The organism is Streptomyces thermodiastaticus (assembly GCF_014656135.1).
Lineage (GTDB): Bacteria > Actinomycetota > Actinomycetes > Streptomycetales > Streptomycetaceae > Streptomyces > Streptomyces thermodiastaticus.
In genome coordinates this window covers 138,130-252,423 of the sequence record NZ_BNBV01000004.1, presented here as the reverse complement: position 1 = coordinate 252,423, position 114,294 = coordinate 138,130, and the positions used below count along the sequence as shown (strand labels likewise).

102 protein-coding genes, 1 tRNA gene and 1 riboswitch (2 of these 104 cut by a window edge) are annotated in these 114,294 nt (G+C 72.7%); of the genes, 50 read left to right on the top strand and 53 right to left on the bottom strand.

The annotated features are described in order from the left end of the window. From thrB to IE286_RS06380, 6 genes are all read right to left on the bottom strand, one after another. A protein-coding gene (thrB, locus tag IE286_RS06405) for a homoserine kinase (RefSeq protein ID WP_189795625.1) crosses the window boundary here: on the bottom strand, positions 1–28 show its beginning. Its footprint begins 890 nt before the window's first position; only the first 28 of its 918 coding nucleotides appear in the window; the start codon lies at positions 26–28; its stop codon lies off the left edge, out of view. 672 nt (positions 29–700) lie between these two features. Continuing rightward, a complete protein-coding gene (thrC, locus tag IE286_RS06400; protein ID WP_189795624.1) occupies positions 701–1,762 on the bottom strand; it encodes a threonine synthase in 1,062 nt (353 codons plus the stop codon). Between the two features lie 6 nt (positions 1,763–1,768). Then, positions 1,769–3,097 carry a homoserine dehydrogenase gene (locus IE286_RS06395; RefSeq protein ID WP_189795623.1) on the bottom strand — a complete coding sequence of 443 codons (1,329 nt, stop codon included), beginning with the start codon at positions 3,095–3,097 and terminating at the stop codon, positions 1,769–1,771. Between the two features lie 157 nt (positions 3,098–3,254). Further along, positions 3,255–4,646, bottom strand: coding sequence for a diaminopimelate decarboxylase (gene lysA, locus IE286_RS06390; RefSeq protein ID WP_189795622.1), 1,392 nt, complete (start codon positions 4,644–4,646; stop codon positions 3,255–3,257). 23 nt (positions 4,647–4,669) lie between these two features. After that, positions 4,670–5,812, bottom strand: coding sequence for an ArgS-related anticodon-binding protein NrtL (nrtL, locus tag IE286_RS06385; RefSeq protein ID WP_189795621.1), 1,143 nt, complete (start codon positions 5,810–5,812; stop codon positions 4,670–4,672). Positions 5,813–5,923: 111 nt separating this feature from the next. Further along, positions 5,924–6,520, bottom strand: a complete 597-nt coding sequence (locus tag IE286_RS06380; protein WP_189795620.1) for a response regulator — start codon at positions 6,518–6,520, stop codon at positions 5,924–5,926. A gap of 63 nt (positions 6,521–6,583) precedes the next feature. Between IE286_RS06380 and IE286_RS06375 the strand changes: the two genes are divergently transcribed. Beyond that, a tRNA-Arg gene (locus IE286_RS06375) sits at positions 6,584–6,655 on the top strand. 685 nt (positions 6,656–7,340) lie between these two features. On the opposite strand, the gene IE286_RS06370 is transcribed toward IE286_RS06375, so the two are convergent. Together IE286_RS06370 and ku are read right to left on the bottom strand one after the other, a co-directional pair. Next, complete coding sequence (locus tag IE286_RS06370; protein WP_189795619.1) at positions 7,341–8,072, bottom strand: DUF7873 family protein; 732 nt, start codon at positions 8,070–8,072, stop codon at positions 7,341–7,343. Between the two features lie 122 nt (positions 8,073–8,194). Then, complete coding sequence (gene ku, locus IE286_RS06365) at positions 8,195–9,343, bottom strand: non-homologous end joining protein Ku (RefSeq protein ID WP_189795618.1); 1,149 nt, start codon at positions 9,341–9,343, stop codon at positions 8,195–8,197. An 85-nt stretch (positions 9,344–9,428) separates the two neighbouring features. Between ku and ligD the strand changes: the two genes are divergently transcribed. Next, positions 9,429–10,310, top strand: coding sequence for a non-homologous end-joining DNA ligase (gene ligD, locus IE286_RS06360; protein WP_189795617.1), 882 nt, complete (start codon positions 9,429–9,431; stop codon positions 10,308–10,310). Positions 10,311–10,338: 28 nt separating this feature from the next. Here the strand turns inward: ligD and IE286_RS06355 are convergent, their stop codons facing one another. Beyond that, positions 10,339–11,178 (bottom strand): NERD domain-containing protein, encoded by an 840-nt coding sequence (locus tag IE286_RS06355; protein ID WP_189795616.1) that lies wholly within the window; start codon positions 11,176–11,178, stop codon positions 10,339–10,341. Positions 11,179–11,729: 551 nt separating this feature from the next. Here IE286_RS06355 and IE286_RS06350 point away from each other — a divergent pair. From IE286_RS06350 to IE286_RS06340, 3 genes are all read left to right on the top strand, one after another. Further along, positions 11,730–12,374, top strand: a complete 645-nt coding sequence (locus tag IE286_RS06350) for an SH3 domain-containing protein (RefSeq protein WP_189795615.1) — start codon at positions 11,730–11,732, stop codon at positions 12,372–12,374. Continuing rightward, positions 12,368–13,732, top strand: coding sequence for an FtsW/RodA/SpoVE family cell cycle protein (locus IE286_RS06345; RefSeq protein ID WP_229862002.1), 1,365 nt, complete (start codon positions 12,368–12,370; stop codon positions 13,730–13,732). Before IE286_RS06350 ends, IE286_RS06345 begins: the two co-directional genes overlap by 7 nt. Positions 13,733–13,826: 94 nt before the next feature. Beyond that, positions 13,827–15,296, top strand: a complete 1,470-nt coding sequence (locus IE286_RS06340) for a penicillin-binding transpeptidase domain-containing protein (RefSeq protein WP_189795614.1) — start codon at positions 13,827–13,829, stop codon at positions 15,294–15,296. A 104-nt stretch (positions 15,297–15,400) separates the two neighbouring features. On the opposite strand, the gene IE286_RS06335 is transcribed toward IE286_RS06340, so the two are convergent. Then, positions 15,401–16,405: a hypothetical protein gene (locus IE286_RS06335; RefSeq protein ID WP_229862016.1), complete on the bottom strand. Its 1,005-nt coding sequence runs from the start codon at positions 16,403–16,405 to the stop codon at positions 15,401–15,403. A gap of 255 nt (positions 16,406–16,660) precedes the next feature. Beyond that, the gene (locus tag IE286_RS06330; RefSeq protein ID WP_189795613.1) at positions 16,661–17,773 is read right to left on the bottom strand and encodes a ferritin-like domain-containing protein; all 1,113 of its coding nucleotides are present in this window, start codon (positions 17,771–17,773) and stop codon (positions 16,661–16,663) included. 159 nt (positions 17,774–17,932) lie between these two features. On the opposite strand from IE286_RS06330, the gene IE286_RS06325 reads away from it, so the two are divergent. From IE286_RS06325 to IE286_RS06310, 4 genes are all read left to right on the top strand, one after another. Then, entirely contained in the window at positions 17,933–18,871 is a 939-nt protein-coding gene (locus tag IE286_RS06325; protein ID WP_189795612.1) for an AurF N-oxygenase family protein, read from the top strand. Positions 18,872–18,984: 113 nt separating this feature from the next. Next, positions 18,985–19,629, top strand: coding sequence for a TetR/AcrR family transcriptional regulator (locus IE286_RS06320; protein ID WP_189795611.1), 645 nt, complete (start codon positions 18,985–18,987; stop codon positions 19,627–19,629). Positions 19,630–19,804: 175 nt separating this feature from the next. Beyond that, the gene (locus IE286_RS06315) at positions 19,805–20,131 is read left to right on the top strand and encodes a DUF8847 domain-containing protein (RefSeq protein WP_189795610.1); all 327 of its coding nucleotides are present in this window, start codon (positions 19,805–19,807) and stop codon (positions 20,129–20,131) included. Positions 20,132–20,246: 115 nt separating this feature from the next. Further along, positions 20,247–21,530 carry a C40 family peptidase gene (locus tag IE286_RS06310; RefSeq protein WP_189795609.1) on the top strand — a complete coding sequence of 428 codons (1,284 nt, stop codon included), beginning with the start codon at positions 20,247–20,249 and terminating at the stop codon, positions 21,528–21,530. Between the two features lie 58 nt (positions 21,531–21,588). Here the strand turns inward: IE286_RS06310 and IE286_RS06305 are convergent, their stop codons facing one another. From IE286_RS06305 to IE286_RS06285, 5 genes are read right to left on the bottom strand one after another with little or no spacing between them, the layout of a single operon-like run. Beyond that, positions 21,589–22,854 carry a styrene monooxygenase/indole monooxygenase family protein gene (locus tag IE286_RS06305; RefSeq protein WP_189795608.1) on the bottom strand — a complete coding sequence of 422 codons (1,266 nt, stop codon included), beginning with the start codon at positions 22,852–22,854 and terminating at the stop codon, positions 21,589–21,591. A 40-nt stretch (positions 22,855–22,894) separates the two neighbouring features. After that, complete coding sequence (locus tag IE286_RS06300) at positions 22,895–23,533, bottom strand: GTP-binding protein (protein ID WP_189795607.1); 639 nt, start codon at positions 23,531–23,533, stop codon at positions 22,895–22,897. Beyond that, positions 23,514–23,963: a DUF742 domain-containing protein gene (locus tag IE286_RS06295; RefSeq protein WP_189795606.1), complete on the bottom strand. Its 450-nt coding sequence runs from the start codon at positions 23,961–23,963 to the stop codon at positions 23,514–23,516. Before IE286_RS06295 ends, IE286_RS06300 begins: the two co-directional genes overlap by 20 nt. Beyond that, positions 23,960–24,463 (bottom strand): roadblock/LC7 domain-containing protein, encoded by a 504-nt coding sequence (locus IE286_RS06290; RefSeq protein WP_189795605.1) that lies wholly within the window; start codon positions 24,461–24,463, stop codon positions 23,960–23,962. The genes IE286_RS06295 and IE286_RS06290 overlap by 4 nt, the downstream gene beginning before the upstream one ends. Next, positions 24,460–27,384 carry a sensor histidine kinase gene (locus IE286_RS06285; RefSeq protein ID WP_229862013.1) on the bottom strand — a complete coding sequence of 975 codons (2,925 nt, stop codon included), beginning with the start codon at positions 27,382–27,384 and terminating at the stop codon, positions 24,460–24,462. Before IE286_RS06285 ends, IE286_RS06290 begins: the two co-directional genes overlap by 4 nt. Positions 27,385–27,805: 421 nt before the next feature. Between IE286_RS06285 and IE286_RS06280 the strand changes: the two genes are divergently transcribed. Beyond that, positions 27,806–28,594, top strand: coding sequence for a protein phosphatase 2C domain-containing protein (locus tag IE286_RS06280; RefSeq protein WP_189795603.1), 789 nt, complete (start codon positions 27,806–27,808; stop codon positions 28,592–28,594). 153 nt (positions 28,595–28,747) lie between these two features. Here IE286_RS06280 and IE286_RS06275 read toward each other — a convergent pair whose 3' ends face one another. Beyond that, the gene (locus IE286_RS06275) at positions 28,748–29,209 is read right to left on the bottom strand and encodes a MarR family winged helix-turn-helix transcriptional regulator (RefSeq protein ID WP_229862000.1); all 462 of its coding nucleotides are present in this window, start codon (positions 29,207–29,209) and stop codon (positions 28,748–28,750) included. A gap of 302 nt (positions 29,210–29,511) precedes the next feature. On the opposite strand from IE286_RS06275, the gene IE286_RS06270 reads away from it, so the two are divergent. Then, positions 29,512–30,342, top strand: a complete 831-nt coding sequence (locus IE286_RS06270; protein WP_189795602.1) for a lysozyme — start codon at positions 29,512–29,514, stop codon at positions 30,340–30,342. Positions 30,343–30,702: 360 nt separating this feature from the next. Here the strand turns inward: IE286_RS06270 and lon are convergent, their stop codons facing one another. Continuing rightward, positions 30,703–33,147, bottom strand: a complete 2,445-nt coding sequence (gene lon, locus IE286_RS06265) for an endopeptidase La (RefSeq protein WP_189795601.1) — start codon at positions 33,145–33,147, stop codon at positions 30,703–30,705. A gap of 179 nt (positions 33,148–33,326) precedes the next feature. Here lon and IE286_RS06260 point away from each other — a divergent pair, with 179 nt between their 5' ends. The 4 genes from IE286_RS06260 (at position 33,327) to IE286_RS06245 (ending at position 40,051) form a co-directional block, all read left to right on the top strand. After that, the gene (locus IE286_RS06260; protein WP_189795600.1) at positions 33,327–34,013 is read left to right on the top strand and encodes a spermine/spermidine synthase domain-containing protein; all 687 of its coding nucleotides are present in this window, start codon (positions 33,327–33,329) and stop codon (positions 34,011–34,013) included. A 118-nt stretch (positions 34,014–34,131) separates the two neighbouring features. After that, positions 34,132–34,869, top strand: a complete 738-nt coding sequence (locus IE286_RS06255; RefSeq protein WP_189795599.1) for a response regulator transcription factor — start codon at positions 34,132–34,134, stop codon at positions 34,867–34,869. Continuing rightward, entirely contained in the window at positions 34,866–35,972 is a 1,107-nt protein-coding gene (locus IE286_RS06250; protein WP_189795598.1) for a sensor histidine kinase, read from the top strand. Before IE286_RS06255 ends, IE286_RS06250 begins: the two co-directional genes overlap by 4 nt. Positions 35,973–36,253: 281 nt before the next feature. Continuing rightward, on the top strand, positions 36,254–40,051 hold the full coding sequence (locus IE286_RS06245; protein WP_189795597.1) for a multifunctional oxoglutarate decarboxylase/oxoglutarate dehydrogenase thiamine pyrophosphate-binding subunit/dihydrolipoyllysine-residue succinyltransferase subunit: 3,798 nt from the start codon (positions 36,254–36,256) through the stop codon (positions 40,049–40,051). Between the two features lie 135 nt (positions 40,052–40,186). Here the strand turns inward: IE286_RS06245 and IE286_RS06240 are convergent, their stop codons facing one another. After that, on the bottom strand, positions 40,187–40,948 hold the full coding sequence (locus tag IE286_RS06240) for an SDR family NAD(P)-dependent oxidoreductase (RefSeq protein WP_189795596.1): 762 nt from the start codon (positions 40,946–40,948) through the stop codon (positions 40,187–40,189). Positions 40,949–40,988: 40 nt separating this feature from the next. Next, positions 40,989–42,635 carry an FAD-dependent monooxygenase gene (locus IE286_RS06235; protein ID WP_268255385.1) on the bottom strand — a complete coding sequence of 549 codons (1,647 nt, stop codon included), beginning with the start codon at positions 42,633–42,635 and terminating at the stop codon, positions 40,989–40,991. A gap of 257 nt (positions 42,636–42,892) precedes the next feature. On the opposite strand from IE286_RS06235, the gene IE286_RS06230 reads away from it, so the two are divergent. Further along, positions 42,893–44,380, top strand: a complete 1,488-nt coding sequence (locus IE286_RS06230; RefSeq protein WP_189795595.1) for a DHA2 family efflux MFS transporter permease subunit — start codon at positions 42,893–42,895, stop codon at positions 44,378–44,380. Positions 44,381–44,511: 131 nt separating this feature from the next. Here the strand turns inward: IE286_RS06230 and IE286_RS06225 are convergent, their stop codons facing one another. Next, a complete protein-coding gene (locus tag IE286_RS06225; protein ID WP_229861998.1) occupies positions 44,512–44,964 on the bottom strand; it encodes a nuclear transport factor 2 family protein in 453 nt (150 codons plus the stop codon). A 255-nt stretch (positions 44,965–45,219) separates the two neighbouring features. On the opposite strand from IE286_RS06225, the gene IE286_RS06220 reads away from it, so the two are divergent. The 6 genes from IE286_RS06220 to IE286_RS06195 are packed head-to-tail and all read left to right on the top strand — an operon-like array spanning position 45,220 to position 51,746. Beyond that, a complete protein-coding gene (locus tag IE286_RS06220; RefSeq protein WP_189795594.1) occupies positions 45,220–46,008 on the top strand; it encodes an SDR family NAD(P)-dependent oxidoreductase in 789 nt (262 codons plus the stop codon). Positions 46,009–46,021: 13 nt separating this feature from the next. Next, entirely contained in the window at positions 46,022–47,002 is a 981-nt protein-coding gene (locus IE286_RS06215) for an aromatase/cyclase (RefSeq protein ID WP_189795593.1), read from the top strand. Continuing rightward, positions 46,995–48,935, top strand: coding sequence for an AMP-binding protein (locus tag IE286_RS06210; protein ID WP_189795592.1), 1,941 nt, complete (start codon positions 46,995–46,997; stop codon positions 48,933–48,935). The genes IE286_RS06215 and IE286_RS06210 overlap by 8 nt, the downstream gene beginning before the upstream one ends. 3 nt (positions 48,936–48,938) lie before the next feature. Beyond that, on the top strand, positions 48,939–49,718 hold the full coding sequence (locus IE286_RS06205; protein ID WP_189795591.1) for an SDR family NAD(P)-dependent oxidoreductase: 780 nt from the start codon (positions 48,939–48,941) through the stop codon (positions 49,716–49,718). Positions 49,719–49,748: 30 nt separating this feature from the next. Beyond that, the gene (locus tag IE286_RS06200; RefSeq protein WP_229861997.1) at positions 49,749–50,954 is read left to right on the top strand and encodes an FAD-dependent monooxygenase; all 1,206 of its coding nucleotides are present in this window, start codon (positions 49,749–49,751) and stop codon (positions 50,952–50,954) included. Positions 50,955–50,978: 24 nt separating this feature from the next. Beyond that, entirely contained in the window at positions 50,979–51,746 is a 768-nt protein-coding gene (locus IE286_RS06195; RefSeq protein ID WP_189795589.1) for a cyclase family protein, read from the top strand. A 291-nt stretch (positions 51,747–52,037) separates the two neighbouring features. Here the strand turns inward: IE286_RS06195 and IE286_RS06190 are convergent, their stop codons facing one another. The 5 genes from IE286_RS06190 to IE286_RS06170 form a co-directional block, all read right to left on the bottom strand. Then, the gene (locus tag IE286_RS06190) at positions 52,038–52,475 is read right to left on the bottom strand and encodes a nuclear transport factor 2 family protein (RefSeq protein ID WP_189795588.1); all 438 of its coding nucleotides are present in this window, start codon (positions 52,473–52,475) and stop codon (positions 52,038–52,040) included. An 8-nt stretch (positions 52,476–52,483) separates the two neighbouring features. After that, entirely contained in the window at positions 52,484–54,022 is a 1,539-nt protein-coding gene (locus IE286_RS06185; protein ID WP_268255384.1) for an FAD-dependent monooxygenase, read from the bottom strand. After that, positions 54,019–55,044: a methyltransferase gene (locus IE286_RS06180; RefSeq protein ID WP_189795587.1), complete on the bottom strand. Its 1,026-nt coding sequence runs from the start codon at positions 55,042–55,044 to the stop codon at positions 54,019–54,021. Before IE286_RS06180 ends, IE286_RS06185 begins: the two co-directional genes overlap by 4 nt. Positions 55,045–55,134: 90 nt before the next feature. Then, positions 55,135–55,887: an SDR family NAD(P)-dependent oxidoreductase gene (locus IE286_RS06175; RefSeq protein WP_189795586.1), complete on the bottom strand. Its 753-nt coding sequence runs from the start codon at positions 55,885–55,887 to the stop codon at positions 55,135–55,137. A 303-nt stretch (positions 55,888–56,190) separates the two neighbouring features. Continuing rightward, positions 56,191–57,237 (bottom strand): acyltransferase domain-containing protein, encoded by a 1,047-nt coding sequence (locus IE286_RS06170; protein WP_229861996.1) that lies wholly within the window; start codon positions 57,235–57,237, stop codon positions 56,191–56,193. Positions 57,238–57,396: 159 nt separating this feature from the next. On the opposite strand from IE286_RS06170, the gene IE286_RS06165 reads away from it, so the two are divergent. Beyond that, the gene (locus IE286_RS06165) at positions 57,397–58,449 is read left to right on the top strand and encodes a ketoacyl-ACP synthase III family protein (protein WP_189795585.1); all 1,053 of its coding nucleotides are present in this window, start codon (positions 57,397–57,399) and stop codon (positions 58,447–58,449) included. 90 nt (positions 58,450–58,539) lie between these two features. Here IE286_RS06165 and IE286_RS06160 read toward each other — a convergent pair whose 3' ends face one another. The 4 genes from IE286_RS06160 to IE286_RS06145 form a co-directional block, all read right to left on the bottom strand. Further along, a complete protein-coding gene (locus IE286_RS06160) occupies positions 58,540–59,358 on the bottom strand; it encodes an AfsR/SARP family transcriptional regulator (protein ID WP_229861995.1) in 819 nt (272 codons plus the stop codon). Positions 59,359–59,581: 223 nt separating this feature from the next. Beyond that, positions 59,582–59,839 carry an acyl carrier protein gene (locus tag IE286_RS06155; RefSeq protein WP_189795583.1) on the bottom strand — a complete coding sequence of 86 codons (258 nt, stop codon included), beginning with the start codon at positions 59,837–59,839 and terminating at the stop codon, positions 59,582–59,584. Between the two features lie 28 nt (positions 59,840–59,867). Further along, the gene (locus IE286_RS06150) at positions 59,868–61,127 is read right to left on the bottom strand and encodes a ketosynthase chain-length factor (protein ID WP_189795582.1); all 1,260 of its coding nucleotides are present in this window, start codon (positions 61,125–61,127) and stop codon (positions 59,868–59,870) included. Beyond that, positions 61,124–62,392 (bottom strand): beta-ketoacyl-[acyl-carrier-protein] synthase family protein, encoded by a 1,269-nt coding sequence (locus IE286_RS06145; RefSeq protein ID WP_189795581.1) that lies wholly within the window; start codon positions 62,390–62,392, stop codon positions 61,124–61,126. Before IE286_RS06145 ends, IE286_RS06150 begins: the two co-directional genes overlap by 4 nt. 214 nt (positions 62,393–62,606) lie before the next feature. Between IE286_RS06145 and IE286_RS06140 the strand changes: the two genes are divergently transcribed. From IE286_RS06140 to IE286_RS06130, 3 genes are all read left to right on the top strand, one after another. Continuing rightward, on the top strand, positions 62,607–62,783 hold the full coding sequence (locus IE286_RS06140; RefSeq protein ID WP_168131569.1) for a DUF6104 family protein: 177 nt from the start codon (positions 62,607–62,609) through the stop codon (positions 62,781–62,783). Between the two features lie 317 nt (positions 62,784–63,100). After that, positions 63,101–64,027: a DUF4097 family beta strand repeat-containing protein gene (locus tag IE286_RS06135; RefSeq protein WP_189795580.1), complete on the top strand. Its 927-nt coding sequence runs from the start codon at positions 63,101–63,103 to the stop codon at positions 64,025–64,027. 1 nt (position 64,028) lies between these two features. Continuing rightward, positions 64,029–65,054, top strand: coding sequence for a PadR family transcriptional regulator (locus tag IE286_RS06130; RefSeq protein WP_189795579.1), 1,026 nt, complete (start codon positions 64,029–64,031; stop codon positions 65,052–65,054). A gap of 85 nt (positions 65,055–65,139) precedes the next feature. On the opposite strand, the gene IE286_RS06125 is transcribed toward IE286_RS06130, so the two are convergent. Continuing rightward, complete coding sequence (locus tag IE286_RS06125; RefSeq protein WP_189795578.1) at positions 65,140–66,105, bottom strand: zinc-binding dehydrogenase; 966 nt, start codon at positions 66,103–66,105, stop codon at positions 65,140–65,142. A 353-nt stretch (positions 66,106–66,458) separates the two neighbouring features. Continuing rightward, positions 66,459–67,679, bottom strand: coding sequence for an NAD(P)-dependent malic enzyme (locus IE286_RS06120; RefSeq protein WP_189795577.1), 1,221 nt, complete (start codon positions 67,677–67,679; stop codon positions 66,459–66,461). 547 nt (positions 67,680–68,226) lie between these two features. On the opposite strand from IE286_RS06120, the gene IE286_RS06115 reads away from it, so the two are divergent. The 3 genes from IE286_RS06115 to IE286_RS06105 are packed head-to-tail and all read left to right on the top strand — an operon-like array spanning position 68,227 to position 70,956. Then, positions 68,227–69,183 carry an ABC transporter substrate-binding protein gene (locus IE286_RS06115; RefSeq protein WP_189795576.1) on the top strand — a complete coding sequence of 319 codons (957 nt, stop codon included), beginning with the start codon at positions 68,227–68,229 and terminating at the stop codon, positions 69,181–69,183. A gap of 31 nt (positions 69,184–69,214) precedes the next feature. Beyond that, positions 69,215–70,153, top strand: a complete 939-nt coding sequence (locus tag IE286_RS06110; protein WP_189795575.1) for an amino acid ABC transporter permease — start codon at positions 69,215–69,217, stop codon at positions 70,151–70,153. 50 nt (positions 70,154–70,203) lie between these two features. Next, positions 70,204–70,956 (top strand): amino acid ABC transporter ATP-binding protein, encoded by a 753-nt coding sequence (locus IE286_RS06105; RefSeq protein WP_189795703.1) that lies wholly within the window; start codon positions 70,204–70,206, stop codon positions 70,954–70,956. A 77-nt stretch (positions 70,957–71,033) separates the two neighbouring features. Here IE286_RS06105 and IE286_RS06100 read toward each other — a convergent pair whose 3' ends face one another. Continuing rightward, positions 71,034–71,804, bottom strand: a complete 771-nt coding sequence (locus IE286_RS06100) for a class I SAM-dependent methyltransferase (RefSeq protein ID WP_189795574.1) — start codon at positions 71,802–71,804, stop codon at positions 71,034–71,036. A 100-nt stretch (positions 71,805–71,904) separates the two neighbouring features. On the opposite strand from IE286_RS06100, the gene IE286_RS06095 reads away from it, so the two are divergent. Further along, a complete protein-coding gene (locus tag IE286_RS06095; RefSeq protein WP_189795573.1) occupies positions 71,905–72,555 on the top strand; it encodes a CGNR zinc finger domain-containing protein in 651 nt (216 codons plus the stop codon). Here the strand turns inward: IE286_RS06095 and sodX are convergent. Continuing rightward, complete coding sequence (sodX, locus tag IE286_RS06090; protein WP_189795702.1) at positions 72,438–72,872, bottom strand: nickel-type superoxide dismutase maturation protease; 435 nt, start codon at positions 72,870–72,872, stop codon at positions 72,438–72,440. The genes IE286_RS06095 and sodX overlap by 118 nt on opposite strands. A 145-nt stretch (positions 72,873–73,017) precedes the next feature. Between sodX and sodN the strand changes: the two genes are divergently transcribed. Beyond that, entirely contained in the window at positions 73,018–73,413 is a 396-nt protein-coding gene (sodN, locus tag IE286_RS06085; protein ID WP_189795572.1) for a superoxide dismutase, Ni, read from the top strand. A 294-nt stretch (positions 73,414–73,707) separates the two neighbouring features. Here the strand turns inward: sodN and IE286_RS06080 are convergent, their stop codons facing one another. Together IE286_RS06080 and IE286_RS06075 are read right to left on the bottom strand one after the other, a co-directional pair. Further along, complete coding sequence (locus IE286_RS06080) at positions 73,708–74,883, bottom strand: family 2 encapsulin nanocompartment cargo protein polyprenyl transferase (RefSeq protein WP_189795571.1); 1,176 nt, start codon at positions 74,881–74,883, stop codon at positions 73,708–73,710. Positions 74,884–75,001: 118 nt separating this feature from the next. Further along, positions 75,002–76,408: a family 2B encapsulin nanocompartment shell protein gene (locus IE286_RS06075; RefSeq protein WP_189795570.1), complete on the bottom strand. Its 1,407-nt coding sequence runs from the start codon at positions 76,406–76,408 to the stop codon at positions 75,002–75,004. Between the two features lie 198 nt (positions 76,409–76,606). On the opposite strand from IE286_RS06075, the gene IE286_RS06070 reads away from it, so the two are divergent. Continuing rightward, positions 76,607–77,524, top strand: coding sequence for a 1-aminocyclopropane-1-carboxylate deaminase/D-cysteine desulfhydrase (locus IE286_RS06070; RefSeq protein ID WP_189795569.1), 918 nt, complete (start codon positions 76,607–76,609; stop codon positions 77,522–77,524). Between the two features lie 119 nt (positions 77,525–77,643). Here the strand turns inward: IE286_RS06070 and IE286_RS06065 are convergent, their stop codons facing one another. After that, complete coding sequence (locus tag IE286_RS06065; RefSeq protein WP_189795568.1) at positions 77,644–79,236, bottom strand: Na+/H+ antiporter; 1,593 nt, start codon at positions 79,234–79,236, stop codon at positions 77,644–77,646. 92 nt (positions 79,237–79,328) lie between these two features. On the opposite strand from IE286_RS06065, the gene IE286_RS06060 reads away from it, so the two are divergent. From IE286_RS06060 to IE286_RS06050, 3 genes are all read left to right on the top strand, one after another. After that, on the top strand, positions 79,329–79,589 hold the full coding sequence (locus IE286_RS06060; protein ID WP_189795567.1) for a UBP-type zinc finger domain-containing protein: 261 nt from the start codon (positions 79,329–79,331) through the stop codon (positions 79,587–79,589). Between the two features lie 245 nt (positions 79,590–79,834). Next, positions 79,835–80,251, top strand: coding sequence for an ATP-binding protein (locus IE286_RS06055; protein WP_125497868.1), 417 nt, complete (start codon positions 79,835–79,837; stop codon positions 80,249–80,251). Positions 80,252–80,268: 17 nt separating this feature from the next. Continuing rightward, complete coding sequence (locus IE286_RS06050) at positions 80,269–81,540, top strand: RNA polymerase sigma factor SigF (RefSeq protein ID WP_229861990.1); 1,272 nt, start codon at positions 80,269–80,271, stop codon at positions 81,538–81,540. Positions 81,541–81,653: 113 nt separating this feature from the next. On the opposite strand, the gene IE286_RS06045 is transcribed toward IE286_RS06050, so the two are convergent. Further along, complete coding sequence (locus IE286_RS06045; protein WP_189795566.1) at positions 81,654–82,109, bottom strand: hypothetical protein; 456 nt, start codon at positions 82,107–82,109, stop codon at positions 81,654–81,656. A 116-nt stretch (positions 82,110–82,225) separates the two neighbouring features. On the opposite strand from IE286_RS06045, the gene IE286_RS06040 reads away from it, so the two are divergent. Both IE286_RS06040 and IE286_RS06035 read left to right on the top strand, forming a co-directional pair. Then, positions 82,226–83,194: a diacylglycerol/lipid kinase family protein gene (locus IE286_RS06040; protein ID WP_189795565.1), complete on the top strand. Its 969-nt coding sequence runs from the start codon at positions 82,226–82,228 to the stop codon at positions 83,192–83,194. Between the two features lie 319 nt (positions 83,195–83,513). Beyond that, on the top strand, positions 83,514–83,771 hold the full coding sequence (locus IE286_RS06035; protein WP_029383210.1) for a WhiB family transcriptional regulator: 258 nt from the start codon (positions 83,514–83,516) through the stop codon (positions 83,769–83,771). Positions 83,772–84,063: 292 nt separating this feature from the next. Here IE286_RS06035 and IE286_RS06030 read toward each other — a convergent pair whose 3' ends face one another. Beyond that, a complete protein-coding gene (locus IE286_RS06030) occupies positions 84,064–85,530 on the bottom strand; it encodes a sensor histidine kinase (RefSeq protein WP_189795700.1) in 1,467 nt (488 codons plus the stop codon). An 808-nt stretch (positions 85,531–86,338) separates the two neighbouring features. On the opposite strand from IE286_RS06030, the gene nagB reads away from it, so the two are divergent. Then, positions 86,339–87,124, top strand: a complete 786-nt coding sequence (nagB, locus tag IE286_RS06025) for a glucosamine-6-phosphate deaminase (protein ID WP_189795699.1) — start codon at positions 86,339–86,341, stop codon at positions 87,122–87,124. 172 nt (positions 87,125–87,296) lie between these two features. On the opposite strand, the gene IE286_RS06020 is transcribed toward nagB, so the two are convergent. From IE286_RS06020 to IE286_RS06005, 4 genes are all read right to left on the bottom strand, one after another. Further along, positions 87,297–88,784, bottom strand: coding sequence for a glycoside hydrolase family 3 protein (locus tag IE286_RS06020; RefSeq protein WP_189795564.1), 1,488 nt, complete (start codon positions 88,782–88,784; stop codon positions 87,297–87,299). Positions 88,785–88,793: 9 nt separating this feature from the next. After that, a complete protein-coding gene (locus IE286_RS06015) occupies positions 88,794–89,660 on the bottom strand; it encodes a carbohydrate ABC transporter permease (RefSeq protein ID WP_189795563.1) in 867 nt (288 codons plus the stop codon). Between the two features lie 5 nt (positions 89,661–89,665). Beyond that, positions 89,666–90,652: a carbohydrate ABC transporter permease gene (locus tag IE286_RS06010; protein WP_189795562.1), complete on the bottom strand. Its 987-nt coding sequence runs from the start codon at positions 90,650–90,652 to the stop codon at positions 89,666–89,668. A 119-nt stretch (positions 90,653–90,771) separates the two neighbouring features. Beyond that, positions 90,772–92,049, bottom strand: coding sequence for an extracellular solute-binding protein (locus IE286_RS06005; RefSeq protein ID WP_189795561.1), 1,278 nt, complete (start codon positions 92,047–92,049; stop codon positions 90,772–90,774). A 461-nt stretch (positions 92,050–92,510) separates the two neighbouring features. On the opposite strand from IE286_RS06005, the gene IE286_RS06000 reads away from it, so the two are divergent. From IE286_RS06000 to IE286_RS05975, 6 genes are all read left to right on the top strand, one after another. After that, the gene (locus IE286_RS06000) at positions 92,511–93,275 is read left to right on the top strand and encodes a GntR family transcriptional regulator (protein ID WP_189795560.1); all 765 of its coding nucleotides are present in this window, start codon (positions 92,511–92,513) and stop codon (positions 93,273–93,275) included. A 195-nt stretch (positions 93,276–93,470) separates the two neighbouring features. Further along, complete coding sequence (locus tag IE286_RS05995) at positions 93,471–93,752, top strand: DUF3311 domain-containing protein (protein ID WP_189795559.1); 282 nt, start codon at positions 93,471–93,473, stop codon at positions 93,750–93,752. Next, entirely contained in the window at positions 93,749–95,359 is a 1,611-nt protein-coding gene (gene mctP, locus IE286_RS05990; protein ID WP_189795558.1) for a monocarboxylate uptake permease MctP, read from the top strand. Before IE286_RS05995 ends, mctP begins: the two co-directional genes overlap by 4 nt. Before the next feature lie 83 nt (positions 95,360–95,442). Further along, the gene (locus IE286_RS05985; RefSeq protein WP_189795557.1) at positions 95,443–95,949 is read left to right on the top strand and encodes a GNAT family N-acetyltransferase; all 507 of its coding nucleotides are present in this window, start codon (positions 95,443–95,445) and stop codon (positions 95,947–95,949) included. A 27-nt stretch (positions 95,950–95,976) separates the two neighbouring features. After that, a riboswitch (cobalamin riboswitch) is annotated at positions 95,977–96,137 on the top strand. A 164-nt stretch (positions 96,138–96,301) separates the two neighbouring features. Then, positions 96,302–98,665, top strand: a complete 2,364-nt coding sequence (locus IE286_RS05980) for a ribonucleoside-diphosphate reductase subunit alpha (protein ID WP_189795556.1) — start codon at positions 96,302–96,304, stop codon at positions 98,663–98,665. Next, positions 98,656–99,690: a ribonucleotide-diphosphate reductase subunit beta gene (locus IE286_RS05975; protein ID WP_189795555.1), complete on the top strand. Its 1,035-nt coding sequence runs from the start codon at positions 98,656–98,658 to the stop codon at positions 99,688–99,690. The genes IE286_RS05980 and IE286_RS05975 overlap by 10 nt, the downstream gene beginning before the upstream one ends. Here IE286_RS05975 and IE286_RS05970 read toward each other — a convergent pair. Then, a complete protein-coding gene (locus IE286_RS05970; protein ID WP_189795554.1) occupies positions 99,603–99,875 on the bottom strand; it encodes a hypothetical protein in 273 nt (90 codons plus the stop codon). The genes IE286_RS05975 and IE286_RS05970 overlap by 88 nt on opposite strands. 92 nt (positions 99,876–99,967) lie before the next feature. On the opposite strand from IE286_RS05970, the gene IE286_RS05965 reads away from it, so the two are divergent. Continuing rightward, complete coding sequence (locus tag IE286_RS05965) at positions 99,968–100,933, top strand: helix-turn-helix domain-containing protein (RefSeq protein WP_189795553.1); 966 nt, start codon at positions 99,968–99,970, stop codon at positions 100,931–100,933. A gap of 352 nt (positions 100,934–101,285) precedes the next feature. Here the strand turns inward: IE286_RS05965 and def are convergent, their stop codons facing one another. The 8 genes from def to IE286_RS05925 form a co-directional block, all read right to left on the bottom strand. Continuing rightward, positions 101,286–101,936 carry a peptide deformylase gene (def, locus tag IE286_RS05960; RefSeq protein ID WP_189795552.1) on the bottom strand — a complete coding sequence of 217 codons (651 nt, stop codon included), beginning with the start codon at positions 101,934–101,936 and terminating at the stop codon, positions 101,286–101,288. A gap of 106 nt (positions 101,937–102,042) precedes the next feature. Next, positions 102,043–103,023, bottom strand: a complete 981-nt coding sequence (locus tag IE286_RS05955) for a tetratricopeptide repeat protein (protein WP_189795551.1) — start codon at positions 103,021–103,023, stop codon at positions 102,043–102,045. A gap of 103 nt (positions 103,024–103,126) precedes the next feature. Beyond that, positions 103,127–104,383 carry an HD-GYP domain-containing protein gene (locus IE286_RS05950; protein WP_189795550.1) on the bottom strand — a complete coding sequence of 419 codons (1,257 nt, stop codon included), beginning with the start codon at positions 104,381–104,383 and terminating at the stop codon, positions 103,127–103,129. Beyond that, on the bottom strand, positions 104,380–105,765 hold the full coding sequence (locus tag IE286_RS05945) for an HD-GYP domain-containing protein (RefSeq protein WP_189795549.1): 1,386 nt from the start codon (positions 105,763–105,765) through the stop codon (positions 104,380–104,382). The genes IE286_RS05950 and IE286_RS05945 overlap by 4 nt, the downstream gene beginning before the upstream one ends. A gap of 183 nt (positions 105,766–105,948) precedes the next feature. Beyond that, positions 105,949–106,284, bottom strand: a complete 336-nt coding sequence (gene rsrA / locus IE286_RS05940; RefSeq protein WP_189795548.1) for a mycothiol system anti-sigma-R factor — start codon at positions 106,282–106,284, stop codon at positions 105,949–105,951. Then, the gene (locus IE286_RS05935; protein ID WP_189795698.1) at positions 106,281–106,964 is read right to left on the bottom strand and encodes a sigma-70 family RNA polymerase sigma factor; all 684 of its coding nucleotides are present in this window, start codon (positions 106,962–106,964) and stop codon (positions 106,281–106,283) included. The genes rsrA and IE286_RS05935 overlap by 4 nt, the downstream gene beginning before the upstream one ends. 307 nt (positions 106,965–107,271) lie before the next feature. Further along, entirely contained in the window at positions 107,272–107,910 is a 639-nt protein-coding gene (locus IE286_RS05930) for an alpha/beta hydrolase family protein (RefSeq protein ID WP_189795547.1), read from the bottom strand. A gap of 1 nt (position 107,911) precedes the next feature. Continuing rightward, positions 107,912–108,727: an SOS response-associated peptidase gene (locus IE286_RS05925; protein ID WP_189795546.1), complete on the bottom strand. Its 816-nt coding sequence runs from the start codon at positions 108,725–108,727 to the stop codon at positions 107,912–107,914. Between the two features lie 163 nt (positions 108,728–108,890). On the opposite strand from IE286_RS05925, the gene IE286_RS05920 reads away from it, so the two are divergent. The 4 genes from IE286_RS05920 to IE286_RS05905 all read left to right on the top strand — a co-directional run bounded on the left by IE286_RS05920 (position 108,891) and on the right by IE286_RS05905 (position 112,543). Further along, positions 108,891–109,613, top strand: coding sequence for a M50 family metallopeptidase (locus IE286_RS05920; protein WP_189795545.1), 723 nt, complete (start codon positions 108,891–108,893; stop codon positions 109,611–109,613). A 117-nt stretch (positions 109,614–109,730) separates the two neighbouring features. After that, positions 109,731–111,059: a 3-phosphoshikimate 1-carboxyvinyltransferase gene (gene aroA, locus IE286_RS05915; protein ID WP_189795544.1), complete on the top strand. Its 1,329-nt coding sequence runs from the start codon at positions 109,731–109,733 to the stop codon at positions 111,057–111,059. A 17-nt stretch (positions 111,060–111,076) separates the two neighbouring features. Continuing rightward, entirely contained in the window at positions 111,077–112,087 is a 1,011-nt protein-coding gene (gene rsgA, locus IE286_RS05910) for a ribosome small subunit-dependent GTPase A (RefSeq protein WP_189795543.1), read from the top strand. 132 nt (positions 112,088–112,219) lie between these two features. Continuing rightward, entirely contained in the window at positions 112,220–112,543 is a 324-nt protein-coding gene (locus IE286_RS05905; protein ID WP_125497842.1) for a DMT family transporter, read from the top strand. A 174-nt stretch (positions 112,544–112,717) separates the two neighbouring features. Here IE286_RS05905 and IE286_RS05900 read toward each other — a convergent pair whose 3' ends face one another. Then, positions 112,718–113,326 carry a TetR/AcrR family transcriptional regulator gene (locus IE286_RS05900; protein WP_189795542.1) on the bottom strand — a complete coding sequence of 203 codons (609 nt, stop codon included), beginning with the start codon at positions 113,324–113,326 and terminating at the stop codon, positions 112,718–112,720. Between the two features lie 265 nt (positions 113,327–113,591). Here IE286_RS05900 and hisN point away from each other — a divergent pair, with 265 nt between their 5' ends. Then, positions 113,592–114,294, top strand: partial view of a histidinol-phosphatase gene (gene hisN / locus IE286_RS05895; RefSeq protein WP_189795541.1) — the 5' portion only. It continues 98 nt past the right edge of the window; the window shows 703 of its 801 coding nt (coding positions 1–703); the start codon lies at positions 113,592–113,594; its stop codon lies beyond the right edge, outside the window.

Sequence of the window (114,294 nt, the reverse complement as noted above, 5' to 3'; positions counted from 1 at the left end):
CGGCGGCGCGGAACGCGGGACCGGCCATCGCTCGTTGACTCTCCTTGAGCTGCGTGACGGTCGAGTGCCGTGCGAGCTGGTCGCGGCGGCCGTTCGACCGGTGTTCGACTGACGTTCGACAGGACGTGACCACCCTCGGGCCGCGGACGCGGGAACGACGCGGCGCCGCACGCTATGCGAATGCATATGCGCCGTATGGGTTCGATACAGCCTATCGAAGGAAGGTTCTGCGGCGACATAGGGCGCACAGGAGGCGCACGATGCGTGTCGTAAGCCCCTTGTGCCCCCGTCGTGAGCATCCCCCGCGGATGTTGTTCTTGAACATCGCGATGATGCACGGGCTGCGGCACGGCGACGCACCCCTCGGAACGGCGACGCGACGGGCCCTCCGGGTGCGCTCGCGCGAGGACGACCGCGAACCGGGGCGCGGGGGCGCGGGCGGGCGCGAGCGTGCCTCAGGGGCACGGCGGCCGGGTGCGGGCGCCGCCGCGGCTTTCGCGATGCGCACCACGCGACGTCGGGTCCCGCGATGCACACCCCGCGACGTGGCGAACGCCGGCACCGGGGCGCTCGGGCGACCGGACCGTACGGCCGGCGGCACCGGCCCGGACCACGGGCACGGTCCCGGCCGGCCACCGCCCGGGGTGCGCCCCGGGCGGTGGCGACGCACCCCGGGCCGGGCGGCGCGCGCCGTGCGCTCTCAGTCCAGCAGGCCCAGCCGTTCGGCGGCCGCGTCCGCGTCGACCGGGACGGTGACCGGCTGTGGAGCACCCGCCACGGCCCACTCGGGGTCCTTGAGCCCGTTGCCGGTGACGGTGCACACGATCCGCTGCCCGCGGTCCACCGCGCCCTGCTCGGCGGCCTTCAGCAGACCGGCCACGGACGCCGCGGACGCCGGCTCGACGAACACGCCCTCCTGGGACGCCAGCAGCCGGTAGGCGCGCAGGATGTCACGGTCCGTCACCTCGTCGATCATGCCGCCGGACTCGTCCCGCGCGGCCAGCGCGTACGTCCACGAGGCGGGGTTGCCGATGCGGATCGCGGTGGCGATGGTCGAGGGGTCCTTGACGACCTCGCCGCGCACGATCGGCGCGGCGCCGGAGGCCTGGAAGCCCCACATGCGCGGGGTGCGGGAGGCGACGCCGTCGGCGGCGTACTCCGTGTAGCCCTTCCAGTAGGCCGTGATGTTGCCCGCGTTGCCGACCGGCAGCACATGGATGTCCGGGGCGTCGCCCAGCATGTCCACGATCTCGAACGAGGCCGTCTTCTGGCCCTCGATGCGCACCGGATTGACCGAATTGACCAGCGCCACCGGGTAGTTGTCGCTGAGGGCGCGGGCGAGGGTGAGGCAGTCGTCGAAGTTGCCGTCGACCTGCAGGATCCGGGCGCCGTGGACGAGCGCCTGGCCCATCTTGCCGAGCGCGATCTTGCCCTGCGGCACCAGCACCGCGCAGACCATCCCGGCCCGCACCGCGTAGGCGGCCGCGGAGGCGGAGGTGTTGCCGGTGGAGGCGCAGATGACGGCCCTGGCGCCCTCCTCCTTCGCCTTGGAGATGGCCATGGTCATGCCGCGGTCCTTGAAGGACCCGGTGGGGTTGGCACCCTCGACCTTGAGGTGGACCTCGCAGCCGGTGCGCTCGGAGAGCACCTGCGCGGGCACGAGCGGCGTGCCGCCCTCGCGGAGCGTCACGACGGGCGTGCTGCCGGACACCGGCAACCGGTCCCGGTACTCCTCGATGATTCCGCGCCACTGGTGGGTCATTGCTGGTTACTCTCCTTCAACCCGCATGATGCTGGCGACACCGCGGACGGTGTCGAGCTTGCGCAGCGCCTCCACGGTGCCGCCGAGGGCCGCGTCGGTGGCCCGGTGGGTGACGACGACGAGCGAGGCCTCTCCCTCGTTCCCGGCTTCGCCGGAGCGGGAGGAGCTCTGGTCCTTGCCCTGCTGGCGGACGGTGTCGATGGACACGCCGTGCTCGGCGAACACCGTGGCCACCTGGGCGAGTACACCCGGTTTGTCCGCCACGTCCAGGCTGATGTGGTAGCGCGTGACGACGTCGCCCATCGGCGAGACGGGCAGCGCCGCGTACGCCGACTCGCCGGGCCCGGTGGCGCCGTTGAGCCGGTTGCGGCAGACGGCGACGAGGTCGCCGAGGACGGCGGAGGCGGTGGGCGAGCCGCCCGCGCCGGGGCCGTAGAACATCAGCCGGCCCGCGGCCTCCGACTCCACGAAGACGGCGTTGTACGCGCCGCGCACGGAGGCCAGCGGATGACTGAGCGGGATCATGGCGGGGTGCACGCGCGCGGTGACGGAGGCGCCGTCGGCGGCCCGTTCGCAGATCGCGAGCAGTTTGATGGTGCAGCCCATCTGTTTGGCCGAGGCGAAGTCGGAGGCGGTGACCTCGGTCATGCCCTCGCGGTGGACGTCGTCCAGCCGGACCCGGGTGTGGAAGGCGATCCCGGCGAGGATGGCGGCCTTGGCGGCGGCGTCGAAGCCCTCCACGTCGGCGGTCGGGTCGGCCTCGGCGTACCCGAGGGCGGTGGCCTCGTCGAGCGCCTCCTGGTAGCCGGCGCCCGTGGAGTCCATCTTGTCCAGGATGAAGTTGGTGGTCCCGTTGACGATGCCGAGCACCCGGTTGACCTTGTCTCCGGCCAGGGACTCGCGCAGCGGCCGGATCAGCGGGATCGCGCCGCCGACGGCGGCCTCGTAGTACAGGTCCCGGCCGCTGCGCTCCGCCGCGGCGTGCAGGGCGGCGCCGTCCTGGGCGAGGAGGGCCTTGTTGGCGGAGACCACGGAGGCACCGTGCTCGAAGGCGGTGGTGATCAGGGTGCGGGCGGGCTCGATCCCCCCGATCACCTCGACCACCACGTCGATGTCGCCGCGTTTGACCAGCGCGGTGGCGTCGGTGGTGATGAGCGCCGGGTCGATGCCCTCGCGCACCTTGTCGGGCCGCCGCACGGCGACCCCCGCCAGCTCCACGGGGGCGCCGATCCGCGCCGCGAGGTCGTCGGCGTGCGTCGTCATGATGCGCGCCACCTCTGAGCCGACAACCCCACAGCCCAGCAGCGCCACCTTCAGCGGACGCGTACGCATCATCCGACCTCGTCTCCTCATACCGTCAGCGGTTGCACCAGTCTCACGCACCGGACCGGACTTTCCCCCGTTCGTCCGGATTGTGAGACGTATTTCTCATGTCCTCCCCGCCGGACGACAGGAGATCTTCCGGCGGGGCGGCGTCTGCGTCACCCGGCGGTCACCCGACGTCCAGACGCAGCAGGTCCTCCTCCGTCTCGCGCCGGACGATCACCCGGGCCTCGCCGTCGGACACGGCGACGACCGGCGGGCGCAGCGCGTGGTTGTAGTTGCTGGCCATGGACCGGCAGTACGCGCCGGTCGCCGGCACGGCGATCAGGTCCCCCGGCGCCAGGTCCCCGGGCAGGAAGGCGTCCTTGACCACGATGTCGCCGCTTTCGCAGTGCTTGCCGACGACGCGCACGAGCATGGGCTCGGCGTCGGAGGTGCGGGAGGCCAGCGCGACGGAGTACTCGGCGTCGTACAGGGCGGTGCGGATGTTGTCCGACATCCCGCCGTCGACGGACACGTAGGTGCGCAGCCCCTGAAGCGGCTTGATCGTCCCGACCTCGTACAGCGTGAACGCGGTGGGGCCGACGATGGCGCGCCCGGGCTCCACGGAGATGCGCGGCGTGCGCAGCCGGGCGGCCTCGCACTCGCGCGCGACGATCTCGGTGAGCGCCTTGGCGATCTCGTGCGGCTCGCGCGGGTCGTCGTCGCTGGTGTACGCGATTCCGAGGCCGCCGCCGAGGTCGATCTCGGGCAGCTCGACGCCGTGCTCGTCCCGGATGTCGCGCAGCAGTCCCACGACCCGGTGCGCGGCGACCTCGAAACCGGACATGTCGAAGATCTGCGAGCCGATGTGGGAGTGGATGCCGGTCAGTTCCAGCCCGTCCAGCCCCAGCACCCGGCGCACGGCCTCGGCGGCCTGGCCCCCGGCGAGCGGGATGCCGAACTTCTGGTCCTCGTGAGCGGTGGCGATGAACTCGTGCGTGTGCGCCTCGACGCCGACGGTGACCCGGATCTGCACCTTCTGCCGCCTGCCGAGCTGCTGCGCGATGTGCGCGACCCGCACGGTCTCCTGGAAGGAGTCGAGCACGATCCGCCCCACCCCGGCCTCGACGGCGCGGCGGATCTCCGCCGAGGTCTTGTTGTTGCCGTGGAAGGCGATGCGCTCGGCGGGCATCCCCGCGGACAGCGCCGTGGCCAGCTCGGTGCCCGAGCACACGTCGAGGTTGAGCCCCTCCTCGTTCAGCCACCGCACCACCGCGCGGCACAGGAACGCCTTGCCCGCGTAGAACACGTCCGCGTCGTGCCCGAAGGCGGTGCGCCAGGCACGCGCCCGCGCCCGGAAGTCGCTTTCGTCCAGGATGTACGCCGGGGTCTGGAACTCCTCGGCGAGCCGGGTGACGGGGATGCCGCCGACGGTGACGACGCCGTCCTGGTCGCGCTCCACGGTCCGGGCCCAGACCTTCGCATCGAGGGCGTTGAGGTCGGCCGGCGGGGCGGGGAAGTGCCCCTCGGGGAGGACGTCGGCGTGACGGGGCCCGGCGGGGTGTGCGGAACGGCTCATGTCGGTGTGCGTCTCTCTGGCTCTCAGAGGTGGTCGGGTGCGTCGATGCCGAGCAGGGTCAGGCCGCCGGCCAGCACCGTCCCGGCGGCTTCGGCAAGGGCGAGCCGGGCCCGGTGGGCGGCCGAGGGTTTCTCCTCGCCGATCGGGAGCACGGCGGGCAGCAAGGGCAGCACGGCATCGGCGACGGTGACGAGGTGCCGGGCGAGCCGGTCGGGCGCATGGTGGTCCGCGGCCTGGGCGAGGACGCGCGGATGGTCGGCGAGCGCGGTGAGCAGCGGCCGGGCGAGCGGGGTGCCGGCGGGGCCGGGCTCGGCGGAGAAGCCGAGATCGGCGGCGTTGCGGTGCAAGGCCCGGGTGCGGGCGTGGGCGTACCGGACGCGGAAGAGCGGGTTGCTCTCCCGCTGGACGAGGTGCTCAGGCCCGATCCGGGGCCGGTCGTGCCCAGCGGGGTGCGACAGCGCCCACCGCCCGGCGTCCCGCCCGAGCGCCAGCACCCCGGCGGCGGGGACGGACACCGGAACCGGCCGGACGACGACACTCTCCGAGCCGCCCGCGGCGCCCGCGCCGCCCTCCGCACCGCCGACAGCCGTCTCCGGACCACCGGTCCGGACCCCCAGCACCTCGGACCACTCCCGCGGCACCGGGCTGCCGCAGGCCACACGGGCATCCACGCCCTGGCTGCCCAGCAACCGGGCCACGACGTCGGCGACGACAAGACCGCGCGGCTCGGCGGAACACCGCACCACCACGCGGCGCACCTGCCGTCCCCGCTCCGGACCGTCGCCCTCGCCGCCCCGCTCTGTGCCGGACCTCACATGCCCGTACCGCAGCCCGTCGCGCAGCACGTCCGCGACGAGCCGGGCGGCGCCGCCTTCGGCCTCCGCGTCCTCGAGGCTGATGTTGAGAAACCCGGGCCCGGTGACGACGACGTCCCGGATCCCGTCGAAGGCCATCAAGTGCTCGCGCAACACCTGGGCGACGTGCTGCGGAGGCTGCCCCGCGGGCCGGGCGAGCCGCAGGGCGATGGTGGTGGCGTAGTCACCGCACCCGCCGGGTCCGGGCGGAGTGACGACCGCACGCTCCGGGACGTTCACGCTCAGCTCTCCCCCGTCGACAGCGCGACGCACCGCGCGCAGCACGGTGCGGGAGAGCTCGACGGGGGTCACGGTGACAAGCGTAGACAACGAGACAGGCGGGCAGGGGCATCGATCCGCCCCGGTATCGCGATGTGGACGGCGCAGCACTCTGCGCGTACGTCCCCCGGCCCGGCGGCACGCTCAACCGCTGTTGCGCCCGGCCCGCTCCGCATCCCCCGGCCCGGCGGACCCCGCGGGCCCAGCGGGCCCCGTCGGCCCTCCCCTCCTGCCGCCGCCCCTGCGCGCCGCGACCAGCCCCCGCACGATCCGCACCAGCTCGGCCGGCTCGAAGGGCTTGGCGAGAAAGGCGTCGACCCCGGCCCCGAGCCCCGCCTCGACCTCGCGCTGTGTGCAGGCACTCACGATCGCGAGCGGCAGATCACGGGTGCGCGGATCGGCACGCAGCCGTGCAGCCGTGGACAGCCCGTCCAGCCGGGGCATCACCACGTCCAGCGTGACGGCATCCGGCCGCACCCGGTGCACGATGTCAAGACACTCGACCCCGTCGGCCGCGGTCACCACCTCGAGCCCTTCCAGCTCGAGATTGACCCTGATCAGCTGCCGGATGACCTTGTTGTCGTCCACAACAAGCACCCGGCCCGAAGCGCCTGGCACAACTCGAGAGTAGGTCCGCACCGGCCACCGCGTCCGGGTTTTCCCCACTTCCGCCCCGTCCGAGCGACGGCCCGCAGGCGGGGCGGAGCCCCCCAGGAGACGCCCGCCCCGGAAAACGTTCATGAGCACCCTCTCGGAGCTGGTAGTGTTCTACTCGTCGCCGCGCAGAGAGCGCGAAGGACACCAGCCCCCGTAGCTCAGGGGATAGAGCAACGGCCTCCGGAGCCGTGTGCGCAGGTTCGAATCCTGCCGGGGGCACTTCGCAGGAAGTGCCTGTAGACCCCGTCACCAGCAAAAACGCTGAGGGCGGGGTTTTCGCGTATGTGCAGCCATGTGCAGCCCTTGAATGGCAGGCCTGGACATACGCGCAGTTCGGCACATTCATACCCCTGAGCGCCCTGTATGCCTACGCGTGGTTGTCCTTCTTAAGGTGGCTACTCGGACGGCCGGGCGGCTGGTGGGGAGGCGTCTTCACAGCCGGCCTGGTGCCGGCGCCGGGCGTCTGGCCGACTGCACAGAACCGACGATTGACGCGGGTCTGTCCGTGCACGTGGCGGGGCCCGGGAGGCGTATCCAGCTCCCGGGCCCCTGGGGTGCCACCATGTGCGCTCGCCGGCGGTGTCGTTGGACGCGGATCAGGTGTCAGGCCGTCGTGTTCTACCGTTGAACTACCGCACCGTGGAGAGGTGCAGACGAGAGTCGAACTCGCATCCGACGGCGGTCGTCCGTGCCCGGCCCGTCCGGTGAGCGGCGGCGAATGCTGAAGCTGGGGCGAGAGTCTGAGCTTGACCGCGGTCACGGGAGTCGCCCGATTCCGCGTGGTTCAGGCTGAACCTCAGTTTCAGCTTGCGCCCAGGGCGCGTTGCCGGTCCTCACCCGGCCCGCGCCTGTTGCGCACCCCCGCGCTCGCACGCGGGGGCGATCATGGGATGTCCGCGGCGGTTCAGGCGAGCAGGTAGCCGAACACCGCGTCGCCGACGCGCTGGTCGACGACCTCCGTGCCGTTGGCCTCCTCCCGCGCGAACTTCACGGCCTGCTGGAGCTTCTCCACCCGCTCCAGCAGCTCGTTCACCCGTCGCGCGGGAAGGGCACCGGAGAAGCGCACAGTCGTCCAGTAGCCGATCGGCACGTCCTCGTAGTAGACCTCGACCTGCGCCGGGTGCTTGTCCGTCGCCTCGGCCTTGACGTGGTTGCGGGGGACCTTCTTGGTGCGGATGGTGCGCACCGGCTCGGTCTTCCACCAGTCCGTGGAGGGGTCCAGCAACCAGGACTCGGCCGCGTCCAGCACGGGGAGCTTCTTGACGAACGCGTGCAGTTCGGCGAGCTGCTTCTCCAGGAAGAGCAGGTGGCTGACCGGGACGTCGGTGAGGATCGTCCGGCCGTCCACCGTGACGTCGGCGCGGGCCGCGCAGTTCGCCCAGTCCTTGGTGGCGACGACGTCGAACAGCCGGGTCAGCGAGGAGGCCATGTCCCGCAGGACGTCCTCCGCCTTGACCTGCACCCGGGTGGACTCCGGCGGCAGCTGCTCGCCTTCCTCGTCCTTGGGCTGGTAGGTGCGCGAGATGCCGGCGAGCAGCGCGGGCTTCTGCACCTTGTGGTGGGCCGCGGTGATGTCCTGAAGAGCCTTGCTCTTCACGCCCTTTTCCACGGCGATGATCTGGTTGAGCTTGGTCACCGTCTCCCCCTTCGAACGCCTGAACAGTAGGTCGGCGGGGGTCGGTGCGTCGCCTGATTTTTTCGGCGCCTTCGCCGTGTCGGGTTCGTGTGATGGTCTCTTCGGCCCATGACTGTCCGCGGTCATGCGGTGCGTTTACGGGCCGCTGTCTTCTTCGTGCTGGTCGTCGTCTTCTTCGCTGTCGTCTTGCCGGTGCCGGTGCGGGCCGTCTTCTTCTCCTTCGCCGGCTGCTTCTGCTGTGCCGTCCTGGACGCCGTCTTGCGGCCCGCGCCCGCGCCGGTGCCAGTGGTCTTCTTCGCCGTGGCCTTGTCCGTCTGCGCCGCCTTCCCGGTGCCCGCCTTGCCGGAGGCGGTGCGGGTGGAGGCCGTGCGGGAGGCCGCGGTCTTGCGGCGGGGCAGGTGCCTGACCTCGGCCTCTTCGGCCTCCTCGCCATCCCCGGCTTCGTCGCCGCCCTCGGCTGCTTCGGTGCCCTCCTCCGTCCCGCCGACGGCCTCTCCCCTGGACTGTTTCGCGGCGCGCACGCTGTTCTCCAGGGCGGCCATCAGGTCGAGCACCTTGCCGGCGGCGGCCGGCTGCGGAGCCTCGGGGGGCATCTCGCCGGAGGTCTTGGCCACGATCACCTCCTGAAGCGCCTCGCGGTACTCGTCGTGCAGGTCGGCCAGGTCGACCTCGCCGAGGGTGTCCATCAGGGCGTCGGCGAGATCCAGTTCCTTGTCACGGACCGAGACCTCGACGTCCGGGGCCACGCCCTGCGGGGCGCGGATCTCGTCCGGCCACAGCAGGCCGTGCATGACGATGACGTCGTCGACGACGCGGAGCATGCCCAGGCGCTCCCGGCCCCGCAGGGCGAACTTGGCGATCGCCACCCGGTTGCTGCGTTTGAGCGCCTCGCGCAGCAGGGTGTACGGCTTGGCGGCGGGGGCGCCGCTCGCGGCCAGGTAGTAGGCGTGCTCCAGCTGGAGCGGATCGATCCGGTCGGCCGGGACGAAGGCCACGATGTCGATCGTCTTCGCGGTGGGCAGCGGCAGGTGGGCCAGGTCCTCGTCGGTGATCGGGATGATGGTGCCGTCCGCGTCCTCATAGCCCTTGCCGATCTCCGCCTGGCTGACCTCGCGGTCCTCCAGTTCGCACACCTTGCGGTAGCGGATGCGTCCGCCGTCCTCCGCGTGGATCTGGCGGAAGGAGACGGAGTGGCTCTCGGTGGCGTTCACCAGCTTGATCGGGATGCTGACCAGGCCGAACGAGATGGCGCCGTTCCATATGGATCGCACGTGCAGCACCTTCCGCGGTCGTCGGGCTTGCGTGACTCGTGGTGGTATGAGGCGACTCATGCCGATTGCGTGGTTTTCTTATCGTATGGCGCCGATCACAGAGGTGGAGGGGCGACGGCTCGCGCTCAGCAACCTGGACAAGGTCCTGTATCCGGCCACCGGGTTCACCAAGGGCGAGGTGCTGCACTACTACGCGATGGTCGCCGACGTCCTGCTCCCCCATCTGCGTGACCGGCCGCTGTCCTTCCTGCGCTATCCGGACGGGCCGGACGGACAGGTGTTCTTCGTCAAGAACGTGCCGCCCGGTACGCCCGCGTGGGTGAGGACCGCCGAGGTGCCCCGGTCGGAGGGGCCGGCCCGGATGGTGGTGGTGCAGGACCTGCCCAGCCTGATGTGGGCGGCCAACCAGGTCACCGAGTTCCACACCCCTCAGTGGCTGATCGACGCTCCGGGCGAGGCGGACCGGCTCGTGTTCGACCTGGATCCGGGGCCGCCGGCGACCGTGGTCGACTGCTGCCGGGTGGCGCTGTGGCTGCGGGAGCGGCTGGCCGAGGACGGGGTCGAGGCGTACGCGAAGACGTCCGGTTCCAAGGGGTTGCATCTGCTGGCCGCGGTGCGCGGGGCGTCCAGCGAGCACACCTCCCGGTACGCCAAGGAGCTGGCCATGGAGGCGGAGCGGGCCATGCCGCGGCTGGTGCTGCACCGGATGACCCGCAGTCTGCGGCCGGGGAAGGTGTTCGTGGACTGGAGCCAGAACGCGGCCCGGAAGACCACCGCGGCGCCCTACACCCTGCGGGCGCGGCCCGAGCCGACCGTGTCGGCGCCGGTGACCTGGGAGGAGATCGAGGAGTGCCGGGCGCCGGAGCGGCTGGTGTTCCGGGCGTCCGACATCGCCCCGCGGGTGCAGGACCACGGTGATCTGCTCGCGCCGCTGCTCGATCCGCGGCACGCGGCCGAGCTGCCCTGAGGCCGCACCGCCCCGCCGCGGGGCGCGGTCACACCTTCTGCCAGGTGCGCCGGTCCCGTGCCAGGGCGTGCAGGGCCTCCACGTCGGCCGGTTTCAGCACGCCGCCCAGGCGGGCCAGGTCCGGCAGGTCCCGGTCCCGCAGCACACGGACGCCTGCCGGCGGCGCCGCCGACCGCACCTCGGCCGGGCCGACCAGCACCAGCACGGGGTGGACCTCGGCGGTGAGCGCGTAGGAGGCACGGTCGGCCACGGACCGGATCCGGAGCAGCAGCGGCTCGGGGTCACGACGGCCGAGGGTCACCGTCGGGCCGGCGACCCGGACGCGCTGCTTGCGCGCGTACACGGCGTGCACAGCGAACAGGCCGCCCGGGCCGATCGTCAGGTGGTGGACGCGGTCGCCGCCGGGCAGCGGTATCGAGTGGACGGTGCGCCAGCCGACGCCCTCCAGGCGGTCCAGCTCGTCCCCGGTCGTCTGCTCGGCGGTGAGTGCGCGGTGACGCGGGTCGGGGCGGAGGCGGCGGGCGGGGCCGGGCCGCCGTTCGAGAGCGATCAGCAGGGCCTCGCCGGGGCGGTTGGGGGCCAGGTCGTCGTCCGGGTGGAGACTGAGCCGGGCCAGGTCGGCGGGCGCCGGCACGGGCGGCGGGCCGACGGCGACCGTGCCGGTGAGGAAGGGATCGAGCGCCTGCAGCACCCTGTCCCGCTCGTCCTCGCGGAGCAGATGGACGCGGCCGGCCTCGCGGTCGTACCAGGCGACCGTGCCGCCGTCGGGGCGGCAGACGTAGAGACGTTCCTGTCCGTGATACCGGCCGGGCAGAACGCGCAGCCCGCCGGGGCCGGGCGGCTCGTTCCGGCGACGCGGTCCGGTCATGCGGATCACCCCTTGTGCCATGGGAACAGGCGGAGCGCTCCCGCGGCAAGAACGGGAACGGGAGTCGTCCGCGGTGCGCCGGCGCCGGCGGGGATCCGCAGCGACCGGCGCCCCCGGACGGGCGTGCGCACACGGTGCACGGGGGCCGGGTTCCCCTTCCCGGCCGGCCGTCGCCCCTGCGCACGGTCGTTCGTCTCGTCGTACGCGCCGTCGTACGTCTCGTCCGTGCGCACGCTCGTACGTCTCGTCCGTGCGCACGCTTCGTACGTCCCTGCGCACGGCCGTCGGCCCCTGCGCCCGGTCGCTCCTTCCCACGTGTGGTGTCCCGTCGGGCACGGTCCGCAGCGGCCGCACTCGCCGGTGGCGGCCCGCGCCGCTCGGGCGCTCACCGGTGACGGGAGCCCGTGCGGCGCCCGGGGCTGACGCCGGTTCAGGTGACAGCCTCGCCGACGGCGCGGTGTCGCGGGCATCCGGTGACTGGCGCTCCTAATGTGACGTTGGTCAGATTTGTCCGCTATAGCGGGCGTCATCGCCACAGGTGGAGGTTCTCCATGTCCCTGCGTTCCCCGCTCGCCCGGCTGGCCCTGGCGGCCGCCTCCGGGGCGCTGTTGACCACGGCCGTCGTAGCGCCCGCGGTCGCCGGCGACCACCAGGACGGCACCGCGGCCGCCGCTCCGGGTGCCACCCCGGCCGGCACGCCGCAGCCCGCTTCGGGCGAGCCGGACGCGAGCCAGCCGTCCGCCGGCACGGGCACCGCGGCCCCCGGCACGCCGAGCGCGGCCCCCGGCACGCCCGGTGCGGCCCCCGGCACCACCACCGCGCCCCCGTCCGCGCAGCCGACCCCGTCCGCGCAGCCGAGCCCGTCCGCCGCGGAGGCCAGGCAGCCCAGCGCCCAGGGCAAGGGGCAGACCACCACCGCCGCCGAGGCCCCGCTGCCCGGCACCGGCGCGCAGGATCCGACGTTCTACCGCGGCCGGGTCACCGCTCGCGGCGGGCTCGCCCTGCGCAGCGGCCCCGACCGCAAGAGCACGGTGGTCCGGGTCGTCCCGCAGGGCCACGAGGTGTGGATCCACTGCAAGACCAACGGTGAGGAGGTCGACGGCAACCGCCTGTGGTACCTCCTCGTCGACGGCACCTGGGCCTGGGGTTCGGCCCGCTACATCGAGAACGTCGGGCCGGCGCCCCGCTGGTGCTGACGCCGGTCACGCGCGTCGCCGCGGCGGATCAGGCCGCGCCGGCCACCGCCCGTCTTCCCCGGCGCCGGGGCGTCGAACTCGCCCTTCTCGTCGTGGCCGTCCTGCTGTCCGTGTACGGCTACTGCGCCGTCGGCCTGGCCAAGTACGGCACCGTCCCGCCCGGCGCCGCCGGTTACGGCGCCGGGCTGGGCGGGCTGGCCCTGCTCGCGCACTGCGCGGTCCGGCTGCGGGCGCCGTACGCCGATCCGCTGCCGCTGCCCATCGGGGTGCTGCTCAACGGGCTGGGCCTGGTGCTGATCTACCGGCTGGACCTGGAGACGCCCGGCGAGAGCGCGGCGCCGGCCCAGCTGGTGTGGTCCACGCTGGGCGTGGCCCTGTTCACCCTGGTCGTGCTGGTGCTGCGCGACCACCGGTGGCTGCAGCGCTACTGCTACCTGTGGGGCGCTGCCGCGCTCGCCCTGCTCACGCTGCCGATCCTGTTCCCCGCGATCAACGGCGCCCGGATCTGGATGCGGCTGGGCGGGCTGTCCATCCAGCCGGGCGAGTTCGCGAAGGTGCTGCTGGCGGTGTTCTTCGCCGCGTATCTCGCCGACCACCGCAACGCGCTGGCGTACACCGGCCGCCAGGTGTGGCGGCTGCAGCTGCCCACCGGGCGGGTGCTGGGGCCGGTGGTGGCGATCTGGCTGCTGAGCGTTGGTGTGCTGGTGCTGGAGCGGGACCTGGGCACCTCGCTGCTGTTCTTCGGGCTGTTCGTGGTGATGCTGTACGTGGCGACGGGCCGCACCGGCTGGATCGCGGTCGGGCTGCTGCTGGCCGCGGCCGGGGCGGTCGCCGTGGGCTGGCTGGAGCCGCATGTGCACAGCCGGGTGCAGGAGTGGCTGCACCCGTTCGCGTCCGTCGAGGCGGGCCGGGGGCCGGGGCAGGTGGCCCAGTCGCTGTTCTCGTTCGCCGCCGGCGGGGTGCTCGGCACCGGGCTGGGCCTCGGCCACTCGATCCTGGTGGGGTTCGCCGCCAAGTCCGACTTCATCCTGGCCACGGCCGGGGAGGAGCTGGGGCTGGCCGGGCTGTCGGCGGTGTTCCTGTTGTACGCGCTGCTGGTGGAGCGCGGTTTCCGGGCGGGACTGGTGCTGCGGGACCCGTTCGGGCGGCTGCTCGCGGTGGGGCTGGCGGCGATCGTGGCGCTGCAGGTGTTCGTCATCGCGGGCGGGGTGACCGGCCTGATCCCGCTGACCGGCATGGCGATGCCGTTCCTCGCCCAGGGCGGCTCGTCGGTCGTGACCAACTGGACGATCGTGGCCCTGCTGATCCGGGTGAGCCATGTGGCCCGCCGGCAGTACGACGGGAGGCCGGCGCCGTGACCGGGCGGGGTCCTGTCCGGGCCGTCCGCGGCGCCGGGCGGATCCGGGCCGGAGGGCCGGTGCCGGCGGCGGGGGCACGCCGGGAGGGCGGACGGTGACCCGGTACGTCCGGCGGGCGGCCGCGTTCTGCGTGCTGCTGCTGGTGGCCCTGCTGGTGAACACCGCCCGGCTGCAGGTGCTCCAGGCACCCTCCTACGGCGGCAACCCGGCCAACCGCCGCCTGGCCATCGCCCGTTACGAGAGGCCGCGCGGCGAGATCCTGGTCGGGGGACGGCCGGTCACCGGCTCCCGGGACACCGGCGAGCAGCTGCGCTACGAACGCACCTACAGCGAAGGTCCGCTGTACGCACCGGTCACCGGGTTCGCCTCGCAGCGGTACGGCACGACGTTCCTGGAGCACGCCGAGGACGCGGTGCTGTCGGGGACGGACCCGATGCTGGCCTCCTTCCCCCTGCTCGCCGCTGCCGGCCGCTCCCGGCGGGCCGGCGGGGACGTGGTGACGACCATCGACCCGGCGGCGCAGCGGGCCGCGTTCGCCGCGCTGGGCCCGCGCAAGGGCGCGGTCGCGGCGGTCGAGCCGGCGACGGGCCGGATCCTGGCGCTGGTGTCCACACCGTCCTACGACCCGGCCGAGCTGTCCGGGAACGGTCCCGCGGTGGCGGCGGCCTGGGCCCGGCTGACCTCCGACCCCGATCAGCCGCTGCTCAACCGGGCGGTGCGGCAGACGTACCCGCCGGGTTCGACCTTCAAGGTGGTCACCGCGGCGGCGGCACTGGAGTCGGGCGTGGTGACCGACCTGGACGCGCGGACCGACTCGCCGGACCCCTACCGGCTGCCCGGCAGCACCACACGGCTGGTCAACGAGGGCGGGGGATGCCGTGACGCCTCTCTGCGGCACGCCTTCACGTGGTCGTGCAACACGGTCTTCGCGAAGCTGGGTGTGGACGTGGGTGCCACGGTGATGAAGGAGACGGCGGAACGGTTCGGCTTCAACGAGTTGGGGCTGCGCATCCCGTTCTGGGTGGCGCGCAGCACGTTCGACCCCACCGAGGACCGGGCGCAGCTGGCGCTGTCGTCGATCGGGCAGTTCAACACGCGGGCCACGCCGCTGCAGATGGCGATGGTGGCGGCGGCGGTGGCGGGTGGCGGGCAGGTGCCCGCGCCGTATCTGGTGGAGCGGATCACCCGGCCCGGCGGCGCGGTGGTGGCGACGGCCGGATCCCGTCCGCTGCGGCAGGTGATGAGCCCGGCGACCGCGGCGCGGCTGCGGGAGCTGATGTACGACGTGGTCGCCGAGGGCACCGGGCGCAACGCGGCGATTCCGGGTGCGGTCGTGGGCGGCAAGACGGGCACCGCGCAGCACGGCGTGGGCAACTCCGGGACGCCGTACGCCTGGTTCATCTCCTGGGCGCAGGGCGAGCGGGACGTGGTGCCGCGGGTGGCGGTCGCCGTGGTGGTGGAGGACGCCTCCGCGCGGCGCGGGGACATCAGCGGCGGCGGCACGGCGGCTCCGGTCGCCCGCGCGGTGATGGAGGCGGTGCTGCGCACGCCGCCGGCGCGGTGACGTGGTGCATGGGACGTCACGGTGCCGGCCCCACGGGGCGCGGAGGGTGGGAGGGCGCGGCCGCCCGGACCGGAGCGCACCGGCCCGGGCGCCCGCGCCGTGCGTCAGCCGATCGGCTTGACGGTCTCGCTGCGGACCTGGCGGGTGACCTCGGCGTAGTGCTCCAGGTCCACCTCGGAGGCGTCCTGTCCGAGCGTGTCGGCGTCCATCACGGCGATGATGGCCCCGGTGTTGCCGTCGGCCCAGCTGCACGCCGGGTAGGTGAGCTCGGTGCCGAGCTTCTCCTGGGTGAGCACCTCGCAGCTGATCGTGGGCTCACCGCTTCGCGGGAAGTCCTTCGGCCCCGCCTCCAGGGTGACGCCGTCGGCCTCGGTGGCGCCCTCGAGCATGTCGCGGCGGGCCTTGTCGGTGTTCTTGAACCGGCCGTAGAAGCCGGAAAGGATCAGCGCGCCCTTGGTCTGGTCGCCGTCCTGGCTGTACTGGCCGACGACCGCTTTCGTGACCTTGGCGTCCCAGGCTCCGTCCGCCTCGTTCTCGATCTCCTGGCCCTTGGTGTCGGACAGGTCCTGTTCGAGCTGGAAGCCGCCGTCGACGAGGGTTCTGGGCAGGGTCAGCCTGAACTTCGCCTCCGGGAAGCCGCCGCCGGCCGCGGTGCCGATCAGGGCGAGCACGATGCCGACGATCACGATGACGCCGACGACCCCGCCGGTGATGCCGACGATCAACCCGACGCGCCGCTTCTTCGGCGGCGGGCCCATCGTGGGCGCGCCCCAGTTCTGCGGCTGCGACGGGTAGGGGGCCTGGGGGTAGGGGGTGGCGTAGGGGTTGCCCTGCGGGCCGGGCGGCGCGGGCGGCTGCTGACCGTACGGATTCGGCTGCGCCGGAAGCGTCGACGGTGCGGGGGGCTGCTGGCCGTAGGGGCCGGGGCCCGGCGAGGGAGGCTGCTGACCGTAGGGGCCGGGGCCCGGCGAGGGAGGCTGCTGGCCGTAGGGGCCGGGGCCCGGCGAGGGAGGCTGCTGGCCGTAGGGGCCGGGAGGCGGGGGCGGCGGGGCGCCGTACGGGTTCTGCGGGGTCCGGGGGTTCTGGGGCTGCGGCGATGACGGAGGCATGGACACGCCAGCACCGTACTGCACACGGGTGACACGGCGGACAAAAACCCGCGTCCGGAGCCACCTCGCGCGCTGTGCGGGGACGCACGGGAGCAAGCGGGTGCGGGAGTGCGGCAGCCGGCCGTCGGGCCGTCAGCCGGGAGCGGGGCGGCGCGGCGTCTCCGCCCCGCTGCGCACGGCCGTCCTGCGACGGGTCGCCTCACCCGGCGCGGTCCCGCACCCGCTCACCGGCGAGCCGGCGAGCCGGCTGGGGGATCAGTCTCCGGCGTCGCGGTCGGCCTCGATGGTCTGCCGCACCTCCGTCACACGCGCCTGCTCCTCCGCGGCGAAGCGTTCCGCGTCCAGCTTCTCGGCGAGCTCCTCGTCCTGGGCCATGAGCTGGTCCAGGTTGGAGTTGCCCAGGTCGAACACGCCCATGTCGACATAGGCCTGCTGCAGGCGCTTGCCCCACAGACCGATGTCCTTCACGCAGGGCACGATGCGGCTGAACAGCAGTTGGCGGAACAGGTGCAGGAACTCCGAGCGTCCGGTGAGCTCTTCGGCCTCGGCGCGGGGGATGCCGAAGTTCTCCAGCACCTCGATGCCGCGCAGGCGGTCCCGCATCAGGTAGCAGCCCTCGATGACGAACTCCTCGCGTTCGCGCAGTTCGGCGTCGGTGAGCTGCTTGTAGTAGTCGCGCAGCGCCATGCGGCCGAAGGCCACGTGCCGGGCCTCGTCCTGCATGACGTAGGCGAGGATCTGCTTCGGCAGCGGCTTGTCGGTGGTGTCGCGGATCATGCCGAAGGCGGCCAGGGCCAGACCCTCGATGAGGACCTGCATGCCCAGGTACGGCATGTCCCAGCGGCTGTCGCGCAGGGTGTCGCCGAGCAGCGACTGCAGGTTGTCGTTGATCGGGTAGACCAGCCCTATCTTCTCGTGCAGGAAGCGGCCGTAGATCTCGGCGTGCCGGGCCTCGTCCATGGTCTGGGTCGCCGAGTAGAACTTCGCGTCCAGGTCGGGCACGGACTCCACGATCCGCGCGGCGCAGATCATCGCGCCCTGTTCGCCGTGCAGGAACTGGCTGAACTGCCAGGACGCGAAGTGCCGTCGCAGTTCGCCCTTGTCCCGGTCGGTCATCTTCGCCCAGTAGGGCGTGTTGTAGAGGACCATCGCCTCCTCGGGGGTGCCGAGCGGGTCGTACGGATCGACGTCGAGGTCCCAGTCGATGCGCTTCTGGCCGTCCCACTGCTTGTCCTTGCCCTTCTGGTACAGGGCGAGCAGCCGGTCGCGGCCGTCGTCGTACTCCCAGCTGAAGCGGGCGTCGCCGCTCGCCGGGACCTGCCAGTGCGGTGCGCCGGGGTCGTCGGCGTACAGGTCGAAGGTCGGCATACTTCGCAGGCTCACACGTAGACGCCGAGTCAACAAGTCGTGTGCAAGGGATTGACGCTCTTGCTGACAAGCAGTCTCATAAGAGTGCTGCCTGACTGCCAGGTGACCAGCCGTTTACGGCCACGACGACCAGTTCCTTGTACGACGAGGTGGACAGCCATGACGACCGTGACGGAAGCCGACGCGCTTGCCGGACTGCGCGACGCCTTGGGCGCGCTCAAGGACCGCGAGCAGGTCGCCAGGCGGCTGCTCGACTCCTCCGCCAAGCACTCCTTCGACCCCGACAAGGAGCTGGACTGGGACGCGCCCTTCGAGGAGGGCAAGTGGTTCTGGCCCCCGGAGCTGGTGTCCCTGTACGACACGCCGCTGTGGAAGCGGATGAGCGAGGAGCAGCGGATCCTGCTGTCCCAGCACGAGGCCGCCGCGCTCGCCTCACTGGGCATCTGGTTCGAGCTGATCCTGATGCAGCTGCTGGTGCGCCACATCTACGACAAGCCCGCCACCAGCGCCCATGTGCGCTACGCCCTCACCGAGATCGAGGACGAGTGCCGGCACTCGAAGATGTTCGCCCGGGTGATCACCCGCAACGGCACCCCCTGGTACCCGGTGACCCGGCTGCACCAGAACCTGGGCCGGCTGTTCAAGACGATCTCCACCACGCCCGGTTCCTTCACCGCCACCCTGCTCGGCGAGGAGGTCCTGGACTGGATGCAGCGGCTGACCTTCCCCGACGAGCGGGTGCAGCCGCTGATCCGCGGCGTGACCCGCATCCACGTGGTGGAGGAGGCCCGGCACGTGCGCTACGCCCGCGAGGAGCTGCGCCGGCAGATGCTGACGGCGCCGCGCTGGTCGCGGGAGTTCACCCGGCTGACGTCCGGCGAGTTCGCGCGGGTGTTCTCCGTGGCCTTCATCAACCCCGAGGTCTACACGAACGTCGGCCTGGACAAGCGTGAGGCCATGGCCCAGGTCAAGGCGAGCGCGCACCGGCGGGAGGTCATGCAGACCGGGGCCAAGCGGCTGACCGACTTCCTGGACGACATCGGGGTGCTGCGGGGCGTGGGACGTCGGCTGTGGCGGTCCTCGGGCCTGCTCGCCTGACCGCCCGGCACCGCTCGGCACCGGCCGGACGGGCAGGTCACCGGGGTGAGCGACGCGGCTGCGGCACCCGGTGGCCCGGCCGTCCGGGCCGGGCGGCGATTACGCTGCCCGGCATGAGCCCTGCCGCCCCGACCCCCGCGTACCGCCGCCTGAGCGTCGTGGAACGCCGTGCCCAGTTGCTCCAGGCGGCCCTGTCCCTCTTCGCCCACCGGGCTCCGGAGGAGGTGTCGCTGGACGACGTGGCGGAGGCCGCCGGTGTGTCCCGCCCGCTGGTCTACCGGTACTTCCCCGGCGGCAAGCAGCAGCTGTACGAGGCCGCGCTGCGCTCGGCCGCCGACGAGCTGCGGCACTGCTTCGACGAGCCGCACGAGGGCCCGCTGCCGGCCCGGCTGTCGCGGGCCCTGGACCGCTATCTGGCGTTCGTCGACTCGCACGACACCGGGTTCAGCGCGCTGCTGCAGGGCGGCAGCGTGGTGGAGACCTCCCGGACCAGCGCCATCGTGGACGGCGTGCGCCGGGCCGCCGCCGAGCACATCCTCAGCCACCTGGGCGTCACCGACCCGGGACCGCGGCTGCGGATGACCGTGCGGATGTGGATCACGGCGGTGGAGGCCGCCTCGCTGATCTGGCTGGACGAGGGCAAGCAGCCGCCCGCCGAGGAGCTGCGGGACTGGCTGGTGGAGCAGTTCATCGCCGTGCTGACGGTGACCGCGGCCCGCGACGCGCAGACCGCGGCGCTGCTGCACGCCCTCGGCTAGGTCGCGTCCGGGACGTCCTCGGCCAGGTCGCATCGGGGACGCCGCGTCGTCCGCCCGCAGGGCGGGCCGAGGACGGCGCCTGCCGCCTGTCGCCGCAGCGCGCGGTGGAGAGGACCGGGCAGCCGCGCGGGAAGACGCGAGAAGAGGCCACCGGCGGATCACCGACACTGGTGGGGTGAAGAGCGAAGACACCCCGTTCGAGGGCGGCCCCATGGACGGACGGGTGCTGCCCGTGCTGGTGGGCATGACCGGTAACCCGCCGAAGACCTACCGCATCCCGGTCCCGGACGCGGCGGGCGGGCCGCCCACCGTGCTGGTCTACCGGCGGGTGCCGCGCGGGCACAGCAAGCGGCTCGGGCTGCCGCGCGGCTGGAAGTACGTCTTCGATCCAGAGTCACGCGGCGGCGGCCGGCTCAGGTGGCCGTGGTCGAAGCCGGAGCCCCGTGGCGGCCGTGCACCGGAGAACGGACCGGAGGGCAGGTCCGCAGACACGGGCGAGTGAGCGTGCTACGCCAGGCGGCCCACACCAGTGGCACGGAGCCACACATTGTCCGTTCATACGTCGAATCCTCACCGGTGCGGGAGCGGAGAGTCCGCCCCGTGACGGAGGTGATGACGTGTCAGGACGCGCGTTGCGTCTGGCGTGCGCGGCGGCGGTGCTGGCGCAGACCGCTCTCACGCCGGTGACCGCCGTGGCCGTACCGCAGCCGCAGCCGACCCCGCAGGCACAGCCCGCACCGCCGGCACGACCCGCACCGCCCGCACCGTCCGGGCGGCCGTCCGGGCCCGCCCGGGTGTCCGTCGCCCGGCTGCTGGCGGACCTGCAGCAGCTGTACCGGCTGGCAGCACAGGCCACCGATGCCTACAACGCCGCGACCGTGCAACTGGCCCGGCAGCAGGCCGAGGCGGTACGGCTGTCCGCCGACCTCGCCCGCACCCGGGCCGCCCTGGAGGAGAGCCGGAAGGAAGCGGGCCGGCTCGCCCGGGAGCAGTACCAGGGCGGCAGCGACTTCTTCCCGTACCTCACCCTGCTGCTGGCCCGCGATCCGCAGGCCGCGCTGGACGACGGGCATCTGATCGCACAGGTCGCCCGGCACCGGGCGGACACGGTGCGACGGCTCGCCGCCGCCGAGAAGAGAGCGTCCTGGCTGGTCCGGCGGGCCCGCGCCTCCTTCGACGCCCGGCTCGCCCTCGTCCGGAGCCGGCAGCGGGCCCGTGACGACGTGCGGCGCCGGCTGGGCCAGGTGGAGCGGATGCTCGCCCGGCTCAGCCCGCAGCAGCTGGCGGAACTGGCCGCCTGGGAGCAGGAGGGGGCCGAGCGGGAACACAACCGGCTGACGGCCTCCGGGGCGCTCGGCCCGGACGCCGCCCCCACCGAGGCGGGCGAGCGGGCGGTGCGCTACGCGCTGCGGCAGCTGGGCAAGCCGTACCGGTGGGGCGCGACCGGCCCGGCGGCGTACGACTGCTCGGGGCTGACCTCGCAGGCCTGGGCGCACGCCGGGACCCCGATCCCCCGCACCAGCCAGGAGCAGTGGGCCCGGCTGCCGCGGGTGCCGCTGAACCGGCTGCGCCCCGGCGACCTGATCGTCTACTTCCCCGAGGCCAGCCATGTGGCCCTCTACCTGGGGGGCGGCAAGGTGGTGCAGGCGCCGCGGCCCGGGACACGGATCAAGGTGTCGCCGCTGACGTCCAACCCGGTGCTGGGCGCGGTCCGGCCCGACGCGGGCACACCCGCACGGCGGACGGCGGGCACGGTGTCGCTGCGGCAGTTCGTGCCGCCGAGGCTCGCGGAGGCCGCCGGCCTGGCGAAGCACCGGACGGGGCACCGGACCGGCCGGAAGGACACGGTCCGGCTCGATCCGCACCCCGCGCGGATGACGATCACCCGCCGGGACGGCTGACCGGTGCCGTGCCCGGCCGGCCGGACGCACCGGATCGTGCGGCGCCGGGCGTGCTCCGTCAGGCGGACCCGGCCGCGCCCGCCACCTCGGCCAGGTAGGCCTCGGTCTTCTCCGGCTCGAAGAAGAAGTTCTCGAAGTCGGCGGGGTTGTCGAAGGCGTTGGCGAAGCGGTCGGCGACCGCCTGGTACTGCACGCCGGAACCGATCAGCTGCAGCACGTGCTCCGGCGGCGGCGCCAGCATGGCGTTCGTCCACTTGGTGACGTGCCGGGCGGTGTTCCAGTAGCGGTCGAACGTCTGCTGCATCCACGCCTCGTCGAACGGCTTGTCGCCGTGCTCGAGGATCGAGGCGAGGTAGGCGGCGGCGCACTTGGACGCCGAGTTGGAGCCCTGGCCGGTGATCGGGTCGTTGGCGACGACGACGTCCGCCACGCCGAGGACCGCGCCGCCGCCGGGCAGCCGGCCGATCGGCTTGCGCACGGTCGGCGCGTAGCGGCCGGCGAGCGTGCCGCCGGCGTCCGTCAGCTCGACCTTGCCGGCCCGTGCGTACTCCCAGGGGACGTAGCGGGCCATCAGCTCCAGGGTGAGGGACAGGTGCTCGGCCGGGTCCTTCACCCCCGTGAAGACGTCGAGGGGGCCGCCGGGGATGCCCTCCCAGAACAGGATGTCGGCGCGGCCGGAGAGGGTGTAGGTCGGCATGATGAACAGCTCGCCGACGCCCGGCACCAGGTTGCAGCGGACCGCGTCGAACTCGGGGTGCTCCGGGCGCCGTTCCAGGCCGTGCACATAGGCGACCGCCAGCGCGCGCTGCGGCTCGCTGTAGGGCGAGCGGGAGGCGTCGCGCTCGAACATCGACACCAGCTCGCCCTTGCCGGCGGCGACCAGGACGAGGTCGTAGGCGCGGGAGAAGTAGTCGAGGTCACCGACCGCGGCGCCGTGGATGACCAGCTGGCCGCCGCGCTGGGCGAACGTCTCCATCCAGCCGGCCATCTTCACCCGCTGGTCCACCGACTGCGCGTACCCGTCGAGGCGGCCCACCCAGTCGATCGCGCGGGCTGCGGGGCCCTCGCTCCAGGAGCCGGGCGCGGCGACCGAGACGCCCAGGCCCTCGATCTTCGGGGCCTGGGACTCCCAGAAGTTCAGCTGCAGGTCCCGCTCGTGCTGGAGCGCGGTGTGGAACATGCACTGCGTCGACATGACCCGCCCGGAGCGGATCTCGTCCGCGGTCCGGTTGGACATCAGGGTGACCTCGTACCCGTGCGACTGGAGGCCGAGGGCGAGCTGGAGGCCGGACTGCCCGGCCCCCACGACGAGTATCTTGCGCATGCGGGTGGTGCCTCCTACGACTTCTGGACTGCTCGAAGGATCATTCGGGGGTTTCTTCGAGTGCGTGGGCCACGAGGGCCAGCAGGATCTCGATCACCGAGATCCGGCGCCGCGCGTCCATGATCATGACAGGTATGTGCGGGGGGATCGTCAGCGCCTCCCGCACGTCCTCCGGGTCGTACAGCTCGCTGCCGTCGAAGTGGTTGACCGCGACGACGTAGGGCAGCCCGCAGCTCTCGAAGTAGTCCAGGGCCGGGAAGCAGTCCCGCAGCCGGCGGGTGTCGGCCATGACGACGGCACCGATGGCACCGCGCACCAGGTCGTCCCACATGAACCAGAACCGCTGCTGCCCCGGCGTGCCGAACAGGTACAGCACCAGGTCGTCGTCGAGCGTGATCCGGCCGAAGTCCATGGCCACGGTGGTGGTGACCTTGCCCGGCGTGGCCGTGAGGTCGTCGGTGGCCGCGCTGGCCTCGGTCATCAGCGCCTCCGTCTGCAGAGGCGTGATCTCCGAGACGGAGGAGACCAGCGTGGTCTTGCCGACGCCGAAGCCCCCGGCCACCACGATCTTCGTGGCGATCGGGGCACGGGTGCGGTCCGTCTGCCAGGGCTGCAAGGTCTCGTCGGGCTCGACGAGTGGGGCGACACCTCGGGCGGCGTCAGAGACGGCGGAGTCCACTCAGCACCCTTTCCAGCAGAGCGCGGTCCGGACGACCGGTGCCGTGACCGGTCCCGGTGCCGTACACACGGATCTTTCCCTGGTCCGCGAGGTCGCTGAGGAGCACGCGGACCACGCCGAGCGGCATCTTCAGCAGCGCGGCGATCTCGGCCACCGTGCGCATGCGGCGGCACAGTTCGACGATGGCCTGCATCTCCGGCATGACCCGGGCGGACGACGGCGCCTGGGTCAGCTCCTTGCGCTCCTCGGGGGCGTCCAGCGCGGCCACGAAGGTCTCCACGAGGAGGACGTGACCGAACCGGGTGCGTCCGCCGGTGAGCGAGTACGGCCGGACCCGGGCGGGTTTGCGGTCCCCGCCGCGGACCGGCAGCTGCTTCTTGCCGGTGCCGTCCGCCGGCGGGGGCACGGGGCTGCTCGTCGCACTGGTCATCGGGTGCTCCCGGCCGTCTCCGTCTCCAGCGACTTGCGCAGCTCGTCGCGGAGTTCGGGGGTGAGCACGTGACCGGCGCGGCCGACGAACAGGGCCATGTGGTACGCCACCACGCTCATGTCGCAGTCCGCCGAGCCGTGCACGCCGAGCAGCGAGCCGTCGCTGATGGACATCACGAGCAGGCTGCCCTCGTCCATGGCGACCATGGTGTGCTTGACCGCGCCGCTGTCCATCAGCTTGGCCGCGCCGATGGTCAGGCTGCCGATGCCGGAGACGATGGTGGCGAGGTCGGCCGCGGATCCGCGCGGGCCGTCCTGGTTCTTCTCGCGGGCCTCACGGGCCTGTTCGACCTGGGCCTTGTCGGAGGAAAGAAGCAGCAGGCCGTCGGAGGAGACCACGGCGACGGACCGGATGCCGGGCACCTCCTCGACGAGGTTGTTCAGCAGCCACTGCAGGTTGCGGGCCTCACTGCTCAGGTCGAAGGTAGTGGGCGCTGTCAACTGCTTGCCTCCTCGACTGTGCCCCCCGTGGCTTCATCGGCTGATGGTCGGCCGGCCGGCGCGGGGGGTGCCGGCCGGCGGGTCCGGGCGGTGCGCTCGGCGATCTCCGCCTCCACGTCGCGGTAGCCGGCCTGCGCTCCCTTGCGGAAGCCGCCCAGGCGACGGCGGAGGGTCTCGGCGTCCACCGACCCGCTGCGCCGGCGCGGTGCCTGCGCGGGCGCGGTGATCTTCGGGGTGCGCTTGGGCAGTCCCTTGGCGGTGACCTTTTCGTCCTGCTCCCGCGGCGCACGTGCGTGCTCGGTGCCGGCCTCGGCCGGGTCGGCTCCGTCGGCCACGGTGGCGTGCTCGCCGGCGGCACCGCCGTCGCCGGTGTCCCGCCCGGCGTGCTCCGGCCCGGCCGGTCCGGGGCCGCCGTCACCGCCGCGCCGCCGGCCCTGCGAGGGCAGGAGCAGCTCCAGCGTCGTCTCGGCGGGGGACTCGGCCGGTGCCGGGACCTCACCGTTCCCGGCCGTCTGCCCGGCGGCCGTCCGCTGCCCGGACTCCGGCTGTTCCCCGGGGGCCGCCGCCTCCCCGGACTCCGGCTGTTCCCGGGGCGCGTCCGCGGTGGCGGACCCGTCCCGGGACGCGGCACCGGCGTCCTCCCCTCCGGCCGCCTCCGACGCGCGCACCGCCTTCTCGGCCAGCGCCACCAGCGGGTCGCCGTCGCGGGCGGGCAGGACGTTGGAGTTGACCTCCGCGTCGGCGCCGGGCAGCGAGAGGGTGTGGGTTCCGGTGGCACCGGGGCCGGCCGGGGACGGCACCGCGGAAGCGGGAGCCGCGGCCAGCACCGGCTGAGGCACCACCACGACCGCCGCGGTGCCGCCCTTCTTCTGCTCGCGCAGCTGCACCCGCACCCCGTGCCGGTGGGCGAGGCGGGCGACCACGTACAGGCCGAGACCGAGGCCGTCCTCGCCGTCCTTGTCGTAGGGGACGTCCGGGTCGAAGTCGGTGAGACGGGCGTTGAGACGCTCCCTGCGCTCCTCGGCCATGCCGATGCCCTCGTCCTGGACGGAGAGCATGATCTCGCCGTTCTCCATCAGCCAGCCGGAGACCTCGACCGGCTGGTCCGGCGGGGAGAACGAGGTGGCGTTCTCCATGAGTTCGGCCAGCAGGTGGGACAGGTCGTCGGCGGCGAACCCGGCGACATGCGCGTGCGGCGGCAGGGAGGCGATGCGGACCCGCTCGTACCGCTCGATCTCGCTGACCGCGGCGCGCACGACGTCGACCAGCGGCACCGGCCCGGCGTGCTGCTGGACGTGCTCGGTGCCGGCGAGGACGAGCAGGTTCTCGTTGTGCCGGCGCATGACCGTGGCGAAGTGGTCCAGCTTGAACAGGGTGGCCAGGCGCTCGGGGTCCTGCTCCCGGTCCTCCAGGTTCTCGATGACGCCGAGCTGCCGCTCGACCAGTCCGAGGGTGCGCAGCGCGAGGTTGACGAACGTGGAGCCGATGCTGGAGCGCAGCCGGTCCAGCTGGGCGGCGCTGTCGTCGAGCTGGGCGCGCAGCTCCTCGCGGGCGTCGGCCATCGTCTGCCGCTGGCCGACCAGGTGCTTGCGGTCGGCCTCCAGGGTGGCGACCCGCTCGGCCAGGGCGACGGCCCGCGCGTGCAGGTCGTTGACGGACCGGACGACCTGGGCGAACTCGTCGTTACGGCCGGTGAAGCGGATCGGCTCCTCGGCGGCCGGGTCCTCGGCGCCGGCCAGGCGGGCCGAGCCGAGGCGGAGCACGGCGAGCGGGCGGGTGAGGCTGCGGGCCAGTGCGGTGGTGATGCCGAGGGCGACCAGCAGCAGGGCGCCGAGCGCGCCGACGCGCAGCTCCAGCGCGGTGACATCGTCGTCACGCAGCTGGGCCGAATCCTTGGTGCGGCGGTCGTACAGGGAGGACTCCGCGCCGCGCATCAGGTCGATGCGGGCGGTCAGCGCGGCCTCCACCTTCTTGGTGCTGACGTTGAGGTCGGAGTCGGACAGCTCCGGCCGGTCGGTCAGCCGGTCGAGGTACTTCTCGGCGGACGCGGCCTCCGGACCGGTGACCGTGGAGTCGTAGGAGGCGCGGGCCGCCTCGGGCGCGGTCTCGCGGAACTGGTCGAGGGCGGCGTCGGAGCGGACCCGGGCCTGCTGCGCGGCGGCGCTGAGGGCGTCGCGCTGCTCGCTGTCGGACTCCGACGAGCCGGCCTGCTGGACGGGCAGGCCGGTGACCGGGTCGATCACGGTCTGCGTGGAGTGCGGCACGTTCAGGGCCGCGAGCAGCAGTCCGCGCGCCTCGGCGGCCTGCTGGACGGCGGTGTCGAGGTCGGCCAGGGCGTGCGCCCCGGAGCCCGCCCGCTGAGGCATCTGCTCGGCCAGCTGTTCGGCCATCCGGTGCAGGTCGGCGATGACGGCCGAGTACGCCCGGTGGGCCTGCAGGGCGCTCTCCCGCCCGGTGAGCGCCGTGCGCCGCACGGCGGCGATGCCGTCGAGCTTCTTGCGCAGCCAGGCGGGCGTGCCGGTGTTCGAGCGCAGCTCCTCGACCTGGCGGTCCACGCGGGTGCTGTGCTGCTCGGAGGGTGCCTGAGACTTGGGACGGCCGGCGGCGAGGTAGGAGGTGACGTCGTCGCGTTCGTCGGCCAGGGAGTGGGCGAGGGCGAGGGCGTCCTCGGTCTGCCCGGCGAGGGTCACCAGGTCCTGGGAGTCGCTCACCTGGCCGAAGGCAGTGACGACGGCCGGGGCGCCGGCCCCGGCCACGGCCGCGGCGACGACCGCGACGGCGATGACGAGACGGTTGCGCACATGGGTGGGACGGCCCTTGCCTACGGCTGGGGCGGCGGAAGGGGTGCCCGGCGTCATCCGCTGTGAACCCCCCGCGGTGGCCGTCTGCTTGCCTGTGCGCCGAGGCCGCTTTTTCTGCACCGGTGCTCGCATTCCTGTACTCGAGTAGTACTACTGGGCCCGGGTGGCACACCGTCGGCTGGTGCGACGGGCGCGTTCACCCTCCCCCGGCTCTTTCGCTGCGGTGTGAGCAGGGGGACCTGCATCGGCTTCCGACCCTCCCAGTGCCGGTGGGCGGTGGGCCCGCATCATCCGACCGGCCACCCGAAGGAGTGAACATCGGAGGGGAGTTGGGGGGCAAGTTCCAGGAGTGCATGCCCGCCGGTCGTCCGGCGAGCCGGTTGGACGTGGAGGCACAGGCTTTGGCACTATTCGCCGCCACGCCTTCCCGCAACGCGCGAATCCCTCTCAAATCCGGCATTCGAGCTGCCGTTCGTCGTCATTTCGCAGGCTGCCGGCCATCCCTGACGACCAATGTGAAGGAATCATGCAGACTGGCCGGATGCGTACCGAAGTTGTTTCCGAGCCGGGACACATCGAACGTCCGAACGAGGACTTCGCCGCCGTCGCAGTCCCCGCGTCCGGACAGGGCGGCTGCCTGGTCGTGCTGGACGGCGTGACGCCGCCGGCGACCGGCACAGGATGTCTGCATTCGGTCCCCTGGTTCACGGCCCGGCTCGGCGGCTCGCTGACCGAACTGACCGTTTCCGCCCCAGATCTGACACTGCGGGAGATCCTCGGACAGGCGATCGCCAGAACCGCGCACAGCCACGTTCAAACCTGTGAGCTTTCTCACGTGCGGACTCCGCAGGCGACCGTCATACTGGCCCGCTGGTCGCCCAAGACGGTCGAGTACCTCGTGCTGTCCGACTCGGTGCTGCTGCTGGAAGTCGCCGACGGTTCGGTGGTCCCGGTCCTGGACGACCGGCTGGCCCGGCTGCCCCGGGCGGCACTCGCCGACGAGGCGCTCGTCGACGCCACGCTGCGCAACCAGGAGGGCGGCTTCTTCACGGCGGCGGCCGATCCCTCGGTGGCCGGCCGGGCGGTGACGGGCATTCTGCCGCGCGGCGAGGTGCGGGCCCTGGCCGCGCTCACCGACGGCGCGGCACGCTGGGTGGAGACGTTCGGCGAGGGCGACTGGGCGCAGTGCCTGGCGGTGGTGCGCAAGGAGGGCGCCCGCGCGCTGGTGGACCGCGTACGGGCGCTGGAGACGGCGGACCGTGAGCATCGCCTTCGCCTCGGCCGCAGCAAGACGCACGACGACGCGACGGTGGTGTACGCCGAGCTGTGACCGCACCGGCGTCCCGGCCGGACGGGCCCCGGCACCGCCGCCGGCCGTCCGGCACGCAGGCCCGGCCGAGCGGGCGGCCGCCCGCCACGGACGCGGCACCGGCCGCGCACCGCCCGCCGGCGCGCCGCCCGCCGCCGGACGCGGCCGCGGCGGTCACTTGTCCATGACCGCGTTCAGCTCGTGCAGCAGCCGGGCCAGCTCGGCGACTTCGCGGCGGTCCCAGTGGGCCAGCTGGCTGACATAGCGGCGCCGGCGCGCCTCGCGCACCTGGCCGACCCGGCGGCGCCCCTCGTCGGTGAGCGCCACCAGCCAGGCGCGCCCGTCCGCGGGGTCGGGTTCGCGGCCCACCAGGCCCAGCTCCTCGAGGGCGCGCAGCTGACGGGACATGGTGGCCTTGCCGACGCCGATGTACGCGGCCAGTTCCGTGGTGCGCTGGCTGCCGCACTGCTCCAGCCGGATGAGCAGCCCGTAGGCGGCGGGCTCCAGATCCGGGTGGACCTCACGGGCCATCTCCCCCTGGTTGGCGCGGGCGCGCCGCAGCAGCACCGTCAGTTCCCGCTCCAGGGCCAGGAACGGCTGGTCCGCGCCGCCCGCCCCGGCGTCCCCGTCCCGCACGCCGCCTCTTGCCTCTTCCTGCACGTCAGCCCCTGCCCGAAGTTTCCCGTTGCTGAAAATTTCCGGCGCTCGTCCCCATCGCCGCAGCTCCGTCAGTATTTAGCAGGCGTAGACCATCGGCAGGCCCCGTGCCCTCTTCCCCCCGCGGGTCTACGTGCGTAGCGTCATGTCCGTGGCAATGGCATGCCCACGTCATGCGGTTCCCCGGCGGGTCTTCCCGTGATCCGCTCATCCTCCGTGCGACCGTGGATCATGCCCGCGTTTCCCCCCACCGAGCATCACCCGACCAACGGAGGCACGTCATGCCCGTGCACAGACCCGGAAAGGCCCGCGTACGTCGGCTGACCCTCGCGGGAGCCCTGCTCGCAGCGTTCTCGTTCGCGTTCACCGTTCCCTCCGCGGCCGACACCACGGCCGACCCCACCCCCGCCCGCGGCTCCGCCTACATGGGCATGGGCGTCCTGGCGCACGACGGCCGCAGCGGTACGCCCGCCGGCACCGACGCCACCCAGACGGAGGGCGTCGACGTCTCCAGCCACCAGGGCAACGTCGCCTGGTCCACGCTCTGGAGCAGCGGTGTGAAGTGGGCCTACGTGAAGGCGACCGAGGGCACGTACTACACGAACCCCTACTTCGCCCAGCAGTACAACGGCTCGTACAACGTCGGCATGATCCGCGGCGCCTACCACTTCGCGACCCCGGACACCTCCACCGGCGCCGCCCAGGCCAACTACTTCGTCGACCACGGCGGCGGCTGGTCGCGTGACGGCAAGACCCTGCCCGGGGCGCTCGACATCGAGTGGAACCCCTACGGCGACACCTGCTACGGCAAGTCGGCCAGCGCCATGGTCAGCTGGATCACCGACTTCCTCAACACGTACAAGGCCCGCACGGGCAGGGACGCCGTGATCTACACGGCCACCAGCTGGTGGACCCAGTGCACCGGCAACTACGGCGGCTTCGCCTCGAAGAACCCGCTGTGGATCGCGCGCTACGCCTCCTCGCCGGGCACCCTGCCGGCCGGCTGGAGCTACTACACGATGTGGCAGTACACCTCGTCCGGCCCGACCGTCGGCGACCACGACAAATTCAACGGGGCGCTGGACCGGGTACAGGCTCTGGCCAACGGCTGAACAGCATCCGGCCGGGGGCCCGGGGGTTGTCCCCCGGACAAGCACAGCAACGGGGCGCTGGACCGGGTACAGGCTCTGGCCAACGGCTGAACAGCATCCGGCCGGGGGCCCGGGGGTTGTCCCCCGGACAAGCACAGCAACGGGGCGCTGGACCGGGTACAGGCTCTGGCCAACGGCTGAACAGCATCCGGCCGACGGCCCGGGCGTCGCCCCCCCCGGACAAGCACAGCAACAGCACCACGGGCCGGGTGCGGGCGCTCGCCGGCGGCTGAGCCCTCCCGGCCCCGCACGGTGAAGGCCCGGGCCTGCCGGCGGCAGGACCCGGGCCTTCCCTCGTCCGGCCGCGTCCTCCCCCAGTGCTCAACGCCTGGGCGGTACCCCCACCGCCGCGACCGGAACCTCGGGCTCCGCGCCGCTCGTGGCCGGCGCGAGGGCCAGCTCGAGCACCTGGCGGACGTCGGTGACGGTGTGGACGTCGAGCTTGTCCAGCACCTCCGCCGGGACGTCGTCCAGGTCGGGCTCGTTGCGCTTGGGGATGATCACCGTGGTGATGCCCGCCCGGTGCGCGGCGAGCAGCTTCTGCTTCACCCCGCCGATGGGCAGCACCCGTCCGGTCAGCGAGACCTCGCCGGTCATGGCCACGTCGTTGCGGACCAGCCGGCCGGAGAGCAGCGAGGCCAGTGCGGTGGTCATGGTGATGCCGGCGCTCGGGCCGTCCTTGGGCACCGCGCCCGCCGGGAAGTGGATGTGCACGCCCCGGTCCTTCAGATCGCCCACCGGCAGCTCCAGTTCGGCGCCGTGGCTGCGCAGGAAGCTCAGCGCGATCTGCGCCGACTCCTTCATCACGTCGCCGAGCTGACCGGTCAGCGTCAGCCCGGCCGCGCCGGTCTCCGGGTCGGCCAGGGACGCCTCCACGTAGAGCACGTCGCCGCCCGCGCCGGTGACCGCGAGACCGGTGGCCACGCCGGGCACGGAGGTGCGGCGCTCGGCCGGGTCCTGGGCGGACTCGGGCACGTGGTGCGGGCGCCCGATCAGGTCGCGCAGGTGCGCGTCGGTGATGGTGAACGGCAGCTCGCGCTCGCCCAGTTCGTTCTGGGCGGCCACCTTGCGCAGCAGCCGTGCGATGGACCGCTCCAGGTTGCGCACGCCCGCCTCGCGGGTGTACTCGCCGGCCAGCTTGCGCAGCGCGCCGACGTCGATGGTGACCTCGTCCTTGTCGAGGCCGGCCCGCTCCAGCTGGCGCGGGATCAGGTGGTCCCGGGCGATGACGATCTTCTCGTCCTCGGTGTAGCCGTCCAGGCGCACGATCTCCATGCGGTCGGCCAGCGCCTCCGGGATGGCCTCCAGCACGTTGGCGGTGGCGAGGAAGACGACGTCGGACAGGTCCAGCTCGACCTCCAGGTAGTGGTCCCGGAAGGTGTGGTTCTGGGCCGGGTCGAGCACCTCCAGCAGGGCCGCGGCCGGGTCGCCGCGGAAGTCGGAGCCGACCTTGTCGATCTCGTCCAGCAGCACCACCGGGTTCATCGACCCGGCCTCCTTGATGGCACGGACGATCCGGCCGGGCAGCGCGCCGACGTAGGTGCGGCGGTGGCCGCGGATCTCGGCCTCGTCCCGGACGCCGCCGAGGGCCACGCGGACGAACCGGCGGCCCATGGCGTGGGCGACGGACTCCCCGAGGGAGGTCTTGCCGACGCCGGGCGGGCCGACGAGGGCGAGCACGGCACCGCCGCGCCGGCCGCCGACCACGCCGAGGCCGCGCTCGCCGCGCCGCTTGCGCACCGCGAGGTACTCGGTGATGCGTTCCTTGACGTCCTCCAGGCCGGCGTGCTCGGCGTCCAGAATCTCCTTGGCGCCCCGGATGTCGTAGGCGTCCTCGGTCCGCTCGTTCCAGGGCATCTCCAGGACGGTGTCCAGCCAGGTGCGGATCCAGGAGCCCTCGGGGGACTGGTCCGAGGCCCGCTCCAGCTTGTCGACCTCCTTCAGCGCGGCCTCGCGGACCTTCTCCGGCAGGTCGGCGGCCTCGACGCGGGCCCGGTAGTCGTCGGACTCCTCGCCCTCCTTCTCGCCGCCCAGCTCGCGCAGCTCCTTGCGGACCGCTTCCAGCTGGCGGCGCAGCAGGAACTCCCGCTGCTGCTTGTCCACGCCCTCCTGGACGTCCTTGGCGATGGTCTCGGCGACCTCCTGCTCGGCCAGGTGGTCGCGCAGCTGCTGGGTGGCCAGCTTGAGGCGGGCCACGGGGTCGGTGGTCTGCAGCAGCTCGACCTTCTGCTCGGTGGACAGGAAGGGCGAGTAGCCGGCGTTGTCGGCGAGCGCGGCGACGTCGTCGATGGCCTGCACCCGGTCCACGACCTGCCAGGCGCCGCGCTTGCGCAGCCAGGCGGTGGCCAGCGCCTTGTACTCCTTGACCAGCTCCGCGACCTGGCCGGGCAGCGGGTCGGGCACGGTCTCCTCGATCTCGGTGCCCTCCACCCACAGCGCCGCGCCCGGCCCGGTGGTGCCGGCACCGATCCGCACCCGGCTGCGGCCGCGGATCAGGGCCCCGGGGTCGCCGTCGGCCAGCCTGCCCACCTGCTCGACCGTGCCGAGCACACCGGTCTTGGCGTAGGTGCCCTCGATGCGTGGCACCAGGAGCACCTTGGGCTTTCCGGGTTCCGACCGGGCGGCGGCCTGGGCGGCCTCCACCGCGGCGCGCACCTCGGTGTCGCTCAGGTCCAGCGGGACCACCATGCCGGGCAGCACGACCTCGTCGTCGAGCGGCAGGACGGGCAGAGTGACCGACGTGATCGGCGCGGACTCAGCAGCCATGATCTCCCCTTCGGCAGTCAAGTTGAGCTATGCCGACTCAATGCTCGGACGCCCGGCATTGTTCCCCGCCCCGTGTTCGCCGTGAGCGATCAGGGGGACACACCGCGCATGCTTCGCACATCGCTGCGGGAGGTGATACAGGGCTGACCCGCACCGGCGCGGTGAGGCAGGATGCGCCCATGACCGCCTCGTACGAGACTCCTGAGACCCCTGTGGTACTGGACCGGCGCGAGGGCCCCTACGGCGAGGTGGTCCTGCGCCGGCACGGTCCCCTGCTGCAGATCATCGCCAACGGCTGCTTCCTCATGGACACCTCCGACGGCCACTCCGAGCGGCTGCTGGTGGACGCCGCACTGCGGGCCCTGGACGACCGGCCCCGGCCGCATGTGCTGATCGGCGGCCTGGGCGTCGGCTTCTCCCTGGCCCACGCCGCCGCCCAGGAGCGCTGGGGACGGATCACGGTGGTCGAACGGGAGCCCGCGATCATCGACTGGCACCGCGCGGGGCCGCTCGCCCGCCTCACCTCGGCCGCGCTCGCCGACCCGCGCACCGACATCGTCGAAGCCGATCTCGTCGGTTACGTCAATGAGACATCCGCCACGTTCGACGCGCTGTGTCTGGACATCGACAACGGCCCCGGCTGGACGGTCACCGAGGGCAATCGCGGGCTGTACGAACCGAGCGGACTCGCAAGCTGCGCAAGGGTGTTGAGGCCCGGAGGGGTACTCGCGGTGTGGTCCGCCAAGCCCTCCCCGGAATTTGAAGGAACCTTGCAGAATGTCGGGTTCCAGCAGGTGCGCACCGAAGAGATCCCGGTTGCCCGGGGCGTTCCCGACGTCGTCCACCTCGCCGTCCGACCTGGATAGCAAAGGCGCGGTGACTGTGCGTACGCTGCTGCCCTGACGCCGATCAAGCGTCGATCGCAACCACGCGCAGTCAAGGAATCACCCCACGGATTCCGGAAGCACACCTCAGGGGCGGGCGATGGAGCAGACACACACCTCGCACAACGGCACGACGGCGGGTCCCGGTGCGCAGCGCCGGGTCCTGGTGGTCGAGGACGACCAGACCATCATCGACGCCATCGCCACCCGCCTGCGCGCCGAGGGATTCCTCGTGCAGACGGCGGGCGACGGTCCGGCCGCCGTCGACGTCGCGGAGGCCTGGCAGCCCGATCTGCTGATCCTCGACGTGATGCTGCCCGGCTTCGACGGGCTGGAGGTCTGCCGCCGGGTGCAGGCCCAGCGGCCGGTTCCGGTGCTGATGCTCACGGCGCGGGACGACGAGACCGACATGCTGGTCGGGCTCGGGGTCGGCGCCGACGACTACATGACCAAGCCGTTCTCGATGCGCGAGCTGGTCGCGCGCGTGCATGTGCTGCTGCGCCGCGTGGAGCGGGCCGCGCTGGCCGCGGCGACCCCGCGCAGCGGCGTGCTGCGGCTGGGCGAACTGGAGATCGACCACGCGCAGCGCCGGGTGCGGGTGCGCAGCCAGGACGTGCATCTGACGCCGACGGAGTTCGACCTGCTGGTGTGCCTGGCGAACACCCCGCGCGCGGTGCTCTCCCGTGAGCAGCTGCTGGCCGAGGTGTGGGACTGGGCGGACGCCTCCGGCACCCGGACCGTCGACAGCCACATCAAGGCGCTGCGGCGGAAGATCGGGGCGGAGCGGATCCGCACGGTGCACGGCGTGGGCTACGCCCTGGAGACGCCGACCCCATGAGCGACGCACCGGCCGCGCGCAAGGACCGGAGCCAGTCCTGGGGCGGCATGCGCCCGTTCTCGATCAAGACCAAGCTGGGCGCGATGGTCGTCATCTCGGTGCTGATCACCACCGGTCTGTCGATGATCGCGGTGCACACCAAGACCGAGCTGCGCTTCATCATGGTCTTCTCCATGATCGCCACGCTGCTGATCACGCAGTTCGTGGCGCACTCGCTCACCGCGCCGCTGGACGAGATGAACACGGTGGCCCGCTCGATCTCGCACGGCGACTACACGCGCCGGGTGCGCGAGAACCGCCGTGACGAGCTGGGCCACCTGGCGCAGACGATCAACCGCATGGCCGACGAGCTGGCGGCCCAGGACCAGCAGCGCAAGGAGCTGGTGGCGAACGTCTCGCACGAGCTGCGCACCCCCATCGCGGGCCTGCGCGCGGTGCTGGAGAACATCGTGGACGGGGTCACCGAGGCCGACCCCGAGACGATGCGCACGGCCCTGAAGCAGACCGAGCGGCTGGGCCGGCTGGTGGAGACGCTGCTGGACCTGTCCCGCCTGGACAACGGCGTGGTGCCGCTGAAGATGCGGCGGTTCGAGGTCTGGCCGTATCTGTCCGGCGTGCTGAAGGAGGCCAGCATGGTCGCCTCCGCGCGGGCGGACATGACCGGCGGCTCCGGCAGCCACACGCGCACGGACGTGCATCTGCACCTGGACGTCTCGCCTCCGGAGCTGGCCGCGCACGCGGACCCGGAGCGCATCCACCAGGTGGTGGCGAATCTCATCGACAACGCCGTCAAGCACAGCCCGCCGCACGGGCGGGTGACGGTCAAGGCGCGGCCCGGCCCCCAGCCGGAGTCGCTGGAGCTTGAGGTCCTCGACGAGGGGCCCGGCATCCCCCGTTCGGAGTGGCACCGCGTCTTCGAACGGTTCAACCGGGGTGCGGTCAGCCGGCCGCACGGCCCGGGCAGCGACGGCGGCACCGGGCTGGGCCTGGCGATCGCCCGCTGGGTGGTCGAGCTGCACGGTGGCCGGATCGGAGTGGCCGAATCCGAGCGCGGCTGCCGGATCCGCGTCACCCTTCCGGGAACGTCCTCAACACCACGTTGACGTAAAGTTCCCTCCGGACGATCAAGATCCACTGCGCTCCGGCGAGCCGGGCGCGTGTGATCAGGCAGGGGCCTGCACCTGGACCGGGTCAGGCCCGGGTGCCCCCTTTCCTGACGAGGGCGAACTACGGTTGTTTCCCGCCATTTCCAGCCCCGAAACACTGCGATGGATGTGACTTACACGACGAAGGACCGGCTCGACCTGACCTTCGCCGTCCCGGAGGCGTAGCCTTTATTCCCGCTGTCCATCACCTTGTGAAGCGGAAGAGGGCGGTTGCCGCCGTGTCGCCACAGTCCCCCAGTAACTCGAGCATCTCCACCGAGACCGACCAAGCAGGGAAGAACCCCGCGGCCGCGTTCGGTGCCAACGAGTGGCTCGTCGACGAGATCTATCAGCAGTACCTCCAGGACCCGAACTCCGTAGACCGCGCCTGGTGGGACTTCTTCGCCGACTACAAGCCGGGAGCAGCCGCCGCTGACTCCTCGGCGCCGTCGGCCCCCACGGCCGCTGGGGCCGCGGGCACCACCACGGCTTCCCCGACGCCTGCGGCCCCGGCCCAGGCCGCGCCGGCCGCTCAGGCCCCGGCGCCCGCTCAGCCCGCCGCGCCCGCCCAGGCGCCCGCGCCGGCCCCGGCGAAGCCCGCCGCGAAGGCTCCGGCGGCCGCCAGGCCCGCCGCCAAGGCCGAGCCCGCGGCCGAGGCCCCGGAGGGCCCCGAGTACGTGACGCTGCGCGGCCCGTCCGCCGCGGTCGCCAAGAACATGAACGCCTCCCTGGAGCTGCCCACGGCCACCTCCGTGCGCGCGGTCCCGGTGAAGCTGCTGTTCGACAACCGCATCGTCATCAACAACCACCTCAAGCGGGCCCGCGGCGGGAAGATCTCCTTCACACACCTCATCGGCTACGCGATGGTGCAGGCCATCAAGGCCATGCCGTCGATGAACTGGTCGTACGGCGAGAAGGACGGCAAGCCCACCCTGGTCAAGCCGCCGCACATCAACCTCGGCCTCGCCATCGACCTGGTGAAGCCCAACGGCGACCGCCAGCTCGTCGTCGCCGCCATCAAGAAGGCCGAGACCCTGAACTTCTTCGAGTTCTGGCAGGCCTACGAGGACATCGTCCGCCGCGCCCGCGAGGGCAAGCTGACGATGGACGACTTCACCGGCGTCACCGTCTCGCTGACCAACCCCGGCGGCCTGGGCACCGTGCACTCCGTGCCGCGTCTGATGCCCGGCCAGTCCCTGATCATGGGCGTCGGGTCCATGGACTACCCGGCGGAGTTCCAGGGCACCAGCCAGGACACCCTGAACAAGCTCGGCATCTCGAAGGTCATGACGCTCACGTCGACCTACGACCACCGGGTGATCCAGGGCGCCGCCTCCGGCGAGTTCCTGCGCCTGGTCGCCAACCTGCTGCTGGGCGAGAACAACTTCTACGACGAGATCTTCGAGGCGCTGCGCATCCCCTACGAGCCGGTGCGCTGGCTGAAGGACATCGACGCCTCCCACGACGACGACGTCACCAAGGCCGCCCGCGTCTTCGAGCTGATCCACTCCTACCGGGTCCGCGGCCACGTCATGGCCGACACCGACCCGCTGGAGTACAAGCAGCGCAAGCACCCCGACCTGGACATCGTCGAGCACGGCCTCACCCTGTGGGACCTGGAGCGCGAGTTCGCCGTCGGCGGCTTCGCCGGCAAGTCGATGATGAAGCTGCGCGACATCCTCGGCGTGCTGCGCGACTCGTACTGCCGCACCGTCGGCGTCGAGTACATGCACATCCAGGACCCCAAGCAGCGCAAGTGGATCCAGGACCGCGTGGAGCGCCCGCACGCCAAGATGGAGCGGGACGAGCAGCTGCGCATCCTGCGCCGTCTGAACGCCGCCGAGGCCTTCGAGACGTTCCTGCAGACCAAGTACGTCGGCCAGCGGCGCTTCTCCCTGGAGGGCGGCGAGTCCGTCATCCCGCTGCTCGACGCGATCATCGACTCGGCGGCCGAGTCCCGCCTGGACGAGGTCGTCATCGGCATGGCCCACCGCGGCCGCCTGAACGTCCTGGCCAACATCGTCGGCAAGTCCTACGCGCAGATCTTCCGCGAGTTCGAGGGCAACCTCGACCCGAAGTCGATGCACGGCTCCGGCGACGTGAAGTACCACCTGGGCGCCGAGGGCACCTTCACCGGCCTGGACGGCGAGCAGATCAAGGTCTCGCTGGTCGCCAACCCCTCGCACCTGGAGGCGGTGGACCCGGTCCTGGAGGGCGTCGCCCGCGCCAAGCAGGACATCATCAACAAGGGCGGCACGGACTTCACGGTCCTGCCGGTCGCCCTGCACGGCGACGCCGCGTTCGCCGGCCAGGGTGTGGTCGCCGAGACGCTGAACATGTCGCAGCTGCGCGGCTACCGCACCGGCGGCACGGTCCACATCGTCATCAACAACCAGGTCGGCTTCACCGCGCCGCCCGCCTCGTCGCGGTCCTCGATGTACGCCACCGACGTGGCCCGCATGATCGAGGCGCCGATCTTCCACGTCAACGGCGACGACCCGGAGGCCTGCGTCCGCGTGGCGCGGCTCGCCTTCGAGTTCCGCCAGGCGTTCAACAAGGACGTCGTCATCGACCTCATCTGCTACCGCCGCCGCGGTCACAACGAGGCCGACAACCCGTCCTTCACCCAGCCGCTGATGTACGACCTGATCGACAAGAAGCGCTCGGTGCGCAAGCTGTACACCGAGTCCCTGATCGGTCGCGGCGACATCACGCTGGAGGAGGCCGAGCAGGCGCTGCAGGACTACCAGGGCCAGCTGGAGAAGGTCTTCACCGAGGTCCGCGACGCCACCACGCAGCCCGCCGAGAAGACCGAGGCCCCGGTGGAGCCGCAGGGCGAGTTCCCGGTGCCGGTCGACACGGCGATCAGCGCCGAGGTCGTCAAGCGGATCGCCCAGTCCCAGGTCAACATCCCCGAGTCGTTCAACGTCCACCCGCGTCTGCTGCCGCAGCTGCAGCGCCGCGCGGCCATGGTCGAGGACGGCACGATCGACTGGGCGATGGGCGAGACCCTGGCCTTCGGTTCGCTGCTGCTGGAGGGCGTCCCTGTCCGCCTGGCCGGCCAGGACTCCCGCCGCGGCACCTTCGGCCAGCGGCACGCGGTGCTCATCGACCGGGTCACCGGCGAGGACTACACGCCGCTGCTGCATCTGTCGGAGGACCAGGCACGCTTCAACGTCTACGACTCGCTGCTCAGCGAGTACGCGGCGATGGGCTTCGAATACGGTTATTCGCTGGCCCGCCCGGACGCGCTGGTGATGTGGGAGGCGCAGTTCGGCGACTTCGCCAACGGCGCTCAGACGGTCGTGGACGAGTTCATCTCCTCCGCGGAGCAGAAGTGGGGCCAGACCTCCGGCGTGGTCCTGCTCCTGCCGCACGGCTACGAGGGCCAGGGCCCGGACCACTCCTCGGCCCGCATCGAGCGGTTCCTGCAGCTGTGCGCGCAGAACAGCATGACCGTGGCCGTGCCGACGACCCCGGCGAACTACTTCCACCTGCTGCGCTGGCAGGTGCACAACCCGCACCACCGTCCGCTGGTCGTCTTCACCCCGAAGTCGATGCTGCGTCTGAAGGCCGCCACGTCGAAGGCCGAGGACTTCACCACCGGCTCCTTCCAGCCGGTCATCGCTGACACGACGGTGGCGCCGGAGGCGGTCCGCAAGGTCGTCTTCTGCACCGGCAAGCTCTACTACGACCTGGAGGCGGAGCGGCAGAAGCGGGGCGTCACCGACACCGCGCTGATCCGCATCGAGCGGCTGTACCCGCTGCCGGGCAAGGAGCTGCAGGAGGCGCTGGCGCCGTACACCAACGCCCAGAAGTACGTGTGGGCGCAGGAGGAGCCGGCGAACCAGGGTGCCTGGCCGTTCATCGCGCTGAACCTGATCGACCACCTCGACCTGGTCCTCGGCGCGGCGCCGGACAACACCGACCGTCTGCGCCGGGTGTCCCGCCCGTCCTCCGCCTCCCCGGCGGTGGGCTCGGCCAAGCGGCACCAGCAGGAGCAGGCGCAGCTGGTGAAGGAAGTCTTCGAGATCTGATCCGGCGCGCCGGCACACCGGCCTGACGCACGTGGCGCCGCCGTACGGGACCTTCGGGTCCGTACGGCGGCGCCGCTGCGTGTGCGGGATCTTTTCCGACGGGCTCGTTCCGCCCCGGGGTGCCTGCCGGGCCGCTCAGCGGCCTCCGGCGACCGCGAGGTCCTGGCCGGTGATGTTGCCGTTGGCCCCGGACCCCAGGAAGAGCACGGCCGCGGCGACGTCCTCCGGTGTGCTGAGCCGTCCGGTCGGGGTGGCCGCCTCCTCCTCGGCGCGGCGGGCGGGCGGCACCATCGCGGCGTTCTTCGGGGTGAGGGTGAGCCCGGGGCTGACCAGGTTGACCAGGACGCCGGAGCCGGCCAGGTCCCACACCAGGCTGCTGACCAGCCCGTAGAGCCCGCTCTTGACCGTGCCGTAGAACTCGCGGCCGGGTTTGCCGAGCCGGGCCACCACCGACGACAGCAGCACGATCCGGCCCCAGCCGGCCCTGCGCATGCCCGGCAGGACCAGCTGGACGGTGCGCAGCGTGTGCAGGGTGTTGCCGGTGACGAAGCCGGTCCAGTGGTCCGGGGCGAGTTCCTCAAAGCGGATGCCCGGCGGGCGCAGGCCGCCCGGTGCCATCGCCCCGGCGACCAGGACGTCGACCCGGCCCCACTTCTCCTCGACCGCGGCCACCGCGGCCTCCGCGGAGCCGTCCTCGCCGATGCGGCAGCGCACCGCCATCGCGTCGTCGTTCTTGGCCCCGAGCTCCTCGGCGAGCGCCTCGGCGGCCGCGGTGTCCTGGGCGTATCCGAGGGCGACCCGCGCACCCTGGGCGGCATAGGCGCGCGCCACGGCGCTGCCGATGCCGCCGGTGGCGCCGGTGATCAGGACGCCGCGCCGGTCGAGTCCGAAGTCCATGACTGAGTCCTCCCTTGCGACAGCCGGCCGGGAAGGCCGGTCAGACGGTCCCCGGGGCGGAGGCCGGGACGGCGGAGCACAGGCCCGCGGTCGCCGCGGACAGCGCCTCGCGCAGCGCGGGGCCGTCCGGTCCGGTGCCGCGGGCCGCGACGTAGCCGTCGGGGCGGGCCAGCAGCCAGTCGCCGTCCGCCCGCAGGGCCAGCCGGCCGGCGAGAGCGCCGCGGTCGGCGAGCGGATCCGGTGCGTCGTCGCCGGCGCCGGGCGCGACGACGGCGCGCACGGACAGCCAGGCGGCGTGGGTGTCGTGCAGAGCGGTCCACTGCGTGCGGTACCGGTCGTCCGTGACCCGGGCGAGCAAAGTCCAGCGGGGGTCGCGCAGCTCGGCGAGCAGCGCGGCGAAACCGGGTTCGTCGGCCTCGTCGGCCAGCACCCGCGACAGCCGCTCTCCGGGCTCGGGGGCGCCGGGGCGGGACTCCGCCGCACGGGTGAGGGGGCTGCCGGCGTAGCTGAGGTCCAGGGCGGACATGGCGCGCATGATCTTGCGGGAGATCCGGGAGCGCAGCGGGGCCACCCGGGAGACCAGCGTGAACATCACGGGCAGGATCAGCCCGGCCACGGGGTGCTTGAGCTGGATGAGCGCCGTGGCGCGGTTGGTGGAGCCGAGCAGCCGCTCGCCGACGGGGACGCGTTCGGCGCCGTAGCTGTCGAGGAGGGCCTCGCCGGCGTGGCCCTGGATCACGGCGGCGAGTTTCCAGGCCAGGTTGTAGGCGTCCTGGATGCCGGTGTTCATGCCCTGCCCGGAGGCCGGGCTGTGGACGTGCGCGGCGTCGCCGGCGACGAAGCAGCGGCCCGAGCGCATGCGGGTGATCATGCGCTGCTGGATGGTGAAGACCGACACCCAGGTCGGGGTGTGCACGGTGACCGGTCGGCCCACGGCCTCGGTCAGCTTGCGCGCGAACCGGTCGCCGACCTGCCGCGGGTCGCCGTCGTAGGTCACCTCCGCGGTGTCCAGCAGCCGCCACTTGCCGGGCTGCGGGAACGGCACGGCCATCATGGCGCCGGTGCGGCTGCGCAGCCAGTGCAGGCTGCTGTCGTCCAAGTCGGTGTCGAGGACCGCGTCGGCGATCAGCCAGGTCTCGCTGGAGCGGCCGACCAGCACGAGGCCCAGCAGCTTGCGGACGGTGCTGTGGCCGCCGTCGCAGCCGACCAGCCAGGGGGTGCGGACCGTCTCCTCGCGGCCGTCGGCGTGGCGCAGCCGCACGGTGACGCCGTCGGCGTCCTGGTCCAGCGATTCCAGCCGCACTCCCCATTCGACGCTGCCGCCGAGGCGGCCCACCGCGTCCCGCAGAACCTTTTCCGTGATGGCCTGGTCGACCATGACGGTCATCGGGAAGCGGGTGGGAAGTTCGGAATAGTCGGCTTTCAACGCGGCCAGCTTGCGGCCGTTCTGGTGCAGGGTGAACTTCTGTATCCGGCGGCCCTGCGGCAGCAGCTCGGGAAGTATTCCCATCTGGTCGTAGATCTCCAGCGTCCTGGCGTGCGTGGCGAGCGCCCGGCTGGTCGCGGCCGGGCCGCGCGCGGCGTCCACGATGCGCACGCCGATACCGCGTCGCAGCAGTTCATGGGCCATGGTGAGCCCGCTCGGACCTGCGCCCACCACCAGGACCCGTCCCGGATTCCCGGACACTCTCGCCTCCCGTGCCACCGTCTGTCACGTTGCCGGCACCGAATCTGGCCGATCCGGCTAGAGAACGGCTCGAATGCGCATGGAGCAGCGGCACGGGAATTCAAGAAAGAGCAAAATGACCGCCGCCGGCGGACTGCCGCACACGATTCTGACGCCATGCTTCCGAGCGGCCGTGCGTGAAATGACACGTCGGCCGCCGCTTCGTGCGTCCAGGCGCTGAAGGCCGTTCGCGCCGCTCCCGAGGAGGACATCCGCTCGTGGCCACCGATCCCGTTCAGAACACCACGGCGTCGCCCCCTTCGCAGGACGCCGCTCAGTCCGTGCCGCAGCGCATCCCCCGGTCCGTGCTGGTGCTGGCCGGGGTGCTGACCCTCGGCGTGGTGATGTCCACGCTCGACACCAGCATCGTCTCGGTCGGTGTGGAGGCGATGGGGCACGACCTGGACACACCGGTGTCGGTGATCCAGTGGGTGGCCACCGGGTATCTGCTGGCGTTCTCCATGGTGATCCCGCTGACCGGCTGGGCCGTGGACCGGTTCGGGATCCGCCGCGCCTGGCTGACCGCGCTGGCGGTGTTCACGGCCGCCTCGCTGCTGTGCGGGCTGGCCTGGTCGGCGGGCTCGCTCATCATCTTCCGGGTGGTGCAGGGCCTGGGCGGCGGGATGCTGCTGCCGCTGTCGCAGACGGCGCTGGCCCGCGCGGCCGGTCCCCGGCTGATCGGGCGGGTGATGGGGGTCGCCGCGATCCCCGGCATGCTCGCGCCGGTGTTCGGCCCGGCCATCGGCGGGCTGCTCGTGGACCGTCTGTCGTGGCCGTGGCTGTTCTGGGTCAACCTGCCGATCGGCGTCGTCGGCCTGGTGCTCGCCGCCCGGGTGCTGCCGCGCGGCGAGGAGGTCCGTGCGGTGCCGCTGGACGGGCTGTCGGTGGTGCTGCTGTCGCCGGGACTGGCGCTGCTGGTGCTCGGCTTCACCGAGGCGGGCGGCGAGCGCGGCTTCGGCTCGCCGCTCGCGGTGCCGTCGCTGGTGCTGGGCGCGGTGATGCTCGCGGTGTTCGCCGGGCACTCGCTGCGGCGCGGCGAGCGGGCCCTGGTGGATCTGCGGCTGTTCCGGCTGCGGAGCTTCGCCGCGTCGGCGGTGGCGTCCCTTTTGCTGGGCGCGGCGCTGTTCGGGGCGCTGATCCTGTTCCCGCTGTACCACCAGCTGGTGCGCGGCCAGGACGCCGTGACGGCGGGTGCGCTGCTCGCCCCGCAGGGGCTTGGGGCGGCGCTCGTCGCACCGTACGCGGGAAAGCTCACCGACCGGCTCGGGCCGGGGCGGGTGGTGCCGGCCGGTCTGGTGCTCGCCCTGCTGGGCACGCTGCCGTACGCGCTCGCCGACGGCGACACCCCCGAGCTGCTGCTGGCCGCGGCCCTGCTGGTGCGGGGCGTGGGGCTCGGCGCCACCTTCATGCCGACGCTGGTCGCCGCCTACCAGGGGCTCGGCAAGGAGTCCGTGCCGCACGCCACGAGCGTGGTCAACATCGCCCAGCGGGTGGGCGGTTCGATGGGCACCGCGGTGCTCACGGTGGTGCTGCAGCGCTCCTACTCCCGTCACGCGGGCGACGGCTCGGTGCTGCGCGCGGCCCGCACCCCCGCCCAGCTCGTCCCCGCGTTCGGCGACGTGTTCTGGTGGACCCTCGGGTTCAGCCTGATCGCCCTGCTGCCGGCCCTGCTGCTGCCGCGCACCACCAGGTCCGAGGGGCGCTGAGGGGCGTGGGTGCACGGGGGCCCGCCGCGGCATGCGGCGGGCCTCCCCCCTTGCAGCGGACGACGGCCCGCGGGCATCCCGTCGCCGGGGATGCCCGCGGGCCGTTCGTGGTGCTGTGACGCGGCGCCGGCTCAGCGCAGGTCGTCGCGGACGACGTCGCGGCGGCTGACGAGCCAGCCGCCGTCCTCGGTGGGCACCAGGACGTCCTCGCAGGTGGTGCTGAGGTGCACCGCGGCCTGCCCGCCGCGCGGGGTGTTGATGATCAGGGCGTAGCTGCGCACCAGCACCGTGCCGTCCTCCCGGTCGGTGACGTCGAGCATGCCCAGCCAGTGGCGGACCTGCAGGCCCTGCTTCGCGTGGAGGGCCTTCGCCTCGGCCGCCGCCGCGCGGATGTTCTCCCGGCCGCGGGTCGGCTCCGGGTGGGCGTTGGCCGCGAACACACCGTCCTCGGTGAAGGTGTCGGCCCAGGCGTCGGCGTCGCCGGAGTCGAGCAGCTGCATCTGCCGGGCGTAGAACTGCTGGATCGCCGCGTACCGACCGGTGTCGGTGCCGGCGGCTGCTGCCGCGGGGCTGCTGAACGGCACGGTTCCCTCCTTGTCCGCCGGGGCGTGCCCGGCGCTGTCCTGGCCCGGCGTCCGGGGCACGGGCCGCCGCGCCGAGCCTGTCCCGGCGGCCTCGAGACGGCCTCGAACCGCGCTCGCGACCGCCCCTGCGCCTCCCGTCCCCGTGCGGCTGTGCCGTACCTCGACCTCGCTTCGAGGCCGCTTCGAGCAGCCCTGCCCAGGGTGAGCACAGGCCGCGCGGCACCGGCGTCACGCGGCGGACGAGGAGGTGGAGCGATGCCCGACAACGACGACCGGCAGGTGGTCCTCGTCACCGGTGCGACCAGCGGGATCGGTCGCGCGGTGGCCGAGGAGCTGGGGCGCGCGGGTGCGCGGCTGTTCCTGTGCGCACGCACCCGGGAGAACGTCGACTCGGTGGTGAAACAGCTGCGCGCGGAGGGCGTCGAGGCCGACGGCACGGCGTGCGACGTGCGGTCGGCTCAGGAGACCGACGCGCTGGTGCGGGCGGCCGCCGACCGGTACGGGCGGATCGACGTGCTGGTGAACAACGCCGGCCGCAACGGCGGCGGGGTCACCGCGGAGCTGACCGACGAGCTGTGGCACGACGTCATCGACACCAACCTCACCAGCGTGTTCCTGATGACCCGTGCGGTGCTGAAGGAGGGCAGCATGCTCGCCGCCGGCCGCGGCCGGATCATCAACATCGCCTCCACGGGCGGCAAGCAGGGCGTCGTGCTGGGCGCCCCGTACTCCGCCTCCAAGCACGGGGTGGTCGGCTTCACCAAGGCGCTCGGGCTGGAGCTGGCCAAGACCGGCGTCACCGTGAACGCGGTGTGCCCCGGCTATGTGGAGACGCCCATGGCCGAACGGGTCCGGCAGGGCTACGCCGCCGCGTGGGAGACCACGCCCGAGGAGGTGCTCAAGCGCTTCGAGGCGAAGATCCCGCTCGGCCGGTACACCACCCCGCAGGAGGTCGCCTCGCTGGTCGCCTACCTGACCACGCCGGCCGCGGCGGCGATCACCGCGCAGGCGATCAACGTCTGCGGCGGTCTCGGCAACTACTGAGGAGGGACGGGGAATGGAGATTTCTCAGGCCGCGACGGACCCCGCGCAGGACGCCGTCCGCCGCACCGAGCACCGCGTCGAGGTGGCCGCCTCGCCCGGCACCGTCTACGGCATCGTCGCCGACGTCACCCGCTGGCCGCGGGTGTTCGGGCCGACCGTGCACGCCGAGCGCACCTGGTCCGAGGGGAACGAGGAGCGCATCGCGCTGTGGGCCACGGCCAACGGCGAGGCCAAGACCTGGACCTCGCGCCGCACCCTGGACCCGGTGCGCCGCCGGGTGGCGTTCCGTCAGGAGAAGTCGCAGTCGCCGGTCGCCGCGATGGGCGGCGAGTGGATCGTCGAACCGCGGCCGGACGGCGGCAGCAACGTGCTGCTCACTCACGACTGGGTGCCCGTCGACGACGTACCGGACGCGGACGCCTGGATCGCCCGCGCCGTGGACCGCAACAGCCGTGCGGAGCTGGCCGCGCTGAAGGCGGCCGCGGAGGGCGGCGCCGAAGCCCGCGAGCTGGAACTGGAGTTCGAGGACGCGGTGGAGATCGACGGCCCGCTGTCCGCGGTGTACGCCTTCCTGTACGAGGGCGGCAAGTGGGCGCAGCGGCTGCCGCACGTCGCGAAGGCGACCTGCCGCGAGGACACCCCGGGCTTGCAGTACCTGGAGATGGAGACCCGGGCCAAGGACGGCAGCACGCACACCACGGCCTCCGTGCGGGTGTGCTTCACCGACGACCGGATCCTGTACAAGCAGCTGGTCCTGCCGGGCCTGCTCAGCCTGCACACCGGCTGCTGGACGCTGCGGCGGACCGGGGCGGGCACGGTGCGGGCCTCCTCGCGGCACACCGTGCGCGTCAAACCCGAGATGGTGACCGCGGTGCTCGGCGAGGGCAGCACGGTCGCGGACGCCAAGGAGTTCGTGCGCGGCGCGCTCGGCACGAACAGCCTGGCCACGCTGAAGCACGCCAAGGCGTACGCGGAGGCCGGGCTCGATGGCTGATGAACGCCTCGGGACGCTGTCCCCCGACTGCCCGGAGGGCCCCGTCGACCTGCTGCTGACGCGCAGCGCCGCGGCCCACTCCGACCGGGTCGCGATCCGCTGCGAGGACCGTGAGCTGACCTATGCGCAGCTGGACGCGGCCGCCACCCGGTGCGCCGCCGCACTGCGCCGCTGCGTTCCGCGGCAGGGCACCGTGGTGGCGATCACCTCGGTGCTCTCCCCGGACTTCGTCGTCGGCTACTACGGCATCCTGCGCGCCGGCCAGGTGGCGGCGCCGGTCAACCCGTATCTGCGCGAGGAGCAGCTGGCCCATGTGCTGGGCGAGTCCGGCACCGAGGTGGCCCTCGTGGACGCCACCGGCGCCGCCCGGATCGCCGCGGTCCGCGACAGGCTGCCGCGGCTGCGCCGGATCGTCGTCCTGGGCCCGCTGCCCGAGGGCGCCGGACGGGACGTCACCGGCCTGGAGGAGCTGCTCGGCGACACCGCGGAGCCGGCACACCTGCCCGAGGTGGTGGTCGCCCCCGGCGACCTGGCCTGTCTGCACTTCACCAGCGGGACCACCGGGGCGCCGAAGACGGTGCAGCTCAGCCACCGCAATGTGCTGGTCAACGCGGTGCAGGTGGCGGACGCGCACCGTCTGGACGCCTCCTCGGTGGCGCTGAACCACCTGCCGACGTTCCACCCCATGCACATGAACTCGGCGATCGCCGCGGGCGCGACGCAGGTGCTGTGCCCGGCCCCGGATCCCGCGGAGTCGGTACGGCTGGCGAACGCCTTCGGTGCCACGCACTACTACAGCCTGCCGATGCGGCTGTCCGCGCTGGCGGCCTCCGACCAGCTGGCCGGGCTGCGGCTTCAGACGGTGCGGATGATCGCCTCCGGCGGTTCGGCGCTCTCCCCGGCCGCGGCCCGCACGCTCGCCGACCACTTCGGGGTGCCGGTCGTCCAGGGCTACGGGCTGGCGGAAACCTCGCCGCTGACCCACTCCGACGATCCCGCGGACTGGCGGCCCGGATCGGTGGGCCGACCGGTCGCCGGCACCGAGGCACGGGTGGTGGACGTGGACAGCCGCGCGGTGCTGGGGCCGGGCGAGCTGGGCGAGGTGCAGGTGCGCGGCCCGCAGGTGATGCTCGGGTACCGCGGCGAGTCGGTGCCGTCGTGCATCGACGCCGACGGCTGGCTGTCCACCGGTGACATCGGCCAGATCGACGCAACCGGGCGCCTGGTCCTGGCCGACCGGCTCAAGGACGTCTTCAAACGCGACAACTGGCTGGTGTCGCCGACCAGCGTGGAACGCGTCCTCGAGCGGCATCCCGCGGTGCGGGACTGCCTGGTCGTGGACTGCCCCCACCCCCTGCACGGCGCGGTGGCCGCCGCCTTCGTCGTCCTCGCCGAGGGCGCCGGCGACGACGTCGCGGCGATCGCGGCCGAGGTCAACGCGGGCCTGCCGTACTACCAGGCCGTCGAGCACATCGAGGTCGTCGAGTCCATTCCGCGCTCCCCCACCGGCAAGGCCCCGCGCAAGGAGCTGCGGGCCCGGATGGCGCTGCGGCTGCGGTCCGTCTCCCCTTCCCACGGCAATCCCCCTTCCCACGGCGATCCCGCCGAGGGCCGTCCCGAACCAGGAGGCACGATGATCACGCACGTCACGAAGTTCACCGTCAAGGGCGACGACACCGCGGAGTTCGAGCGGCTGTTCACCGAGCATGCGGGCTTCATGGCTGCCCAGCCCGGATTCGTCGACTACCGGATGGTGCGGTCGGCCACGAACCCGAAGGTGTATCTGAACATGGGCCGCTGGAAGGACGCCGCGTCGCACCGGGCGGTCGTCTCCAGCGAGGAGTTCCGCTCCCACGTCAAGGCGATGATGCCGCTGGTGGAGGTCGAGGCCGACCTGTACACCCCGGTGTCGTCCGCCGACGCGGAGCAGTGACCCATGGCCGCTTCCGCACCCTCGGGCGTCACCGGGATGCCGGGACTGAAGGGACGCGTCGCCCTGGTCACCGGGGCGACGCGGGGCGTGGGCCTGGCGATCGCGCGCAAGCTCGCGGCCTCGGGCTGCGCGGTGGTGCTCAACCACCGCGGGCCCGAGGCGGCGGCCGGAGAGGTCCTGCGTGAGCTGAGCCGGCTGCCCGGCAGCGTGGAGACGGTCCGGGCGGACGTCAGCCGCCCGGCGCAGATGACGGCCGCGCTGCGGACCGTCGAAGAGCGGCACGGGCGGCTGGACGTGCTGGTGCACAACGCGGCCACCTGGCATCCGATGCCCGCGACCGGGGTGCGTGCCCGGCCGCTGCGCGCGGATCTGTCGGTGGCGCTGGCGCCGCTGCTGTCGGCCGCGCCGCTGCTGCCCGGGCTGATGCCGGACGGCGGCCGGGTGGTCGCGGTGTCCAGTTCCGGTGCCCGCTCGGTGGTGCCCGGCGGCTATGTGAGCGCCGGGGTGGCCAAGGCGGCGCTGGAGAGCCTGGTCCGCTATCTGGCGGCGGAACTGGCCGGGCACCGCATCAACGTCAACGCCGTCTCCACGGCCAAGATCGACAAGGGGCCGGGCACCGCGGATCCACAGGTGCTGGCGATGCTGGCGCGGCGCACGCCCGCGGGTCGGCTGACCGTGCCGGAGGACGTCGCCGACGCGGTGGCGCTGCTGTGCGCCGACGAGGCGGCGTGGATCCACGGACAGACGCTGGTGGTCGACGGTGGCCTGGGACTGCTGGCCTGACCCGGCGGGAGGAAGGTGGGCACCGTGCCGGTGAGTTCGACCGACGTCGCCGTGGTGGGCGGCGGGCCGGCGGGGCTCGCCCTGTCGTTGCTGCTGCTGCGGTCGGGGCTGAGCGTGACCCTGCTGGAGAAGTCCCGTTCCCTGGAACGGGAGTACCGGGGCGAGATCCTCCAGCCGGGCGGCCAGGCCGTGCTGGCCGAGCTGGGGGTGCTGGACGGGGCGCGGCGGCGCGGTGCCTTCGCGCACGACGGCTTCCAACTGGTCGAGGGCGACCGGGTGCTGCTGGACGCCGACTACCGGCGGCTGCCGGGGCCGTACAACTGCCTGCTGAGCCTGCCGCAGCCGGCGCTGCTGACCGAACTGCTGGCCGCGTGCCGGGCCCACGACGCCTTCACGTATCTGCCGGGCGCCCGGGTGGGCGCCCTGCTGCGTGAGGACGGCCGGGTGTGCGGGGTGGTGGCCGGTGAGCACGAGGTGCGGGCGCGGGTGGTGGCCGGGGCCGACGGGCGGCACTCCAAGGTGCGCCGTCTGGCGGGGATCGGCGCCGTCCGCGAGGAGGCCTTCGACCAGGACGTGCTGTGGTTCAAGCTGCCGGCCCCGGACACGGGCCGGCAGGTCGTCCAGGTCCGCCGCGGCCCGGACGCGCCGGTGCTGGTGTACCGGTCCTGGCCGGACAGCGTGCAGATCGGCTGGACCCTGCCGCACGGCGGCTACCGGCGCATCGCCGGGCACGGGGTGGAGCAGGTGCGGGAGCTGATCGCCCGCGCGGTGCCGGAGCACGCGGACGCGGTGCGCGAGCACATCCGCACGCTCGGGGATCTCACGCTGCTCGACGTCTTCTCCGGGCAGGCCGAGCGGTGGGCGGCCGACGGGCTGGTGCTGCTGGGCGACAGCGCGCACACGCACGGCCCGATCGGCGCACAGGGCATCAATCTGGCCCTGCAGGACGCGGCGGTGCTGCACCCGGTGCTGGTCGCCGCGCTCGACGCGAAGGACACCTCCGCCGCGTTCCTCGGCCGGTTCGAGCAGCAACGGCGGCCCGCGGTCACCACCATGCTGCGGCTGCAGGCGATGCAGGGGCGGGCGATGCTCTCGCGCAACCGGGTCGCCGACACCCTCCGCCCGGCGCTGGCCCGGGTTGTCTCCCGTACGCCGCTGTACCGCCGGGTGCTCGACCGGCTGGCCCATGGCCCGGATCCGGTGCGGGTGCGCACCGATCTGTTCACTCACCCGTAAGTCACCTACCTCTTGGGGGCCGTGATGCGCCTGATCGACCTGTCGTCTCCCGTCGACGCCGAGTTCTGGGAGCCGGACCCCGTGACCCACACGGTGCTGTCCGCCGCCGAGGGCGCGGCACACATGGCGTCGGAGATGAAGGAACATTTCGACCTGGACTTCCCCGTGGACACGCTGCCGGGCGGGGAGTTCCTGACGATGGACACCCTGACCCTGACCACCCACACCGGCACCCATGTGGACGCTCCGTCGCACTACGGCACCGCCTCCTACGGGCGGGCCCGGCACATCGACGAGATGCCGCTGGACTGGTTCTGCCGTCCCGCGATGGTGGTGGACGTGAGGGACGTGGGCACCGGAACCGTGGGCGCCGACCGGCTGAAGGAGGAGTTCGCCAAGCTGGGCCGCACACCGGAGCCGCTGGACATCGTCCTGCTGCACACCGGGGCCTCGGCGTATGTGGGCACACCCCGCTACTTCACCGAGTTCGCGGGCCTGGACGGACCCGCGGTGCACTATCTGCTGGACCTGGGTGTGCGGGTCATCGGCACGGACGCGTTCAGCCTGGACGCGCCGTTCACGCACATCATCGCGGAGTATCGCAGGACGCAGGACCCGGCGGTGCTGTGGCCGGCGCACTTCGCGGGCCGGGACCGGGAGTACTGCCAGATCGAGCGGCTGGCCAACCTGGACGCCCTGCCGGCGTACGGCTTCCGGCTGAGCTGCTTCCCGGTCAAGGTGGCCCGCGCGGGCGCCGGCTGGGCGCGGGCGGTGGCCATGGTCGAGGACTGACGGCCCGCCCGGCGCGCCACGCCACGGACGAGGGCCCGCACCCGCGACGGGGTGCGGGCCCTCGGGGTGTGCGCGGACCCGCGACGGGGTGCGGGCCCTCGGGGTGTGCGCGGACCGCCCGGCCCCGGCTCGGGCGGGGCGGACGGGGCTCACGCGGGCGGCCGGACCGGGCATGGGAAGGGGCTCGGGCGGGGGCGTGCGAAGAGGGCCGGACGGGGCACGCGAAGGAGGCGACCGGGGCACGCGAAGGGGGCCGGACGGTGCCGGCCCCCTGTCGCACGTGTCCCGCGGTCAGTGCTTGCCGTCGTGCAGTACCCGGCGTTCGCGGATCTGCCAGTCGCCGTCGACCCGGACGAGCAGGTCGTGGCACTCGGTGGAGCGGTCGATGACGGGAACCGCGCCCCGGCCGACCGCCATGAGCAGGGCGTAGCTGGTGGCGCGGACGGTGTTCTCGTCGACCGGTTCGATGCTGAGCATGCCCATCCAGTGGCGGTGCTGCACGCCCCGGCGTTCCAGCTCGGCGTGGGCGCGGCGGATCACCGCGACGATGGCCTCGCGGCCGTGGGCGGGCCGCGGGTTGGCGTTGTTGGAGATGGTGGCGTCCGTGGTGAAGGTGTCGCCCCACTCCTCGACGCGTCCCTCGTCGACGAGGTGCATGTGCCGGGCGTAGAAGTCCTGCACGTCCGCGTAGAGTTCGGCGAACGGCCGGGTGGTGGTGGTCGTGGTCATGGGTGTGCTCACCTCGCGTCGGTGTCCGTCGGGGTCTCGGGGGCGGCGAACCAGGTGCGCAGGGCGCGGCGCAGGCCGGCGTGGTCGCCGCCGTCGGAGCAGGCCCAGGCGACATAGCCGTCCGGGCGGACCAGCAGGGCGGCGAGGTCGTCGGCCTTGGCCCGGTCGCCGGGCCGGGCGGCGACGTACCGGACCCGGCCGGCGCAGGACTCGGCGAACGCGGCGAGCGAGCCGCCGTCGGTGAAGTCGAGCAGCAGGCCGTGCCCGGAGCGCAGCAGCCGGGCCGTGGAGGTGCGGCCCTGCGCGGTGTCCACCTGCAGCGGGGGCACGCGGCGCCCGACGAGCCGGTGGCGGACGGCGCCGGGTGCGGTGCCGTCGTCCATGGGGTAGCGGATGTCCAGGCCGGTGATCATCTCGGCGAGGTAGGTGTTGACCTGGTCGAGGTCCATCAGCTCGCTGAACAGGTCGCGCAGCGGGGTGATGCGGTCGGCCGGGTGCATCAGGGCGAGCTGGGCGCGGGTGTTCATGCACACCCGGTGGGCCACCGGATGCCGTTCGGCGTGGTAGGTGTCCAGCAGTCCCCCGGGTGCCCAGCCGCGCACGGTGGCGGCGAGTTTCCAGCCCAGGTTGACGGCGTCCTGAATGCCGGTGTTGAGGCCCTGGCCGCCGGCCGGGAAGTGGATGTGGGCGGCGTCGCCCGCCAGCAGCACCCGGCCGCTGCGGTAGCGGACGGCCTGACGGGTGGCGTCGCCGAACCGGGACAGCCAGCGCGGGTCGGTGACGTCCAGGTCGAGCCCGGACACCCGCCGGGCCGTGGCGCGCAGTTCCTCCAGGGTCACGGGCACGTCCTTCGGCACCGGCTCGGTGTCGAACTCGACGGCGACGACCCGGAAGAGGTCCCCGTCGAGGGGGATCAGCCCGAACAGTCCGCCGGGCAGCCGCCGCAGTTCGCGGGAGGCGGGGCGGTCGCCGAGGATCCGCACGTCGCCGAGGACGGCGTTGACGGTGGAGGCGGTGCCGGGGAAAGCGACGCCGGCGAGTTTGCGCACGGTGCTGGCGCCGCCGTCGCACCCCACCAGGTAGCGGGCGGTGAGCCGCCAGGTGCCGTCGGGTCCCGCGACCTCGGCGGTGACGCGGTCGTCGTCCTGGGTGAGGCCGGTGAGGGCGTGGCCGCGCAGGACGGTGGCGCCGAGTTCCCGCGCCCGTTCCTCCAGCAGCTCCTCGGTGCGCGACTGCGGGACCATCAGGGCGTAGCCGTGGTCGCCGTCCAGTCTGGTCAGGTCGACCTTGCGCAGGCCCGCGAAGTGGCCCCTGGGCCACACCGGCGCCTTCGCCTCGACCTTGTCGAGCAGGCCGCGCTGCTCGAACACCTCCACGGTGCGGGCGTGCAGTCCGAGAGCGCGGGACTGGCCGCTGGGCACGGTGAGGCGTTCCAGGACGACGGTGTCCACGCCGCCCAGGCGCAGTTCGCAGGCGGTCATCAGCCCGACGGGGCCGCCGCCGACCACGACGACCTCGGCTGCGGCGGGTATGTGCGGTGCGGTCACGGCTTGACCCCCACGAGGACGTAGTCGCTGCCGATGGTGCGCAGACGCCGGCCGCTCTCCACCCGGAACCCGGCCTTCTCCATCCAGCCGCGGCAGTCCTGCACCAGGTACTCCGAACCGCCGGTGACGAGCGCGACGTTGAGGCTGCCGAGCACGGACGCCAGGTCGGGCTCGTCGTCGTCCAGCATCTGGTCGTAGACGACGACCGCGCCGCCGGGAGCGAGGGCCTGATACGCCCGCTCGAGCAGGAGTTGGCGCTGATCGGGTTCCCAGTCGTGCAGGACGTGTCCGAAGATCAGTACGTCGGCGGCGGGCAGCGGGGTGGTGAAGAAGTCACCGGCGTGGAAGGTCAGACGGTCCGCGAGGCCGAGCGCGGCGACGTGCTCGTCGAAAAAGGGCCGCACGGCGGGCAGTTCGAACACGCCGCCGGTCAGGTGCGGGTGGGCGGCGGCCACGGCGGCGGCGATGTGGCCGCGGGCGCCGCCGACGTCCACGAAGGAGCGGTACCGGCTCCACGGCACCGCCTCGGCCAGCTGCGGGCCGACCAGGGCGTGCGCGGAGTCCATGTGGGCGAGGAACCAGCGGGCCGCCTCGGGGTTCCGGTAGAGACGTTCGAACGCGCCGGGCCCGGCCGCCTGGTCCGCCTTGGGTGCGCCGTCGCGCAGCGCCTCGGTGAGCCGGCCCCACATCGCGTAGTGCCGGGCGGCGGCGGCCCGCACCGAGTCGCCCAGGTAGTAGGGCGTGCCGGACACCAGGACGGCCGCGGCGGGCGCGGCGTTGGCGTAGGTGTCGCCGGTGCGCTCCAGCAGTCCGAGCGCCACCAGGGCGCGCAGGAAGTCCGGCAGGAGCCGGCGGTGCAGGCCCAGCCGCTCCGCGATGACGGCCTCGTCGGCCGGGCCCTCGGCGAGCAGGTCGAACAGCCTGGTCTCGACCGCGCTGTGCAGGATCTTCGACTGGGCGTACGCGGTGTTCAGCCGCCCCAGTCCGATCACGTCCCGGTAGGGAACGCTGTCGTCGGTCATCTGTGTCTCGTCTCCTCGGTGCGTCGCGTGATCCGTGGTGGCCGCAGGGGGGAAGGGGCCGGCCGGTGCCCGCGGGGCCGTGGCCGCGGGTCAGCGCCCCAGGTGAGAGCCGCCGTTGAGGGAGATGATCTGGCCGGTGAGGTAGGACGTGGCGGGATCGGTCAGGAAGGCCACGGCGCGGGCGATCTCCTCGGGGGTGCCCGCCCGGCCCTGCGGGATCCGGGCGACCATGCGGTCCCACATCTCCTGGGGGATGTGCTCGGTGGCCTCGGTGCGGGTCAGGCCGGGGGACAGCACGTTCACGCCGACGCCATGGGGGGCGGCCTCGCGGGCCACGCACAGGGCGTAGACGTTGAGCGCGGCCTTGGCGGTGCCGTGCGCGGCCATGGCGGGGGCGGCGGGGCCGCGGGCGGCCTCGCTGGACAGGTAGACGATCCGTCCGCCGCGGCGGGCGAGTTCGGGCAGTGCGGCCTGGGTGGGGTGGAAGGCGGCGGCCAGCTCGTCGCGGACCTTGCCGGCGAACACCTCGAAGTCGACGGTGGCGACCTCGCCCTGGCCCAGGCCGACGTTGGCGTTGCACACCAGGACGTCCAGCCCGCCGAACTCCTCGACGGCGCGGGCGATCAGCGCGCGGGCCTCCTCGGGGCGGGTCACGTCGGCGGCGTGGGCGACGGCGGTGCCGCCGGCCGCCTCGATCTCCTTGACCACCTGGGCGGCCGCCTGCGGGCTGCTGCGGTGGTTGACCACCACGCGGTGGCCGCGGGCGGCCAGGGTGCGGGCGATGGTGGCGCCGATGCCCCGGCTGCTGCCGGTCACCACGGCGGTCCGTGCGGTCGCGGTCATCTCGCTGTGCTCCTTGCGTCGTCCGGTACGGGAGGCGGTGCGGACGGGTGTCGTGTGGGTTCGGAAGGAGGAGGGGGGCCGGGAGCCGGGCCGTGCGGGGCGGCGCCCGGGACCTGTGGGCGGACCGGGCGGGTGCCGCCGTGGCAGGCCGGGCGGACGGGCGCGGCGGCCGTCGAGGGTGCCCGCTGTGTCCGAGGAGACCCGGCCGGCACGGCAGCCCCGCAGGGCAGGACTCGGGCACGGTGTGCCGGACGGGCGGAGGCCGGGCGCCCGACCCGGCGGGTCGACGGCCGCGATGCCCGGTCACGGCGTCCCGCCGGCCGCACGGGCTTCGGGTGTGAGGGAGGCCGGCGTCGTGCCGGACAGCGGTGTGCCCTCGGCCCGCAGCAGGTCCGCGGCGCGGCGCACCTGGCGCCGGTCCTCGTCGTCGCCGGCCGGCCGCGCGGGCAGCAGGGCCACGGCGGCGGACGTGCCGGCGCGGACCGTGCGGTGCCGGCGGGCCAAACCGGTCAGCATCTGGCCGGGGCCGGTCTCGACCAGCAGCAGTGCGCCGGTGGCCAGCAGGTCGTCCAGGGCCGGTCCGAACAGCACCGGCTCCGCCGGGTGGCCCGCCCAGAACTGCGGTCGCAGCGCCTCGGTGTCGCCGAGGCGTCCGGCGGTGTACGCCGACCACAGCGGGATCGCGGGCGCCTTCATGCGCAGGCCCGCGTACGCCTCCGTGGTGCAGGCGGAGCGCACGGCCGGGCTGTGAAAGGCCGTGGTCGCCCGCACCGGGCGGCACGTGTATCCGGCGGCCCGCAGCCGTGCCGCCGTGTCGTCCAGGCCGGGGGCGGGTCCGGCGAGCATCACCTGGCGGGGCGCGTTGACCGCGCCGACGACCACGTCGCCGTGCAGATACGGCGCCAGCTCGTCCGGGGACGCGGCGACCGCCAGCATGCCGCCGGGCGGCAGCGCGGCCAGCCGGTGGGCACGGTCCCACATCAGGCCCATGGCGTCCTCGGGGCGGAACACCCCGGCGAGGGCGCCCGCGGCCAGTTCGCCCGCGCTGTGCCCGAGCAGGGCCGCGGGCCGCACGCCCCACGCGCACACCATGCGGCCGAGCGCGAAGTCCACGGCGTACAGCAGCGGCTGGGACCGGGTCACATGGTCCACGGACACGCGGGGCTGAAGGGCCAGCCAGTCGTCGCGCAGCCGGCGGCCGTCCGCCCCGAGGGCGGCGAAGAGCGCGTCGACGGCGGCGGTGAAGTGCGGTTCCCAGTCGTAGAGCCCGGCCGCCATCCGGACGTGCTGCGCGCCCTGACCCGGCAGCAGGAAAGCCACCGGCCGGGCGGCTGCGGCATCGCGAGTCACAGGTGTCCTTCCTCGTGGGGGCGGCTCGTCGGCTCCAGGCTCGCCAGGCGGCCTCGAGGCGCCCTCGAGGAGCGCTACAGCGCTGCGGGCAGCCGCACTTCGAGCGCGGTTCCAGGGCGGGTGGACCGCGTCTCGAGGAGCGCCGGTGAGGGTGGGGGCATGACCTTCGACGATCTCCACATCGCCGGATGCGCCGCTTTCCTGCCGTCCGCGCTGCCGGCCGACGAGGCCGTGGCGCGGGGCGAGTGCTCCGCCGCCGAGGCCGCGCGCACCGGCGTCACCTCCGTCACGGTCGCCGGTCCCGGCGACTTCGGTCCGGCCATGGCGGCGCGGGCCGCGACGACCGCGCTGGAGCGGTCCGGTCACCGGCCGTCGGACATCGGGCTGCTGCTGCACGCCACGTTGTACGACCAGGGGCACGATCTGTGGTCCTCGGCGGCGTACGTGCAGTCCCTGGCGCTCGCCGGGCAGGACGAGCCGTGTCCGGCCCTGGAGGTGCGTCAGGTCTCCAACGGCGGCATGGCCGCGATGGAGCTGGGCGCGGCCTTCCTGCGGGCGGGCACCGGGCGGTCGGCCGTGCTGCTGACGGCGGGCGACGTGTTCGGCCCGCCGGGGTTCGACCGCTGGCACAGCGATCCCGGCACGGTGTACGCCGACGGCGGGGCGGCGCTGGTGCTGAGCCGCGCGGGCGGTTTCGCCCGGCTGCGCAGTCTGGTCACGGTCTCCGAGCCGCGGCTGGAAGGCATGCACCGCGGCGACCATCCGTTCGCCCTGCCCGCGAAGGGGCCGCGCCGGGTCGATCTGGACGAGTGCAAACGGCAGTTCCTCGACCGGGTGGGCCGGCACACCGCGGTTTCCTGGGTGTCGGCCGGTCAGCGCCGGGCGCTCACCGGTGCGTTGCGGGAAGCGGAGGTGGACCTGGCGGACGTCGACCACTTCGTGCTGCCGCATCTGGGGCGGCGCCGGCTGGAGGCGACGTACTTCCGTGCCTTCGGCATCGACCCGGAGCGCAGCACCTGGTCCTGGAGCCGGGGTGTGGGACACCTCGGCGGCGGCGACCAGTTCGCGGGTCTGGCGCATCTGGTGGAGAGCAAGCAGCTCGCCCCCGGTGACCTGGTGCTGCTGGTCGGTGTCGGCGCGGGCTTCACCTGGAGCACCGCCGTGGTGGAGGTGACGGAGCTGCCCGACTGGTCGCGTAAGAGCGGGACATGAGCGAGCGGCGGGCCCGGCCGTCCCCGTGGCCGGGCCCGCCGCGCTGTGCGGGGGCGGGTCACCGGACGCCGGCTGCGTCCGGTGCCCGTATCACGCCGCTCCGAGCAGTCCGGCGCGCTCGACGGGCGTAGTGATCTGCGCGTCCAGGGCCGGCTCGGAGGCCAGCACCGCCTGGTGCAGATCGTGGATCCGGGCCGACGGATCCAGGCCCAGTTCGTTGATGAAGCACATGCGCAGTTTGCGGTAGACGTCCAGGGCCTGGGCCCTGCGTCCGGAGCGGTACAGCGCCAGCATCAACTGGGCATGGAGATTTTCGTTGAGCGGAAACTCGGTGATGAGGGCGGCGAGTTCACCGAGCACCTCGTGGTGCCGGCCGAGTCGCAGGTCGGCCTCGATGCGCTGCTCCAGGGCGCCCAGCCGTGACTCGCGCAACCGGACGGCCTCCACTTCGAGCAGCGGCCCGTTCGGCACGTCGACCAGGGCGTCGTCGCGCCACAGGGCGAGCGCGGCGCGCAGCGTGTCGGCGGCCTCCTGGGCTTCTCCCCTGGCCAGCGCCTGCCGGCCGTGCGAGCACAGCCGCTCGAACCGGTTGACGTCCACCGCGTCGGCGGGCAGCCGCAGCATGTACCCGCCGGGGTAGGTGACCAGGGTGGCCTTGGCTTCGGCCATGCCGCCGTCGAGGGCGGCGGCGAGCTGCTTGCGCAGCAGCAGGATGTAGGTCTGCAGAGTCGTGGCCGCGCTGGCCGGCGGCTTCTCCCCCCACAGTTCACGCATCAGCGCCGCTGTGGAGACGACGTGATTGGCGTGCAGGACGAGCAGCCCGAGCACCTTGCGGGGCTTCGGGGCGGTCGGGACGACGGAGCGTCCGCCGCAACGTACGTCGAGTGTTCCGAGAACCCGGGCGATCACTGGCGCCTCCGAGGCATTTCCCCCGTTGTGAATTTCCCACCGACTTGAAGGAGTGGTTAATTGCATTATTCCGCCCTACTGGTCACAGGCATCCTATGCGAAGGGATGACTGCACGAGTCAATGGTTCTTAAAGTTTGTTACTCCCCCGTCGCGGGTAAAGGAGCTCTTACGCCCGGCGCGGCGCCCGGCGCACAAAGGCGCCGCGCCGGACTCGGGACGTTGTCAGACGCCGGCCGCGATGACCTCGTTGACGGCATCGAGGAACTGGCGCGGGGTCTGAGCGGTGGCCAGCAGATCGTCGTCCAGGGTGACGCCGTAGTCGCGCTGGACGCGGCCCAGGGTCTCCAGCAGCGCCAGCGAGTCGTATCCGAGGTCGGTGAAAGCGGTGTCGGCTATGTCGCCGCCGAGATCGACGCCCTCGTCCTCGCCCGCGCTCTCGCGCAGGATGCGGACGAGCGCTTCCAGGGTCAGTGCGGTCATCGCTGTTTCCTCTCTGCGGGTGATGGGGTCACCGGTCGCCGGCGGGGGCGCCGCCGGTTACCCGGTCGTCCGCTGCCGTGAGCACGAGCGCGCTGGTGAACCCGCCCGTGCCGCGGGCCAGGACGCAGGCGGTGCGCACCCGGTGCGGGCGCGGGCCGCCGGTCACCAGATCGATGCCGTAGTCCTCGCGGGCCCGGTCGACCGGACCGGCCGGCGGGAGCACGCCGTCGCGCATGCTCAGCAGCGCGGCCACCACGTCGAGGGGCGCCCCGCCGGAATTGAGCCGGCCGGTCAGCGCCTTGGGCGCGCACACCGGCACGCCCATCGGCCCGAAGACGGCGCGGATCGCCTCCGCCTCCCGCTCGTCCAGGTCCGGGGAGCCGGCCGCGTCGGCGAAGACGGCGTCCACCTCGCCGGGCGCCACCCCCGCGTCGGCCAGCGCCCGCTCGACGACACGGCGCAGCGCGGGCGGGCGGCCGGAGCCGGGCACGGGGTCGAAGCCGGCGGCGTAGCCCGCGACGACGCCGTAGCAGCGGCCGCCCCGACGCCGTACCGCGCCGGCCTCCTCGACCACGAGGATCGCGCCGCCCTCCCCCGGCACATGGCCGCAGGCGCGCGGGGAGAACGGCAGATACGCCTCGTCGGCGCACTCCCGGGTGCTGATCCGGTTCGTGGACAGGTGTGCGATCCAGCCCCAGGGGTTCAGGGCGCTGTCGACGGCCCCGCTGACGATCAGCGGGGTGCCGCCGCGGATGGCGCGGCGGGCCTGGCCGAGGGCGTCGAGCCCGCCGGCCTGCTCGCCGACGACGACGCCGCTCGGGCCGCGCATGCCGTTGCGGATGGAGATCTGGCCGGTGTTGACGGCGTAGAACCATGCGAACGACTGGTAGGCACTGACGTGCTCGGGCCCCTTGCTCCACAGGTTCTGCAGCTCGCGCTGACCGAACTCGTACCCGCCGGAGGCGCTGGCGGTGATCACGCCCCGGTCGAAGCCGTCCCCGTCCCTCGGGTCCACGCCCGCGTCGGCAAGCGCCCAGTCGGCGGCGGCCAGGGCCATCCGCGTCATCCGGTCGGTCTGCGGCAGCAGCCGGCCCGGCAGGTGCGCGCGGGGGTCGAACGCCTCGTCCGCCACCTGCCCGGCCAGCCGTGCCGGGTAGGGCTCGGGGTCGAAGCGCTCCAGCGGGCGGATGCCGGTCTCGGCGCGCAGCGTCGCCGACCAGAACTGCTCGGTGCCCACACCGTTCGGCGCGATCACGCCGAGGCCGGTGATGACCGCGGTGGGTGTCATGCGGCGCTCCTTTCGGGACGGGTGAGCACGAGGGCGCTCTGGAAGCCGCCGAAGCCGCTGCCGACGCTGAGCACCGCGTCGACCCGCTTCTCCCGGGCGTGCAGCGGGATGTAGTCGAGGTCCAGCTCGGGGTCGGGTTCGTGCAGGTTGGCGGTGGGCGGCAGCAGGCCGTGCTCGACGGCCAGGGCGCAGGCGGCGGCCTCCAGGGCGCCGATGGCGCCGAGGGAGTGCCCGATCATCGACTTGATGGAGCTCATCGGGGCGGCGTACGCGTGCCGGCCCAGGGCGCGTTTGACGGCGGCCGTCTCGTGGCGGTCGTTCTGCTTGGTGCCGGAGCCGTGCGCGTTGACGTACCCGATGTCCTCGGGGTTGGTGCGGGCGTCGTCGAGAGCGTGGCGGATGGCCTCCGCCATCTCCCGCCCGTCGGCCTTCAGGCCGGTCATGTGGTAGGCGTTGCTGCGCGTGGCGAAGCCCGCGACCTCGGCGTACACGTGCGCGCCGCGCCGCAGCGCGTGCTGGAGCTCCTCCAGGATCATCACGGCCGAGCCCTCGCCGAGCACGAAGCCGTCACGGGTGCGGTCGAAGGGCCGGGAGGCGGTGGCGGGGTCGTCGTTGCGGGGCGAGGTGGCCTTGATGGCGTCGAAGCAGGCGACCGTGATCGGCGATATGGGGGCGTCGGTCGCACCGGCCACGACGACGTCGGCCGAACCCTCCCGGATCAGTTCCAGCGCGTGTCCCAGGGCGTCCAGGCCGGAGGTGCAGCCGTCGGAGACGACGGTGGCGGGCCCCTCCGCCCCGGCCAGCCAGGCCACCTCGGCGGCCAGCGAGCTGGGCACGAACTGGGCGTACAGATGGGGCGAGGTGTAGGCGTGGTCGACGACCCACTGCCGGCCGGAGTCGCTGGTGACGGCGTACTCCCGCTCCAGGCTCATGCTGCAGCCGACGGCGCTGCCGATGACCACGCCCATCCGGTCCGGCTCCGGGGGGCTGTCCGCGATGCCGCTGTCCGCGAGGGCCTCGCGGGCACTGACCACGGCGAGCTGCGCGGCCCGGTCCATGCGCCGCGTCTCGCGGGGTGTCAAGCCGTGTGCGGCGGGATCGAAATCACATTCTGCGGCAATACGCGAGCGGTACCCCTCGGCGTTGAAAAGACTGATTGTGCGCGTCGCGGTCCGACCCGCCGAGATGGCCTCCCAAAACGCTTTGGCTCCGATGCCTCCGGGCGCCGTCACACCGATTCCGGTGATTGCAACTCTCCGCCTCATGACCTTCCCCGCGATGTAACGGATGCATTTCGGTCAGCCAGATGAATTGGCTTCCATGAGGCTGCGGGCGGTGACTCGAAGGCACCTAGAGAGCACCTAGAAGAGCACCTGGAAGAGCACCTGGAAGAGCTTCTGAGGGGCTCGGCGGACTCCGGCGGTCCGGGCCGCTCCTATCCTGGAGTCCTGTCCTTCACCGAACGACGGAGCACCATCCATGTACTTCACCGACCGCGGCATCGAAGAACTCGAGAAGCGGCGCGGCGAGGAGGAGATCACCTTCGAGTGGCTCGCCGAGCAACTGCGCACCTTCGTCGATCTGAACCCGGACTTCGAGGTGCCGGTGGAACGCCTGGCGACCTGGCTCGCGCGGCTGGACGACGAGGACGAGTAGGACCGGCAGCACCGGCCGCACCCGTACGGCCGGCCCGGCCATGACGGCCCGGCCGGTGACGGTCGGGCCGGTGGCGGTCCGGTCAGCGACGGTCGGGCCGGTGGCGGTCCGGCCGGTGCCCCTGCGCCCCTTCGGGGGCGCTTCGTCGTTTTCACGGAGCGTCACGTTGCGTCTTGACACCGCACAACCGCGATATATCGTGTCTATCGAGGATGCGATATGACGCGTCGGCCGTGCCGACGCCCGCTCGTGTTCCCCGGTCCTGTCTCCGGTGCCGCTCACCCGCGTGGCCCGGCCCGCTAGAGGAGGTCTGCCCCATGTCCGAGTGGTCCGTAGGGGAGCCGGTGAAGCTCGCCTTCGACGAACCCGTGACCCGGCTCAGCGTCCGCATCGTCCAGGGCGCGGTGAACGTGGTCGGCACCGACGAGACCCCCGCCCGCCTGGAGGTCTCCGAGATCGAGGGGCCACCGCTGGTGGTGACCCAGCAGGACGGCACGCTCACGGTGGCGTACGAGGACCTGCCCTGGAAGGGCTTCCTGAAGTGGTTCGACCCCAAGGGATGGCGGCGCAGCGCCGTGGTCACGCTGGCCGTCCCGGCTGCCACCCGGGTCGAGGTGGGCGTCGTCGGCGCCGCCGCCATGGTGTCGGGCATCAGCGGGGCCACGGCGGTACGGGGCGTCACCGGGGACATCACGCTGGTGGGCCTGACCGGTCCGGTCACCGCGGACACCGTCTCCGGCGCCGTCGAGGCCCAGGCCCTCTCCGGGGATCTGCGGTTCCACTCGGTCTCCGGGGATCTGACGGTGGTGGAGGGCACCGGAACGTCGGTCCGTGCGGACTCGGTGAGCGGCTCCATGATCGTCGACCTGGACCCGGCGGACCGGCCCACCGAAGTCACTCTGACCAGCGTCTCCGGGGAGATCGCCATACGGCTGCCCCATCCGGCGGACACCCGGGTGGAGGCGAACACCGCGAGCGGTACGGTGTCCAACGCGTTCGAGGACCTGCGGGTCGACGGCCAGTGGGGCGCCAAGCGGATCACCGGCCGGCTGGGCACCGGCCGCGGCAGGGTGAAGGCGAGCACGGCCTCCGGTTCGATCGCCCTGCTGCGGCGTCCGCCGGCGGCAGAGGAAAGCTGGGAGGCCGCCTCGGACACCGACCCCGGCGGCACCCCGGCCGCCCCCGGGACCGGCCCCGCGACGGACGGCACGACCGACGGCACGACCGACAAGAAGGTGCTCTGACATGCCTCCCGTCTTCGCTCACGGCCGCCTCCGCCTGTACCTGCTCAAGCTGCTGGACGAGGCGCCGCGCCACGGCTACGAGGTGATCCGCCTCCTGGAGGAGCGCTTCCAGGGCCTGTACGCGCCGTCGGCCGGCACCGTCTACCCGCGGCTGGCCAAGCTGGAGGCCGAGGGCCTGGTCACCCACACCACCGAGGGCGGCCGCAAGGTGTACGCCATCACCGACGCCGGCCGTGCCGAACTCGCCGACCGCAGCGGCGAACTGGCCGACCTGGAGCTGGAGATCCGCGAGTCGGTGGCGGAGCTGGCCGCCGAGATCCGCGCCGATGTGCGCGGCGCCGCGGGCAAGCTGCGGCGCGAGATGCGTGCCCAGGCCTCCCAGGCCCGGCAGGGTGCCTCCGGCGGCGGGGCCGGGGAGCACGGCTTCGTGGACGAGCGGGAGGCGTGGCAGGCCGCGAAGGAGGAGATGCGGCGCGTCAAGCAGGAGTGGAAGGAGCAGGCCCGCCGCGCCAAGGACGAGAGCCGCCGGGCGCGCGAGGAGGCGCAGCGGGCCCGGCGCCAGGCGAAGGAGGCCCAGGAGCGGGCCCGTGCGCAGGCGCAGGAGGAACTCCAGCGCATCGCCCGCCGGATCCAGCAGCAGGTGCAGGACCACTTCGCCCGCGGCGACTGGCCGACCGGGGTGCGGGAGGGCCTGGCCGAACTGGCCAAGGAGGTGGGCAGCTTCGGCAAGGAGTTCGGCAAGGACTTCGGCTTCGCCCGTCCGGCGAACGGCACCCAGTACCAGCACCCCGAGTACTCCCAGACCCCCGAGGACTTCCCCGCCGCCTACGAACCGGCCTGGGCGCACGAGGAGTTCACCGGCGACCCGGCCCGCGATCTGGACCGGCTGCTGGACCGCTTCCGGGACGACATCCGCGACGCGGCCCGCGACCACGGCGTCACCGCGGAACAACTCCGCGCAACCCGGCATCACTTGTCCGAGGCGGCCGCCCGTATCGGGGCGCTGCTGCGCGCTCCGCAGAAGTGACGGCGGGCGCGACCGGGCGGCCGGGCACGGCCGTCCCGGTCGCCCGGCACCTGGCGGGCCGGGGCGCCCGCCGGTGCCGTGCCGGTCAGCCGACGGTGAAGACGATCTTGCCGAACTGGCCGCCCGACGCCATCCGTTCGAACCCCTCGCGGGCCCGGTCGAGCGGGAGGATCTCGTCGATGACGGGACGCACGCCGGTGGTGTCGCAGAAGGAGAGCAGGTCCTCCAGCTCGTCCTTGGTGCCCATCGTGGACCCGACCACCTTCAGCTCCAGGAAGAAGATGCGGGTCAGCTCGGCGTGGGAGGGCCGGTCGCCGCTGGTGGCACCGGAGATGACGAGGGTGCCGCCGGGGCGGAGCGACTTCACCGAGTGGGACCAGGTGGCCGCGCCCACCGTCTCCAGCACGGCGTCCACCCGCTGCGGCAGCCGCGCGCCCGGCTCGACGGCCTCCACGGCGCCCAGTTCCAGGGCCCGCTTGCGCTTGGCCTCGTCCCGGCTGGTGGCGAACACCTTCAGCCCCGCGGCCTTGCCGAGCACGATGGCGGCGGTGGCGACGCCGCCGCCGGCACCCTGCACGAGGACGGAGTCGCCGGGTCGCACCCCTGCGTTGGTGAACAGCATCCGGTACGCGGTCAGCCAGGCCGTGGGCAGGCAGGCGGCCTCCTCGAAGGAGAGGCCCTTGGGCTTGGGCAGCAGGTTCCAGGTGGGCACCGCCACCTGCTCGGCGAAGGTGCCCTGGTAACGCTCGGTCAGGATGGACCTCGGCTCCCGGGGCCCGACGCCGTGCCCGCTCTGTCCGATGACGGAGTGCAGCACGACCTCGTTGCCGTCCTCGTCGACGCCGGCGGCGTCGCAGCCGAGGATCATCGGCAGCTTGTCCTCGGACAGGCCGACTCCCTTGAGCGACCACAGGTCGTGGTGGTTCAGGGAGGCGGCCCTGACGTTGACGGTGCTCCAGCCGGGGCGGGCCTCGGGGGCCGGGCGCTCCCCCGTCTCCAGCCCGTTCAGCGGCTGGTCGCGGTCGATTCGGGCGGCGTAGACAGCGAACATGACCTTGACGATAGGGGCACGGACCCGCCCGCGGTACCTCGCCGCCCTGTGACACACGCCCTCTTGCCGAGCCGTCCCCCGACAGGACGGCACGGGCACGACCGCCCGCGCCCGGCGCGCTCCCCCGGCCCGCGTGACGCCCCCCGGGGACCGCGCCCGGCGCCCCGCCGGGCCCGGCCCGGTCCCCCGTGTCCCGTCCCCCGGGACACCGTGCGGCCCCGCCCGTGCGTGCGGGCGGGGCCGCGCGGCCCGGTCCGGTGCGGCCGGTGCGGGGCGGTGAGGCCGGACGCGTCACGCCGGCCACGTCGCGCAGGCCGGACGGCGCCCCGTCCGCGGCGGCCGGTCCCGTCGGGTCAGCGCCGGGCCACGCCCTCGGCGCGGGCCGCGGCCGCGACCGCCGCCGTCACGGCGGGGGCCACCCGCTCGTCGAACGGCGAGGGGATGACGTAGTCCGCGGCGAGGTCGTCCCCGACGACCCCGGCCAGTGCCTCGGCCGCCGCGAGCTTCATGCCCTCGGTGATCCGGGACGCCCGCACCTGCAGCGCGCCGGCGAAGATGCCGGGGAAGGCCAGGACGTTGTTGATCTGGTTGGGGAAGTCCGACCGCCCGGTGGCCACGACCGCCGCGTACGTGTGCGCGACGTCCGGGTGGATCTCCGGGTCCGGGTTGGCCATGGCGAAGACGAAGGCGCCCTTTGCCATCGACGCGACGGCCTCCTCGGGCACCGTGCCGCCGGAGACGCCGATGAACACATCCGCACCGGCGAGCGCGTCCTTCAGGGACCCGCTGAGCCGGGCCTTGTTGGTGAAGGAGGCCAGCTCCCGCTTGACCGGGGTGAGGTCCTTCCGGTCCGCCGACACGATGCCCTTGCGGTCGGCCACCGCGACATCGCCGATGCCGGCCCCGACCAGCATCCGGGCGATGGCGACCCCGGCCGCGCCCGCGCCGGAGATCACGGCCCGCAGGTCGCCGAGGGCGCGTCCGCTCAGCCGGGCGGCGTTGCGCAGCGCCGCGAGGGTCACGACCGCCGTGCCGTGCTGGTCGTCGTGGAAGACCGGGATGTCCAGGCGCTCCTGGAGCCTGCGCTCGATCTCGAAGCAGCGCGGCGCGGAGATGTCCTCCAGGTTGATGCCGCCGAACGACGGCGCCAGGCGCACCACGGTGTCGACGATCTCGTCGGTGTCGGTGCAGTCCAGGGCGATCGGCACCGCGTCCACGCCGCCGAACTGCTTGAAGAGGATCGCCTTGCCCTCCATCACGGGAAGGGAGGCCCGGGGACCGATGTCTCCGAGCCCCAGCACGGCCGTGCCGTCGGTCACGACGGCCACGACGGACGACGTCCACGTGTAGTCGTGCACCAGCTCGGGCTGCTCGGCGATGGCGGTGCACACCCGCGCGACGCCGGGTGTGTACGCCAGGGACAGGTCGTCCTTGTCCCGGACCGGCACGGTGGCCTGCACGGCCATCTTGCCGCCGCGGTGCAGCGCGAAGGCCGGGTCGAAGGAATCGAGCGGCTCTGCTCCGCCGTCCTGGTCCGTGCTGTCGCTGCAAGGATTGACGATCTCCGCTGCCACGGTGTCTTTACCCCTTAACGGTCATGGATCGAGGGTGGCCACTCCTGGTGAGGGGTGGGCGGGACCGCGTACGACCCAGTCAGTGATGCGTGCGGGCACGTACGCGACGGGCGCGCCGCACACGCGCCCTGAGCCCCGGATGAGGGGTGTAAGGAACCTTCATACCGGACGGACGGGGCCGACGACGAGTCGGTAACGCGAAGGTCACATGACGGCGATGCGACACATGGCTCAATATGCGGACAAAGCATGGACAAGGGCCCGCCACAACCGCAGGGTGGCGTGAAAACACCGCTCCGACGGCCCACATCCCGAGACCGGCCGGAGTTCTTCCTGCCGGAAGGAAGTGTTCTTGCACAGCGTCCTGTGCCGTCCGACGGCGACACGCGGTTGCACGGCCACCTGTTATGCGATTTTGACATCGCGACTGCCCTGAATGGCGCAGGCCCGATGGCAAGATGCGTCAATCACACGAGGTCGCGACACCCGAAGGTGTGTGTTGTCGGCGACCGAACGGCAACTCCACCCACCGCCGGAGGAACCCACCATGACCGCACGCTCCACGCGTCGTCCGACCGCCACACACCCCCGTCTGGCCGTGGTCGGTGCGATCGCGGTCGCAGGCGCCCTGACGCTCACCGGCTGCGGTGACCAGACCAAGAACGCGGAATCGTCCGACGCGGGCGCGTCCGCCTCGGCTCCGCTCGCCCACCTGCTCCCTGCGGACATCCGCGGCAAGGGTGTCATCGACGTCGGCTCCGACATCGCCTACGCGCCGGTCGAGTTCAGAGACGACTCCGGCAAGGTCGTCGGCCTCGACCCCGACCTCGCGGCCGCTCTGGGCAAGCAGCTCGGGGTCAGGTTCGAGTTCCACAACGGCACCTTCGACGCGCTGCTCACCGGCCTGCGGTCCGGCCGCTACAGGATCGCCATGTCGGCGATGACCGACAACTCAAGCCGCCAGCAGGGCGTGGACCCCGACACCGGCAAGAAGGTCGGCGAGGGAGTGGACTTCGTCGACTACCTCAGCGCCGGTGTCTCCCTCTACACGCGCAAGGGCGACACCCGGGGCATCACGTCCTGGCCGGATCTGTGCGGCAAGAAGCTCGCGGTCGAGCGCGGCACCGTCTCGGAGGACCTCGCCAAGGCCGAGGCGGAGAAGTGTCCGAGCGGCAAGAAGCTCACCATCGAGGCCTTCGACGACAACCAGCAGGCCGAGACCCGGCTGCGCTCGGGCGGCGCGGACGCGGTGTCCGCCGACTTCCCGGTGGCGGCGTACGCGGTGAAGACCTCCGGCGGCGGCAAGGACTTCCAGATCGTGGGCGAGCAGGTCCAGGCCGCCCCCTACGGCATCGCCGTCGGCAAGAAGGACACGCAGCTGCGAGACGCGCTGCGGGCCGCCGTGAACGCGATCATCCAAAACGGCGAGTACCAGAAGATCCTCGAGAAGTGGGGCGCACAGGACGGCGCCGTGAAGGAATCCGTCATCAACGGCGGCAAGTGACCGGACCGAGCGGCCACCGAGAGGCACACCCGTGACTGCTGACATCGACAAGACGGCGGGTCCCCTGGACTCGCCCCCGGCCCCGCCCCAGCCCGTCAAGGCCATCCCGGTCCGCCACTACGGGCGGTACGTCACCGCCCTGGTCGCCCTCGCCGTGCTGGCCGCGATCGTGTACGCGTTCAGCCAGGGCAAGATCAACTGGCAGGCCGTTCCCGACTACTTCTTCGACCACCGGATCATGACCGGCGTCGGCAAGACGCTGATGCTGACGGTGCTGTCGATGCTCATCGGCGTCGCCGGCGGCATCGTGCTGGCCGTGATGCGCCTGTCGAAGAACCCGGTGACCTCGGGCATCGCCTGGTTCTACATCTGGTTCTTCCGCGGCACCCCGGTGCTGGTGCAGCTGTTCCTGTGGTTCAACCTCGGCCTGGTCTTCGAGTACATCGACCTGATGCCGATCTACAAGGACTACTGGTCGAACTTCATGACGCCGCTGCTGACGGCCCTGCTCGGCCTGGGTCTGAACGAGGCGGCGTACATGGCGGAGATCTGCCGCGCCGGTCTGCTCGCCGTGGACGAGGGCCAGACCGAGGCCGCCCACGCGCTGGGCATGAGCCACGGCAAGACCCTGCGGCGGATCATCATCCCGCAGGCCATGCGGGTGATCGTGCCGCCGACCGGCAACGAGGTCATCAACATGCTGAAGACGACCTCGCTGGTCGCGGCCGTGCAGTACCCGGAGCTGTTCCGGTACGCGCAGGACATCGGCCAGGTCTCCGGTGCCCCGGTGGAGATGTACTTCCTCGCCGCGGCCTGGTACCTGATCCTGACCTCGGTGCTGAGCGTGGGCCAGTACTACCTCGAGCGGTACTACGCCCGCGGCTCCAGCCGCCGGCTGCCGCCGACGCCGTGGCAGAAGGTCAAGGCGAACCTGTTCTCCGTCGGCCGGCCCAAGGGAGGCATGGCATGACCGGCAAGCTCAGCAAGCAGCAGGTGCCCGCGGGCCGCGGCGACCTGCCGATGGTCAGGGCGGAGGGCGTGCACAAGTCCTTCGGTCAGGTGGAGGTCCTCAAGGGCATCGACCTGGAGGTCAGGGCGGGCGAGGTGTTCTGCCTCATCGGCCCCTCCGGCTCCGGCAAGTCCACCTTCCTGCGCTGCATCAACCATCTGGAGAAGATCAACGCCGGCCGGCTGTGGGTGGACGGCGAGCTGGTCGGCTACCGGCAGCAGGGCGACAAGCTCTACGAGCTGCGCGACCGCGAGGTGGCCATGAAGCGCCGGGACATCGGCATGGTCTTCCAGCGGTTCAACCTGTTCCCGCACATGACGGCCGTGGAGAACGTCATGGAGGCGCCGGTCCAGGTCAAGGGCGTGCGGAAGGCCGACGCGCACGAGCGCGCGATGAGCCTGCTGGCGCGGGTGGGACTGGCCGACCGGGCCGGGCACTACCCGTCCCAGCTGTCCGGCGGGCAGCAGCAGCGCGTGGCGATCGCCCGGGCGCTGGCCATGGACCCCAAGCTCATGCTGTTCGACGAGCCGACCTCGGCGCTCGACCCGGAGCTGGTCGGTGACGTCCTGGACGTCATGCGGGATCTGGCCGAGTCGGGCATGACGATGATCGTGGTCACCCACGAGATGGGGTTCGCCCGCGAGGTCGGCGACAGCCTGGTGTTCATGGACGGGGGCGTGGTGGTCGAGTCCGGCCGTCCGCGGGACGTGCTGACCAACCCGCAGCACAAGCGGACGCAGTCGTTCCTGTCGAAGGTGCTGTAGCCGGAGCGCACGCCTGGCGGGACGGGGAGCGGTCACGGCGCCGCGACCGCTCCTCGTCCCCGGTGTGGCCGGCACCGCTACTTCAGCGCCAGCAGCAGCGTGTCGGACGGCGAGCACCACACCGGCCGGGCCTCCGAGAAGCCCTGGGCGCGCAGCACCTCCGCGTGCCAGGCGGCGGAGGGCGTCTCACCGTCGGCGTGCTCGCCGAAGATCTCGAAGCGGCGGGCCGTCGGCTCCGCCAGCACCGGGTCCCGCGCGGCCAGCTGCCACCAGTCGGCCCAGTCGAGGGCGCCCTCCTGCCTGGCCCGCTCCATGCGTGCGTGCCGCAGGGCGCGTTCGGCCTCGTTGATCCGCGGGGTGGTGTCGTCGGTCATGTGATCGGCGTTCATGAAGACACCGCCGTCGCGGACCAGGTCCGCGATCTGCCCGTAGAGGGCGGCGAGGGGTTCGCGGCGCAGCCAGTGCAGGGCCGTGGCGGTCAGGACGGCGTCGTAGGAGCCGTACGGCAGCTTCGCCGGCCAGTCGGGGTCCGTCAGGTCGGCGGTGACGAAGGTGACCCGTGCGTCGCCCTCGAAGGTGCCTCGCGCGATGGTGAGCAGCGCCGGGTCGAGGTCGACACCGGTGCTGGTGGCCCGCGGGAAGCGGTCGAGCAGGCGGGCGGTGATGCTGCCGGTGCCGCAGGCCAGGTCCAGCACCCGCGGCGCGGTGCCGACCAGCGCCTCCACCATGTCCAGCATGACGCGGAAGCGGTCCTCGCGGTCGGGCATGTACCACTCCTGCTGCCGGTCCCAGCTTCGCTGCCAGGCCTGCCAGTCCGCGGCCGCCGCGGTGATACCGAAGTCCGTCATCGTCACCCTCCCGAGCGCGATGGGCGTAATACCCTGTAGACAGGAACGGCCGTTACAAGACCGCGCTCGCCACCCTAGGGCGATCTGGTAAGGACTACAAGTGGAACTGGCCTATTACTCGGATTACGCCGTGCGGCTCGTCAACAGCGAGGAGCCCGCTCGGGGCAAGGACCGGCTGACGTCGGTGGAGGCGGTCCGGGAGCTGTTCGGCGAGAACTCCTCGGCGGCCCGGCGCGCCACCGAGGCCGACGTGACCCGTTTCCGTTCGGTGCGCAGCCGGCTCCGCGCCGTCTTCGAGGCCGCCGACCAGGGCGACGAGACCCTGGCCGTGGCACTGCTGAACTCGCTGCTGCTGGAGTTCCCGGTCAGCCCGCAGATCTCCGGACACGACCAGCGCGACGAGGACGGGCGCCCGCTGTGGCACATGCACCTGGCGGACCATCCGTCCAATGCCACCTCCGGCTACGCGGCGATCGCGGCGATGGGCCTGGCCTTCCACCTCACCGAGTACGGAGTGGACCGCCTCGGCCTGTGCCAGGCGGCGCCCTGCCGCAACGCCTACCTGGACACCTCCACCAACCGCTCGCGCCGCTACTGCTCCGACCGCTGCGCCACCCGCGCCAACGTCGCCGCCTACCGGGCCCGCAAGCGCCTGGAGGCCGACCGGTCGGGGCGCACGAATCTGGCCGCCGACAGCGCCCAGCGCACCAAGGCCAGCGGGGAGCGCGCGGCGGGCGTGCGCGGCCGGTAACGGAACCACACCTTCGCCAGCACCAGCTCCTCCGGCACGGTGCCGAAGTCGGTGCTGTCACCGCCCGCGTACGGGTTGTCCCCCAGCACCCACCAGCCGCTCTCGCGCCGCTCCGCCGCGCGCTTGACGATGAGCAGATCCTGCTGGAAGGGGTGCCGCAGCACGACGATGTCGCCCGGCCTGATCCGGGCCCCGTACTGCACCACGAGCCGGTCGCCGTGGTGAAGCGTGGGCACCATGGACGGCCCGCTCACCTCCGCCAGGCCGAAGGGCAGCACGGCCACCCTGCGCTCGGTCTCCTGCGACAGCTCCGGCATCACCGGCACCTCCCCGGTCCGTTCCTCCACCGCTCCCAGTCTGACCCCGGACTTTTGTCCTAAGCCCTAGGGGGCACTCGCGAAATCACGCCTTGCACGGAGTAATGTCCCACCTGAGAAGACGATCACGAGGAAGGAATGCTCCATGCTTTCCCGCCTGTTTGCCCCCAAGGTCAAGGTCAGCGCCCACTGCGACCTCCCCTGCGGCGTGTACGACCCGGCCCAGGCCCGCATCGAGGCGGAGTCGGTGAAGGCCATCCAGGAGAAGATGGCCGGCAACGACGACCCGCACTTCCAGGCCCGTGCCGCGGTCATCAAGGAGCAGCGCGCCGAGCTGGCCAAGCACCACGTCTCGGTTCTGTGGAGCGACTACTTCAAGGCCCCGCACTTCGAGAAGTACCCGGAGCTGCACCAGCTGGTCAACGACACCCTGAAGGCGCTTTCCGCGGCCAAGGCCTCCACCGACCCGGCCACCGGCCAGAAGGCGCTGGACTACATCGCCCAGATCGACAAGATCTTCTGGGAGACCAAGAAGGCCTGACCCGGGCGGCTCGCCCGTGACCCGCGCCGCGCAGGTCGCCGCATCTCTCACCGCACCCGGTCCCCTTCCCGGAACGCCGCGCCGGCGCTCCGGGCGGGGGCCGGGTGCGGTCGTTCACGGCCCGGCCGGAGCGGCGTCCGTGTCCGGTGACGGGTCCGCGAGACACGTTCTCGTCGGGCAGCCGGCGGACGACATACCCGCCACGCCGAAGCACCCGGCGGGCCGGACGGCTCGTGCCCCGTACGGCCCGCCGGGTGCCGTGCGGCCGGGACGGACGCGGTCGCTGCCCGGCGGTCAGCTGGTGCGGCGGGTGACGAACTCCGCCAGGGCGAGCAGGCCGCCTGCCGCCCGGGGGTCCGGGATGGCACGGGCCAGGTCGGCGACGGCCCGTGCCATCCGGTCACCCGCCTCGGACTGGGCCCAGTCCCGGCCACCCGCGCGCTCGACCACCAGCGCCGTGCTCTCCTCCTCGCCCGGACGGTGCGGCCGGGCGTAGATCGCTGCCAGCTCGGCGGCCTCGGGCGTGCCCGAGGTCAGCGCGGCGACGACCGGCAGGGACTTCTTGCGGGCCGCGAGGTCCGCCCCGGCCGGCTTGCCGGTGCGGGCGGGATCGCCCCATATGCCGATCACGTCGTCGATCAGCTGGAACGCGAGCCCGGCCTGCCGGCCGAACGTGTCCAGCGCGTCCACCTCCTCCTCGCCCGCCCCGGCGTACAGCGCACCGACGGCGCAGGCGCACCCCAGCAGCGCGCCCGTCTTGGCCTCGGCCATGGCCAGCACCTCGGGGAGCGTGACGTCCTCGGGGGCGCGTCGCTCCAGGGCCGTGTCGGCGTGCTGGCCCGCGCACAGCTCGACGACACAGGCCGCGAGCCGGGCGGCGGCCGCCGGGGAGGCGGGGTGCCGGTCCTCGGCGAGCACCCGCAGGGCCAGCGCCTGCAGGGCGTCCCCGGCGAGGACGGCGTCGGCGTCGCCGAACACCCGCCAGGCGGTGGGCCGGTGGCGGCGGGTGGGGTCCCGGTCCATCACGTCGTCGTGCAGCAGCGTGAAGTTGTGCACCAGTTCCACCGCCGCGGCGGCACGTGCCGCGCCGGCCCGGGCCGCAGGCCCGCCGAGCGCGGCGGCCGCGGCGAGCACCAGGGCCGGGCGGATCGCCTTGCCCGCGGGCCCCGCCGCCGGGGTGCCGTCGGCCTGTTCCCAGCCGAAGTGGTAGCGCGCGATGCGGCGCATCGGGGCCGGCAACGAGTCCACCGCCGCCCGCAGCTCGGGGTCGACCGCGGCCCTGGCCCGCTCCAGGATCAGCGCGGCGTCGTGCCCGTCGGTGCCGCCGCCGGCCGCGGCGGGGGCGTCGGCGCCGTCCGCGGGCTGCCGGGGGTGGGGCTCGCCCGGGGCCGCGTCACGGGGCGGTGCGCCGTCGCCGGCGGGCGGTGCGCCGGGTGGGCGCCGTGTCGACTCCGTCATGAACTCGGCCATCCGCTCCCCCTCGGAGATTCGGTGAACCAGGATGCGCCGCCGGCCGGGACCGGGCGTGCGCCCCGAGGGCCTACCCGGCCCGGCGGGTGCGGACACCGTGTTGCGGCCGCGGCCGGTGTCAGCGCCAACGGCCGACCTCGACGTTCTCCAGGACGCCCAGCGCGTCGGGTACCAGGACCGCCGCCGAGTAGTACGCGGTCACCAGGTACTTGATGATCGCCTGCTCGTTGATGCCCATGAACCGCACCGACAGGCTGGGCTCGATCTCGTCCGGGATGCCCGTCGCGCGCAGGCCGATGACGCCCTGGTCCTCCTCGCCGGTGCGCATCGCGATGATCGAGCTGGTGCGGGCCTCGGTCACCGGGATCTTGTTGCACGGAAAGATCGGCACCCCGCGCCAGGTGGGGATGCGGTTGCCGGCGATGTCGATGGTCTCGGGGACCAGTCCGCGTTTGTTCAGCTCGCGGCCGAACGCGGCGATGGCGCGCGGATGGGCGAGGAACAGCGTGGTGCCGCGGCGGCGGCTGAGCAGCTCGTCCATGTCGTCGGGACCGGGCACCCCGTCGTGCGGCTGGATCCGCTGGTCGTACTCGCAGTTGTGGAGCAGGCCGAACTCGGGGTTGTTGACGAGTTCGTGCTCCTGGCGCTCCTTCAACGCCTCGACGGTGAGCCGGAGCTGCTGCTCGGTCTGGTTCATCGGGTGGTTGTAGAGGTCGGCCACGCGCGTGTGGATGCGCAGCACGGTCTGAGCGACGCTCAGCTCGTACTCCCGGGGTTCGGGTTCGTAGTCGACGAAGGTGTGTGGGATGTCCGGCTCACCGCTGTGGCCCGCGGACAGCTCGACCGCCTTCTCGCCGTAGGTGTTGGTGCGCTGCCCCGGGACGGAGCGCCGCCGCCTCAGGTGTTCGCGCAGCGACTCGGCGCGCTCGGCGATCTGCTCGAAGTCCTGCCGGGACAGGACGAGGACGGTGCACGCGGTGTCCGCGCGGACCGTGTACTCCCAGATGGCGTCCGGGTCGAGCAGCGCCTGTTCGCCGAAGTGCGCGCCGTCGGCCAGGACGCCGAGGACCTGGTCGTCGCCGTAGGGTCCGGTGCCGGCCTTCTCGACCCTGCCGTGCGCCAGCAGGTACACCTCGTCGCACCGGTTGCCGAAGGAGGCGATCACCCGGCCGGCACCGATCTCGCGCTGCCGGCAGCGCTGGGCGAGTTCGGAGAGCACGTCGTGGTCCTCGTAGCCCCGCAGCACGGGCAGTTCGCCGAGTTCGGCCGGGATCACCTCGACGCGGTCGCCGGTCTTCACGAACGTGATCCGGCCGTCGCCCACGGCATAGGTCAGACGCCGGTTCACCCGGTACGTGCCGCCCTGGACGTCGACCCACGGCAGCATGCGCAGCAGCCAGCGCGAGCTGATCTCCTGCATCTGGGGCACGGACTTGGTCGTGGTGGCCAGATTCCGCGCGGCCGCCGTGCCCAGACTCTGCTGCGGCCGGCCCTGCTCCGTACGGACCTCTTCGCCTACCGACATAGAGATGTGCCTCCCTCTCATACCGGGCTCGTGCGGCGCCGGCATCGATGTGCGAGCGCCAGCCTTCCATCACGGTCCGTATCGGTGCTATTACACGAAAGAGCGGGATTGGATCATCGTGGCGCCGGGCAGGCATGGGGCCCGTATCCGGGCGGACCGCCGCCGCGCGGCCGCCCGGGAGGCGGACACAATGGCAGGGTGACCAGCCCCGACGTGCCCTCCCTCGCCGCGCTCGGCCCCCGGCTCCCCTCCCCCGTGCAGGAGGTGGCCGACGAGCGCTTCACCCGGCGCGGACTGCGTCTGCTGCTCAAGCGGGACGACCTGATCCACCCCGAACTGATCGGCAACAAGTGGCGCAAACTCGCCCCCAATCTGCGGGCGGCGCGGGGCCGCCGGATCGTCACGTTCGGCGGTGCCTACTCCAACCATCTGCGCGCCACCGCCGCCGCGGGCCGCCTGCTCGGCCTGGAGACGATCGGCGTGGTCCGCGGCGAGGAACTGGCCGGCCGCCCTTACAACCCCTCCCTGGCCCGGTGCGTGGCCGACGGGATGCGTCTGCACTTCGTGGACCGCGCGACCTACCGCCGCAAGGCGGAGCCGGACACCCTCGCGGCCGTACTGCGTGCGGCGGGTGCCGCGGACGCGCATGTGGTGCCGGAGGGCGGCAGCAACGCACTCGCCGTCCGCGGCTGCCAGGAGCTGGGTGCGGAACTCGGCGAGCAGGCGGACGTCGCGGCCGTCGCCTGCGGCACCGGGGGCACCCTGGCCGGGCTGGCCGCCGGGCTGCCCGCGGGCCGCCGTGCGCTGGGCGTCCCGGTCCTCAAGGGCGGTTTCCTGACTGCCGCCGTCGAGGCCCTGCAGGAGGAGGCCTTCGGAGGCCGCCGCGGCGACTGGTGGCTCGACGACCGCTTCCACTTCGGCGGCTTCGCCCGCACCACCCCCGCACTGCACGCCTTCGCCGAGGACTTCACCGCGCGGCACGGGGTGCCCGTCGAGCGTCTCTATGTCGCCAAGCTGCTGTACGCCCTGGTCGCGCTGGCGGACGAGGGTGCCTTCCCGCGGGGCACGACCGTCGCCGCGGTCGTCACCGGCCGGCCCTTCCCGGACCACACCTGAACCGCACCCCGCACCCCGGGGTGCTCCGCACCCACCTGAACCGCACCCCGCACCCGGCGTGCCCCGGCACACACACCTGCCGGGCGGGCCGCTCCCCGAGGCTGCGACGCCCACCGGTGTCAGGCAGCCTCCCGGTAGGCGGCCGCCTCCTCCAGATCCAGCCGGCGCAGCAGGGTGCGCAGCATCTCGTCGTCGATGTACCGGCTGTCGCGCAGGCGCACGAACACGGCGCGTTCGGCACCGATCATCTCCCGCGACAGCCGCCGGTAGGTGTCGTCCACCGACTCACCGGTGACCGGGTTGGTCTGCCCCAGACGCTCCCAGACGGAGTTGCGGCGACGTGCCAGGACCCCGCGCAGCCGGTCGGCGAGCGGCGGTGGCAGGGCGTTGCGCGCGTCGGCGAGGAGTTCCTCCAGCCGCCGTTCGGCGGCCAGGGACGCCTGCGCCTGGGTGTTGGCCTCGGCGAGGGTGTCGGCCTGCGGGTCACGGCCGGGGAACTTCAGGGCACGGATCAGCGGCGGCAGGGTGAGCCCCTGCACCACGAGGGTGCCGATGACCGTGGTGAAGGTCAGGAACAGGATCATGCTGCGCCCGGGGAAGGGCGTCCCGTCGTGCAGCACCGGCGGGACGGAGAAGGCGATCGCCAGCGACACCACGCCCCGCATCCCGGCCCACGCGGTGACCATGGCATCCCGCCAGGTGGGGTTGTCCTCCCGTCCCCGGACCCGGCGCAGCAGCCGGGGCAGGTAAGTCACCGGGTACACCCATGCGAAGCGGGCCGCGACGACCACCAGGAAGACGACGGCGGCGTACCAGGCGGCGTCGGCGGCCCGGTAGGACCCGACTCCCCCCAGCACGACCGGCAGCTGCAGGCCGATCAGCGCGAACACCGCGGACTCCAGGACGAAGGCGGCCATCCTGCGCACCGCCTCCTCCTGCAGCCGGGTGGCGAAGTCGACCTCCCAGGCGCGGTGCCCGAGGTAGAGGGCGACCGTGACGACAGCGAGCACCCCGGAGGCATGCACCTGCTCGGCGACGCCGTAGGCGGCGAACGGGATCAGCAGCGAGAGCGTGTTCTGCGTCAGCGCCTCCTTCAGGTGGGTGCGCAGCCAGTGCAGCGGCGCCATCAGCACCAGGCCGACACCCACCCCGCCGATCGCCGCGACGAGGAACTCTCGCACTCCCCCGGCCCAGGTCGCGCCCTCGCCGACGGCCGCGGCCAGCGCGACCTTGTAGGCGGTGATCGCGGTGGCGTCGTTGAGCAGCGACTCGCCCTGCAGGACGGTGGTGATGCGCGAGGGCAGCCCCACCCGGCGGGCCACCGCGGTCGCCGCGACCGCGTCCGGCGGCGCCACCACGGCACCCAGCACCAGCGCCGCGGTCAGCGGCAGCCCCGGCACGATCAGGTAGGCGACCCAGCCGACCGCCAGGGCCGCGAACAGCACGTATCCGACGGACAGCAGGGCCACGGTGCGCACCTGGGCGCGCAGGTCCAGGTAGGAGCTGTCGACGGCCGCGGTGTACAGCAGCGGGGGCAGCAGCAGCGGCAGGACCACGCCGGGGTCGAGGGTGTAGTCGGGGATCCCGGGCACGTAGGACACGGCCAGGCCGGCGGCGACCAGCAGCAGCGGTGCCGGCACCGGGGTGCGCCGGGCCGCCCCGGCCACCGCGGCGCTGCCCGCCACCAGCAACAGCAGCGGCATCACGTCCATCGCTCTCGCCCGCCCATCGTCGTTCCCGGCCCGCATGTCCCGGCACGTCGTGCCGGGGCGCTTCGCAGCGCGCGCGTCGTAACCTGGCCATCATGAGACAGTGCACGCACACCGGCACGCTGCCGCGCCCGGAGCCCGAGCCGCGCAGCCGCACGTGTCCGGAGTGCCTGGCGGAGGGCACCCATCCGGTGCACCTGCGGCTGTGCCTGACCTGTGGCAACGTGGGGTGCTGCGACTCCTCCCCGGGACGGCACGCGACCCGGCATCATGAACGGACCGGGCATCCGGTGATGCGGAGTTTCGAACCCGGCGAGGACTGGCGCTGGTGCTTCGTCGACCACGTCCTGGTGTGAGGGCGACCCCGGACGGTTCGACCCGCTGACGTCCGGGTACCTCAACCCGGCACGCGCCGTTCCCATTTGGGCCCGCCGGACCCCTAGCCACGCAGCGTGTCCATGTGTTTACCATGAGTGACAAGGCGGGTTGGGGTCCCGGGACAACAGGGCCGGGAGCGCGGTAGCGTCACCTGAACCACGTATCGCGTGACCCGGGGGGTGACCCTCGGCCCCGAGAATGCTTGTACACCTTGGAGGTGAGGGTGTCCCAGATCGACGGCGAACCCGCGGCGGACCAGGACTTCGTGGAGGTCCGGCTGCCTGCTGCGGGGGCCTACCTGTCGGTGCTGCGGACGGCCACGGCCGGCCTCGCGGCCCGTTTGGACTTCACCCTCGACGAGATCGAGGACCTGCGCATCGCGGTCGACGAGGCCTGCGCGATCCTGCTGCAGCAGGCCGTGCCCGGCTCGGTGCTCAGTTGCGTCTTCCGGCTGGTCGACGACTCGCTCGAGGTCACCGTCTCGGCTCCGACCACGGACGGTCACGCTCCCTCGCGGGACACCTTCGCGTGGACCGTCCTGTCCGCTCTGGCGGGCAAGGTCTCCTCCGCCGTGGACGACGACAAAACCGTGTCGATCAGCCTCTACAAACAGCGCGGCGCCGGACCCGGTCCGGCGTGAGGAACGGGGACGGGCCGGTGCGGGACGAAGAACACGGCACACGGGAACTGCCGCCGACGGGCGGGATCACGCCCCGTGCGGACGGGGCCGGGAGCCGGGGCCAGGACGGCCCGACCGGTCCGGACTGCACACCCCGCCGCGGCGGCACGACGAACCGCGGCGGCGCGGCCGGCCGGGCCGGTGTCACCGGTGCCGCCACGACGGGGCGCCCCGGCCGCGGCCGCGGTCCGGCACACCCGGCGGGCGGCATCGAGGGCATTCCCGAGCAGGCCAGGCCGCACCCGGACGACGACCCGCTCAAGCTCGCCCTGCCGGGCGAGGGGCGGCCGGAACGCGACGAGGCCGCCCGGGGGGCGACACCTCCGGTGCGGGGCGGTGTCCGCACCGGCCTCGGGGTGCCTGACCCCGCACAGGGTTCCGGGAAGGAGGCGAGGGCTCGGCGAAGGGCGACGGGCGGGACGATGAGCGAGCACGAGCGACACTCCGAGGACGCCGCGCAGAGCGTGCCGAGCGTGCCCACGGCGCGGCACGACTCCCAGGACCGCAGCGGCGCACGCGCGCTCTTCGTCCAGCTGCGCGCCCTGCCTCAGGGCAGCCCGGAGTACGCCGAGCTGCGCAACCAGCTGGTCCGGATGCACCTGCCGCTCGTCGAGCACCTCGCCCGCCGCTTCCGCAACCGAGGGGAGCCGCTGGACGACCTCACCCAGGTGGCCACCATCGGGCTGATCAAGTCCGTCGACCGCTTCGATCCCGATCGCGGAGTGGAATTCTCCACGTACGCGACACCGACGGTGGTCGGCGAGATCAAGCGGCACTTCCGGGACAAGGGCTGGGCGGTGCGGGTGCCGCGCCGGCTGCAGGAGCTGCGGCTGTCGCTCACCACGGCGACGGCGGAGCTGTCCCAGCTGCACGGCCGCTCCCCCACGGTGCACGAGCTGGCCGAGAAGCTGTCGATCTCCGAGGAGGAGGTCCTGGAGGGCCTGGAGTCGGCCAACGCCTACTCCACGCTGTCCCTGGACGTCCCGGACACCGACGACGAGTCCCCGGCGGTCGCCGACACCCTCGGCGCGGAGGACGAGGCGCTGGAGGGCGTCGAGTACCGCGAGTCGCTCAAACCGCTGCTGGAGGACCTGCCGCCGCGGGAGAAGCGCATCCTGCTGCTGCGGTTCTTCGGCAACATGACCCAGTCGCAGATCGCCCAGGAGGTCGGCATCTCGCAGATGCACGTCTCCCGTCTGCTCGCCCGCACACTGGCCCAGCTGCGGGAGAAGCTGCTGGTGGAGGAGTAGGCGGCCGGCGGCACGTGTGGTCGCGGCGCCGGTGCGGGTGCGCCGCGGCCGCCCGGCGCGGCTGCCGCCGCATTGCGGCCGCCGCCCGTCCACGGCGGACGGCGGCGGGTCCGTCAGCGCTGCTCGCCCTCGCTCGCGCGGCCCGGGCCCCTGATGCCCAGCGCCCGGGTCGTGGCCGGGTTCACCAGCAGGACCAGGGCGCCCACCGCCACGACCGTGAGCGCGATGCCCGCCGGGACGGCCACGCCGTCCGCGTGCAGCAGACTGTAGGCCACGGGCAGGGCCATGACCTGGGTGATCACCGCCGGGCCACGGCTCCAGCTGCGCCGGAGCAGCAGCCCCCGCGTCGCCAGCAGCGGCAGCAGCGCGAGCAGCAGCACGGTGAGCCCGCCGGTGACGGCCTGCTGCCGGTCGGCGTCACCGGTGAGGCCGAGGACGAGCATCCACAGGCCGCCGGCGAGCAGCGCGAGCGCCTCCAGCGCGCACAGCGCCGCCGCGTACGTCAGCCGCCGCGGCCGTGCGGTGGGGGCGTCCGTGGTCTCGGAGGTCGGGTTCCGCTCACTGCTCACCCCATGAAGGGTAGCCCTCGCGGCCCGGATGGCCTCATGCAGGCTCACGCCCGTCCTCTCACCGTTTCCCCGCCTCCCGCTGTGCCCTGTACCGCCCGGTAGGTACGCTGCACCTCATGCGTGCACTTCTCGTGGTCAACCCGGCGGCAACCACCACAAGCGCACGTACGCGCGACGTCCTGATCCACGCGTTGGCCAGCGAGATGAAACTGGACGCGGTCACCACCGAGTACCGGGGCCACGCCCGCGACCTGGCACGGCAGGCCGCCCAGGGCCGGGACGTGGACCTGGTGGTGGCACTCGGCGGCGACGGCACCGTCAACGAGGTGGTCAACGGCCTGCTGCACCGAGGCCCGGACCCCGAGCACCTGCCCCGCCTCGCGGTGGTGCCCGGCGGCTCCACCAACGTCTTCGCCCGCGCCCTGGGCCTGCCCAACGACGCCGTGGAGGCCACCGGCGCCCTGCTGGATGCGCTGCGGGCCGGCAGCGAGCGCACGGTCGGGCTGGGCCTGGCCTCGGGAACACCCGGCAGCGCCGACGCCGCGGTCCCCGCGCGCTGGTTCACCTTCAACGCCGGGCTCGGCTTCGACGCCGGCGTGGTCGGGCGAGTGGAGCAGCACCGCGAGCGCGGCAAGAAGTCCACGCACGCCCTGTACGTGCGGCAGGTGGTGCGCCAGTTCCTCGGCGAGCCGAGCAAGCGCCGCGGTTCGGTCACACTCACCCGGCCCGGCGAGGAGGACGTCACGGACCTGGTGGTGGCGATAGTGTCGAACACCTCACCGTGGACCTATCTGGGCAATCGCCCCTTGTACACCTCGCCGAAGGCCTCTTTCGACACCGGGCTCGACGTGCTGGGTCTCAGCCGGCTGTCCACGGCCGCGGTCGCCCGGTACGGCACGCAGTTGCTCACGTCGTCCCCCGAGCGCGGCCCTCAGGGCCGGCATGCCGTCTCGCTGCACGATCTGAGCACGTTCACCTTGCAATCGAAGGTGCCGCTGCCCCTGCAGATGGACGGCGACCACCTGGGACTGCGTACCAGTGTGACGTTCACAGGTGTACGTCGTGCACTGCGTGTGATTGTGTGAGCGGAAGCGGCAAAAGTCCTTTCAGTCGAACGTTTAGGCCAGTCTCCACCCCATGGAAGTACGGCTGTGACCTAGTCGACACCGAAGATTCCTAAAAAACTTGCCGGAGGGGGTTGTATCCGCCGCCGAGGTTTGCGAGTCTCTACGTGGCGATCAGGACGGCGCCCGGATCGGGCCCCGGAGATCGCCGGAACCCCTCTTCAATCCACAGGACCACGCCTGGTCAGCCTGGCGGTAGGCCCTTCACTTGTTGAGGGATTCGTGAAAGCGTTCACATTCACAAGCACCGAGCACGTAACACCAAGGAGAGGTAGCAGCCATGGACTGGCGTCACCGCGCCGTTTGCCGCGAGGAAGACCCCGAGCTCTTCTTCCCCATCGGCAACACCGGTCCTGCGCTGCTGCAGATCGAGGAAGCCAAGGCCGTCTGCCGTCGCTGCCCGGTTATCGAGCAGTGCCTGCAGTGGGCGCTCGAGTCCGGCCAGGACTCCGGCGTCTGGGGTGGTCTCAGCGAGGACGAGCGCCGCGCCATGAAGCGCCGCGCCGCCCGCAACCGGGCCCGTCAGGCCTCCGCCTGACCACGGCCACCCCGCTGACAGCCTGAGCTTGGCGGCGCGTACGGCCAGTACGCATCTCCCGCCCCCGAGCCGCAGCGCGCAGTACCCCCGATGCTCCCCGAGCCTGAGGCAGGGGGTACACCCCATGCAGGTGGGGCAGCACGAGCGACAGCCCCGGACCGTCGAGGTCCGGGGCTCTTTGCTGTGCTCGTCGCAGGCCCGTACGCGTCAGGAAGCCGCGCTCGTCACGAGCGAACCGCCGCCCGCCTCGGTCATGGCCCGCCCAGGTGTGTCAGGTGTGCGCACACATGTGTCACTTGGGTGCGCTCACGGGCACGTCGAGAATCACCCGGGTGCCCCGCCCGGGGGCGGGAACCATGTCGAAGGTCCCCCCCAGCTCGCCCTCGACCAGGGTGCGGACGATCTGCAGGCCGAGGTTGCCGGAGGTGTGCGGGTCGAAGCCCGGGGGCAGTCCCACGCCGTCGTCCTGCACGGTGACCAGCAGCCGCGCCTCGCGCGAGGTGCCGCCGCGCACCGCGGACACCTCGACCGTGCCGGTGTCGCCCTGCCGGAAGCCGTGCTCCAGAGCGTTCTGCAGGATCTCGGTGAGCACCATCGACAAGGGGGTGGCGACCTCGGCGTCCAGGATCCCGAACCGTCCCGAGCGCCGGCCGGTCACCTTGCCCGGCGAGATCTCCGCGACCATGGCGAGCACCCGGTCGGCGATGTCGTCGAACTCCACCCGCTCGTCCAGGTTCTGCGACAGCGTCTCGTGGACGATCGCGATGGAGCCCACCCGGCGCACCGCCTCCTCCAGAGCCTCCCGGCCGCGCTGGGACTCGATGCGCCGGGCCTGGAGCCGCAGCAGGGCGGCGACCGTCTGCAGGTTGTTCTTGACCCGGTGGTGGATCTCCCGGATCGTCGCGTCCTTGGTGATCAACTCGCGTTCGCGGCGGCGCAGTTCGGTGACGTCCCGCAACAGCACCAGCGAACCGATGCGGGTGTCCTTGGGTTTGAGCGGGATGGCCCGGAACTGGATCACCCCGTCGCTGGCCTCGATCTCGAACTCGCGCGGCGCCCAGCCGCTGGCCAGCTTCACCAGCGCCTCGTCCACAGGGGCGCGGGAGGGGGCCAGTTCGGCGGTGACCTCGCCGAGGTGCTGGCCGACCAGGTCGGTGGCCAGGCCGAGGCGGTGGTAGGCGGACAGCGCGTTCGGTGAGGCGTACTGGACGATGCCGTCCGCGTCCAGCCGGATCAGCCCGTCGCCGACGCGCGGCAGGGCGTCCATGTCGACCTGCTGGTCCGGGAACGGGAAGGAGCCGGCCGCGATCATCTGCGCCAGATCGGAGGCGCTCTGCAGATACGTCAGCTCCAGCCGGCTCGGGGTGCGCACGGTCAGCAGGTTGGTGTTGCGTGCGATGACGCCGAGCACCCGGCCCTCGCGCCGCACCGGGATGGACTCGACGCGGACGGGCACCTCCTCGCGCCACTCCGGGTCGCCCTCGCGCACGATCCGTCCCTCGTCGAGCGCGGCGTCCAGCATCGGGCGGCGGCCGCGCGGCACGAGGTGGCCGACCATGTCGTTCTGGTAGGAGGTCGGGCCGGTGTTGGGCCGCATCTGGGCGACGGAGACATAGCGGGTGCCGTCCCGGGTGGGCACCCACAGGACCAGGTCGGCGAAGGACAGGTCGGCCAGCAGCTGCCACTCCGAGACCAGCAGGTGGAGCCACTCGAGGTCGGAGTCGTCGAGCGCGGTGTGCTGGCGCACGAGTTCGTTCATGGAGGGCACGTCTGCGAGCGTACCCGCACGTTTGTACAGGCCCGAAACGCCATGCGCCCGTGCGTGTGCGCGGGCCGACGCCGCGGATGCGCGGACACCCGCGGGCCGCGGCGCCTGGGAGGGACCCTCAACCCTCCCGGCACCGCAGCCCGGAGCATCATCGGCCTGAAGGGTGTGCGGTCCCCTGCGGCCGAGTACGAGGAGCCGGAGCAGTCAGGGCAGAGAGCACCGGTTCCCCGGTCCGCCCTCCTGTGCGGGGGAGGACGGATGCCGTGGACCTCGTCCGCGACCGGCACGCGCCGGCACGCCGCGAGGCGTGCCCCGAAGGGCTCGCTTCGATTCTGGACTAGACCACTTGGCCCTGTCTATGAGCGGGACGGACTTCGCCGGGATTTTCCCGCCCGGTCCCCCGCTCGTGTCTCCCCGGCCCACCGCGCGCGGCACCCTGGTCCGCCGAGGCGGTCCGCACGGGCACCCTGGCCCGCCGGGGCGGTCCGCACGGGCACCCGGGCCGGCCGGGGCGGGCGCGGTGGCGGGGACCGCCCCGCGCGCCGGACGCTGGAACCGGTGGGCGAAAGGGATGCTCCGCAGCCCTTCGCGCCCGCCCTCGCGGCGGCCATCCGCGGCGCCGGGTCCGGCCCCGCAGAACGGGCGCCGGCAGGCGTCCGACAGGCATCCGGCGTGGCGGACCGACGCTGTCCGGCCCAGGTACCGCAAGGGGCCGTTCTGCTAGATTGGTCTAAACCACATGGCCCTCGTTACCGGGTCCAGTCCTCATCTCGGCTCTCCTCAGATCGGCAGGCCCAAGGTGGAAGTTGTCATCGTTCCGGACGCCAGGGCGGGTGGCGAACTCGTCGCCGAGGCCATGGCGCAGCTGCTGCGACGGAAGCCCGACGCCCTCCTGGGGGTCGCCACGGGTTCGACCCCGCTGCCCGTCTACGAGGCGCTGGCGGCCAAGGTGCGCTCCGGGGCCGTGGACACCTCGCATGCCCGGATCGCCCAGCTCGACGAGTACGTGGGACTGCCCGCGGACCACCCCGAGTCGTACCGCTCGGTGCTGCGCCGTCAGGTGCTCGAACCCCTCGGGATCGGGATGGACGCCTTCCTGGGCCCGGACGGCACCGCCGAGGACGTGCAGGCCGCGTGCGCGGCGTACGACAGGGCGCTCGCGGAGGCCGGCGGGGTCGATCTGCAGCTGCTCGGCATCGGCACCGACGGGCACATCGGGTTCAACGAGCCGTGCTCCTCGCTCGCCTCGCGCACGCGGATCAAGACGCTGACCGAGCAGACCCGGCTGGACAACGCGCGCTTCTTCGGCGACGACGTCGACCAGGTGCCGCACCACGTCATCACCCAGGGCATCGGGACGATCCTGGAGGCCCGCCACCTGGTGCTGCTGGCCACCGGCGAGGGCAAGGCGGACGCGGTGGCCGCGAGCGTGGAGGGGCCGGTCGCCGCCGTCTGCCCTGCCTCCGCGCTCCAGCTGCACCCGCACGCCACGGTCGTCGTCGACGAAGCGGCCGCCTCCAAGCTGAAGCTCGCCGACTACTTCCGGCACACCTACGCCCACAAGCCGTCGTGGCAGGGTTTGTGAGGGCTCCCGGCCGCACACGGAGGCGCCGGCCACCCGCGGGGTGACCGGCGCCTTCCTCGTCCCTGTGGTTCGTCCCTGTGGTCCGTCCCTGTGGTTCGGGATGCCGTACACCGTCCGGAAGCCCGGGCCGCGGATCACGGCTCCGGCCGGCCGCGCCCGGCCCCCGCGGCGGTCACGTCCCGGCGACGACCTCCGCCGCCGCCCGGCCGCAGACCCGGGCCGCGCCGTGGGTGGCGAGGTGGAGGGCGCCGCGGGGCGGTGCCTGCGGCAGGCCCATCTCGACGACGACGGTGTCGGGGCGGGCCGCGAGCAGGGTGTCCAGGGCGGCCGCCATCCACGGATGACGGTGCTCGTCGCGGACGACGGCCACCACCCGGCGCTCGCCGGCCGCCGCCAGGGCCGCACGGCCGGCGTCCTCGCCGGCGAAGCTGCCGGTGCGAGTGCCGGGCAGCAGCCCTGCCAGCTCCGCGCCCACGCCCCACGGGGTCTCGCTGCCGACCGCGATGTTGGCGGCCGGGGTGAACACGGCGACGTACGGCGGCGCGGTGAGCGGGGTGAAGGTGTCGGCGACGGTGACCCGCAGGGCGCGGCGGGCCGCGCGCAGCCCGACCTCGGGGTCGGCAACGCCGTCGTCCGGGCCGCGCCGCGCGGCGGCGGTCCAGCGGGCCAGGGCGCGCACCCGCTCGGCGGCGTCCGCGAGCCGTTCCTCGGGCAGCTCGCCGGAGCGGACCGCCTCGACCAGGGCATCGCGCAGGGCGCGGATCGTCTCGTCGTCGGCGAGGCCGCCGCCCACACAGATGGCGTCCGCGCCCGCGGCGATGGCGAGCACGCTGCCGCGCCGGATGCCCCAGGTGCCGGAGACGGCCCGCATCTCCATGCCGTCGGTGACGATCAGGCCGTCGTAGCCCAGTTCGCCGCGCAGCAGGTCGGTCAGCACCCGCGGGGACAGAGTGCCCGGGCGGTCGGGGTCCAGGGCGGGCACGAGGATGTGCGCGCTCATCACCGCCTTGGTGCCGGCGGCGATCGCGGCGCGGAACGGCGCGAGTTCGCGGGCGTGCAGCACCTCGGTGTCCACGTCGACGCGGGGCAGGGCGTGGTGGGAGTCGACCGCGGTGTCGCCGTGCCCGGGGAAGTGCTTGGTGCAGGCGGCCACGCCGGCGGACTGCAGGCCGGTGACGTAGGCGGCGGTGTGCCGGGCGACCAGATCGGGGCTCGCGCCGAAGGAGCGGACGCCGATGACCGGGTTGTCCGGGTTGGAGTTGACGTCCGCGGAGGGCGCCCAGTTGAGGTTCACCCCGCACTCGGCCAGGCGCCGGCCGAGCTCACGGGCCACGGCCCGGGTCAGCTCCACGTCGTCCACGGCGCCGAGCGCATGGTTGCCGGGGAAGCTGGATCCGGTGTGCACCTCCAGGCGGGTGACGTCACCGCCCTCCTCGTCGACGGCGACCAGCACGTCCTCGCGTTCGGCGCGCAGCTGGGCGGTCAGGGCGGCGAGCTGTTCGGCGGAGGCGATGTTGCGGCCGAACAGCCCCACCGCGGCCAGCCCCTCCCCCAGGCGCCGGAGCAGCCAGTCGGGGGCGGTGGTGCCGGTGAAGCCCGGCTGGAGGACCGTCAGCGCGTCGCGGGTCAGGCTGTCGGTGCCCCGGGCACAGGTGGTCATGGGGTGGTGTCATCCCTTCACGGCGCCCGCGGTCAGACCCGCGGCCATCTTGCGCTGGACGAGCAGGAACAGCACGACGATCGGCACGGCCATCATGGTGGCGCCGGCCATCATCGGGGCGTATTCCGTGCCGTGCTTGGTGGTGAAGTTGCCGAGCCAGACGGTGGCGGTCTGATGCTCCTGGCTCATCAGCATCAGGGCGTACAGGTACTCGTTCCAGGCCTGGATGAAGCCGTACACGGAGGTGGCGACCATGCCGGGGGCGAGCAGCGGGAAGACGACGCGGAGGAAGGCGCCGGTGCGGGAGCAGCCGTCGACCATGGCCGCCTCCTCCAGTTCGCGGGGGATGTTGACGATGAAGCCGCGCAGCGTCCACACCGTGAACGGGAGGATGAAGGTCAGGTAGGTGATGATGAGGCCGGTGAGCTTGTCGTACTGACCGAGGTCGTTCAGCAGCAGGAAGATCGGGATGATCATGGCGACCAGCGGGATCATCTGCACCGCCAGGATGCCGACGATCACGGTCTTGCGGCCGCGGAAGGCGAACCGGGAGATGGCGAGCGCGGCCAGCAGACCGATCACCATGCCGATCACCACGACCGACAGCGACACCACGAGGCTGCGCCCGACCGGCCCCCAGAAGTCGGCGATGTCCAGGGCCCGGCGGAAGTTGGCGAGGGTGACGCCGGTCGGCAGCAGGCTGGGGTCCGGGTCGATGGCGTCCTTGGCCGGTTTGAACGCGGTGTCGAGCATCCAGTACAGGGGGAAGCCCAGGACGACGAAGACGATCAGGCCGAGCAGGTTCCAGCCGGCCTTCGTGGTCCGGCGGCGCCCCCTGGGAAGGCCCGCGCCGCCCGCGCTGCTCGTGCTGCTCATGCCGCTCACTCGACGTCCCCGATCTTCAGCATCTGGCGCATGTACACGGCGACCACGCCCAGCAGCAGCACCACGGTGAGCAGGGCGATCGCCGAGCCCTGGGCGTAGTCGTTGACCTGGAAGGCACGGTCGTAGGAGTAGGTGTTGAGGACCTGGAACTCCGCCTCGGGGTGTCCGCCGCGCATGACGAACACCTGCGGGAAGACACCCATGTCCCAGATCACCGACAGGGTTGTGAGCATCACGACGACCGGCTTGAGGACGGGCAGGGTGACGTAGCGGAAGACGCCCCAGGCGCCCGCGCCGTCCAGCCGCGCGGCCTCCTCCAGTTCCTTCGGCACCTGGGTCAGGCCTGCCAAGAGCGTGATGACGACGAACGGCACGGCGCCCCACACCACCAGCAGCATGATCACGGCCAGGCCCTCGGGTCCGCTGGCGAACCAGTTGTGGCCGATCAGGTGCACGCCGGGCAGCTTGCTGAGCAGCGCGTTGAGGATGCCGTAGTCGGAGTCGAAGAGCCACTTGAAGACGGTGGTGGCGACGATGACCGGCATGCCCCAGCTGGCCACCAGCACCACGTTGACCAGGGTCTTCACCCAGGGCGACACCCGCTGCAGCAGCAGCGCGATCGCCATGCCGAGGACCATGGTGCAGATCACCGAGCCGGCGGCGAAGACGAGCGTGCGCAGCACCACCTGCCAGAACTCGCCGTCGCCGAGCACGGCACGGAAGTTGGCGAAGCCGACCCACTCGGCATCCTGGAACCCCCACAGCTGCGGCTGGCCGAACTTCTGGAAGGACAAGGTGACCAGCCGCACCAGCGGATAGGCCATGACCAGGACCAGGACCAGCAGGCAGGGCACGAGGAGCAGCCAGGGCGTCGCGGCCCCGCCCGTCCCGCGCGGCCGTCCGGGCTGCCGCGGGGCGGCCGGTGGCGGTGCCTGCCGCGGTGGCGGCACCTTGACAGGGGTGGTCGTGTCTGCGGCACTCATCGCGCGCTCCTCAGCGGTCCTGAAGGTCGTGTGAAACCCTCCGCGCGGCCGCGGGAGATCCGGCGCCGCACGGCCGTACGAGAAGCGGGGCCCCGCGGCGGCGGGACCCCGCACCCGGGTCACTTGGTGTTGATCACCTTGTCGATCGCCGCGTCCGCCTCCTTGGCGGCCGCCTCGACGGACTTCTTGCCGGTGGCGATGGACTGCAGCATCGTCTGCAGCACCTGGGCCTTCTCCACCTGGCCCCAGCCCGGGGCCGTCGGCACGAACCAGCTGGACTCGGCCGCGATGGCCGGGACCGCGGTCTTCGGGTCCTTCTTCAGCGCCGCGAGGTCGGTGGTGTTGTTGGGCAGGTTGCCCTTGGCCGCCAGGACCTTCTGGCCGGAGGGGCCGGTGAAGGCGTTGATCCACTCGGCGGCGAGGTCCTGCGCTGTGGACTTGACCGGGACGGCGAGGTCCGAACCGCCCAGGAAGACGGGCATGTTCTTGCCGGACGGACCCGGCATCACGAAGTTCTCGATCTTGTCGGCGAGCCCTCCGACCTTGTCGTTCTTCGGGTCGGCGGCGGTCGCGCCCTCCCAGGCGGCGGCGAAGATCATGCCGGACTTGCCCTGGCCGTAGACGATCGGCCGGTCGGACTCGTCCTTGGTCTTGTCGCCGTGCATGTACCTGTCGAGGACCTGCTTGTACGCCTTGAGGCCCTTGAGGGACTGGGGCGAGGACAGGGTGGCCTTCCACTGGCCGCCCTCCTCCTCGGCGATGGCGCCGCCGGCGTCGTAGACGAAGGACATGGCCGCGTACCAGTCACGGCTGGGCTGGTACCAGGCGCTGAACTCGTCGCCCTTCGCCTTCTGCACCTTGTCCAGGTCGGACAGGAGTTCCTGGTACGTCTTCGGCGTGGACTTCACCCCGGCCGAGGCGAAGACGTCCTTGCGCCAGTTGGCGACGCGGCCGCCCGCGTAGTAGGGGACGCCGTAGGTCTTGCCCTCGTAGGTCACCGACTGTTTCAGACCGTCCAGCCAGGCCGAGGAGTTGGCGAACTTCGCCGGGTCCAGGGGGGCGAAGGCGCCCTTGACCATGTAGCCGAGCATCTCGGTGTTGCCCATCTCGACGACGTCGGGGGCCTTGTCGGTGGCGAGGACGGCGTCGAGCTTGGAGTTCTTGTCGGGCCAGCCGTAGTACTCGTGCTTGATCGTCAGCCCCGGGTGCTTGGCCTTCACCGCGTCGTCGGCGGACTTGACCAGCTCGGGCCAGTTGTTCTGGGCGTCCACGGTGAGCCAGACGGTCAGCTCCTTGGCGTCGGCGCCCTTGCCCGAGCCCCCGCCGTCGCTTCCGCACGCCGCGACGGAGAACACCATGCCCGCGATGCCGATCGCGGCAATCAGCTTGCGCTTCACGCCACCCTCCTCAGGGATGCCACAGACCCCCCGCCTCCCTGCGGCCGGCGACGGTCGAGCGTCGGCGCGCACCGCCCTCGGGGCCGGGACCGGCCAAATGGTGTAGACCAGTACCGGGGGAGCTTGGCTTAGACCATTTGGGCTGTCAAGAGTGCGAAGACCCGCTCAGACGGTCCGTTACGGGACCGCGATATGCAGGGACCTTTCATTGCTCTTCCGGGCAAACGGACGCCCGCGCCGGCCGGCGCCGCCACCTGTCGTGCCGCCCTGCCGCGGCTCGCCGGCGCCCCGGCGGCACCGTCCACCTTGGCATGTGGTGGACTAGACCAGCAGAGGTCACGACGGTATACAGAGAGATCACGCAGCGTGCGGGTGGCGGCCCGGCACGGCGGGCCGTGCCACGATGTGAACGTGGCCGATGGATACGGGTCGCTTCGGCACCGGAGCCGGGAAGGCAGAGCATGAGCACCGACGTCAGCAGTGCGGAGAACGAGGGTGGGGCGAGTGTCCGTACCGCGCGCGTGCCCAAGTACTACCACCTGAAGAAGCATCTCCTCGACATGACCCGCACCCAGGCGCCCGGGACGCCCGTCCCGCCCGAGCGGACGCTGGCGGCGGAGTTCGACACCTCGCGCACCACCGTGCGCCAGGCGCTGCAGGAGCTGGTCGTCGAGGGCCGGCTGGAGCGCATCCAGGGCAAGGGCACCTTCGTGGCCAAGCCGAAGGTCTCCCAGGCGCTGCAGCTGACCTCCTACACCGAGGACATGCGCGCCCAGGGCCTGGAGCCGACCTCGCAGCTGCTCGACATCGGCTACATCACCGCCGACGACCGCCTCGCCGGCCTGCTGGACATCGCCCCCGGCGGCCGGGTGCTGCGCATCGAGCGGCTGCGCATGGCCAACGGCGAGCCGATGGCCATCGAGACCACCCATCTGTCGGCCAAGAGGTTTCCTGCGCTGCGCCGCAGCCTGGCGAAGTACACCTCGCTGTACACCGCTCTCGCCGAGGTCTACGACGTCCACCTGGCCGAGGCCGAGGAGACCATCGAGACCTCGCTGGCCACCCCGCGCGAGGCGGGTCTGCTCGGCACCGACGTGGGGCTGCCGATGCTGCTGCTCTCCCGGCACTCCCTGGACCGCACCGGCCGGCCCGTGGAGTGGGTGCGGTCGGTCTACCGCGGCGACCGCTACAAGTTCGTCGCCCGGCTCAAGCGGCCGGCCGACTGACCCCGGGCCGCCGGTCGCCGCGAAGGGCCGGGCCGCCCCCTTGATCGAACAAACAGTCGATCCCGAACCGTTATCGGCCAGGGGAACCGATATGCGGACAAGGGGTTCCGTTACTTCGGCACGTGACCTAGATTGCCTGCGCATTACCCAGGTGATCGCAAGATCACGCTGCTCAGCGAGGGGACGGAGCCTCACATGTCAGATGCCCCAGAAGTCCGCGGAGGGGTGGTGACCCCCGTCCGGGTGGTCATCGGCCTCTGTCTCGTCGCGCCGTTCGTGGCGATGCTGTGGGTCGGGTCCTACGCCACGACCGACCCCACGTTCATCGGCATCCCGTTCTTCTACTGGTACCAGATGGTGTGGGTGCTGATCTCCACGGCGCTGACCATGATCGCGTACCGGCTCTGGCAGCGTGACCAGCGCGCCCGCGCGTCCCGCGAGAACGGCACGGCGGCGAAGGGCGGTGCGGCGCGATGAAGGACGGCGTCAACGGCATCGCACTCGGCGTCTTCATCTTCTTCTTCGTGCTCGTCACCGTCATGGGCTTCCTGGCCGCCCGGTGGCGCAAGGCGGAGAACGAGCACAGCCTGGACGAGTGGGGCCTGGGCGGACGGTCGTTCGGCACCTGGATCACCTGGTTCCTGCTCGGCGGCGACCTGTACACGGCGTACACCTTCGTCGCGGTGCCCGCGGCGATCTACGCCACCGGCGCGGCCGGGTTCTTCGCGGTGCCGTACACGATCCTGGTCTACCCGCTGATCTTCACCTTCCTGCCGCGCCTGTGGTCGGTCTCCCACCGGCACGGCTACGTCACCACCTCCGACTTCGTGCGCGGCCGGTTCGGTTCCAAGGGCCTGTCGCTGGCGGTGGCGCTCACCGGCATCCTCGCCACCATGCCGTACATCGCGCTCCAGCTCGTCGGCATCCAGGCGGTGCTGGACGTGATGGGCGTCGGCGGCGGCGAGAACACCAACTGGTTCGTCAAGGACCTGCCGCTGCTGATCGCCTTCGGTGTGCTGGCCGCGTACACCTACTCGTCCGGCCTGCGCGCCCCGGCGCTGATCGCGTTCGTGAAGGACGCGCTGATCTACATCGTCATCGCGGTCGCGATCATCTACATCCCGATCAAACTGGGCGGGTTCGACGACATCTTCGCGAAGGCGGGCGAGAAGTTCACGAAGACGGGGGCGGGTTCCGTCACGCCGCCGGAGGGGGCCCGGTGGACGTACGCCACGCTGGCCCTGGGCAGCGCGCTCGCGCTGTTCATGTACCCGCACTCGATCACCGCGACGCTGTCCTCGCGCAGCCGTGAGGTGATCCGCCGCAACACCACGATCCTGCCGCTGTACTCGCTGATGCTGGGCCTGCTGGCGCTGCTGGGCTTCATGGCGATCGCGGGCGGGATCACCGTGAGCAACGGCCAGCTGGCCATTCCGCAGCTGTTCGAGAACATGTTCCCGGACTGGTTCACGGGCGTGGCCTTCGCGGCCATCGGCATCGGCGCGCTGGTGCCCGCGGCCATCATGTCGATCGCGGCCGCGAACCTGTTCACCCGCAACATCTACAAGGACTTCATCAAGCCGGACGCCACGGCGGAGCAGGAGACCCGCGTCTCCAAGCTGGTGTCCCTGCTGGTGAAGGTGGGCGCCCTGGTCTTCGTCCTCACCATGGACAAGACGGTCGCCATCAACTTCCAGCTGCTGGGCGGCATCTGGATCCTGCAGACCTTCCCGGCCCTGGTCGGCGGCCTGTTCACGCGCTGGTTCCACCGCTGGGCGCTGCTGGCCGGCTGGGCGGTCGGCATGGTCTACGGCACCGTCGCCGCCTACGGGGTGGCCTCGCCGACGCAGAAGCACTTCGGCGGTTCGGCCGCCGAGATCCCCGGCATCGGCGAGACCGGCTACATCGGCATGACGGCCTTCGTGCTCAACGTCCTGGTCACTGTAATCCTCACCGTCGTCCTGCGGGCGTTCAAGGCGCCCGACGGCGTCGACGAGACCCGGCCCGAGGACTACACCAAGGACGCCGGCGACCCGGACGTCCAGGTGGAACTGCCGCCCGCCACCGCGGGTTCCGCCCACTGAGCCGTACGCCGCAGCGACACGTCGACGGGCCGCCGGGAAGGACCGGCGGCCCGTTGTCATACCCCTCCGGCACACTCGGGCCCATGGACATCATGATTCGGCCGGCCGAGCCCGGCGAGTACGGCACTCTCGGGGGAATCACCGCAGAGGCCTATCTGCGCGACGGGCTGCTCGACTTCGGCGAGAGCGACGCCTACCTGGCCGAGCTGAGGGACGTGGGCAAGCGGGCGGCCGCCGCGGAGGTGCTGGTGGCCGTGGCGGACGGGACGGTGCTCGGCGGCGTCACCTTCGTGCCCGCGGGCGGCCCCATGGCCGAGATCGCCGGGCCCGGGGAGGCGGAGATACGGATGCTCGCGATCGCGCCCGAGGCACGCCGCCGGGGTGCCGGCGAGGCCCTGGTGCGGGCGTGCGTGGAGCGGGCCCGGGCCGTCCCCGGCTGCGTCCGCCTGGTGCTGTCCACCCAGCGCACCATGCGCGCCGCCCACCGCATCTACGAGCGCCTGGGGTTCGTCCGGGTACCGGAACGCGACTGGAACCCCCTGCCGCACGTGGACGACATCATGCTGCTCGCCTACGCGCTGACGCTCTGACCCGCTCCACCGACGATCCGGCACCGGCCACAACATCTGGGGGTGGTTTCTCGGCCCGGCACAAGATGTATGCTCATGCTCGCTGTCGCCGCAGGGGAATCCGGTGCGAATCCGGAACTGTCCCGCAACGGTGTACTCATACCCCCGTGCCCGCGGGGAGCCGGTCCCGGCTGCCCGCGTGCCCGTGGACGAGCGTCAGTCCGAGGACCTGCCGACAGTGCGCCCGGCCGTCCGGTCCGGGCGCCTGACGTCCGGGCCTCGCGGATTGGGCCGGTGGACGCGGCGCCGCCGTGCGTCCGTGGCTGCCCCCTGCCCTCGGCGAGGCCCCGAGCCGAGCGAGGGAGAGCACCACGTGACCATCGCGCCCGCCGATCCTGCGTCAGCCGCGGGTCTGGACCCCGACGGTCCCGGTGCCGCACTGCTGCGCACCCTGACCGAGCTGACCGCCGGCCTTCCCGGCACCGACCCCGGACGGGTCGCCGCCGCCGCGCTGCGCGGCCGTTCCGCCCACGCCGACGAGGCGGAGCTGCGGGAACTGGCCACCGAGGCGGCCGCCGGGCTGATCGCCGAGGACCCCGCCTACTCGCGGCTCGCCGCCCGGCTGCTGCTGCTCTCCCTGCGGGCCGAGGCGGCCTCGCAGGGCGTCACGTCCTTCAGCGGGTCCGTGGCCGTCGGCCACCGCGAGGGGCTGATCGCCGACCGGACCGCCGCGTTCGTGCGGCGGCACGCCGCCCGCCTGGACGCCACCGTGGACCCGGCCGCCGACGACCGCTTCGGCTACTTCGGGCTGCGCACCCTGCACAGCCGCTATCTGCTGCGGCACCCGCACACCCGGAAGGTGATCGAGACACCGCAGTACTTCCTGCTGCGCGTCGCCGCCGGTCTCGCCGCGGACGACAGCGACCGTGCCGTGGACGAGGTGGCCGCGCTGTACGGGCTGATGAGCCGGCTGGAGTATCTGCCGTCCTCCCCCACACTGTTCAACTCCGGTACGCGGCACCCCCAGATGTCGTCCTGCTACCTGCTGGACTCCCCCAAGGACGAGCTGGACTCCCTCTACGAGCGCTACCACCAGGTCGCCCGCCTGTCGAAGCACGCCGGCGGCATCGGCATCGCCTACTGCCGTGTACGCGCCCGCGGTTCGCTGATCCGCGGCACCAACGGGCACTCCAACGGCATCGTGCCGTTCCTGAAGACGCTGGACTCCTCGGTGGCGGCGGTGAACCAGGGCGGACGGCGCAAGGGCGCGGCCGCGGTGTACCTGGAGACCTGGCACGCGGACATCGAGGAGTTCCTGGAACTCCGCGACAACACCGGCGAGGACGCGCGCCGCACCCACAACCTCAACCTCGCGCACTGGATTCCCGACGAGTTCATGCGCCGGGTGAACGCCGACGCGCCGTGGTCGCTGTTCTGCCCCTCCGACGTGCCCGAGCTGACCGACCTGTGGGGCGAGGAGTTCGACCGGGCCTACCGGGCGGCGGAGGCGAAGGGCCTGGCCCGGAAGACCCTGCCCGCCCGGGAGCTGTACGGCCGCATGATGCGCACCCTCGCGCAGACCGGCAACGGGTGGATGGCCTTCAAGGACACCGCCAACCGCACCGCCAACCAGACCGCCGAGCCGGGCCGCGTGATCCACTCCTCCAACCTGTGCACGGAGATCCTGGAGGTCACCGACGACAACGAGACCGCGGTGTGCAACCTGGGCTCGGTCAACCTCGGCGCGTTCGTGGCCGGCGGCGGCATCGACTGGGAGCGGCTGGACGCCACCGTGCGCACCGCCGTGACCTTCCTCGACCGGGTGGTCGACATCAACTACTACCCGACCGAGCAGGCGGCCCGGTCCAACGCGCGGTGGCGGCCGGTGGGCCTGGGCGTGATGGGCCTGCAGGACGTCTTCTTCCGGCTGCGGCTGCCCTTCGACTCCCCCAAGGCCCGGGCGCTGTCCACGCGGATCGCCGAGCGGATCATGCTCGCCGCCTACGAGGCCTCCGCCGGTCTGGCCGAGGCCAGCGGTCCACTGCCCGCCTGGGAGCAGACCCGCACCGCCCGGGGCGTGCTGCACCCCGACCACTACGACGTGACCCTCGCCTGGCCCGAGCGCTGGGCGGCGCTGCGCGAGCGGATCGCCGCCGTGGGCCTGCGCAACGCCCTGCTGCTGGCCATCGCGCCGACCGCCACCATCGCCTCCATCGCCGGCGCCTACGAGTGCGTCGAGCCGCAGGTGTCCAACCTGTTCAAGCGCGAGACCCTGTCGGGCGAGTTCCTCCAGGTCAACTCCTACCTGGTGGAGGAGTTGAAGAGGCTGGGCCGGTGGGACGCGGACACCCGCCAGGCGCTGCGCGAGGCCAACGGCTCGGTGCAGGGTTTGACCTGGCTCCCTGAGGACGTGCGGCGGCTGTACCGCACGGCGTGGGAGCTGCCGCAGCGCGCCCTGATCGACATGGCCGCCGCCCGCACCCCGTTCCTGGACCAGGGCCAGTCGTTGAACCTGTTCATGGAGACACCGACCATCGGCAAGCTCTCCTCGATGTACGCCTACGCCTGGAAGGCGGGCCTGAAGACGACGTACTACCTGCGCTCCCGCCCGGCGACCCGGATCGCCCCCGCGGCCCGCGCGCAGCACCCCGCCACCGTCCCCGCGCCGGCCGCACCGGCCGCGGAGGCGGTCGCCTGCTCCCTGGAAAACCCCGAGACCTGCGAGGCATGCCAGTGACGACCCACCCGACCCCCGCCCGCCCCCAGAACCTCCTCGACCCGGGTTTCGAACTGACCCTGCGGCCCATGCGCTACCCGCGGTTCTACGAGCGTTACCGGGACGCCATCAAGAACACCTGGACCGTGGAGGAGGTGGATCTGCAGGCCGACGTCCCCGACCTGGCCAGGCTCACCCCGGGCGAGCGCCACCTGATCGGCCGGCTCGTCGCCTTCTTCGCCACCGGCGACTCGATCGTGGCGAACAACCTGGTGCTCACCCTGTACAAGCACATCAACTCCCCCGAGGCACGCCTGTATCTGAGCAGGCAGCTGTTCGAGGAGGCGGTGCACGTCCAGTTCTATCTGACGCTGCTGGACACGTATCTGCCCGACCCGGACGACCGGGCGGCGGCCTTCGCGGCGGTGGAGAACATCCCGTCCATCCGGGACAAGGCCGAGTTCTGCTTCCGGTGGATCGACTCGGTGCAGGAGCTGGACCGGCTGCGCACCAAGGCCGACCGCCGGCGGTTCCTGCTGAACCTGATCTGCTTCGCCGCCTGCATCGAGGGGCTGTTCTTCTACGGGGCCTTCGCCTACGTGTACTGGTTCCGCAGCCGGGGCCTGCTGCACGGCCTGGCCACCGGCACCAACTGGGTGTTCCGCGACGAGACGATGCACATGTCGTTCGCCTTCGACGTGGTGGACACCGTCCGCGCGGAGGAGCCGGACCTGTTCGACGAGGAGCTGGGCCGGCAGGTCACGGCGATGCTCCGGGAGGCCGTCGAGGCCGAGCTGCAGTTCGCGCGCGACCTGTGCGGGGACGGCCTGCCGGGGATGAACACCGACTCGATGCGGCAGTACCTGGAGTGCGTCGCCGACCAGCGTCTGGCACGGCTCGGCTTCGCCCCGGTGTACGGCTCCGAGAACCCCTTCTCCTTCATGGAGCTGCAAGGGGTTCAGGAGCTGACCAACTTCTTCGAACGGCGGGTGTCGGCGTACCAGGTGGCGGTGGAGGGTGCGGTCGCCCTGGACGAGGACTTCTGACCTCGCCACGGGGGCGTGTGCGCCGTCCGGGACTCCTGGCCCGCGTGCTCCTGCTGTGCGCGCCGGATCCGCCGGTCGATGTGCCATTCCCGTACGGCGCCGATCGCCGGCGGAAGGATCATCAGGACCAGGAGTCCCCAGGCCACCAGCAGTCCGATCAGTCCTTGAATCTGGTCTGCGTTCATGGACACCACTGTCGCGCCGGACGCACCTGACCGTGAGTGGCAGGACTGCCGCATGCCTTCAAATTCCTGCCCCCGTGCGGCACACTGACGGGATGTTGCGGAGCGTGGCGGCCGTGGTGCTGGACGGGGTGCGCCCCTTCGAACTGGGCGTGGTCTGCGAGGTGTTCGGCGTCGACCGGAGCGACGACGGACTGCCGGTGTACGACTTCGCGGTGGTCTCGGCCGAGGGGCCCGCGCTGGGCACCCATGCCGGGGGCCTGAGCATGGCCACCCCGTACGGGCTGGACCGGCTGGAGACGGCCGATCTGATCGCCGTGCCGGCCGGGGAGGAGTTCACCTGGCGGACGTACCCGCCAAAGCTGCTCGATGCGCTGCGCCGGGCGGTCGAACGCGGGACGCGGGTGCTGAGCGTGTGCTCCGGCGTTTTCGTGCTCGGCGCCGCCGGACTGCTGGACGGCCGCCGCTGCGCGGTGCACTGGCACCACGCCGCCGAGCTGGCCCGGCGGTACCCGCGCGCGAGGGTGGAACCGGACGTGCTCTACATCGACGAGGACCCGGTGATCACCTCCGCCGGGACGGCCGCCGGCATCGACGCCTGTCTGCACATCGTGCGCAAGGAGCAGGGGCCGCAGGTCGCCAACAAGATCGCCCGGCGCATGGTGGTGCCGCCGCACCGGGAGGGCGGGCAGGCGCAGTACATCGAGCGGCCTCTGCCGCGCTCGGGCTCCGACACCGTGGCCGGGGTGCTGGCCTGGATGGAGGAGAACCTGCACCGGGAGATCACGGTGGACCAGCTCGCCGCCCTCGCGCACATGTCGCCGCGCACCTTCGCCCGCCGTTTCCAGCAGGAGACGGGCACCACGCCCTACCGCTGGCTGCTGCGCCAACGGGTGCTGCTGGCGCAGGAGCTGCTGGAGGCGACGGACCAGACGATGGACATGATCGCCGACCGGACCGGATTCGGCACGGCGGCGGCACTGCGGCATCAGTTCCAGCGGGTGCTCGGCACCACTCCGCACGCCTACCGGCGCGCGTTCGCCGGCCCGGGGACCGGATGAGACGCGGCCGAAGCGAGGGCACTGCTGGAACGGGTCGCCCTCTGCCTGCCCGCCGCAGTCGGCGGACAGCCGAACCACACCCGCTCCACCCGGATGCCGCACCGCCTCCTGGCCTGCACCGGCGTGAAGGATGCCATCTCCGAGCGCGACGTGGGCGCACTCTGCGATGCGAGAGCCGAACGTCTCCCTGCGCCGGATCGTGCCGCGCCGCCCACCCGGCCCCGGCGGACCGGCGGCGTGGCCGGTCACCCAGGCGTCATCTCGGCGGCCGCGGCGCCCGGCCGATCGTGCGGTCAGGCGCCGTGCGCAGGTGTGCCGGTCCGGGCGGCGGAGACAGGATCGCCGAGGGACGTCAGTCGTTGGGCACCACGGGGTAGCGCGGCTCCTTCTCCTCCATCTGCCGCAGCACGTCCTTGCGTTCCCGCTTGGAGAGCCGGTCGATGTACAGGGAGCCGTAGAGGTGGTCCGTCTCGTGCTGCAGGCAGCGGGCGAAGTAGCCGGTGCCGCGCACCTTGATCGGGTTGCCGCGCTCGTCCTGGCCGGTCACCTCGGCGTAGTCGGGGCGGGCCAGCGGCGCGTAGGCGCCGGGCACGGACAGGCAGCCCTCGCTGCCGTCGTCCAGGCGGCGGCGCTCGGCGGGCAGCTCCACCAGCCTGGGGTTGCAGACCACGCCGACGTGCCGCACGCCCGCGTCGTCGGCGCAGTCGTAGACGAACACCTTCAGGTCCACGCCGATCTGGTTGGCTGCCAGGCCCACGCCCTCGGCTGTGCGCTGGCTGGCGAACATGTCGGCGACCAGCTGCTGCAGCTCCTCACCGAACTCGGTGACGTCCTTGCACTCCTTGTGGAGCACCGGGTTGCCGACCACCGTGATCGGCCGCGAGGTCCCGCGCTCGCGCCACGCCCGCTCGCGTTCCTCGCAGTCCTGCGTGTCGACGACGTACCCCTCGTCGTCGACGGGGAGCACGCCCGCGTGCTGCTGATCGGTGTCCTGCTGCGCCATGACCGACGTACGCCTTCCTGCAAGCCTGTGAGATGTAGCGGATACAGCCTAAAGGGGCCGGCCACCGGCGCGGGCCGGGTCCGGGTACGGGCACCGGACGGCGGGCTCAGCAGACCTCTTCCAGGTCCCGCCAGTCCCGGGAGTCCGGGCTGTCCGCCACCCAGCCGTCCAGCAGTCCGCGCACCAGCGAGGCCGGCGCGGCCACCCCGCACTCCCGCTCCGGCACCCACAGCTGCCCGTCGGTGCGGTGTCCCAGCGGCCCGGGGTGGCCCGGCTCGCTGTGGTCGTGCGGGTCGAGGTGCACGCCGTCGCCCTCGTCGGAGGGCATCCGCGACTCCGAGCAGGTCCGGCACAGCAGCCGCACGGAGGACGACCAGTCCTCGGCGGCGAACCCGGCGTCGGCGGCGAGCTGTTCCAGCGCGTCCCGGTCCGCCTCGGTGGCCGCCTCCAGCAGCACCACCCAGGTGGGCACCGGCGAGGGCGCCCACAGCTCGATCTCGTCGAAGACGGGGAAGGTGTGTCCGTCGCCGGTGGTGCGCTCCCCGTGGGGGACGCCGTCGTGCAGCACCACCTCGCCCCAGCGCCGCCCGGAGGACGGCAGCGGGATGGACAGCACCTCGATCCGGGCCGGGTCCAGGCGCCGGCCCCACACCACCTCGGCCTCGCCCTCCGGGGACAGCCGCACGGCCGCGCTGCCCAGCTCCATGCCCACCGGCTCCCCGGCCGCGGTCGCGCCGCCGGGCACTTTCAGACCGTAGGCCTGCCAGGCCCGGCGGGCCAGCGGCCAGTCCTGCAGCGCGGTCGCGGCGATGCCGACGTTCCACCAGTCCGGCGCCCCGGTGTCCTTGTCCAGCAGGGCCACGGCGCGCAGTCCGGCCGCCCGGGCCTGCTCCCAGTCGTGACGGAACTTGTGCAGCAGGGCCAGGTTGAACCAGGACTCCGCCAGCCAGGGCTCCAGATCGGCGGCGCGTGTCAGCAGCGCGCCCGCGTCCTCGTACCGGCCGTCGCCGATCAGGGTGAACGCGCGGTCGGTGGCCCGCCGCCACGAGGCGGAGGGCCGGTGCCGTCCCTTGCCGAAGATCCTCACGTTTCCCGCCTGCCAGTTCCGTCGAGTGGGCCGGCCTCCCCCCGGACGCCCTTCTCCTCGCATCCAACCACGGACGGCTTCCGGGGCGCTCATTACCCATGGGTTACCCCGCGGCGGGAATGGTCAGACCGTCCCGTGCCAGGACCCGGGCCAGCGCGGCCAGCACCTCGGGCGCGTAGTCGCCGCCGGCCCGGCGCAGTTCCTCCAGCGCTTCCAGCGGGCCGCCGGCACCGGCGTCGCGGGCCTTTTCGTCGTAGGCGTTCACGGCCCGCACGATCCGCGCGGGCAGCGTCTGCTCCGGGCAGGGGTCGGCCTGCCGCTCCACCACGACCGCCACCTCGCGGTCCGCCCCCGTCCGCCGCACCACCGCCCCGCCCAGCAGGGCGATGCGCCGCTGCTCGGCTGCGGGCAGACCGGCCGTCGCGCCCGCGGGCACCGGGTCGACGAGGCTGAGCTGCCCGATGTCGTGCATGAGGGCGGCGTGCTCCAGGACCGTCAGGTCCGGTTCGGTCAGGCCCAGATCGCGGCCCACGGCCCGGCTGAGCGCGGCCACCCGGCGGGCGTGCCCGGCCGGTGTGTACCCGGCGATCTCGGTGGCCCGGGCCAGCGAGGCGATCGTCTGCCGGCACACGGCGCGCACCGCGGCGCATCGGCGGAAGGACAGCTGGGTGAGCAGCATCGGCAGGGCGCACACCGGCAGCGCCCACAGACCGGCGACGGCGACCCCCAGGGCCGTCACCGCGCCCGTCGCGCACACCGCCGACCCGAGTCCGAGCAGGCCGCGCAGCTCCTCCCGCAGCAGCGGGACGAACGGCCACCGGGTACGGCAGTGCAGCGACAGCGCGGCCACCACCGCGCCGCACAGCGCGGTCAGCGCCAGCAGCACCGGCAGCGCCACGGCGTGCCCCGGCCCGCCCCAGGCCCTGGTCGCCCCCGTGGCGTGCAGCACGTGGGTGCCGGTGGCGGCGACGAAGACGGTCAGCACCCGCCGGACGAGGTGGTCGAGGGTTCCGGCGTGCCCACGGGCGATGTGCGGCACGCTGCCGAGCAGGCCGGCGGTGAGCACCACCGCGACCGTCTGGCAGGCACCGTGGTGAGCGGACCGGCCCGCCTCCTCGCCGAGCAGCGCGTACGCCAGGGCCGCGGCGGCGCCGAGCGGCGCGGGTTCGCGGACCTCGGGTCCGGCGCCGGCGCCGGGCGGAGCGGACCACCGGGTCAGCTCCCCCGTCAGGACGAGGGCGCCGAAGGACAACGCGGCACCGGGCCGGGCAGGGCCGGTGTGCAGCGTGACGGCGAGCGAGGCCAGGGCGACGAGGACGGCGGTGCCGCGGACGAGGGCGAGCAGCAGCGGTCGGGTCATCGGCGGGAGTGCTCCCGCGGCACGGCCGCCGCCCGCAGGACCGCCCGGGCTTGTTCCGGCGCGCCGTCCGTCCCGGGCACGGGGGCCGACGTGTCCGATGGCTGCGGCATCCGGTCGTCGCCCGAGGTGACCGCCGGGTGCCAGCCGTGGCGGGCGAGGGCGCGCACCAGGGCGGTGACCATGCGCGGGTCGAACTGGGCGCCGGCGCAGCGGCGCAGCTCCCACAGGGCGGCCGGCACGGGGCGGGCCGGCCGGTAGGACCGGGTGGACGTCATCGCGTCGAAGGCGTCGGCGACGGCGACCACCCGCGCGCACTCGGGGATCCGGTCGCCGGTCAGCCCGTAGGGGTAGCCGCTGCCGTCCAGCCGTTCGTGGTGGTGCAGGATCGCCGCGCGGGCCTCGTCGAGGAAGGAGATGCCGCGGACCATCTCGTGGCCGTACTCGGGGTGCAGCTCGATCACCCGCCGCTCCTCGTCGGTCAGCGGGCCGTCCTTGCGCAGCAGCCGGGTGGGCACGCCCAGTTTGCCCACGTCGTGCAGGAGGCCGGCGAAGCGCAGCACCTCGACGCGCTCGTCGTCCATCCCCAGCTCGCGGGCGATCATCACGGAGGCCTGGCCGACGCGTTCGCTGTGCCCGCGGGTGTAGCCGTCCTTGAGGTCGACGGCCTGCACCAGGGCGCGGATCGTCGCCCGGTGAGCGGCCCGCTCGCGGTCGTACTGGGCGTACGCCCACCAGGAGGCCCCCGTCGGCAGCAGCACCAGCAGGGCGGTGACCGGGCCGTAGGGGCTGCGCCACAGCACGGCCATCATCAGGCCGGCCAGCCCGTGGACCGCCACGGGTGCCAGGGTCCGGCAGAACAGCCCGCGCCAGGCCCGGCTCAGGGACACATGGCCGCAGCAGGCGCGGATCCCGGCGTCCAGCGCGGTCAGCACCAGGCAGAACGCCACCACGGCGGCCGCGGCGCAGCCGAGCGCGGCGGGGAAGCGGCACTCGGCGACGACGGCCCGGCCGCCCAGAGCCGTGTGGACGTGGGCGGCCGTCCACACGGCGAGCACCTGCTGGGCCGCGTGCCAGGCACGGCGCAGCACGTCGTCGGGCCGCTCGCCCCGCGCGAGCAGCGCGCCCGGCAGTGCGACGAGCGCGGCGGCGGACGGCGGCAGAAGGAGGACGGCGGCCAGCAGGACGGGGCAGCCGGTGCCGGCGAAACGGCGCCCGCCGAGCCGTTCGCAGCCCGCGTACAGCGCGGCGAGCGGCAGCACCGTCGCCCAGGGCGTGTGCGGGACCGGCGTGTGCGAGGCGGGGAGCACCGGGAACAGGCAGGGCAGCGCGCCCAGGACCGCACAGGCCACGGTCGCACGGGCCCGCGGCGGCACCGCCTCCATGTCGCCCCCTTCGCTCCGGCCGGACCAACTGCGTCAGGGCCGCGAGCCTAGGGCGGGGCGGTGTACCGCGGGCCCGGCGCACACCGGTTCACCCGGACGAGCGAGCGCGTTCGAGAGGAGTGCACGCACCCGGATGCATCACCCGGACGCATCGGGGCGCCCCGGGCGGCGCGATGCCTCCGGTCAGGACTCCTGGGACGTCATCCGCGTCGTGCTCACGTCATCCTGGGGGCGGACGGTGACGTCGCTCTCGGGCAGGACCTGGCCGGAGCGGATCAGCTCGATGCGTCCCATCACCTTGGCGCGCAGATCCGTCGGCACCTCGTCATGCCCGCAGCACCGCTTCACCAGCTTCTTCACGGCCTGCTCCAGGCCGTACTTCTCCAGGCACGGCGCGCATTCCTCGAAGTGCTGCTCGAACTTGGTGCGATCGACGTCCGGCATCTCACTGTCGAGGAACTCGTAGAGGTGGCCGAGGACCTCACTGCAGTCCGTCTCGTGCGGCTTACCGCAGCTCATGAGCCCGAGCCTTTCGCTTCGTTCGACTCTCCGGCGCCGGCCGGGACGAGCCCGCGTTCACGGGCGTAGTCCTCCAGCATGCCGCGCAGCTGACGACGGCCCCGGTGCAGGCGGGACATCACCGTTCCGATGGGTGTCCCCATGATGTCCGCGATCTCCTTGTAGGCAAACCCCTCGACGTCCGCGAGATACACCGCGATGCGGAACTCCTCGGGGATCGCCTGCAGGGCTTCCTTCACGTCCGAGTCGGGCAGGTGGTCGAGCGCCTGCGACTCGGCGGAGCGCAGGCCCGTCGACATGTGCGACTCGGCGCGGGCGAGCTGCCAGTCCTCGATCTCCTCCGCGGCACTGCGCTGCGGTTCGCGCTGCTTCTTGCGGTAGGAGTTGATGAAGGTGTTGGTGAGGATCCGGTACAGCCACGCCTTGAGATTCGTGCCCTCGCGGAACTGGTGGAAGGACGCGTACGCCTTGGCGTAGGTCTCCTGCACCAGGTCTTCGGCGTCGGCAGGGTTGCGCGTCATGCGCAGCGCGGCCGAGTACATCTGGTCGAGGAACTCGAGCGCGTCGCGCTCGAAGCGCGCACTGCGCTCGGCGGACGACTCCGCGGACGTGTTCACGCCCGTGCCCTGGCCTTCGGGCAGCTCCGCCTGGCCGTTGTCGGTCCCTGCGACCGGACCCACCTCCTCGCGATCCCGGGCGGGACCGAGACCGGCCCCACTCGACTCGGAGGATAGAACACGACCCGCACCGGCCGCCCCTCGAAAAGGAGTGGTCTTGGGCGCGTGCAGCACCGCCCACTCCAGGACCGCGCGCTCGCGGCCCGCGTCGGACTCGGCCGGGCGCAGCCCGTCCGCTGGGCGATGGCGGGAGGCGGGCGGGCAGATGGTGGAACCCATACGGCGGACTTCCTTCCCACAACGGCGGTGCCGAGGCCTCAGCACTTCTGTCAGGGCACAACAGCGACCTGCCGCGGGGCATTCCCGTCCGTCACGCGAGTGGCACAGCCCACCGGGCCACCGCGTCCGTGAGGATCTCCAGCGCCCGCTCCTGGGTGATCTCCGCCCGCCTGGGCACGGCGAATCCGTGATCGCCGTCCGGGACCTCGACCAGCCGGAAGTCACCGGCGGGGAACTCCTCCGGCCGGCCGAAGGGGTCCCTGCCGCCCTGGACGACGAGCGTGGGCACCCCGGTGTCCAGCAGTTCCCCGGCGCGGGACCGCTCCGGCCGGCCCGGTGGATGCAGCGGGAAGCTCAGCGCGAGCACGGCGTGCGCGCCCAGTTCGCGCGCCGTGCGGCAGGCGACCCGCGCCCCGGCGCTGCGCCCGGCGGCGATCACCGGCAGCCCGGGTGCGGTCAGCGCGGGCCACACCCCGCGCCAGCCGGCGTCCAGGGTCTTCGGCGCGGGCGCCACCTTCTTCCCGGCCACCCGCCAGGGCTGCTCCACGAGCGCCACGCTCACCCCGTGCGCCGGCAGGACGCGGGCCAGGGCCCGCAGGTCGCGGGCCTCGATGCCGCCGCCGGCTCCGTGCCCGGCGGCCAGCACCAGCCGTGCCGTCCCCGCCGGGTGCCAGGTCACGCGGGCGGTCCCCGCCTCGGTCTCGATCGTCTCGGTCACGCTGGAGATCACGTCAGAAGAGTGTGCCCTCTTCCGGTGCCGGCAGCTCCTTCAGCAGCTCCGGGCCGTTGTTGCGGACGTTGCTGACGGCGGTGGAGACCGGGTAGGCGCGCATCAGTCCGGGCGGCGGCGGATCCAGCAGGCCGCGCAGCTGGTCCGGGTCCGTGCGGGCCGGGTCCAGCCAGGCGTCCCAGCGCTCGGGGGTGAGCATCAGCGGCATCCGCGGATGGATGTCGGCCAGCGAACGCGGGCCCTCGGCGGGCGCGACGCCGAGCGGGGTGCGCTCCGCCTCCGTGGTGATCACCGCGCAGGTCACCCACCAGGCCCGCGGGTGGTCGTCGGGCAGCGTGCGGTCCCGCCAGAACTCGTACAGCCCGGCCATCGCCAGCACCGACCCGTCGGCCGGGGTGACGAAGTACGGCTGCTTGCGCGGCCGCTTGCGCCGCCCCTCGACCTCCAGCTCCCGCTCCTGGGCGCCGGTCATCCACTCGTAGTAGCCGTCGGCGGGCACGATGCAGCGGCGGGCGGCGAAGGCCCGGCGGTAGGACGGCTTCTCGTGCACGGTCTCCGCCCGCGCGTTGATCATCCGGGCGGCGCCCTCGGGGGACTTCGCCCAGGACGGCACGAGGCCCCAGGTCAGCTTGCGCAGCTGGCGAACCGGACGGCGGTCGCCGGCGTCTTTCAGGGGGCGGTCGAGGACGACGTGGACCTCCTTGGTGGGCGCCACGTTGTAGTCGGGCGCCAGGGTGTCCTCCGGCTCCCGCTTCTCGACACCGAAGATCTTCGCGAGGTCCTCGGCCCCGCGACTCGCTGCATACCGTCCGCACATGCATGCCACACTGCCAGCCCCTCCCGCCTCCCGGCCACCGCCCCTCATAGACGGTGCTCCCGTACACCCTGTCCGCCGGCACCACCCGACTCCCCCAGCACCCAGCACCTGACTCCCTCAGCACCCGACTTCGCCAGCACCACCCGAGGAGCCTTCCGCGACCATGGCCAGCACCGCCGCCTTCGCGCTGCCCGATCTCTGGGACCGGCTGATCGGCACCCAGCCCGACCCCGAGCTGTGGGTGGTGGTCGCCACCGGGCTCGCCGCGCTGGCCGTCGTGGTCCCGCACGCCTCGTGGCGGGTGGCGCGCAACGCCGTCACCATCGCCCACGAGGGCGGGCACGGACTCGTCGCACTGCTCACCGGCCGCACCTTGACCGGCATACGGCTGCACTCCGACACCAGCGGCCTGACCGTCAGCCGCGGCAAGCCCTACGGCCTGGGCATGATCCTCACCGCGGCCGCCGGGTACACCGCTCCACCGCTGCTGGGCCTGGGCGGCGCGGCGCTGCTCGCCGCCGGACGCGTCACCCTGCTGCTGTGGGCGGCCACGGCGCTGCTGCTGGCGATGCTGGTGATGATCCGCAACGTCTACGGAGTGCTGACCGTGGTCCTCGCCGCCGCCGCGTTCCTGCTGGTGTCGTGGCTGGCCGGAGTTCTGGTGCAGGCGGCGTTCGCGTACGCCGTGGTGTGGTTCCTGCTGCTGGGCGGGGTGCGCCCGGCCTTCGAGCTGCAGGTCCAGCGGTCCCGGGGCGGGGCCGCCGACTCCGACGCGGACCAGCTGGCGCGGCTGACGCACGTGCCGGCCGGGCTGTGGCTGTTCCTCTTCCACGTGGTGTCGCTGTGCTCGCTGCTCGGCGGGGGCCGGTGGCTGCTCGGCGGGTGAGCGGCACGCACGTGCCCCTGACGCCTCACAGCGGCCGAGGGCCGGCGGACACCCTCGGTGAACGGGCCGCCGCACCGTGCGGCCGCCGGACGATCGCCTCCTTATAGAGTGGGCCTCATGGCCCCGAACGACACGCCCACCGCCCTCTGGCCCGCCCCGCACGCGAGCGGAGCCGTCGACGCGACGGTCCACGTGCCCGGGTCCAAGTCCGTCACCAACCGGGCGCTGGTGCTGGCCGCGCTGGCCTCCGAGCCGGGCTGGCTGCGCCGCCCGCTGCGCTCCCGCGACACGCTGCTGATGGCCGGCGCCCTGCGGGCGATGGGCGTCGGGATCGAGGAGACGGTGTCCTCGGCCTCCGGCGCGGGTGCCTCCGGTGAGGCCTGGCGGGTGATCCCGGCGGGGCTGCACGGCCCGGCCACGGTCGACGTGGGCAATGCCGGCACGGTGATGCGGTTCCTGCCGCCGGTGGCCACGCTCGCCGACGGCCCCGTCCGCTTCGACGGCGACCCGCGCTCCTACGAGCGCCCCCTGCACGGCGTGATCGACGCGCTGCGCGCGCTCGGCGCCCGGATCGACGACGAAGGCCGCGGCGCGCTGCCGCTGACGGTGCACGGCGGAGGCGCCCTGGACGGCGGCACGGTCGAGATCGACGCCTCCTCGTCCTCCCAGTTCGTCTCCGCGCTGCTGCTGTCCGGCCCGCGCTTCAACCAGGGCGTGGAGGTGCGGCACGTCGGGGCGACGCTGCCGTCGATGCCGCACATCCGGATGACGGTGGACATGCTGCGCGCGGCCGGCGCCCAGGTGGACGCCCCCGAGTCGGGCGGCGAGCCCCATGTGTGGCGGGTGACGCCGGGCGCCCTGCTCGGCCGGGACCTGACCATCGAGCCGGACCTGTCCAACGCCCAGCCGTTCCTGGCGGCGGCCCTGGTCACCGGCGGCAAGGTCGTCATCCCCGACTGGCCGCGGCACACCACCCAGCCGGGCGACCGGCTGCGGGAGATCTTCACCGAGATGGGCGGCTCCTGCGAGCTGACCGACTACGGCCTGGTCTTCACCGGCTCCGGCTCCGTGCATGGCATCGACGCGGACCTGAGCGAGGTCGGCGAGCTGACCCCGGGCATCGCCGCGGTGGCCGCGCTCGCGGACTCCCCCTCGACCCTGCGGGGCGTGGCCCATCTGCGGCTGCACGAGACGGACCGGCTGGCCGCGCTCACCAAGGAGATCAACGCGCTCGGCGGCGACGTCACCGAGACGGCCGACGGCCTGCACATCCGGCCGCGTCCGCTGCACGGCGGTGTCTTCCACACCTACGACGACCACCGCATGGCGACGGCCGGCGCGGTCATCGGCCTGGTGGTCGAGGGCGTGCGGATCGAGAACGTGGCGACGACCGCCAAGACCCTGCCGGACTTCCCCGACCTGTGGACCGGGATGCTCGGGGCGTAGGACGCGGGGATCAGCTCATGCGCCGTTACGGCAAGCACACCGACGAGGACGACATCCGCACCCGCCCCGGCCGCAGGGGCACGCGGCCGCGGACGAACATCCGGCCCAAGCACGAGAACGCGGCCCAGGGCATGGTGCTCACCGTGGACCGCGGCCGGCTGACCTGCCTCGTGGACGGCCGCCCCGTCATGGCGATGAAGGCGCGGGAGCTGGGGCGCAAGGCGGCCGTCGTCGGCGACCGGGTGGCCCTGGTGGGCGATCTGTCCGGCAGGAAGGACACGCTGGCGCGCATCGTCCGCATCGAGGAGCGCACCTCGGTGCTGCGCCGCACGGCCGACGACGACGATCCCTACGAGCGGGTCGTGGTGGCCAATGCCGACCAGCTGGCCATCGTCACCGCGCTCGCCGACCCCGAGCCGCGCCCGCGCCTGATCGACCGCTGCCTGGTGGCGGCCTACGACGGCGGCCTGGAGCCGCTGCTGGTGCTGACCAAGTCGGACCTGGCGCCGCCGGACGAGCTGCTGACGCTGTACGGGGCGCTGGACATCCCGTACGTGGTCACCAGCCGGGAGGAACTGGAGAGCGGCGAGGCCGTCCGGCGGGTGTGCGCGCACCTGGAGGGCAAGGTCACCGCGTTCGTCGGCCACTCCGGCGTGGGCAAGACGACGCTGGTCAACGCGCTGGTCGCGGAGGACCGGCGGCGGCTGACCGGCCAGGTCAACAAGGTGACGGGCCGGGGCCGGCACACCACCACCTCGGCGCTGGCGCTGCCGTTGAAGGACGCCTCCGGCTGGGTGATCGACACCCCCGGGGTCCGGTCTTTCGGACTGGCCCACATCGATCCCTCCCGGGTCATCCACGCCTTCCCCGACCTGGAGCCCGGCACCCAGGACTGCCCGCGCGCCTGCAGTCACGACGAGCCCGACTGCGCGCTGGACGCCTGGGTGGCCGAGGGCCACGCGGGCCCGGCCCGGCTCGCCTCGCTGCGCCGGCTGCTGGCCACACGGGAACGCCGGGAGGACGACTGACGGGGGCTCAGCTTCCGGGCCCCCGCATACCTCAGCATCGCCGCCCCGGCTACAGTCGGGTAAAGACATCGCCAAACACATCATCACACCGAGCCGAGGCGGCCACGGAGACGGACAACGGGAGGACAGCACATGGCGTGGCTGCTGGTCATCGTCGCGGGACTGCTCGAGACCGGCTTCGCGGTATGCCTGAAACTCTCCCACGGCTTCACCCGCCTGTGGCCGACCATCGCCTTCGCGAGTTTCGCGCTCGGCAGCTTCGGCCTGCTGACGCTGTCCCTGCGGCGGCTCGACGTGGGTCCGGCGTACGCGGTGTGGACCGGCATCGGGGCGACGGGCACCGCGATCTACGGCATGGTGTTCCTCGGAGACGTGGTGTCCACCCTGAAGATCGTGTCGATCACGCTCGTCATCGTCGGGGTCATCGGACTGCAGTTGTCCGGCTCCGCGCACTGACGGCCTCCGCGCACCGACGGCCAGCGTACCGACGATCTCCGCGCACCGACGGCCAGCGCACTGACGATCTCCGCGCATCAACGGCCTCCGCGCATCGACGGCCTCCGCGCTTCGACGACCCCCCGGCGTCCGCACGGATGCCGGGCGTTCCGCTTCTCGCGCTTCGTGCGCCGCTCAGTCCGGGCGGCACCGGCGCAGCACCGCCCGCACCAGGTCGTCCGCGCCGTGCTCGCCGGGCGGCGCCGCCACGCAGGACAGGCCGAGGCGGACCACCAGCTCGCAGGTGCCGGCCAGGTCCGCGATGTCCGGCGCCGGGGTGCCCGGTGCGGACAGGGCGGCCACGGCACGGTCGCGGACCTGCGCCAGCACGCCGGCCGGCGACAGCGGCCGGCCGCCGCCCCGGTCCCCCGCGGGCACGGCGGCAAGCTGTGCGGCGGCCGGCTCCACCCGGGGCAGCCACGAGTCCCAGCAGCCGGTGAGCAGCGCCTTGACCAGCACGTTGTCCCGCGCGGCCGCGGCGGTCCACTCGACCAGGGCGGTGAGCCGGGCGTGCGGGTCGGACCCGCCGGCCAGGGCACGGTCCACCCCGTCGAGGAAGGCTGCGGCCTCCCGCTCGACCAGCGCACGCGCCAGACCGTCCTTGGTGCCGAACTCGTTGTAGAGCGTCTGCCGCGACACCCCGGCCGCAGCGGCCACGTCCACCATCCGGACCGCGTACCACGGCCGGCGGGTCAGCGCCGCGTAGGCGGCGTCCAGCAGCAGATCTCGCGCTGCGGGCATCATCGCCTCCCGGGGGCGAGCCACTACGCCGGACAGGTTCGAGGCGCCCCACGGCAGTGTCAAGGGCGCTCGGGGCGGCTTGAGAAGCACGGGCCCGGGGCGGCACGGCGCACGCAGGAACCGCGTGCTCCGGGCGGCACGGCGCACGGCCGGACTGCGCACTCCGGGTGGTGCAGCGCGTGCGGGGACTGCGCGCTCCGGGTGCTCGCCGCCGACGCACCCGGCCCCCTGTGGCCCGGGGCGTCCCGGGGCGGTTACCGTTCACTGCATGCCGGACTACCTCGACGACCTGCGCCTGGCCCACGTGCTCGCGGACGCGGCCGACGCCGCAACGATGGACCGCTTCAAGGCCCTCGACCTCAGGGTGGAGACCAAACCGGACATGACGCCGGTGAGCGAGGCGGACAAGGCGGCGGAGGAGCTGATCCGCGGCCAGCTGCAGCGCGCCCGCCCGCGTGACGCGATCCTGGGCGAGGAATACGGCGTCGAGGGCAGCGGCCCGCGCCGCTGGGTGATCGACCCGATCGACGGCACCAAGAACTATGTGCGCGGGGTGCCGGTGTGGGCCACGCTGATCTCGCTGATGGTGGCGGGCGAGGGCGGCTACCAGCCGGTCGTGGGCGTGGTTTCGGCGCCCGCGCTGGGCCGCCGCTGGTGGGCGGCGAAGGGCCACGGGGCGTTCACCGGGCGCAGCCTGTCCCAGGCCTCCCGGCTGCGGGTCTCGCGCGTGGCCAAGCTGGAGGACGCCTCCTTCGCGTACTCCTCGCTCAGCGGCTGGGAGGAGCAGGGGCGCCTGGACGGCTTCCTGGACCTGACCCGCCAGGTGTGGCGCACCCGGGCCTACGGCGACTTCTGGCCGTACATGATGGTCGCCGAGGGTTCGGTCGATCTGTGCGCCGAGCCGGAGCTGTCGCTGTGGGACATGGCGGCCAACGCGATCGTGGTGACCGAGGCGGGCGGCACCTTCACCG

Coding starts and splice junctions, on each gene's coding strand:
- IE286_RS06195 (WP_189795589.1), top strand. CDS start 50,979: ATGCGCCTGATCGACCTGTCGTCTCCCGTCGACGCCGAGTTCTGGGAG.
- sodN (WP_189795572.1), top strand. CDS start 73,018: ATGCTTTCCCGCCTGTTTGCCCCCAAGGTCAAGGTCAGCGCCCACTGC.
- IE286_RS06210 (WP_189795592.1), top strand. CDS start 46,995: ATGGCTGATGAACGCCTCGGGACGCTGTCCCCCGACTGCCCGGAGGGC.
- IE286_RS06240 (WP_189795596.1), bottom strand. CDS start 40,948: ATGGACTTCGGACTCGACCGGCGCGGCGTCCTGATCACCGGCGCCACC.
- IE286_RS06175 (WP_189795586.1), bottom strand. CDS start 55,887: ATGACCGCGACCGCACGGACCGCCGTGGTGACCGGCAGCAGCCGGGGC.
- IE286_RS06350 (WP_189795615.1), top strand. CDS start 11,730: ATGTCCCTGCGTTCCCCGCTCGCCCGGCTGGCCCTGGCGGCCGCCTCC.
- def (WP_189795552.1), bottom strand. CDS start 101,936: ATGGCGCAGCAGGACACCGATCAGCAGCACGCGGGCGTGCTCCCCGTC.
- IE286_RS05995 (WP_189795559.1), top strand. CDS start 93,471: ATGTCAGATGCCCCAGAAGTCCGCGGAGGGGTGGTGACCCCCGTCCGG.
- IE286_RS05945 (WP_189795549.1), bottom strand. CDS start 105,765: ATGGAGGCGGTGCCGCCGCGGGCCCGTGCGACCGTGGCCTGTGCGGTC.
- IE286_RS05985 (WP_189795557.1), top strand. CDS start 95,443: ATGGACATCATGATTCGGCCGGCCGAGCCCGGCGAGTACGGCACTCTC.
- IE286_RS05965 (WP_189795553.1), top strand. CDS start 99,968: ATGTTGCGGAGCGTGGCGGCCGTGGTGCTGGACGGGGTGCGCCCCTTC.
- aroA (WP_189795544.1), top strand. CDS start 109,731: ATGGCCCCGAACGACACGCCCACCGCCCTCTGGCCCGCCCCGCACGCG.
- IE286_RS06125 (WP_189795578.1), bottom strand. CDS start 66,105: ATGTTCGCTGTCTACGCCGCCCGAATCGACCGCGACCAGCCGCTGAAC.
- IE286_RS06165 (WP_189795585.1), top strand. CDS start 57,397: ATGACCTTCGACGATCTCCACATCGCCGGATGCGCCGCTTTCCTGCCG.
- IE286_RS06325 (WP_189795612.1), top strand. CDS start 17,933: ATGACGACCGTGACGGAAGCCGACGCGCTTGCCGGACTGCGCGACGCC.
- IE286_RS06140 (WP_168131569.1), top strand. CDS start 62,607: ATGTACTTCACCGACCGCGGCATCGAAGAACTCGAGAAGCGGCGCGGC.
- IE286_RS06330 (WP_189795613.1), bottom strand. CDS start 17,773: ATGCCGACCTTCGACCTGTACGCCGACGACCCCGGCGCACCGCACTGG.
- IE286_RS06335 (WP_229862016.1), bottom strand. CDS start 16,405: ATGCCTCCGTCATCGCCGCAGCCCCAGAACCCCCGGACCCCGCAGAAC.
- IE286_RS06260 (WP_189795600.1), top strand. CDS start 33,327: ATGACCGCCTCGTACGAGACTCCTGAGACCCCTGTGGTACTGGACCGG.
- IE286_RS06035 (WP_029383210.1), top strand. CDS start 83,514: ATGGACTGGCGTCACCGCGCCGTTTGCCGCGAGGAAGACCCCGAGCTC.
- IE286_RS06145 (WP_189795581.1), bottom strand. CDS start 62,392: ATGAGGCGGAGAGTTGCAATCACCGGAATCGGTGTGACGGCGCCCGGA.
- IE286_RS05925 (WP_189795546.1), bottom strand. CDS start 108,727: ATGTGCGGACGGTATGCAGCGAGTCGCGGGGCCGAGGACCTCGCGAAG.
- IE286_RS05970 (WP_189795554.1), bottom strand. CDS start 99,875: ATGAACGCAGACCAGATTCAAGGACTGATCGGACTGCTGGTGGCCTGG.
- IE286_RS06130 (WP_189795579.1), top strand. CDS start 64,029: ATGCCTCCCGTCTTCGCTCACGGCCGCCTCCGCCTGTACCTGCTCAAG.
- IE286_RS06270 (WP_189795602.1), top strand. CDS start 29,512: ATGCCCGTGCACAGACCCGGAAAGGCCCGCGTACGTCGGCTGACCCTC.
- IE286_RS06255 (WP_189795599.1), top strand. CDS start 34,132: ATGGAGCAGACACACACCTCGCACAACGGCACGACGGCGGGTCCCGGT.
- IE286_RS06355 (WP_189795616.1), bottom strand. CDS start 11,178: ATGACCGGACCGCGTCGCCGGAACGAGCCGCCCGGCCCCGGCGGGCTG.
- IE286_RS06280 (WP_189795603.1), top strand. CDS start 27,806: ATGCGTACCGAAGTTGTTTCCGAGCCGGGACACATCGAACGTCCGAAC.
- IE286_RS06215 (WP_189795593.1), top strand. CDS start 46,022: ATGGAGATTTCTCAGGCCGCGACGGACCCCGCGCAGGACGCCGTCCGC.
- rsgA (WP_189795543.1), top strand. CDS start 111,077: ATGCGCCGTTACGGCAAGCACACCGACGAGGACGACATCCGCACCCGC.
- IE286_RS06155 (WP_189795583.1), bottom strand. CDS start 59,839: ATGACCGCACTGACCCTGGAAGCGCTCGTCCGCATCCTGCGCGAGAGC.
- IE286_RS06015 (WP_189795563.1), bottom strand. CDS start 89,660: ATGAGCAGCACGAGCAGCGCGGGCGGCGCGGGCCTTCCCAGGGGGCGC.
- IE286_RS06295 (WP_189795606.1), bottom strand. CDS start 23,963: ATGACCAGTGCGACGAGCAGCCCCGTGCCCCCGCCGGCGGACGGCACC.
- IE286_RS06380 (WP_189795620.1), bottom strand. CDS start 6,520: ATGAACGTTTTCCGGGGCGGGCGTCTCCTGGGGGGCTCCGCCCCGCCT.
- IE286_RS06305 (WP_189795608.1), bottom strand. CDS start 22,854: ATGCGCAAGATACTCGTCGTGGGGGCCGGGCAGTCCGGCCTCCAGCTC.
- IE286_RS05920 (WP_189795545.1), top strand. CDS start 108,891: ATGGCCAGCACCGCCGCCTTCGCGCTGCCCGATCTCTGGGACCGGCTG.
- mctP (WP_189795558.1), top strand. CDS start 93,749: ATGAAGGACGGCGTCAACGGCATCGCACTCGGCGTCTTCATCTTCTTC.
- IE286_RS06065 (WP_189795568.1), bottom strand. CDS start 79,236: ATGGACGTGATGCCGCTGCTGTTGCTGGTGGCGGGCAGCGCCGCGGTG.
- IE286_RS06030 (WP_189795700.1), bottom strand. CDS start 85,530: ATGAACGAACTCGTGCGCCAGCACACCGCGCTCGACGACTCCGACCTC.
- IE286_RS06000 (WP_189795560.1), top strand. CDS start 92,511: ATGAGCACCGACGTCAGCAGTGCGGAGAACGAGGGTGGGGCGAGTGTC.
- IE286_RS06250 (WP_189795598.1), top strand. CDS start 34,866: ATGAGCGACGCACCGGCCGCGCGCAAGGACCGGAGCCAGTCCTGGGGC.
- IE286_RS06010 (WP_189795562.1), bottom strand. CDS start 90,652: ATGAGTGCCGCAGACACGACCACCCCTGTCAAGGTGCCGCCACCGCGG.
- lon (WP_189795601.1), bottom strand. CDS start 33,147: ATGGCTGCTGAGTCCGCGCCGATCACGTCGGTCACTCTGCCCGTCCTG.
- sodX (WP_189795702.1), bottom strand. CDS start 72,872: ATGCCGGAGCTGTCGCAGGAGACCGAGCGCAGGGTGGCCGTGCTGCCC.
- IE286_RS05905 (WP_125497842.1), top strand. CDS start 112,220: ATGGCGTGGCTGCTGGTCATCGTCGCGGGACTGCTCGAGACCGGCTTC.
- IE286_RS06180 (WP_189795587.1), bottom strand. CDS start 55,044: ATGACCGACGACAGCGTTCCCTACCGGGACGTGATCGGACTGGGGCGG.
- IE286_RS06190 (WP_189795588.1), bottom strand. CDS start 52,475: ATGACCACGACCACCACCACCCGGCCGTTCGCCGAACTCTACGCGGAC.
- thrC (WP_189795624.1), bottom strand. CDS start 1,762: ATGACCCACCAGTGGCGCGGAATCATCGAGGAGTACCGGGACCGGTTG.
- IE286_RS06220 (WP_189795594.1), top strand. CDS start 45,220: ATGCCCGACAACGACGACCGGCAGGTGGTCCTCGTCACCGGTGCGACC.
- IE286_RS06060 (WP_189795567.1), top strand. CDS start 79,329: ATGAGACAGTGCACGCACACCGGCACGCTGCCGCGCCCGGAGCCCGAG.
- IE286_RS05900 (WP_189795542.1), bottom strand. CDS start 113,326: ATGATGCCCGCAGCGCGAGATCTGCTGCTGGACGCCGCCTACGCGGCG.
- IE286_RS06105 (WP_189795703.1), top strand. CDS start 70,204: ATGGTCAGGGCGGAGGGCGTGCACAAGTCCTTCGGTCAGGTGGAGGTC.
- IE286_RS06040 (WP_189795565.1), top strand. CDS start 82,226: ATGCGTGCACTTCTCGTGGTCAACCCGGCGGCAACCACCACAAGCGCA.
- IE286_RS06075 (WP_189795570.1), bottom strand. CDS start 76,408: ATGTCGGTAGGCGAAGAGGTCCGTACGGAGCAGGGCCGGCCGCAGCAG.
- IE286_RS06205 (WP_189795591.1), top strand. CDS start 48,939: ATGGCCGCTTCCGCACCCTCGGGCGTCACCGGGATGCCGGGACTGAAG.
- IE286_RS05975 (WP_189795555.1), top strand. CDS start 98,656: ATGCCAGTGACGACCCACCCGACCCCCGCCCGCCCCCAGAACCTCCTC.
- rsrA (WP_189795548.1), bottom strand. CDS start 106,284: ATGAGCTGCGGTAAGCCGCACGAGACGGACTGCAGTGAGGTCCTCGGC.
- IE286_RS06080 (WP_189795571.1), bottom strand. CDS start 74,883: ATGGCCGAGTTCATGACGGAGTCGACACGGCGCCCACCCGGCGCACCG.
- lysA (WP_189795622.1), bottom strand. CDS start 4,646: ATGAGCCGTTCCGCACACCCCGCCGGGCCCCGTCACGCCGACGTCCTC.
- IE286_RS06135 (WP_189795580.1), top strand. CDS start 63,101: ATGTCCGAGTGGTCCGTAGGGGAGCCGGTGAAGCTCGCCTTCGACGAA.
- ligD (WP_189795617.1), top strand. CDS start 9,429: ATGGCGCCGATCACAGAGGTGGAGGGGCGACGGCTCGCGCTCAGCAAC.
- IE286_RS06115 (WP_189795576.1), top strand. CDS start 68,227: ATGACCGCACGCTCCACGCGTCGTCCGACCGCCACACACCCCCGTCTG.
- IE286_RS06320 (WP_189795611.1), top strand. CDS start 18,985: ATGAGCCCTGCCGCCCCGACCCCCGCGTACCGCCGCCTGAGCGTCGTG.
- IE286_RS06100 (WP_189795574.1), bottom strand. CDS start 71,804: ATGACGGACTTCGGTATCACCGCGGCGGCCGCGGACTGGCAGGCCTGG.
- IE286_RS06150 (WP_189795582.1), bottom strand. CDS start 61,127: ATGACACCCACCGCGGTCATCACCGGCCTCGGCGTGATCGCGCCGAAC.
- IE286_RS06020 (WP_189795564.1), bottom strand. CDS start 88,784: ATGACCACCTGTGCCCGGGGCACCGACAGCCTGACCCGCGACGCGCTG.
- IE286_RS05950 (WP_189795550.1), bottom strand. CDS start 104,383: ATGACCCGACCGCTGCTGCTCGCCCTCGTCCGCGGCACCGCCGTCCTC.
- IE286_RS06395 (WP_189795623.1), bottom strand. CDS start 3,097: ATGATGCGTACGCGTCCGCTGAAGGTGGCGCTGCTGGGCTGTGGGGTT.